Raw genomic sequence first — 115,343 nt, 5'->3', positions numbered from 1 at the left:
ATAAAAATCGCAAAAGAAAAAGCCTGACAAATGTACAGACTTTTTCTTTCAAGCTTTAGAACACAGCCATACTGATGAAGTTAAGGATAAACAAGATATCCAAAATCCACATAATAAAGTGGACATCCTTAGCTTGACCTTTGACAATTTTGACCAAAGTATAAGTAAGGAACCCAGCTGCGATACCATAGGTAATGCTATATGAGAATCCCATGAAAATAGAAGTGAAGAATGCAGGAATAGCTTCAGACAAGTCTTCCCAATCGACACTCTTAAGGTTAGAGAGCATCATAACACCTACAATAATAAGAATAGGCGCTGTTGCTGCATTAGGAACGATTGATACCACTGGACTAAAGAAACTAGAGATGGCAAAGAGTACAGCAACCACGAGAGCTGTCAAACCAGTACGTCCACCAGCACCAATACCTGCTGCAGATTCAACGTAAGTTGTAACGTTTGAAGTCCCTGCAATGGCACCAATACTTGTACCAACAAGGTCAGAGTATAGGGCACGGTCAAGAGCTTTTGATTCGTTGTTATCACCTGTTGAAGCAATGATACCAACCTTCTCACCAGTACCAATCAAGGTACCGATAGTATCGAAGATATCAGTCAATGAAAAGGCAAGAATAGCCATAAAGACACCAGGCAAACGAGAAACATCTGCAAAGAGTGATCCCAATCCCTTAGATCCAAGCGCTGCACCAAAGACCTGACCAAGATCCTTAATAGATGATGTCAAGCTAGCTGCGTGCCAGTCAATGCTTCCAAGATCAACGACACCAGCAAAGATAGCAATGATAGTCGTTACGAGGATTGAAAGAAGAACACCACCACGAATACCTTTAACAATAAAGAAAATCGCAATCGCAAGACCAATCAAACCTACAATTACAGTTGGGTTATTGAAAGCAACCAAACCTGGTGTAGCTGACGATGAAGCTGTAATTGAAGCCTTAGCCATGTCAGCACCTTTGCCTGCTACAGTGTAGGTATGTGGATTAATTGAGAATTTCAAGAAACCAGCATTTTTAATCCCAACATAGGCAAGGAAAACACCGATACCTGCTGAAATAGCAGATTTGAGAGCTGTTGGAATAGACTCAATAATCATCTTACGTACTTTAGTTACCGTGATGATCAATGAAATAACACCACATAGAAAGACCATTGCTAAGGCCTCTTGCCAAGTGTAACCCAAAGAAAAGACCACTGTGTAGGTGAAGAAGGCATTAAGCCCCATACCAGGCGCTTGAGCGTATGGTAGGTTAGCATAAAATGCCATCATCAATGTCCCTGCAACCGCACCAATAATTGTTGCTAAGAAAACACCTTGTGCAGGCATTCCTGTTTGGGCCAACATCGCTGGGTTAACAAAGAGGATGTAAGACATGGCAAAGAAAGTTGTCAATCCGGCAGTCACTTCTGTGCGGACGTCAGTACCATGTTCTTTCAATTTGAAAAACTTTTCCATGAAAGTTTAGACTCCTTAATAAAAAATATTGTCAAAATCCGAATAATTTCGGAACATTCTCACGTAGAATGCAACATTACTATTCTACATGAAATTATTTGACGGTGCAAGGTTTATTTCCTGAGACTTTTCTTATGAAAAACCGAACGTTCTTAGAAAGCTCTTTCTTAATCACCAACAAAGGACAGATTTTTGCTATAATAGGAACATGACAAAAAAATTGATTGCACTAGATCTTGATGGAACGTTATTACGCCCAGATGGAACTATTTCAGAATTTACACAAAAAACGATTAAAGACGTACAAAACAAAGGACACCAAGTCGTTATTGCTACAGGTCGTCCTTATCGTATGGCTATTGACCATTACAAAACACTAGGGTTAGAAACACCACTCATCACCTTCAACGGCTCTTTGACCAATCTTCCAGACCAAGACTGGGCTTATGAGCATTCGGTTAAATTAGATAAGAAATATCTGATTAGCCTCTTACAACGCCATGATGAATTAGAGATGGATTTTCTGGCTAGTGAATATCGAAAACACTTCTATATCACTATGAATCACCCAGAGCGTATTCAACCACAACTCTTTGGTGTTGATAAAATTATTGAGGCTATGCGTTTAGAACCAACTAAAATCACGCGCAACCCTAACGCTCTCCTTATGCAAACTCGCCATGAAGATAAGTACCAACTAGCCGATGACATCAAGAAAGACTTCAAGGAAGAAATTGAAGTTGATTCTTGGGGTGGCCCACTTAATATTTTGGAATTTTCGCCTAAAGGTATTAACAAGGCCTACGCCCTGAACTACTTACTTAAGGCCATGCGTAAATCAACGGATGATTTGATTGCTTTTGGTGACGAACACAATGACACAGAGATGTTGGAACTTGCTAAAACTGGTTATGCCATGAAGAATGCTAGCTCTGTCCTTCTTCCCCACGCTAACGAACAAATTGAGTGGACTAATGAAGAGGATGGCGTTGCTCGCAAACTTCAAGAACTCTTTTTATAAACAAGAAAAGACACTGAAAATTTCTTCGGTGTCTTTTGTTCTGATTAAGGTAAAATAGCCACTGCACGCACTGGGGAACCTGTCGCCTTGTCCCAGTGAGGAAATGCAATCGAAATCAAAGCACCAACAGCTGGAACCTGATCCAATTGATTCAAGACTTCTACCTGATAAATGTTTTGTTCCAAGAGGTAGTATTCGTTAACCAAGCCATGTTCTGCTGCTGGAATACCAGCATCTGTATCAAAAGTCTCATGACCCACAGCCTTAACATGGCGTTCATGAATCAAGAATTCTAGAGCTTCACGGCTCCACCCTGGACTTTGTTGAACCCCATTTTCATCAAGGTTGCGCATAGCATCTTGATCTGGCCAACGTTTTGACCAATCACTACGAAAAGCGACAAAGGCCCCTTCAGTAATTTTTCCATGCTCTGCTTCAAAGTCTAAGATATCTTGTTTGCTCAAGATAAAGTTTGGATTGGCTGCAACTTCTTTAGACTTGTCGATAACATAGAGTGGCAAGAGGAGATCTTTGAGGTCAATCTCATCCAACCAACGACCACCTTCTACAAAGTGAATCGGTGCATCAATATGCATTCCGTATTGACCAACCACTGTAAATTTTTGAACATGGAAATCATCTTTTAATGTGAAAAGGTCTTCTTGTTTCAAAGCAGGGAGGGCTGGAAAGTGTGGACTTTCCGCATTAATTTTGTGGGTCAAGTCAACCCATTTCTTAGATTGCAATTCATTATAAATACTTAGTAAATCTGACATAAGGAGGTCCTCTTTTCTTATAGATTTAACCTTAAATAGTTAATTGAAGAAATTATAGCAGTCATCACTAGTTATTACAAGCGTTTCTCTCATTTTTCCTTGATCCCATTTCCTCTATTTAGATATAGCTTAAAACTATACCAAAGTCCTTTTATCTGAAAAGAAAGTATATTTGCGATAATTTGATATTTTTTTCAATTTTATGACACTTTTGTTACGAAAAGCATTGACAAATCTATGATAACGTTTTACAATTAGATTGTTCTAATTTTCGAGGGACTAAAAAAATATTGTTGTCATTTTCATGTCATGAATGATAATACCAATAATCATTTTTCTATTCCTAAGAAGCAATATATAAAAGGAGGAAGAACACTAATGGGTATCGGTATTATTATTGCTAGCCATGGTAAATTCGCTGAAGGTATTCACCAATCAGGTTCTATGATTTTTGGTGAACAAGAGAAAGTTCAAGTGGTTACTTTCATGCCAAATGAAGGTCCTGACGACTTGTACGCTCACTTCAAAGATGCCATCGCTCAATTTGACGCTGACGACGAAATTCTTGTCCTTGCAGACCTTTGGTCTGGGTCACCATTTAACCAGGCAAGCCGTATCAAGGAAGAAAATCCTGATCGCAAGATGGTTATCGTGACAGGACTCAACTTGCCAATGCTTATCCAAGCATATACGGAACGTATGGTAGCTCCTGATGCTGGGGTTGAAGAGATTGTCGCTAACATTTATAAGGAAACAAAAGAAGGCGTTAAAGTCCTTCCAGAAGGCCTTATTCCTGAAGAAGACACTAAACCAGCCGACGCAAAACCTTCTATTCCTAAAGGTACCATTCCTGAAGGAACAGTACTTGGTGATGGAAAAATCAAATACGTTTTGGCTCGTGTTGACACACGTCTCCTCCACGGTCAGGTTGCGACTGGTTGGACTCACTCAACTCACCCAGACCGTATCATCGTTGTTTCAGACACTGTTTGTCATGATAAACTTCGTACAAACATGATTAAACAAGCCGCTCCATCTGGTGTTCAAGTTCACGTTATCCCAATTAAAAACATGGTTAAAGCAAACAATGACCCACGTTTTGGTGATACACGTGCTATGCTTCTCTTTGAATCTGTTGAAGATGCTCTCGCTGCTGTTAAAGCAGGTGTTGATGTTAAAGAAATCAACCTTGGTTCTTCAGCTTATAAAGAAGGAAAAGTCAACGTTACTAAAGCTCTTTCATTTGACCAAACAGATGTGGATGCTATCAAAGAGTTGCAATCATTGGGTGTCAAATTTGACGTTCGTGGGGTACCAAGTGATAGCCCAGCAAACGTTGATGCCTTGATTAAGTCAGCTGAAACTAAATTAGCAGAGAAGAAATAATTTTGGAGGATGCATAAATGAGTTTAGTACAAATTATTTTAGTCGTAATTGTTGCTTTCATCATCGGTTGTAGCTCAGTTAACGACCAAATCGAAACATACCAGCCAGTTGTGGCTTGTTCCCTTATCGGTCTTGTTACTGGTCATCTCGAACTCGGCGTAATGTTGGGTGGTAGCTTACAATTGATTACTATGGGATGGGCTAACGTTGGTGCTGCCATGGCACCAGATGCCTCACTTGCCGCTGTTGCTTCTACAATTATCCTTATCTTGGGTGGTCAAGGAACTAAAGGAATTGGTCCTGCCATCGCCCTTGCGGTGCCTTTGGCTGTTGCCGGTCTTGCCTTGACAATGGTTGTCCGTACAGCAACTGTCTTCATCGCTCATATTATGGATAGCCGTGCAGAAGCTGCTGATATCGCTAGTGTTGAAAGATGGCACTTTATCGGTATGGCCCTCCAAGGTCTCCGTGTTGCTATCCCTGCCCTCCTCTTGCTCTTGATTCCTGCACACCTCGTACAATCTGGTCTTGAAGCTATGCCTGAATGGTTAAAATCAGGTATGACAATCGGTGGTGGTATGGTTGTAGCCGTTGGTTATGCCATGGTTATCAACATGATGTCTAGTCGTGAAGTTTGGCCATTCTTCTTCCTTGGTTTTGCTTTGGCTGCCCTCAAAGAGTTGACCTTGATTAGCTTGGGTATCATCGGCCTCTGTCTTGCCGTTATGTACCTTGCGCTTGAAGCTAGTGGTTCAAATGGTTCTTCAAATGATGGAGGATCAGGTGATCCCCTCGGTGAAATTCTGGAAGACTTTTAATTAGGAGGAAAGAAAATGGCTGATTCAAAAATTAAATTAACAAAAGCAGATCGTTTCAAAGCTTTCTTGCGCTCATACTTCCTTTTAGCTTCATTCAACTATGAACGTATGCAAAATGGTGGTGTGGCTTACACCCTTATTCCTGCAATCAAAAAACTTTATCAAACTAAAGAAGAACGTGCTGCTGCGCTTAAGCGTCACTTGGAATTCTTCAATACACAACCATTTATGGCCAACCCAATCTTTGGGGTTACCCTTGCCTTGGAAGAAGAACGTGCCAACGGTGCTGAGATTGATGATGCTGCTATCTCAGGGGTTAAGGTCGGTATGATGGGACCTCTTGCAGGTGCCGGTGACCCTCTCTTCTGGTTTACCCTTCGTCCAATCTTCCTTTCATTAGGAGCAGGTTTGGCTGTTTCAGGTAACGTCCTAGGCCCAATCGTCTTCTTCGTTCTCTGGAACGTCATGGTAGCTGCCGTTAAATGGTATACTCAAGAATTCGGTTACCGTGCTGGTACTGCGATCACAGACGACGTATCTGGTAACCTTCTTCAACAAGTAACTCGTGGCGCATCAATGATGGGGATGTTCGTTATCGGTTCTCTTATCCAACGTTGGGTTAGCATTACCTTCACACCAGTTGTCTCTGTTGTTAAACAACAAGAAGGCGCTTATATCGATTGGGATAAACTTCCAAAAGGTATTGCCGGTGTTAAAGCAGCCTTCCTAGAACAAGCTGCTGGTAAATCACTCGAAGCCAACAAGGTGACAACCTTGCAAGATAACTTGGACCAATTGATTCCTGGTCTTGCCGCCCTTGGTTTGACTTTCCTCTGTATGTACCTTCTTAAGAGAAAAGTTTCTCCAATTGTTATCATCTTAGGTATCTTTGTTCTAGCTATTGTGCTCCACATTATTGGTGTACTCTAATCGGAGCAAGGTATGGTTAAATCGCTCAATACCGAAATGGCTCACACAACTAAGGGAACTTGGTTTCGTGAAGGACCTATTTACGGAAATATCATGGTCGGAGATAAGGCCTTCGAATTTTACAATGATACGAAGTTGCAAGATTACGTTCAAATTCCTTGGGATGAAATCACTTATGTGATTGCCGATGTCTACTTCGGTGGTAAATTCATCCCACGCTTTGAAATCCGTACTAAGCAAAATGGACGTTTCCGTTTTGCCAGTCGAAAAAGCCGAATAACTTTGAAAGAAATTCAAAAAAGAATTCCTCGAGAAAGTTTACGAAAAGCACCTAGCTTTATCGCTGTCCTCAAACAAGGCTTTAAAAATCTTTTCCGACTCATTGTCAAGAAGAAATAATCTCCGAATATTATAAAAAGATTGTCCAATCTAATGGTTGGGCAATCTTTTTATAATATTTTGCTCATTTTTGAAAGAGTTTGACTTCTTTTGAAATTTTATCTCACTAGCTATTGACATTTTCTTGAAAGCGTTTTAGAATATAATTGTTCTTGATTTCTTATGTTTAAAAAGATTGAGAGACGCTTTTTTTAGCGTCTTGATAAAAATCGGAGATAGTCTTTTTAAGCCTAGGAAAAAATAATTTATAAGGAGGAGAACACGAATGGGTATCGGTATTATTATTGCCAGCCATGGTAAGTTCGCTGAAGGAATCCACCAATCAGGCTCTATGATTTTTGGAGACCAAGAGAAAGTTCAAGTCGTAACTTTCATGCCAAGTGAAGGTCCTGATGACTTGTACGCTCACTTCAACGACGCCATTGCACAATTCGATGCTGATGATGAAATTCTTGTTTTGGCTGACCTTTGGTCTGGTTCACCATTTAACCAAGCCAGTCGAATTGCTGGAGAAAATCCAGATCGCAAGATTGCTATCATCACAGGACTTAACTTGCCAATGCTTATCCAAGCATACACTGAACGTATGATGGATGCTAACGCTACTGCAGAGCAAGTTGCTGCTAATATCATCAAGGAAGCTAAGGGTGGTATCAAGGCACTTCCAGAGGAGCTTAATCCAGCTGAGGAAACAACAGCAGCTCCTGTAGAAGCTGCTGCACCTCAAGGAGCTATCCCAGAAGGGACAGTTATCGGAGATGGTAAACTCAAGATTAACTTGGCACGTTTGGACACACGTCTCTTGCATGGTCAAGTAGCAACTAACTGGACACCTGCTTCTAAAGCAGACCGTATCATTGTTGCTTCAGACGACGTTGCTAAAGATGAGCTTCGTAAAGAATTGATCAAACAAGCAGCACCAAATGGGGTTAAAGCAAACGTTGTTCCAATTCAAAAATTGATTGATGCTTCTAAGGACCCTCGCTTTGGTAACACACACGCGCTTATCTTGTTCGAAACTGTTCAAGACGCACTTCGTGCTATCGAAGGTGGCGTGCCAATCAAAGAACTTAACGTTGGTTCTATGGCTCACTCAACTGGTAAAACAATGGTTAACAACGTTTTGTCTATGGACAAAGACGATGTCGCTTGCTTCGAAAAATTGCGTGACCTTGGCGTTGAATTCGACGTCCGTAAGGTACCAAATGATTCTAAGAAAGACTTGTTCGACCTTATCAAAAAAGCTAACGTTCAATAACCTTCATTCGGATAAATTAGTTGATACTCTCAGCTAATCACAACTCAATAGAAAAGGAATTATTACCATGTCAGATATGTCAATTATTTCTGCAATTTTGGTCGTAGTTGTTGCCTTCCTTGCTGGTCTTGAAGGTATCCTTGACCAATTCCAATTCCACCAACCACTTGTTGCATGTACCCTCATCGGTGCTGCTACAGGTAACCTCACTGCAGGTATCATGCTTGGTGGTTCTCTTCAAATGATCGCCCTTGCTTGGGCTAATATCGGTGCCGCTGTCGCTCCTGACGCTGCCCTTGCCTCTGTTGCTGCTGCCATTATTTTGGTTAAAGGTGGTAACTTCACAACTGAAGGTATCGGTGTTGCGACTGCAACAGCTATCCCACTTGCGGTTGCCGGTCTCTTCCTAACTATGCTTGTTCGTACAGCCTCTGTTGCCCTTGTTCATGCCGCAGATAAAGCTGCAGAAAGTGGAAACATTGCTGGTGTTGAACGTGCACACTACCTCGCCCTCCTTCTTCAAGGTTTGCGTATCGCTGTGCCAGCCGCCCTTCTTCTTGCTATCCCAGCAGAATCTGTTCAACATGCCCTTGGATTGATGCCTGACTGGCTCAACCACGGTATGGTTGTCGGTGGTGGTATGGTCGTAGCCGTTGGTTACGCCATGGTTATCAACATGATGGCAACTCGTGAAGTTTGGCCATTCTTCGCCATCGGTTTTGCTTTTGCTGCTATTAGCCAATTGACACTTATCGCTCTTGGTGCTATCGGTGTCGCTATTGCCTTCATCTACCTCAACCTTTCTAAACAAGGTGGCGGAAATGGTGGCGGAACTTCATCTGGTTCTGGCGACCCAATCGGCGATATCTTGGAAGACTACTAGGAAGGGGTGCTCTCATGGCTGAAAAAATTCAATTATCTCAAGCGGATCGTAAAAAGGTTTGGTGGCGCTCACAATTCTTGCAAGGTTCATGGAACTATGAACGTATGCAAAACTTGGGTTGGGCTTACTCACTCATTCCTGCTATTAAAAAACTCTATACTAACAAAGAAGACCAAGCCGCAGCTCTTAAACGTCACTTGGAATTCTTCAATACCCACCCTTACGTAGCTGCTCCTATCATGGGTGTTACCTTGGCTCTTGAAGAAGAAAAAGCTAACGGTACTGACATCGAAGATGCTGCTATCCAAGGGGTTAAAATCGGTATGATGGGACCTCTTGCCGGTATCGGTGACCCTGTTTTCTGGTTCACAGTTCGTCCTATCCTTGGTGCCCTTGGTGCATCATTGGCACAAGCTGGTAACATCGCTGGTCCACTTATCTTCTTCATCGGTTGGAACCTTATCCGTATGGCCTTCTTGTGGTACACTCAAGAACTTGGTTACAAAGCAGGTTCAGAAATCACTAAAGACATGTCTGGTGGTATCTTGAAAGATATTACTAAAGGGGCATCAATCCTTGGTATGTTCATCTTGGCTGTCCTTGTTGAACGTTGGGTTTCTATCGTCTTCACTGTAAACCTTCCGGGTAAAGTTTTGTCTAAAGGTGCCTATATCGAATGGCCTAAAGGCAATGTCAGTGGTGACCAACTTAAGACTATCCTCGGCCAAGTTAATGACAAACTTAGCTTCGATAAGATTCAAGTTGATACCCTCCAAAAACAATTGGATTCATTGATTCCAGGTTTGATGGGACTTCTCCTTACTTTTGCATGTATGTGGTTGCTTAAGAAGAAAGTTTCACCAATCACAATCATCATCGGACTCTTTGTAGTTGGTATTGTTGCAAGCTTCTTCGGAATCATGTAAAAAGAGTAAGAGTTTAGCAAAGCTAAACTCTTTTCTTATGCTATAATAAAAGTACTACAATCAAAAAGCGAGATAGATATGGCACAATCACTAAACAAAACAGTTGAATTGCATACAACAGGCGTTTCCTACATGGCTATCGGGGGGAAAGTCGGCAAATTTCTAATCGGGGATGTGGCTCTTGAATTCTACCCAGATGTCAATGTCGAGCAATACATTCAAATCCCATGGACTAGCATTACTCAAATCGGTGCGAATGTATCAGGAAAGAAAATTAGCCGTCACTTTGAAGTGTTGACAGACAAGAGCAAATTCCTCTTTGCTTCTAAAGATTCTGGGAAGATTCTAAAAATTGCTAGGGAACACCTTGGCAATGAAAAAGTCGTCAAGCTACCAACTCTCATTCAAACTATTGGGGCTCGACTCAAAGGTTTATTTGCCAAAAAATCATAATTTTTGTATAATATAACAGACGGATAAGTACTAGCTAGACCCTTACAGAAAGCCTGCGGTTGCTGCGAGCAGGTAGGGTTGACCTACGAAATTCTACCGTTTCTAATAATTAAAAACATAAACAAGTGCACTCCTGTGAAGTTGGATGGAACCGTGGCCTATGTCACTCCAACACTTTCACTGGAGTGTTTTACTTTTTGGAGGAACTTATGTTAGATGTAAAACGTATTCGTAACGACTTCGATGCCCTTGCCGAAAAATTGGCTACACGTGGTGTCGCTGCTGAAACTTTAAATGAACTTAAAGAGCTTGATGTTAAACGTCGCGAACTTCTTATCAAATCTGAAGAACTCAAAGCTCAACGTAACATTGCTTCAGATGGTATCGCTCAAGCTAAGCGTAACAAAGAAGATGCTTCTGAACAAATCGCAGCAATGCAAAAAGTCTCTGCAGCAATTAAGGAAATTGATGCAGAACTTGCTACTATCGATGAAAAGCTTAATGCCATCGTTGTGACACTTCCAAACACACCAAATGACTCTGTTCCTGTAGGCGCTGACGAAGATGAAAACGTAGAAGTTCGTCGTTGGGGAACACCTCGTGAATTTGATTTTGAAGTTAAAGCACACTGGGATCTTGGGGAAGACCTTGGTATCCTAGATTGGGAACGTGGTGCTAAAGTCACTGGTTCTCGTTTCCTTTTCTACAAAGGCCTTGGAGCAAAATTGGAACGTGCAATCTACAACTTCATGTTGGATGAGCACGCTAAAGAAGGTTACACTGAGATGATCACACCTTACATGGTTAACCACGACTCAATGTTCGGTACTGGTCAATATCCAAAATTCAAGGAAGATACTTTCGAGCTTGACGGTACTGACTACGTCCTTATCCCAACAGCTGAAGTTCCTTTGACAAACTACTACCGCGGTGAAATCCTTGACGGTAAAGAATTGCCAATCTACTTCACAGCTATGAGCCCTTCATTCCGTTCAGAAGCTGGTTCAGCTGGTCGTGATACACGTGGTTTGATTCGTCTTCACCAATTCCACAAGGTTGAAATGGTCAAATTCTCAAAACCTGAGGACTCATATGATGAGTTGGAAAAAATGGTAGTTAACGCTGAAAACATCCTTCAAAAACTTAACTTGCCATACCGTGTCATCACTTTGTGTACTGGCGATATGGGATTCTCAGCTGCGAAAACTTACGACTTGGAAGTTTGGATTCCAGCACAAAACACTTACCGCGAAATTTCTTCATGTTCAAACACAGAAGATTTCCAAGCCCGTCGTGCACAAATCCGTTACCGTGACGAAGCTGATGGTAAGGTAAAACTTCTTCACACTCTTAACGGTTCAGGACTTGCTGTTGGACGTACAGTAGCCGCTATCCTTGAAAACTACCAAAACGAAGATGGTTCAGTAACTATCCCTGAAGTTCTTCGTCCTTACATGGGTGGTGCTGAAGTGATTGCACCAAAATAAATAAGAGAAATCTCCAGAAAAAAACTGGAGATTTTTTTAGTTTTGATTAGCTATCTCATAGTAAGGTTTCAACTTGTCGAATCCATCAGCAAGTTTTTCTACTAACTCTTCTATTGTTTCACTAGTAGTCACAGAGACATCATATTTGACCAACACCTTACGAACACGACCATCTCTAACTGCTTCTTTAAGCATCTGACGATTTTCTTCAGTTCCTTCCACACGATGACTGACACCATTTTCCTGGGCAAAATAGTATAGAGAGGGTGCAATCGGTAAGTCTAGGACCTTATGTTGCTTAGCTAAAGTAGTATCTGATTTTTTACGTTCGACAAAGCTAACTTCTACTGAAATCCCCCATTTTTCAAGCTGACCATAAAGTCGAATCGCCATAGCAACATCGTCTAAACTATCCTCAGGGGCCCTGTAATAGCACCAAAAGTGAGGACGACATATTTGTGCCTGATTGGCCCAATTACTGACACGATCCATCTTAAAGGGTGCCAAACGCTCCCCTAGAAGTTTTGCTAAAGTCTGCATCTCCTTACGAGCTGCTTGACCAAGTGCCTTGAGGTCTTCCATCTCTTCCTGATGTGGACCCGCTTTTTCAGGTTTGACATACTTAACTCCCTGTTTTGATAAATAAGCTTGAATATTTTCTAACATCGTTTTCTCCTTACAATGATAAAAGACCAACCCATAAAGATTCTATTCTGGTTGGTCTCTTTTTTATTTACGTTTACGAGCAATCAAATGAATTGGTGTTCCCTCAAAACCAAAGGCTTGACGAATTTGATTTTCCAAGAAACGCATGTATGAGAAGTGCATAAGCTCTTCTTCATTGACAAAGATAACAAATGTTGGTGGTTTAACCGAAACCTGTGTGCCATAGAAAATCTTAAGGCGTTTTCCTTTGTCAGTTGGTGTTGGGTTGATGGCAATGGCATCCATGATAACATCATTCAAGACAGCCGATGAAATACGACGGTTCTGACTCTCACTGATGCGTTTAATCATCTCCGGCAACTTGTTAAGACGTTGTTTCGTCTCAGCCGATACAAAGATAATTGGTGCATAGCTCAAGAATTGGAACTGATCACGGATATCTGCTTCCCAGTTAGCAACGGTATGATTGTCTTTCTTAATCGTATCCCATTTGTTAACTACGATGATAATCCCTTTACCAGCTTCATGGGCAAAACCAGCGATACGCTTGTCATACTCACGGATACCTTCTTCGGCATTGATAACCATAAGGACGATATCAGAACGGTCAATGGCACGCATTGAACGCATGACAGAGTATTTTTCTGTGTTTTCATAAACCTTACCAGATTTACGCATACCAGCGGTGTCAATCATGGTATACTCTTGACCTTCACTGTCCACAAAGTTTGTATCAATGGCATCTCGAGTCGTACCAGCAATCGGGCTGGCAATCACTCGGTCCTCACCCAAAATGGCGTTAATCAAGCTTGATTTTCCGACGTTTGGGCGTCCAATCAAACTAAAACGAATGATATCTGGATTTTCTTCTTCAACTTCTGTTGGAAGATTTTCAACGATAGCATCGAGAACATCCCCTGTACCGATACCGTGAACAGATGAAACTGGATAAGGATCACCAAGTCCAAGAGAATAAAAATCATAGATATCTGCACGCATCTCAGGGTTATCCACTTTATTTACCGCCAAGATAACTGGCTTGTTGGTCTTATAGAGAATACGAGCAACGTACTCGTCCGCATCTGTCACGCCTTCCTTACCTGAAACGACAAAGACAATAACGTCAGCTTCAGTCATGGCAATGTCAGCTTGGTGCTTAATTTGTTCCATAAATGGTGCATCAACATCATCAATACCACCTGTATCAATTAAGCTAAACTGACGATTAAGCCATTCAGCAGAGGTATAAATACGGTCACGTGTTACCCCTTCAACGTCTTCGACGATAGAGATACGTTCACCCGCAATTCGGTTAAATAGGGTCGATTTCCCAACGTTTGGGCGACCCACGATAGCAACTGTAGGTAATGTCATATGTTTAAGTCCCTGATTAAATAGGGATTCCTTTCTTCATTTAGCAGTCTCACTTCCACCAAGGAAAGCAAACTCTCTTATTCTTTATCATTATTAGATTCAACTTAGCGGCGATTAACACCCTTCAAGTGAACCTCTTTGGCAAGAAAACGAATACGCTCCATCACACGTTTGGCCTGCCAAGTCTCGTCTCCTTGACGTCCATTGGATAGCTTAGCTTCTAGATCCGAAAAACTATAGTTAGACGTAAAGAAGGTAGGCAACTCCTCAATCATGCGATGCTGGAGGATAACTTGCAAAACATCATCCCTAATCCAAGAAGAGAATTGCTCTGCACCGATATCATCTAGAACCAAAACTTCTGCCTGTTTGACAGCATCAATTTGATCCTTGACAGAACCGTCCTTGATTCCGTTTTTAACATCAATAGTAAAAGATGGGTAATGAATAATGGTCGTGGCAACCTTCTTGGTCTCTGAAAGTTCATGAGCCATAGCAGCCAACATGAAGGATTTTCCAACCCCCATGTCTCCATAGATGTAAAGGCCTTTCTGGTCTGGACTAGGGTAATTCGCCACAAAATCCACAAGACTCTCAAAAGTATCAACACGAGCTACATCATCTAATGCAATGTCCGCAAAGGTAATCTTACGATAAGACTGAGGAAGACTCACCAAATTAATCCGTTTAGCAATAGCCTGTTGTTCTTGTTGCTCCTTGAGCTGACGCGTCTCCTTATAGGTGACATCAGCGTAGCCTTCATTCATGGTCAGAATCGGTTCATACCCTTTGGCAATATACGAGGCATCACCTTCTTTAACCTTACGGCATTCCACTAGGAATTGATTAAACTTAGGAAGACTACGCTTGATTTCATCCTGGCTTAGGCTATGCTCTTGAATAAAGCTAGCCACTCTTGGATCCGCTAAAATTTGCTTCGTTAAATCCGTCGCATTGCCAGACCCATGATGCCCTGTTCGGTTTAGGGTTTGTCCAACTCTTTCCATAGGCTACTCCTTTCCTTTTTCTAGTTTTGCCAAAGCTCGACGTCTAATTTCATCCAACTTAGCCTGATCAGCCTGACTGGTTTGATTATCATAATCTGGATTACTCCAGCTCGGCACATTTGTTTTCTTCTTAGAATCAGCTTTTGCTTGCTGTGATTTCTTATCGTAACCACTACGCAAAGCTAAAAACCCCTGTTCAGCAGTGACGATATTCTTAAAGGCAAAATCGTTGGCAAGTTTAGAGATATACTCTCGATTTACATTCGTTGAACGTGTCCGTCCCAAACTGTAGGCAACCATGAGGTTAATGACCTCATCCATAAAGCCTCTTTGTGCCAAATCCGTGAGAATCTGCTTCTCAGAATTAGTCACAGTCCCGCTTGGGCCTTTAGCACTTTGCAAGTAATCTATAGGCTTTTCGGATCTAACCGCTTTAAGAATCTTTTTCTCCGTCTCTGTCAAAGCAGAATCACCACCCAATGTTTGAGCTTGAGCCTGCTCTAATTGCACCTGCATACGCTTGACAATAATCTGGTGGTTCACGGCTGTCTTCTTAGCTAAGAGATAAGTATCATACCAATTCATGCCATGAGTTTCAGACAATTTATAGATTTCTGGCACATCTGTCTTTTCATCTTTAAATACAAGCCCATCAGCCTGCATACGATTCCTGAAACTGCTTAAATCAAATGAATTTTTGGGCTTGATTTCAGACACAGACTTTTGAGCCAAACGCTCATCGGTAAAGACATCCGAAAAACGTTTAGATAAATCTTGCAAGCCTTGTAGACCTGCCGGTTTCAAAGCGTCTACTGCTGGTTCACTAATCTTTTGCTCGAGAAGTGAACTATAAACGGCATGTTTTAGAAACTGCTCAATTGATAAGGGAGACTTAAGCTCTATAACATAAAACCCTTGAGGTGACTGGTAAAAGGCCAAGAGATCTACTGCTGTCAGAACCGCCAGTGCTTCCTGAAGGGGCTGCATTCCAAAGTTAAGATGGTTCAGAATAGCCGCAAACTTATGGCGGTGATTACCATTGTCATAAAAAGCCACGAAATACTGGTAGAGAGCGTATCCTTCACTCCCAATAATGGGATAATAGCAACGCATCAAACTTGCCTGATCGGGAACGATAACCTGATTGCCAACATAGACAAATTCTTCAATAGGTCTCATTTTTTAGACTCTTTTTTCGCACGTACAGTTTTGGTGATTTCTTGAAGCAACTCTTCAATCTCATCAACATCCTTGAAAGAACGGTAGACACTGGCAAAACGTACATAAGTAATTTCATCAAGGTCAGCGAGTTCTTTCATCACTAAATTCCCAATGACATCACTATCAACCTCTCCATCATGGTTACGGCGAATGTTTTGCTCAATACGGGTGATGGCATTTTCGATATCCTCACTAGAAACTGGACGCTTCTGAGCACTCATCAAGATACCATTGAAAATCTTATCGCGAGAGAATTGTTCACGAGTACCGTCTTTTTTGACAACCAAAAGTGGAACTTCTTCCACACGCTCAAATGTTGTAAAACGAGCATGACAAGAATCACACTCACGACGACGACGAATGGTATTCCCATCTTCTGCCTGACGGCTATCGATAACACTAGATTTATTGTGTTGACATTTTGGACAACGCATGCACTTCACCACCAATCTTTGAAATTCGGTACTCTATTTTACCATAAAAACACATAAAAAGCACGCCCTAAACGAGGCGTGCTCATGACCAAGAACCACTCTAAGTCTCTTATAAATTGATTTAAAGCTCAAGTTGAGGTGTCGTCGTTTCTCCATCTGCAAATGGAATGTAAAGGTCGAAACGTGTTCCAACACCAAGTTCAGAACTAACATCGATACGGCAGCGATAAGCTTCCACAATTTGGTAAAGGATTGACAAACCAATACCAACACCAGATTGCGTTGTCGTACGGTTACGTGCCTTATCTGAACGATAGAAGCGCTCAAAGATATGCTCAATATCTTCTTTAGAGATCCCTTCACCATTATCTTGCACTTGCACCAACATTTCATCTTCCAGAGCCTTAATTGTAACCTGGATTTCCTTGTTAACAGGAGAATACTTGACCGCATTATCAATCAAAATCGTAATCGCCTGTTCAAAGTGTTGGCTGTAAATCTGTGCAGGGCGCTCTGAGCTCTCGAAATCATTGAGATAGAATTGGTAGTCTTCATGCAAGACACGGAAATTACCAATAACCGTACGGATTGAAGAATTCAAATCACAAGTATCGTTTCTGTGATTTTCAAATGATCCTTTGACACGGATAGAATCCAACATATCATTAATCATAATCGTCATACGGTTGGCCTCGTGACTGGCAGCCTCAAGACTTTCTTCAAGAATCTCAGGGTCATTTTTACCCCAACGTTGCAAGAGGTCCATATGCCCCTTGATAACTGCAATCGGCGTACGTAATTCATGACTGACGTCACTCAAGAAACGCATCTGCATCTGATTATTTTCTTGAATTTTATCCATCATGCGGTTAAAGTTAACCGCCAAATCACCAATTTCATCGTGACTTTCAATCTTAGAACGAAGTTCCAAGTCACTTGGCGAATCGGTGATAACTCCCATCGTTTCGTGCAACTGTCTCATCGGACGAAGAATAGATGTCAAGACAACTACAGTTGCTGCGATAACTAGGACCGTCATCCCCACTTCTAGGAAAATCAATAAGAAAATCAAACGCTCTTTAAGAGCATAGTAGAATTCCAAATCATGGAAAATTTGGGCATAACCAACGATGGTCTTTTTATCCTTACCGTAGATTGGAACTTGCAGCAAGAAACCACGCTTCCCTTTATAGGAAACTGACTTCAATTTGTTTACCTCGGACATACCTGGAGGCGAATCTGTGTTCTCCTCAGAAGTAAAGATAAACGTTCCCTTTTTGTCATAAACAAAAACAGATTGGTTAGAATATAATTTATTAGAAATCGCAACCTGACCATCCAAAGAGTGCTTTTCGGAAAGCACGCCATTAATGATCGATGCATAGATATTTTTAGGCGAATAAAGGGCAGCTAAAAGCGGTTCTGGACTCAACTCTTCGTCGGAGTCCCAGTCCTTTTCTATATAAGTAACAACTTTTGAGATTGTAGTGTTTACATTTTGACGTTCACGTTGTAAAAGTAGCGTATTGGCTGAGAAAATAACAACCAGAGTGAACATCGACAATACAAGAAAGAAGACCACAGCAGTTGTCATGGTCAACTTTTTTCTAATGGTTACTTTACCAAATAATTTATCTTGTAATTTACTCATTTTTCACGGATAACGTAACCCATTCCTCGTACTGTTTGAATATATGATTCCTTACCTGGAACATCGATTTTTCCACGCAAGTAACGAATATAAACATCTACCACGTTTGTTTCGATGGCGTCATCATATTTCCAAACTTGAAGCAAGAGTTCCTCACGGGTCATCACTTGGTTCATATTGCTCAAAAGTGTGTTCAACAAATCAAACTCACGTTTTGTCAATGGAATTGCTTCATCACCACGAACAACTGTACGGTTTTGAACATCCAATTTCAAATCACGATAAGTTGATGCTTTTGCTGGTGCATTCTTAGCAGCTTCGATATCTTGGCGACGGAAGGTTGCACGGATACGTGCCAACAATTCTTCAATCGCAAATGGTTTTACAATATAGTCATCAGCACCGCGGTCCAAACCAGCAACAATGTCCATGATTGAATCACGAGCTGTCATCATCATAATATAAGTATCTTTTTCTTGTTGGAGACGACGTGTTACTTCAAAACCGTCCATCTCAGGCAACATAAGGTCCAAGAGAATAAGATCGAAATCTTTCTCGAGTGCCATTTCAAGTCCTTCGCGTCCGTTGTCTGCTGTCACAACGTCGTATCCTTCGTGTTGAAGTTCAAGAGAGACAAAACGAGCAAGGTTTTTCTCATCTTCAACAATCAAAATGCGTTTGCTCATAATAAGTATTTACCACTTTCTTAAAATTTTTTGACTTCCATTTCCCTTAAAAAGTCTGTAGATTTACCCAATGAATAAATCCGAAAATTAACTTCTAATGATATAATAATATAGATTTTTAAAATTGTCAAACATTTTTAGTTTGTTTTTTTGAATTAATTTTCATCAAAAAGACCGTTCAATTGGGCAAAGGGATTACTTGCCTCTTTTTTCTCCTGTTGAAGTGCGGCAAAGTCCTCTTCTGACAAGACTTCCCAGTCATTCCCAGAGAGCGAAATTTGTCCTGATTCTTCCTCAGGTGTTAGTACTCTCAAAGGAATATTAAGAAGAATATTATCTAGAATACTCTCATCAAGATTAATAGTATCCCCATCCAAGATAAGAACTAGATTTTCTTCGACTAATTCTTTTTGAAGAGCAGCATCTGCCTCTTGTATAAAGGTTTCTGAAACCGGATAGTTAAAACTAAGTGTCACAGGTTCAAGTGAACGGCTAGATGGCAGGGTAATATCATAGCTAAGTTGATAATCCAAAAGGTACAAACCATTGTCATAGGCTACCTGCCCACTTGCTTGAATCTGTTCAAGATTTAAAACTTGATCATAGCGTTCTTTAATAGACTCCAACAAAGAAGGTGCTTCGTTAAAGGCGAGCCCTTCTGGAGACTTTCTAACTTCTGAAAGATAAATCATTTTTAATCCTCAAATTAAATTTCCCCATAGGGGTCTATTTTCAATCCACAAGACCATAATCCCCTACATTCACTTTTCATTAGAGAGCATGATTATGATTTTAGACTTAATTAGTATTATATCAAATTTTTAAGAAAAAATAACACCTTTAATATTACATATTTCTTAAACTTAGAACTTTTTTCAAAGCTAATGAGAAACTTACTCGGACCCAGTTTTCATCTGTCCTATAGAGTTAGATGAAAGCTCTTAATTATGGTAAAATAAGAGCATTGAAACTAGATAAAAGGAATATATAATGACACCTGAAGATTTTTACAAGGCTTTGAAAGAACTGGGGTTCAATCTCAGCCAAAAACAAAAAGACCAATTCCAACGCTACTTTGAGCTTTTGGTAGAATGGAACGAAAAGATCAACCTTACTGCAATCACAGAAAGAGACGAGGTCTACCTCAAACATTTCTATGATTCTTTGGCTCCTGTTCTTCAAGGGCATATTAAAAATCAAAGTATTCGACTTCTGGATATCGGAGCTGGAGCTGGATTTCCAAGTCTCCCTATGAAAATCCTTTGCCCTGAGCTTGATGTGACTATCATCGACTCTCTTAATAAACGCATCAATTTCCTCAATCTCTTGGCTGATGAACTTGAGCTCAGCGGTGTTCACTTCTATCATGGACGTGCAGAGGATTTTGGACAAGACAAGGCCTTCCGTGCTCAGTTTGATATTGTTACTGCCCGTGCCGTCGCACGCATGCAGGTTCTCTCAGAATTGACTATTCCTTTCTTGAAGGTTGGTGGACAACTTATTGCACTTAAAGCTGCAGCAGCTGATGAAGAGTTAGCCGATGCTAAAAATGCCTTGAACTCGCTTTTTGCCAAGCCTATTCTCAACGAGAACTACAGACTGCCAAATGGGGATGGACGTAATGTCACTATTGTCGATAAGAAAAAAGAAACCCCATATAAATACCCACGTCGTGCTGGAATTCCTAACAAGAAGCCGCTATAACGTTTATCCAAGGAGGTGTCTTACTCCTTGGATTATTATTTACTCTTATGATAACTCGGAGGTTTTCATTGATCAATCGTCTTTCTTTCACGCAAAAGCTGGTGCTCAGCTTTGTCTTTGTCATTATAGTGGGAAGTATTTTACTTAGCCTTCCTATAAGCCACTATGCTAATAGTCCAGAAACAAGCTACCTAGATCATCTCTTCAATACTGTGTCAATGGTCTGTGTAACTGGACTTTCTGTTGTCCCGGTCAGTAAGGCTTACAATGGTCTCGGTCAAATTTTCTCTATGCTTCTCATGCAGACGGGAGGACTTGGGCTCGTCTCTCTTATAGCCTTTAGCACCTATACCCTGAAAAATAAATTAGGACTGAGTGATCAAGATCTCCTTCAATCCGCACTTAGCAGGGATAACCAAAAAGATTTGAAAGCTTATCTTTTTAAGGTCTATAAAATTACTTTTTCTATTGAAGCTTTGGCAGCACTTGTGATCATGACTGATTTCGTTCCTCGTTTTGGACTTGGTCACGGCATTTTTAATAGTCTCTTTCTAGCTGTCTCTGCCTTTTGTAATGCTGGATTTGACAACTTAGGTTCTAACAGTTTACAGGATTATGCAACCAATCCAACCATTAACCTTGCTGTAGCTTTTCTCATTATGTCTGGAAGTTTGGGATTTGCAGTTTGGATTGATTTGATTCAACTATTGCGACGTTATATTAAAGATCGTCCAAGGAATTGGAAATTAGCTTGTAGACCTCTCAGCAATCAAAGTCGTCTTGTTCTTATAAGTACAGGCTGTCTCCTCTTAGGAGGAACACTACTTGCTTGGTTACTGGAAATGGATAACTCTAAGACAATCGGTACTCTCAATGTCTGGCAACAACTTCTGGTAAGTTTCTTTCAGACTGTAACCATGCGTACCGCTGGTTTTGCGACTATTTCCTATACCAATGCCGATTTCTCCACAAATCTTCTTTTTATGATTCAAATGATTATTGGGGGTGGTCCTGGAGGAACTGCGGGTGGTATCAAGGTGACAACTGCCTCTATCATGTTCCTGCTTTTTAAGTCAGAACTATCTGTTAACTCGAGCGTTGTTTTTCGAAATCGTATTATATCTAATAAGACTGTTTTGCAAGCATTCACAGTTATACTCTTTTTCCTAACAATGCTCTTTGTCGGCTATGTTATTTTGCTGGAGACTAATCCTACTCTCTCGCCACTAGGCCTACTTTTTGAGAGTGTGTCAGCCATTGCTACCGTTGGTGTTTCAATGGATTTGACCCCTAATCTAAATACTCTAGGACGACTCGTTATCATGTCTCTGATGTTCATTGGCCGTGTTGGACCTATCACTGTTCTCTTGAGCTTGATGACCAAAAAAGAAAAGCATGTCTCTTATGCCCCAACTGATATTTCAGTTGGCTAAACAATTTTATTCATTGACAATATTCTGAAAGGATTTTATATGAAAACACAAATTATTGGGGTCCTCGGTTTGGGAATCTTTGGACAAACCATTGCAACCGAACTCTCCTCTTTTGGACAAGACGTTATCGCCTTAGATAATAACTCTACAACAATTGATTCCCTTGCTGATCAGGTGACTAAGGCCGCTGTTGGTGACATTACTGACATTGACTTTCTACGTTCTGCTGGTATTGATACTTGCGATACGGTCATTATTGCAACTGGAGAACACCTAGAATCGTCTGCGCTAGCGCTCTTGCAGTGCAAAAAACTTGGTATTAAGAATATTATTGCCAAAGCTATGAATAACAATTATGAGGAAGTCCTTTACGGAATGGGTGCTAACTGGGTCATCACTCCTGAACGTAGCACAGCAAAAGAATTGGCTTCAAATATCCTCCGCTATAACATATCAAATGTTTTTCATTTAGAGGATGACGTAGCTTTAATTGAACTTAAAATTCCTAGTGAATGGGCTGGAAAGTCCTTGCATACTTTAAATCTAAGACAAAATTATAACGTCAATGTTATTGGTTTTAGAGATGAGAAAAGTGGCAAGTTAAACACCCACTTTGACCCAAGTAAGAAACTACCTGATGAAGGGATCATACTAGTTGTCGCTGACAATCGAACACTAGAAAAATTTGATTATTTAGGATATTTAAAATAACAAAAAACGTTCCAATCTCGTTCATCTAGACAAGACTGGAACGTTTTTAGTTGTGCTTAATAGCATACTTTTACTAAAAGCCAAGAATATCATCCCCATGGATTGTAAAAACGACCATGATTGAGGAAGATTAAGCCTATACTAATCCCCAATAAAAGAATAGCTGACACGATGACAAGGTAATCTTGTTTCATCAAAGATTTATGCACATACCAGGTACGTTTTTTATAGCGACCAAATCGACGTAGCTCCATAGCTGTCGATATGGTATCAATTCGTTCGAGAGATGAAAAAATTAGTGGAAGAACAATTTGGAGATTCCCGCGAATACGTTTGACCAATCCCGACTTTTGCGACAAATCCAAACCACGAGCCTCTTGAGCCTTACGAATCGTAAAGAATTCTTCTTGGACATCTGGAATATAACGCAAGGTTAAACTAACGGAATAGGCAAATTTATAAGGAATTCCAATCTGATTAAGACTAGCCGCAAACTGACTCGGATGAGTGGTCATAAGAAAAAGAATGGCAAGAGGGACCGTTGAAAAATACTTAAGCAATAGATTTGCAAGGTAAAAAAGCTCCTGACTGGTTAGATAGAAACGCCCCCAGCCTTCAATAAGAACTGTCTTTGCTCCGTAAATTTCTTCACCATAACCAGGTGCGAAAAGGTAGACCATAAGTAAATTAAAGAGGGCAATGGATCCAATAATCTTAACAACAAAAGAAATATCTCGCCAACGAATCTTAGCCAAATAAAAGAGATAAATGGAAAGTAAGCCTACTGCTAGGATAAAGCGTGGATCATAGGTTGCCATACAGGCAACTGAAACCAAGATAAAGAAAAGCATCTTACTTGCCCCAGACAAATCATAGAGGAAACCTTGACCGGACTGATAACCAATTAAACGATTAGACATTAGGGCCTCCTTTTTCAATATAATACTGGGTTACTTCTACTGGATCACTTGACAATTTCTGACCCAAAGTATAAAGAGAGGTCTGCTTGAGATTGGCTGACTCTAGTAAATCCTTCTGATTAAGAATTGTAACAGGGTTGTCGTCTGCAATGATTTTACCCTCAACCACAACGAGACAACGATCGCTATATTCCAACATGAGCTGCATGTCATGGGTAATCATCACAATCGTATGACCTTGCTTCTGAAGACTGTCCAAGAAATTCATGATATCTGTGTAAGTCTTGTAATCTTGACCAGCCGTTGGCTCATCCAAGATAATGATTTCAGGTTTCAAAACTAAGATAGACGCAATGGTCACGCGCTTTTTCTGACCAAAGGAAAGCGCAGAAATGGGCCATTTACGAAAACTATAGAGACCACAAGTCTTCAAGACCTCATGAACACGCGCTTCAACCTCAGCCTCTTCAATACCTCGCAAACGCAAACCAAGAGCGACCTCATCAAAAATCATAGTTTGGCTAATCATCTGATTTGGGTTTTGCAAAACAAAGCCTATACGTTCTGAACGCTCGGCGATGCTATCCTGGCTAATATCCTGCCCCTTGTAAGTTAATTTTCCTTGACTTGGGACAAAACCACATAGAGCCTTGGCAAGAGTCGACTTTCCAGCCCCATTTTTACCGACAATCGCTAGTCGCTCACCTTTTTTCAAGCTAAAGGACAGATCCTCTATGATTGCTGGATTATCTCCATAGGAAACGCTAAGCCCCTCAACCTTCAAAATAGAGTCACTCGAACTGTCTTTTTTATCCTTCAAAACTCTGTCTGGCAGAGCAAGGCCAGATAGGTCTAAAGCATCTAATTGACTAAGATTTTGTGCACTCCTTGTGTCAAATCCCAACTGACGTAAAACCGTCACATATAGAGGTTCGCGAATCCCATTTTCTAGCAAGAGCGTACTCGATAAGAGCTCATCTGGGCTACCATTAAAGAGGAGCTCTCCTTCATTGACCAATAAAATGCGGTCAACGGGACGATAAAGAACATCTTCTAGGCGATGTTCAATAATAATCGTCGTAGCTCCCACCTCCTTGTGGATCTTATCAATGAGATCAATGGTTTCCTGTCCTGATTTAGGATCTAAATTTGCCAGAGGCTCATCAAATAAAAGAATAGGACTCTCATCAATCAAGACACCAGCCAAACTGACTCGTTGCTTTTGGCCACCTGATAAATCTTGAGGGCGGTGATTCAAAAGAGAGGTCAAGTCTAGACGCTCAGCCCAGAGGGCTACCTTATCTTTCATCTCACTTTGATCAGCACAATCATTCTCCAAAGCAAAAGCCAAATCCTCGGCTACTGTTAGGCCAATAAACTGACCATCTGGATCCTGCAATACCGTAGATACCAACTGTGACTTATCATAGATAGATTGCTTGAAAATATCCTGACCATCTATCCTTACCTGGCCTTGTGCCTGACCTTTATGAATATTAGGTATGATACCATTGAGACACTGAGCTAGGGTCGACTTTCCACTGCCAGAAGGACCTAAGATGAGGACTTTCTCGCCCTTGGCAATATCAAAGCTGATATCTTTAAGCGTCGCTTCTGCTTGCGCATCATATTGAAATGTAAACTGATTAAAACTAATGTATTTATCCATGTTTCTACTAAAAAAGAGAGGAGGTATCAAAACAAACTGACAGTCCCACTCTCCTATGATTCATGCTAGTCTTTTGTAAGACTACCAGATTGTGTACGTGAGCTAGCATAGATTGCAAGAAGGAGGGTTCCTCCAATTGCAATTGTAATAAAGTTAGCTACGCCAGCTACAAAACTTTGTGCATAAAGGTATGACCAGGCTTGTGCAAATTGGAGTCTATCACCAATAGGGGTAACGATACCATAGGCAATAAGGAGGGCCAATGCTTGTACTAGGTTAAACCAAATCATACTCATCAAAGAAAACTTGCCAGTTGTCACATCATATTTTTTGTTGAATAGACCAATTACAAGTCCTGTAATAGCACTTGCAAGTACCCAAGCCCATGAGATATTTCCGTATTGGATGCCATCTTTAAGCGCATGGCCAATGAAGCCCATAAAGAAACCTGTAATAGGCCCAAAAATCACTGAGAATAGGGCTTGAACAGCATACTGAAGTTGGATACTAGTATTCCCAAAAATAGGGATATTAACAAACATACCAATGATAATAAAGAGTGCTGCACCAATACCTGTCGCAACTACTGTACGAATTGAATTATTTTTCATAATCTTACTTTAATCTCCTAAACGTTTGATTTCAATGTGCCAGTTAGACCCTACACCAACATTATAGGCCTTGGCAAAAGACCCTTGGTTAATGGCTAAGCCAACACGATAGAGGGAATTGATATAAATAATTGGCTGACCGATACGAACATCCGCAAAAGATTTCCCATAGGTAACTTGGTTTTGGTAGACCAACATATCATTGTTAAAGATGGTTACTTCGAATCGATCACCAAAGTTTGGTTCCAACGCGTAAAAGTCATCACGTGTGATAGAGGTCCACAGAGAGCCGAAACGGACGTCCAAAATGTCAATCGCCCCACGAACCAAATTATCCTCTATGATGGTTTCAACCACTGGAAGTTCTAGAATTTTGTCCACAGGTAACTCAGGACCAACTTCTTCAAAACTGATATGACCAGAAGCTAATTTGGCACCTGTATAGGCATAAACATCACGACCATGGAAGGTATAAGAAAGCTCTGTATTACTACGACGATTCTCAACCTCGGAAATCTCACGAACAGCCTCGATACCAACAACCTTCTTGATATAAGAAAGTGTCCCGTTATCTGGTGTGACGATATATTGCCCCGTCTTTGTTAAGGCAACCACACTTTTACGTGAGGAACCTACACCCGGATCAACTACCGAAACAAAGGTTGTCCCCTCAGGCCAGTATTCAACGGTCTGAAACAGACGATAGGAAGCCTCAAAAGTGTTGTAGGGAGTAATATCATGTGTCAGGTGATGAACTCCCAAACTAGGTTCTTCCTGAAGGGCCACACCAATCATAGCCGAAACAGCACCGTCAACCAAACCAAAGTCTGATTGAAGCACCAATAAATTATTAGTCATAAATGTTTTACCTTTTCTCTTTGAACGGTTTATTTTACCATATTTTAAGGGCTTTTTAAAGATGATAGATTCTTGAGCTAGCTATAGTCTTTGACTATGTTTTCTCTAAATCAAAAAGCCAGCCAAATAGGCCGACCTTATACAATTAGCTATACTTTCTTCCAACGGCTCTTTTCTGCTACTGCTGTAAAGAGAACGTCTGTTGAAGAGTTAAGGGCTGTTTCACAAGAGTCTTGAATGACACCTACGATAAAGCCGACACCGACAACTTGCATAGCCAAATCATTTGAGATACCGAAGAGGCTACATGCCACTGGCACTAATAGGAGGGATCCTCCTGCAATACCTGAGGCACCACAAGCAGAAATAGCTGAAACCACACTAAGAATGAGTGCTGTCGCAAAATCGACCTGAATTCCCAAAGTCGTTACTGCAGCAAGCGTTAGGACATTGATTGTCACGGCTGCTCCAGCCATATTAATAGTTGACCCCAAAGGGATAGAAACTGAATAGGTATCAGGATTCAAACCAAGATCCTTACAAAGTTGAAGGTTAACTGGAATATTGGCTGCTGACGAGCGAGTAAAGAAGGCTGTAATCCCAGAGTCTTTCAAACAACGGAAAACTAGTGGGAAAGGATTTTTGCCCATCATCACAAAAGCAATGATTGGATTAACAACCAAGGCAACAAAGGCCATTGTTCCCACTAAAACAAGGATTAGGACCCCATAATCTGCCAAAACACCAACACCATTCTCAGAAATAGTATTAAAGACAAGACCAAGGATACCAAATGGGGCCAAGTTGATAATCCAACGAACGATTTGTGAAGTCACTTCTGCCAAGGTATTAAGCAAATCCTTCGTGTGATTGCTAGCTGCTCGCATGGCAAAACCAAAGACAACTGCCCATACCAAAACACCAATATAGTTAGCTTGAGCCAAGGCATTGACAGGGTTATCCACCATCTTAAGCAATAAATCTTTAAAGACTTCTCCCACACCTTGAGGTGCTGTCGCTTTAGTCGCTGTAGCTGCTCCCAACTTCAGAGAAATTGGAAAAATATAGTGAGAAATAACTGCCGTCAAAGCAGCCGCAAAGGTCCCAAAGAGATAAAGAACAATAACTGTCTTCATGTTGCTTTGTTGACCTTCTCGCGTTTGGGAAAGGGCATTGGCAACCAAGGCAAAGACCAAAAGTGGGGCAATTGCCTTCAAACCACCAACAAACATGTCTCCTAAGAGACCAATAACCGTAAACTTAGGAACAAGCAAACCAAGCACAGCACCCACTACCACACCAATGGCAATGCGCTTAATTAGACTGGTTCTATTCCAAGTTGAAATAAAACGTTTCATAACTCATTAACTCCTTTTTTATGGTTAGTCAACCATAAAGCATTCGATAGCTTCCATACTATGATAAATATCTGAAATCGTCAAGACATTAGAAAAGCCTGTGGCAAACAGGCTCTCAAATCCTATTTATGACTCAATTTACGAGTCAAGAAATCACCCAAGAATTGGATAAGGAAAATCAAAATCAAAATTAAGAAAGTTGCCAAAATGGTAACTGATGTACTAGAACGGTTATATCCATAGTAGATGGCGATGTAACCAAGACCACCTGCACCGATAGCACCGGCCATTGCAGTTTCACCGACTAGGGAAATCAGAGTTACGGTTGATACACGAACCAACTCAGGTAGACCTTCACCAAGGTAAACCTTAATCGTATCCCAAAGTGTAGCACCACTTGCTTGTGCTGCTTCAATAACGCCACGGTCAAGATCTGCAAGTACCACCTGTACTTGACGTGCAAAGAATGGGAAGGTTGCAGCTGACAATGGAACCAAGGCAGCTGTCATACCAAGGTTAGTCCCCACGATAAAGTAAGTGAAGCCTTTCAAAATCGCCAAGAGGATGATGAAAGGAATGGCACGAAAGATTGAAGTGATTTTATCCAAGATTTGGAAAACAAATTTATTTTCAATAACTCCACGAGGACCTGTCAATACCAAGAAGAGCCCCATAACAAGACCAAGAAGTCCCCCAATGATGAAGGAAATAACCGTCATGTAGAGAGTCGCATAGATGGCGTCTGGCCAAGAGTTAACCCCCTGCATACCGATACGATAAATATCTGGAAAGTTTTGTTGAATCCAATCTGCCATTATTGGGCTCCTTTCTTAAGTACTTGCAAGCTGACACCTGCATTTTCAATCGCTTTTTGAGCAGCAAGAACCTTATCTGCCTCACCATCCAAGACAACGACCAATTCACCAACAGGAGTATCACCTAGAATCTCAACATTACCATAAAGAATGTTACTTGAAACTCCGTAATCTTTGAAAATTTCCGTCAAGAGTGGCTCATCTGTTGAAGAACCAGCATATTTAAGTTGAACGAGAAGGGCTGAGCTTGGTAAGTTTTTCACCAAAGGTTGTGCATTAATCTTAGCCAAGGCATCTTCAATCCCTGCTGCAGTTTCAATAAATTCTTGTGTCAAATCTTCTTGAGGATTTGAGAAGATCTCAAGGACACTACCCTCTTCCAAAAGTTGACCATTTTGCATAACGGCAACACGATTACAAATATCTTTAACAATTTGCATTTCGTGGGTGATCATAACCACTGTCAAACCAAGCTTTTTATTCAAATCCTGCAAAAGTGAAAGAATTTGCTTAGTTGTTTTAGGGTCAAGGGCTGATGTAGACTCATCTGAAATCAAGATTTCAGGATCATTAGCCAAGGCTCGGGCAATCGCTACACGTTGTTTTTGACCACCTGATAATTGTGCAGGATAGTTTTCAGCACGATCAGCCAAATCAACCAATTCCAAAAGACCACGAATTTTTTTGTCTTTCTCTTCATTGCTTAGTTTAGAATGACGAAGGGCAAAGGCTACATTTTCATAAGCCGTCTTTTGAGCCATAAGGTTAAAGTGTTGGAAAATCATCCCAATCGTTTGACGTTTCTGACGCAATTCTTTTGTCGACAATTGGACCTTACCATCTGCAAAAGTCACATCTTTACCGATAGTGATTTTACCAGCTGTAGGCACTTGCAAAAGATTGATTGCGCGCACAAGGGTAGATTTACCAGCCCCTGAATAACCAACAATTCCGTAAATATCACCTTTTTCAATCTGGATAGACACATCCTTAACCGCTTGAATAGTGCGGCGTTTCTGTGTAAAGGTGATATCAATATTTTTCAAATCAATAATGACATTACTCATAACTTGCAATTAACTCCTTAATTAGTTCAATGTGGGTGTAGTAATCTGCTAAGCTAACATTTTCATCCCCACCATGGTCACGACTGTTAGCATTCCCTATACCAAAGGCTGCCATTGGTACACCCAAAGCTTGATGAATCATATGCATAGGCCCTGTACCTGCTGACGTTGGAAGTACAGCAACACCTTCTTTATAAAAGCCTTTTGCTAACTCAATAACATTGACAATAGCTGGATCAGACATATCACTACGATAACTTTCTTCACCAAGAGTGAAGGTCACCTTGATACGGTCAAATCCTTCTTTTTTAAGGTGAGCCTTGATACACTCCAAAACGTACTCAGGCGTCAAGCCAGGGACCAAACGCATCTCCATCTTAGCTCTGGCTTGAGCTGGTAAGATAGTCTTAACCCCTTGCCCCTGATAACCTGTTGAAATACCTTCAATGGAAAGGGCAGGTTCAAAATAGTAAGTTTTTAAGAAAGCTCGGCGGTCACTTTCTAAAATGGGTAGTTTTAAGCCGTAAATCTTACGAAGACTATCTGCATTTTCAATGGCATAAGTTTCGATAAGATCCATCTCTCGTTCGTTTGGTTGGACAATCTTTTCATAGATGCCGTCGATAAGGATACGTCCCTGATCATCTCTCATGCTTGAGATAGCGTTGAGCAAGTACCATGAGGCCGATTCAATCACGGCACCAAATTTAGAGTGGATATCAACATCAGCACTCTCGACAGACAAGTCAAAGGTAATAATCCCCTTGTTGCCCCCTGTGATTTCCAATTGACCTTTACTATTTCGATTTCCTTGTTCCCAAACCAATAGGTCTGCTGGAAGAAGGTCATCTCGGTATTTTTCCAAATATTTTTCAAGGTCAGTTGATGCAGATTCTTCAGCCCCTTCCATCATAAACGTAATATTTACAGGAAGGTCGCCAACTTCTCGAATATATTTCCGAAGGGCTGTCAAACGAGCTGTAATATGCCCCTTATCATCATCAACACCACGACCATACATGTAGCCCTTACGAACAGTCAGACGGAAAGGTTCATCTGTCCATGGCTGATCATTATCCGCAGGAACCGTATCATAGTGTTGATAGAAAATAATTGTTTTCGCATCTGGATTTGGACTCTTGAATTTTGCCAAGACAAAAGGTGCCGTATAGGTCTCGTCAATTGTCACCTCTGCACCAACACCAGAGAAAATCTCACCAAGGTAAGCAGCCACATCATAGAGACCAATATTTTGAGCAAAAATAGATTTTTTAGAAATCAAAGTCCGCAAAACTTCAAAATAGTGCTGAGCAATTTCATCGTTACGAAATTTCCGTAACTGCTCTTCTTCACTTGAAAATGCCATCAAATCGTCTCCTTCATACACGACAAAACGGCGTGCTCTCACACGCCCTCTGTCCTTAGCTTATTTCTTTGAATTAGCTTTCAATTGATCTTGTGTTGGGGCGCCTTTCCATGCTGGAAGGTCAACCTTGTTAGATGCATCATAGATGATTTGCGCTACTTCATCATTTTGGTAGGCTTTAATCAAAGTCTTGATAGCATCAACTTTATTTGATTTTTCCCAATCTTTATTAGCTGCAATGATATTGACCCAATCTTTTAAATCTTGGCTTGGATCTTCTTGGAAGAGAGTTGTGTCATAGTCAACGTTTTGTTGTTGTGCGTATGAGTTGTTAACAACTGCTGCATCAACAGATGAAAGAGTTTGGGCAGCTTGTTCAGCTGCGATTTCTTTGATATCCAATTTCTTTGGATTTTCAGAAATGTTCTTGATAGTTGCCAATTCACCATCTTTAACATCCAACTTAATCAAACCAGCTGTTTGAAGAAGTGTCAACGCACGGCTTTCGTTTGTACCATCGTTAGGTACTGAGATAGTAGCTCCATCTGGAAGCTCTTTAACATCTTTATACTTAGCCTTTCCGTTTTCAGTACCTGAGAAAAGGTGGATTGGGCTAAGAAGTGTGTCAGCTGCCGCAACAACATCACCTTTATTTTCTTTGTTCCAGTTGTTCAAGAAATAAATGTGTTGGAAAGCATTAACATCGATTTCGCCGTTTTTAAGGGCTTCATTTGGTTGGTTGTAGTCTGTGAACTCTTTCAACTCGATAGTAACACCCTTGTCTTTAGCCAATTCTTTGACTTTATCCCACAATGGCTCAGTAGTGTCATCCAAAGTCATGACACCAACTGTTAATGTTTTATCATCTTTAGCTGATTTGTTACCGCCAGCACCACAAGCAGCCAAAGCTACTGTTGAAGCGACTGCCAATCCTGTAATTCCAAGAATTTTTTTAAGTTTCATAACGAACTCCCTTTAATTGTTTTAAGTGTAAAATTATTATCCCATAGGATAAGAATTGTAGCAAATTGTTTATAATTGTATATATCTATAGTTTTTAACTATAACATGTCCTAGATTTTAATTATATGAAAAAGCTGAGATTCATTCCCAGCTCCTTTCTTATTTTTTGCTTGGAACTTTCAAAGCGTCTTTAGTTGGAATATAATCTTTGTTTCCAAGGAATTTTTCAGCCAACTTAGCCAAAGTACCATCTTTTTGGAGTTCTTCCAAACGTTTGTTTACAAATTTTTGAAGATCTTTTTGGTTATCTGCGAACAAGAAGTAGATGTATGGTTGTTGATCAGATTTAAGCTCAATCGTCTTCAAGTTGCTCAATTTATTGTTTTTGATGATTGCATTAACAGTTGGTGCATCAAAAATCTTGAAGTCGTACTTACCTTCATTCAAACTTGTCAACATTTGTGTAATATTTTCATTTGTGTAGTTAAGTTCAACTGGCTTGTCTGAATGTTTCTCATTAAACTCTGTCAATTGAGTAGCTGTCGATGTTCCTTGAACAACCTGCGTTGAGTGTCCAGCAATATCATCATATTTCTTAATATTACTATCTTTTGGAACAGTCAAAACAGCTGGTGTGGTACCAATTGGATATGAGAAGAGGTATTTTTGGTCACGTTCTTCTGAATAAGAGATATTGTTCCCAGCCATTTGGTATTTAGCTGAGTCAAGACCTGTGAAGACTGAAGACCATTCTGTTTTTTGGAATTTCACTTCATATTTGTCAGAGTCTTTGAAGACTGCTTTGGCCACTTCCACATCGTAACCAGTCAATTCACCGTTTTCTTCATATGAGAACGGTGCTGTTGTCCCAACAGTGGCAAAGTTAATTGTTTCTTTAGCACCTGAAGATTTAGATGCTTCTTTTGATGATTTAGATGAACATGCAGCAAGCAAAGCTACTGAAGCAATGGCTACACCCGTAATTCCAAGAATTTTTTTAAGTTTCATAATACTCTCCTTTGAGATTGATTGTTTTTATTGTAACAGAATTCACTAAGCTTAACTAATACTTAAACATAATCAAGGTGATAAGAAAATACTATCACCTAAAAATATCAATTGTTTGACAAAGAAAAAAGTAGGAAACCTAGAACGATTTCCTACTTATCCTTATTAATAATGTGACAAACGCTCAACTACTTGCTGGTTACTGAGCACTTCCTGGGCAGGAAAGAAATCAGCTTTGCCATCTTCGAAAAGAAGAACATCAGCCTTTTCATGATGAAGGTGCTTGAAGTGGTGAGCAGACATGATAATAGTTTTTCCAGCTGAATGAAGGTCATGTAGAAGTTCCCTAAAAAATTCTTCATATTCTTTAGAAAGATTATTGAAGGGTTCATCAAGAATATACACATCTGGATTAGTTACCATGATACTGGCAAAAGCCACTTTCTTCTTTTCTCCACCAGACAGTTGATAGGGAACGCGATCTCTTAAATCTTCAATTTTAAGCAGGGATAGCGTGTCTTGAACGCGCTGTGAGACTTCTTCTTCGGTTAGACCTAGCTGGCGAGGACCAAAAGCAATCTCATCATAGACAGTACTATTAAATAACTGACTATCCACATCCTGAAAGAGGATTCCGAGGCGACTATAAAAATCTCGTTTTTGACGTTTGTCCTTCAGCCATTCTTTGAGGTCCTTCCCTAAGAAAAGAATGCGACCAGATTCTTCCTGCTTGAAGCCAGTTAATAAACTGATAAGACTTGATTTTCCAGTCCCATTTTCCCCCATCAACATCACATATTGTCCTTGTCTAATCTCCAAATCAAGACCAGTAAAGACCTTTTTTTGTTCATAGGCACAGGCCACTTGTTTCAATTGAAACATCTCATCCTCCTAACAGAATCTGTCCTAAAATCACTGCTACTAGACCTATCAAGGCCAGCCAGTCCTTCCATGTGAATGACTGTGATGACTTGACATACTCACCAACAAAGCAACGTGCTTCCATGGCTTGAGTCAGTTCCTCACCATAGCGTATAGCTTTAAGGTATAAAATTCCCCAGATATTACTTCCAATCCGGAAACGATGGTTGCCGCCAAAGCTTCGTGCTTCAATCCCTTTGAGCAAATCCATTAATTGTTTTCCAAAGACATCGATATATTTTATGGTGATATCTAACTGGAGCAGAACAAGATCAGGAAAATGCAACCCTTTTAATGCCACTAGCATCTCACTTATTGTACTTGTCTCTGAATAATAAGCAATGGCTACGGCAATCAAAGGAAGTCTAAAAAGAAAGAGCGATTGACCTCCGCTAAGTAAGAGATGCGGTAGATAAAGAACTAAAGGGAAGATCAACAACACTACAGTTTTTTTCAAAGTTCTTACTAAAACAGAATGCGGTAAAAAAGCCACGCCAGCTCCTAAAAACAAGGCTACAATCCACAAAACTGTGAGATTTCGGCTAATTCCCACTGAAACAAGTAAGAAAAAGAGAAGTAAAACCTTAGCTGTTGGATGAAAGACTGATGCTACTTTTAAAGGATGCGTTTCAAACTTTTGAAGAAGAGCTTCCAGATGGTGACGATTCCGGATAAGAAAGTTATTTCTACCGACTTTAGTGACTACTGGGCGCTCTTCCGACATCCAATCTGGAAGAATCATTTTTCAACCTTTCTACCGAAAATCAAGCGATAGAGTATGAAGAAAATCAAAACAGCAGAGGCAGCGCTCAGGATATAACCCAAAACTTCTGGAATACCTGCGATACTATAATCTGGGAAGAGGGCATTGAATGAAAAACCATTCAACATTCCTTTTGGCGCTTGGGCTTCCACATGGTAATGAGACAATTTTTCTACCAACTCTTTGACATCCCATTCTGCAAAAGCTGTTCCCGTCGCCAATAAACCAAGTGGTGTTAGGATAATTAAGGCTAAGATAAAGAGCAATAAAGGACGTAGTTTCTTAGTCGTTATTTCCTGAGTATTATCAATATTCAAACGTTCAATGAATTCTTGAACACCGGCTGTGAAAAATCCTTCTACCAGACCGATAAGCAGGTGAGTCAAGCCCATTACTGGAAGCGTCACTCTCAAAGGGTATGGATTGTAAAGCGGATTACCACTGCTATCTTTAAAGAGAATCGGTTGAATTCCTAGTAAAACCGCAACAGTCAGGGCCGCAACTACAATTCCAATATAACCTCCAAAAAAGCTAGCAATTATCCTGTTCTTTGTCCACTTATTCAAGAGTTTATAAACAGCATAACCCATAAATGGCATGACAACAGCCATACAAAAGGCATTCGCACCAAAGGCCAAAATCCCACCATCACCAAATAGCAAAGCCTGCATAGCTAGAGCCACACTAACTGCTAAACAGGAGGCCCAAGGTCCTAACAATATAGCAATTAGCACTGCCCCAACAGCATGGGCACTCGTTCCACCTGGGGCTGGAAGATTAAACATCATGATAAGGAAGGACAAGGAAGTCCCGATTCCCAACATAGGAATCGTTTTTTTATCAGTTTCAACCTTTACCTTCACTTCCTTGACAGCCTTATACCAAATAGGCAACATAACTGCCCCCATTGCCGCACAAGTCATAGGGCTTAAGTAATTTTCAGGAATATGCATTTTTTATCTCCTCATATCATTTTTTCTCAAATTCAAAGGGGTTAATCCATGTATTTCTTGTCTAAAATAGTCTGCACAAGAATAAATGACGCGACGATTATCCTCAGCAGTTTTTCCTAAGATACGTAACACCAAACCTGGGATATCTAAGGATGAAATGGCAAAATCAGACTCAAGATTTAGCCCTTCTAAGTACTTCTGCAAAGCCTTAACAAAAGCCTCGTCAATATTTGGTGACACCATTACCAAGCTATTGTAATTACGCCAGCCTTCAAAATAACCAAGTTTAAACATATCTTGTTTCTGAGGCTCTAAGAGAGTCTGATCGCTATAAACAAGTTCATTATCTTGGTAAATTTGTGTCAAATTACGAAAATAATGGTATTGAAACGGTAAATCCTCATGAGACCAACCTGCCGTTACACCATCTGAATAAATCAAGTGGGCAGACTTATCCATATCAATACGACTTGTTTGGAAATAGCGTGATTTTAAATAGGGAATAACTTCATCAGCCATGTACTCCAAATAACTATTTTCTTCAAGTGTGATAGACGTATTCTGTTGTGTCAACTGTCCTTTCTCACACTTGTAAACATAGGTAGGTGTTTGAGTTGTCACCAAGGCATGAGCATCTTTATTAACATCAATGGTCACTTGATACTGCTCACCCTCGACAAAGCCCCCACCCATATTAATTAGGAAATAGTAAGGAACGCCATTGGCATCTGAATTATCTGCCGATACTCGAGAGTTACCTTCTTGATATTTCTTGTGGGAAATTGTACGACCATTTCTGTTTGAAAATCCAAGATGGACAAAGCCATCGTAAACTTGTGTCATCTTACAAGTCCTCTAGTAGGAAATTCTTACGAATACATTCTTCCACTTCCTTAACATTGTCATCATTATTCAAATTTGTGAAAATGAAAGAATCTTCGTTACGGAAATGAAGTGTATCTTCACGCATACGGTCTAGGTTGGCTCCAACATAAGGTGCAAGATCAGTCTTATTAATCAAGAACAAATCACTCTTAATCATCCCTTGACCAGCCTTACGTGGGATTTTTTCACCCTGAGCAACGTCAATAATATAAATGGTAAAATCAACCAAATCAGGGCTGAAGGTTGCAGCCAAGTTGTCTCCTCCACTTTCAAGGAAAATAACATCCAAATCATGGTTAAAGCGCTCTTGAAGAGTTTCAATCGCTTCAAAGTTCATAGAGGCATCCTCACGAATCGCAGTATGAGGACATCCACCAGTTTCTACACCAATGATACGGTCTTCGTCTAAGCTTGAATTTTTAGCCAAGAAAAGGGCATCTTCTTTTGTATAGATATCGTTAGTAATAACTGCTAAATTTAAGTCGGACATACGTCGTGTAAGACGCTCAAGCAAAAGGGTTTTACCTGAACCAACAGGTCCACCAACTCCAATAATTACAGTACGTTTTGTCATTGTTTTTTCCTCTCAACCTTGTTGATATTTTAGGACATGAATAGGCGGAATACCTGTGTTTCATGTTTCATCTGAGCTAATTCAAGACCAGGCGTATTGGCCCCAAGGTAGGACGCATCCAATTCTTGAATTTCTTGTGTCATTTTTTCTAATTGTGAAAAGCTACGTAAAACAATCTCCTGTCCAGCAAACTGTCCAAGGGGAATGGCACGCACAGCATTTTGAACCATCGTCGAAATCACGCTATAGCCATAAAGTGCTATGGCTTCATTACATCCCAAGCCCTTGTTAAACACATAGAGCGCAAAGACAATAGCTGGATTGCCGAAAACCTCACCCTCACGTATTTTAGACTGATAGTCATCCAATACCGGAATAGCATGAAGCCTTTGAATGAGTCGAAGCATTTGTTTAGCAATCATCTTAGTCCCCTGTCTTGTTTCACGTGCTTGCGTCGAAACTGTCAAGACCTTATCATAATGCCAAACCTGCTCTATGTTATCTGTAACCATAGCATCATAAACCAGTTTGATTACAAGACCTTCACCATATTTAAACTGACTAGCTAAATAGGCTTCTTGCCACTCTTCGTAACCTTTATCATCTGTTACAGTGTCTTCACGCAGATAATTTTCCATCCCAAATGAGTGGTTAAATGATCCAATTGGAAAGGTTGAATCGACAATTTGCACAATTTCAAGATAATCTTGCAAAGACACATTAGCAAAGGGATTAATGTTCATGGGCAGTTAAATTCACATGGCGTAGGGGTTTATCAAGGACCACTTCTTCAATCGTGTAGGCAATCTCTTTTTGAGTCAAGACTTGCTCTACAACTGGGTCAACCTCTAAATAAATCTTGGCATCTTTCACCTCAATCGGTTTATGAGTATTCCCAAGAATGTGAGCTGTGATTCCCATTTCATCCATATCTTTAGGTGAGATGACAATCAAATCCTGTGACTCAACACCAATAGCAAGGACATGGTGATCATCGATAAAAAAGGCAGATCCATTTTGCAATTTTTGTCCCTTATCAAGACGAATACCAAATTCATTCCCATGATCACTCTTCACACGAATAATTTTTTTGTTAAGATCGTCACTCGAAAGAATGACTGTTTCAATATGGTATTTATCCACATCGATATCTTTAACAAGAGCGTCTACTTTTGTAAAAATCATACTTTTTCCTTTTCTATTACATTTTAAAAATCTAGCATCAAACTCATATAGCAACTTAATAAAGCACTAAAAACGTTATGGCTATAAAATACAAAAGAGGTTGGAGGAAAAATTCCAGCCTCATTTATATAGCGTCTTCCTTAGAACAAGAAATAACGTTGAGACAATGATGTCGTATGGATTGGCTCACAAGTAACCAACTCATCATCAATAAAGACATCAAAGGTCTGTGGATCGATACGGATTGTTTTTGGAGCGTAGTCATTAAGCTTCATATCACGCTTAGTCAAGTTACGCGTATTCTTAACAGGAAGAACAATCTTATTCAAACCAATTTCTTCTTTGATACCGTGATCATAAGCATATTGAGAGACAAACGTTAGATTTGTTTCATGAACCGCTTGACCGTAAGCACCATATAATTTACGCATGATACGTGGTTGAGGTGTTGGAAGACTTGAACCAGCGTCACCCATAACACCATAAGTTAACATACCACCCTTAAGCACCAACTTAGGTTTTGCACCAAATTGTGCTGGTTCCCAGATAACCAAATCTGCAAATTTACCAACTTCTACAGAACCGATATAGTCTGCAATACCGTTAGTGATAGCAGGGTTAATTGTATATTTAGCCACGTAACGTTTGATACGGTTATTATCGTTAAACTCTGAATCCCCTTCAAGTGGACCACGCTGAGCCTTCATCTTATCAGCTAGTTGCCAACAACGCATTGCTACTTCACCGACACGTCCCATTGCCATGGCATCTGAAGTCATGATACTAAGGGCACCCATATCGTGAAGAACGTCTTCTGCAGCCACAGTTTGTTTACGTACACGTGATTCAGCAAAAGAGACGTCTTCTGGGATTTTTGGATCCAAGTGGTGACAAACCATAACCATATCTAACAACTCACCAATAGCATTTGTGGTGTATGGGTTAGTTGGGTTAGTTGATGATGGCAAAATATTTTCCTTACCAGCAAAGACCATGATATCTGGAGCATGTCCACCACCTGAACCTTCGGTATGGAAGGTATGAACGGTACGACCTTGGAAGGATTCCAAAGTATTTTCCATAAATCCACCCTCATTCAAAGAGTCAGTGTGGACCGCAAAGGAAACATCGTATTTATCCGCAACTTTAAGGGAATTATCGATTCCTGCGTAAGTCGCACCCCAGTCCTCGTGTGTCTTAATTCCTGCTGCACCAGCTTTAATTTGCTCTTCAACCACTTCAGTCTCAGAACCAACACCTTTGGCAAGGAAACCAAAGTTAGCAGGCATATCATCAACAGCTTGCAACATACGAGTAATATGGAATTTACCTGGTGTACATGTTGTTGCATTACTACCGTCAGCGGGACCAGTACCACCACCAAAGAGGGTCGTAATTCCATTATCCAAACCAAATTCAGGAAGGTCAGCAGAAATATAATGTACGTGGAGGTCAATACCACCAGCAGTCACAATCAAACCTTCTGCAGCAATGGCTTCTGTACTAGCACCCACAACAAAGTCCACATTGTCCATTGTATCTGGGTTACCACCGCGACCAATAGCAACAATCTTACCATCACGAATACCGATATCTGCTTTAATAATACCTGTATAGTCAATGATGGTTGCACCTGTAATAATGGTATCAACAACTGATGGATTGTCACGTGTTTCCGTAGCACTAACACCCATACCATCACGCAAAACTTTACCGCCACCAAACTTAGATTCCTGTCCATAAACAGTAAAGTCTTTTTCAATGGCTGCAAAAAGATTGGTATCTCCAAGACGTACGCTATCACCTACAGTTGGTCCGTAGTGTTGAGCATACTCTTCACGATCCATTTTAAAACTCATCGATTTGTCCTCTTTCTAGTCTAAGAAACCATTGACCTTGTTATTGAAACCAAAAATACGACGTTTCCCTCCAAAGTCAATAAGTTGTACTGTTTTCGTTTCACCTGGCTCAAAACGAATGGCTGTACCTGCTGGAATATCTAGACGTTTGCCTCGCGCCTTTTCACGATCAAACTGAAGACCAGCTTCGTTTGCTTCATAAAAATGGTAGTGAGAGCCCACTTGAGCAGCACGGTCACCCACATTTTTCACTTCAAGACTAATGGCTTCGTAACCACCGTTATAATCAATTGGCTCACTCGCCACATGGTATTCACCTGGAATCATTACATTTCTCCTTACTGAATAGGATCATGAACAGTAACCAGTTTTGTACTGTCCGTAAAAGTAGCTTCAACTTGAATCATTGGAATCATTTCCGCAATACCTTCCATAACATCTTCACGTGTTAAAAGATTGCGAGCTTCATCCATCAATTGGGCAACAGTTTTACCTTCTCTTGCACCTTCAAGCACATAGTCTGTAATCAAAGCAACCGCTTCTGGATGATTCAATTTGATTCCTTTATCTTTACGTCGTTGAGCAATCATAGCCGCAAGGCTAATCATCATTTTTTCCTGCTCACGCATTGTCAATTGCATCGTTTTTCCTCCTTAAATCAATGCTTACCACTTGCCCCAAAGCATCAAAAGCCCTGGAATCCAAGCTGTTACAATTCCTTCAAAAATAGCTAGGTAAGGGACAAATTTCCCTAGGTGCTTCTTAAGGTTAATTTCAATAAAGGCAGTTAGCCATAGAATACCCCACAAGAACCAAATAATACCATACCAAGCATTACCACCGTATCCAGATGTTAAGCAAAGAATCCCTGCTGGTAGCGTATTAATCGCCACAAATAAACTAAACCACCCATACAAACGTTGATCAAAATCGAAAATCGTATTGATAGCTGAGTAAAGGTAGGTGAAGGCAAATAAAAGGCCAGTGGCGCTACCATAAAACCATTCAGCGCCTTGCCCTGTACAAGCTCCATAAGCAATGACAATAATGTTGAGAATCAACCCCAAACCACCCGTAAAGATATTCATGACAACATTTGACTTATCAGGAATACCCTCTAAACGATGGAGTCCATTACTCATCAAAACCATACCAACATAGAGTAGGATGACACCTAACATAAGAACCTCCTAAGTTTTTTATGTTAATATCATACTACTTTGACAACACATGTCAACGAATTTTCAGAAATTTTGCAACATTTACATATTAGTCAAGCTAACATGTGGTGTCAAAAAATGACATTACATTTGGTAATTCTCAATAGGAGTCCTTTGCTTAATCCCAGATAAATAAACAGTTAATCTATAAAAAGCTTCCTTTAGTATTTGACTGTTTCTGACAATATAGTCCGTACAATCTATCATCCAATGTGAGCATTATATTTTTTTCTCGCCTATTTTTCCAACTCATTCTCCAGACCTAAGTCCATAGACCTATTTTTAGTAATTTTACAGTTGGGTGACAAAGATGAACGTTTTTTATGATAAAGTCTTTTTTGGACTAACATCCAAAAGGAGAATTATGATGGAAACAAATGACTATACTACTAATTTACAGCCAGTCTCCCAGGAATATTCCGACGAAAAGACTAGTCTTCAAACCAAAACCAAGAAACTCTTGGAATATTTTTCACCAAAAGACATTTGGAAAATTAAGGGACTGATTGTCGCCTGTCTCGTGGCCTGCTTCCTATATGTCACTTACTTGACCCATTTTTCCTTTGCCTTTCCAGCAACCGTTGTCTTGATAAGTACGATTGAACTGGGCTGCCGTCTATTAGGTGGAAAAGCAAAGGGAATGCGACTTGAATCGGTAATATTTATGGTCACTAGTCTACTACAAGGTTTACAAATTAGTCTTTGGGGTCTGCACGACAACTGGGGGAGCGCTCAGATTCTTTGCCTTCATGCGAGTATCCTCCTTTACTTAATGGCACGTACTGGACAAAGTAGTCAAGACCGTTTGGGAATTATGGTTTGGCTAGACCTCATATACACTAGCTGCATCTTCCCACTGAAATATTTCTTTATCGGAGCCTGGACACTACTCTATAAAACAACACCTAAACAAGAGCTCTCTGAAGAAGAAAAACATGCAGTTCAGAACCACAAATGGATGATTCTCATTAGTATCATGATTGCCTTGGTACTGACTGTATTCGCTGCTAGTCAGCTTAGTCAGGTCTTGCCTGCTTTCGGACAACTCTGGCAACAGTTCTTCCAGACACTCGCTACTCTACTTGATTTCACTATCACCTTCAAGGATAACGGATTATTGTTCTCTCGTTTAATAACCAGTATCCCTCTGGCTCTAGGACTTTTTGCTCAACTCATTGCAACCTATTTGGCAAAAGAAAAGCCACTTAGTCAAAAACGATTTGAAGGCCGTCTTAAAACAACCCGTCAGTTTCCAAAAGTAGCAGCTTATATCGTACTCGGAAGCCTCTGCCTTACTTATGCCCTATTCATATTAACTGCCACTAGTCAAATGGGAGAACTCCTTTCTCTCAACCAAGTCAACATTCCAGCCCATCAAGCCTCACATATTGCTGTTCAGGGCTTCTGGCAATTAGTTCGAGTCTCTACCCTTAACTTGGGAATCCTAGCTGGACTTTATATTTTTTCTAAAGAAAACTTCTTCACCCATAAGGGGCTTCGTTTGTTGAGTACCCTACTCTTTACTTTTGCTAGCCTCTTTGCCCTTATCGCCGGCTGGAAACTCTTTGGAGTTTATATAGCACTCTATGGTGTAACGCCACGTCGCTTACTATCAGGTTGGTTTGTCACAGTACTCTTTATTTGGTGTGTCCTAACACTTATTAGACTTTATAAGCCTATCCAGGCAACCCGTCTCGCTGTATTTTATGCAACTATCAGCTTCACCTTGGTTAGCCTCTTAGGTAGCTTTATTTTATAAGAAAAAAGAGTGGAACTAGATTAACTAGTTTCACCCTTTTTATATTGGAATTATTTTGAATCTCTTGTGGGAAAGGCATACATCACCCAAAGAGCTACTGTTAATGGAGTTGCTTTTAATACAATCCAAGCAACATTGAAATTGGCATCACGCAGACGACGAATCTGAATAGAAATTGTAGGAAGCGCCGTTGCTGCTATAAATAGAATGAAAGCTGTCAATGTAAAGCCAGCAGCTCTTGTTTCCCCAAGTAAGTCCATCAGTAGGAAAATCAAACTACCGATAATTCCATTAATCAAGACAACCCACCAATAGTCTGGTCGTTTTGTACGACCATAAAAATCGAGATAGCCTAACCAAAAATTTTTATATGCCTCTAACATGTTTACACCTCTTAATAGTCTGCTACCAGTATACTATATTAATAAGATAGGTGCAAGATGTGAAAATTTAGACTTCTTAAGTTTTCTACATATATAATAGGAAGATTATTTTAAATAAACTGGAATGGATTGAAATTAGGACTGTCTGACTCAATCTGGCCACTCACCATGGTCACTACACGACTGACATGTTGACGTACACTATTGCGGTGAGCAATAAAAATCATTGTTCGTTTAATCTTAGCAAGGTTAGCCATGACCCTGCTTTCAGTATCACTATCGAGACCACTTGTAGCTTCATCAAAAATCAAGATTGGTTGTTTGGACAATAGAGCCCTTGCTATAGCTAATCTTTGTTTTTGACCGCCAGACAGACCTCCATCTTCAGATACTTGGGTCTGAAAGCCTAGTGGCATTTTTTGAATATCCTCTAAGATATCAGCTTGTTGGCAAACTTTAAGAAGTTTTTTCTCGTCAACTTCTCCTTCAAATCCTAATAGCAGATTTTCTAAAATGGTTCCCGTAAACACATAGGTCTGCTGGGGAACGTAAGTCACCATTTGACGCAACTCCGCATGGCTAATAGCATCTTTATCTAGGATTACATGACCACTAGATTTCGTATAATAACCTGACAACATTTTAGCTAAGGTCGTTTTTCCAGATCCACTTTTACCCATGAGGGCGATTTTCTCACCCTTATAAATCGTTAAATCAATCTTACTAAGAGTCTCTTGCTGATAACTAAAACGGTGACTGACTCCTTTAAAAGCAAGTTGTTTAAAAGATAACTCTTTAAGTTTTCCTTTTTCTTCCTTGTCCACAACATAAACTTCTTGAAGACGATTATTGGCGACTTTGGCTTGCTGAATTTTAGATTGGAGATTGATGATATTAATTAAAGGAGTTGTAAAATAATTCAACAACATATTATAGGTAATCAACTGACCTGCAGATAGTTGCCCTTCCATGACCAATTGTGCCCCATACCAGAGGATAAAGACATTAGAAACTAACTGAACCCCTGTCTTTAACCCATCCTGCGTTAATTGCCACTTGGCCTTAGACAAAGACTTCTTCAAATAGTCATGGAATTTCACCTCAATTTCCCGATAGCGTCTTTCCTCAACCCTCAAGGATTTTAAAGTTTCAATACCTCGCAAATCATCAATAACAGCGGTATTAACCTGACTATTTGCCTCCATCAATTGATAATTTTCCTTTTCAAAAAGCTTATAGAATGCCACAATGATTAAAACATAAAGAGGAACTACCGTGAGAGTCATCAAAAAAAGTGACTGATTTTGTACAATAAGAGCCACAGCTAGAGTCATCACAATGGTCACATCTAGGAAAATCGATAAAATCGTTGAAGCTAGAGCATCAATAATAGTGTTAGCATCTCCAAAACGTGACGTGATTTCACCAGTACGACGTGAACTAAAGAAACTAATAGGCAAGAAAAGGACATGCTTGATATAAGGAAGAATGACAGCAATGGACAGGTAATTACCCAATCGATGTAGAAGATAATCTTTGAAAAAAGTAAAAACTTGTTGAGCAAGATAAGAGATACATAAGCCTAGCGAAATCATGGTCAGAAGATTATAGGCCCCCTGAGGAATCAAGCGGTCGATAATAGCTTGCAAATAATAAGAACCAATAATATTAACAAGGGTCACTAGAAAACTCAGCAAGACAATAACTGCAATCAAACCCTTACGACGAAACAAAATTGGTAAAAATGAAAGAAGTCCAGATACATCTTCTTTGTATTTAGTATAGGCTTCTCCTGGAACAAAAAAGAGAGCAACTCCCGTCCACTCTTTGGAAAATTCCTCTAAGGGCATTTTAATGACCTTCTTGCTAGGATCTGGATCACCAATAACAAGCTGCCCCTTGATTTGACCAAACACCGTATAATAATGTTGCAGCCCACCTTCTTTAACCACATGTACAATAAAAGGATAAGATAGGTTTTCTTGTTTAAACAAGTCTAAATCCGCACGAATAGCCTGAGTTTCAAGACCCAACTGCTTGGCCGCTTCCACCAAACCAAGCGCAGAAGTACCTTCACGAGAAGTCTGAGCCAACTCTCGCAAATAAGCTAAACTATAAGATGAACCATAGTGTTTAAGAATCATGGCCAAGGCAGCGACACCACAATCACGCTGATCAACCTGTGAAATATATGGATATTTTGACATGGTGACTCCTTATTAATAATAATTGATAAAGAAAGGTGCTACTGCGATAAGTAATACTAAAAATTTTTTTAAGTTCTTCAAAATTCGACTCCTTAATATTTTTATTAACTATATGATAAACATTTAACCATTAAAAAAGTAGTGACATTTATGTCACCACCATTTCTATAAACCATCTGCTGCTTTCTCTTCCCTAATTTTTTCTTCCAAAACCGAATCTTCTAAAACAGAGGCGAACATTATAGCCTTATCATAATTCTCTGCAGCTTTTTTCTTGTTTTGTTTATGCAGAAGTTCATATTTAGCCTCTAAAATATAGACACCTGGTTTATAACTATGAAACTGTGATTTCTCTATAACAGCCAAAGCTTTATCTACAACTACTAAAAAATCTGAGAAGGACTTATGAAAAATCTTTAAAGCAGCAATAGCCATCAAATCATTAAATAAAGCAATATTGTAGGCATCATCTGTCGGGATTTCCTGTCTCAAGACTCTATCAACAATTCTATCAAAGAGTTTTTTATCATACTGCTTTCTTCCATAAAGATGATAGAGATAATAATCAATAACTAATAAATCATTAGTTGAAAATTTCTTCTTCTTTTTGACCTGTTCGAATAAATCCTCATATATTTCTTCAACCTTGGGACTCTCCTCCCAGCTAGTGAAACTCAGTATATTTTCCAAAATATCTAAAGTTAATAATTCTTCTTCTGGAAGAATATCAAAAAAATTCTCATACACTTCTTCGATAAGTTCCAGTTTTTGTTTCACTCTCTCCTTATCTCCATAGGAAGGATACTTTATTAATCGATTTTTCATCTCATAGTATGTGTCAGGAATCTCAATTCTGTCATGATCCAATAAATCGGTCATATTTTTTCCTAGACGTTTTGCAATATAAGATAATTTATCCAAAGACGGGAGCGACTCCCCTTTTTCAATGCGAATTAACTGACGAACAGTCAATTCCGCACCATCTAAACATAGCACTTCACGTGACATCTGCTGGCGTTCACGCTCAGTTTTGATTCTTATTCCAATGCTGTCTTTTATGTTCAAGAGACACTCCTTTATTTCGAAATTTTAAAAACATTATATCATAATTATAATATAATTAATATACAGTTAATGCATTTTTAACAGAACAATAGTGAAAATAAGCTATTTTTATACATTTTATATAGGAAAGACCTTCCTTTGTATCAAAAAACATGCAGTTCAAAACTACATGTTTTTTTATTTCTGTTTACTTTGGAATCGCCATTCAAAGCGAATGCGGTCATAAGTTGGATAAATCGCATTAAGCAACCCAAAGGCTAAGGTAAAGCCAGCTAAAACATCTGTTGGATAATGAACACCCACATAAATACGCGAAAGTCCAACAAGGAAAATCAGAAGCCCAGTAATAGCATAAACTACTATTTTAGATTCTTTTTTCTCCAAACGCTGAGCAAGGACAATGGCAATTGCTCCAAGAATCATAAAAGTTCCCAAAGAATGACCACTAGGGAAAGAATAACCACTAGCATGCACTAAATGCGTAATTGATGGGCGCTGACGCTGATAAATATACTTCAAACTTACAATCAAGATACTAGCGAGAAGCCCACTGGCTCCCACAAAGATAGCTTCTGATTTATACTGACGTAGATAAAGCAAGATGACTGCTACGATTGCAATAATAGCCTGTACAGGCGTATTCCCAAGCATGGTAATAGTTTTAAAAAAGCGTGTCAATCCTGCTGGTAAGCCTCCTCGAACCCAAGTTTGAATGTTGCTATCAAATCCTGTCAAGGCTTCAGGATAGAACTTAACCATATAACCGAGAGCAACAAATAACAATAAGGCAAAAGAAGCATAAGTATAATGTGTGTGTTTGTGTTTCATATTTATAATTTTACTAGAATAGACTTAAGTGGAGCATAAATCAAAGCAAAGGCTAGCGCAAAAATCAAACCTTCAAGTAAATTGAAAGGTACTACCATAGCGAAAAGGTATTTATAGAGACCTATAAATTGCGCAATATCAAAGTTGGCAAATTTAGCATAGAGTGGTACTGCATAAATATAGTTAAGAATAACCATAACAACTGTAAGCAAGACAGTTCCTACAACAGAACCAAGAATATAATTCTTGCTTGTTTGATTTTTCTTCCAAAAATAGCTTAGGCCCCAAACAAAGACGCCTAGAGCAACAAAATTCATAGGAAGTCCAATCATTGATCCTGGTCCACCATTGTTTAGCAAGAGCTTCAACAATGAACGAAGCAAGAGAACACCAATGGCACTCTTAAAATCAAAGATAACCAAGGCAATAAGAACAGGAAGGATTGAAAAATCAACCTTCAAAAAATCTGCTGCTGGAATCAATGGAAATGAAAAATAAAGCAACAAGAATGAAACTGCGGATAAAATGGCAATGTAAGCCAATTTACGTGTATTTGTCATAAAAAAATTCCTCCAAATTTTAACAATTTGAAAGAAGTTCCCAATGGATTTGCCCATGCCAAAAAAAGCCTACGCAAAAAGACTGGTCTTCTTCCATCCAGACTGTACTGTCGGTTGAGGAATCACACCTCATCAGCTTGCGCTCGCGGACTTATCCAAAGAATCACCGCCGGTCGGGAGTTTCACCCTGCCCTGAAGACCTTTTAAGGATAACATAAAAAAACCTTGGTGACAAGGTTTTCAAATTATGGATTTCTAATCTGTTGATAGTCAATGACTATAATTATTCTTTCAAAACAAAATGAAGTATCTATTTTAATTTATCATGCTGATAACGGTGACTCAGCTCTAGCCCCTCAAATTGTTGCTGGCGAAGCGCTTCGTAAACAATCATACAAACAGTATTGGACACATTTAGACTACGCACATGTTCATCATTCATCGGAATACGAATAGCTTTTTCAGGATGCTCACGCATAAAATCTTCAGGTAGGCCTGTATCCTCACGACCAAACATAAAATAGTGGTCCTCACCATCGGCATAGGCCTCTTCTGAATAAGTCTTTTCCGCAAATTTCGTGACTAAATGCAAACGACCCTCTTGATTTTTAGACATGAAATCTGCCAAATTGTCATAATAAGTGATGTCAAGCTTATCCCAGTAGTCTAAACCTGCACGTTTCATTTTCTTGTCATCAATTGGAAAGCCCATAGGACGGATGATATGAAGAGGGCTATTAGTCGCTGCACAGGTACGTGCAATATTTCCGGTGTTTTGTGGAATACGAGGTTCAAACAAGACAATATGATTACGTGACATCTCAATTCTCCTAGACATAAAAAATACCATGTCGCCCGGAGTCAAGCTCAGCAGACGACATGGTTGTGGACGTTCATTAGCTTAAATCATGACAGGTTAGATTTAAAATAACGAATCTTTGAATATATTTTAGCACTTCTGGTCTAAAAGTCAAGACAATTTAAAGAAAAATTTTACCTTTATTCACTTAAATAGGAATAGTTGATAAAGCTAGCTGAAAAGGGTGATTTTTCCGCTAAAATAGAGTATCATAGTAATGATTATTTGGAGGTAACTCATGCGTATTATTGTCGTAGGTGCCGGTAAGGTCGGTACCGCACTCTGTCGTTCTCTTGTTGAAGAGAAGCACGATGTTATTTTAATTGAAGAAAAGGAAGAGGTCCTCAAACGCCTCAGCAAACGCTATGATGTTATGGGCTTTGCTGGAAATGGAGCTAATTTTAAAATTTTGGAACAAGCCGAAGTTAGCAACTGTGACGTCTTTATCGCGATGACTGATAAAGATGAAGTGAACATGATTTCAGCAGTTCTGGCTAAACAAATGGGTGCCAAAGAAACTATTGTTCGCGTACGTAACCCAGAATACTCTAATGCTTATTTCAAAGACAAGAACTTTCTTGGATTCTCATTAGTAGTTAACCCTGAACTTTTAACAGCTCGCTATATTGCCAATACAGTTGAATTTCCAAACGCCCTATCAGTTGAAACTTTTGCTAATGGACGCGTTATTCTTATGGCATTTAAAGTTACTGAAAATAGCCAATTATCTGGTATGACAATGGAACAATTCCGTAGGAAATTCGGCAATATTCTAGTTTGTACGATTCACCGTCAGGGTGAACTCATCATTCCAGATGGAAATGCTACCATGCAAATTGGGGATAAGATTTATGTCACTGGTAAACGTGTTGATATGGCACTTTTCCACAGTTACATCAAGCCAAAAAGCATCAAAAAACTTTTGTTGATTGGTGCTGGGCGCATCTCCTACTACTTGCTCAATATCTTGAAAAACAATCGTATTAAGGTCAAATTGATTGAGCAAAAAATGGACCGTGCGCAAACCTTTAGTCAGGTCTTCCCTGAAGTTTCTGTTATCTTAGGTGACGGTACTGCTAAAGACCTTCTTCTCGAGGAAAGCGCAGCCAGTTATGATGCCGTAGCTACCCTAACTGGAGTAGATGAGGAAAATATCATTACCTCTATGTTCCTCGAAAGCCTTGGTATTCACAAGAATATTACTAAGGTTAACCGTACTAGTCTCTTAGAGATTATCGATCCACGTGAGACAACAACAATTGTCACTCCTAAGAGTATCGCTGTTGACACTGTAATGCACTTTGTACGCGGGCGTTTTAATGCCAAAGACTCTAGTCTTGATGCCCTTCACCATGTGGCTAATGGTCGTATCGAAACCTTGCAATTCCAAATTAAGGAAAATAACAAAATCGCTGGAAAGAAACTTTCTGAGCTTGAATTTGCTAACGGTGTCCTTATCGCTGCTATTATCCGCAATGGAAAATCTATTTTCCCAACAGGAGAAGACAGGCTCGCTATTGGGGATAAAATCGTGGTTGTTACACTCTTACAAAATATAACTCACATTTACGACTTGTTGAAGAGGTAAGCTGCCATGAATCGATCTATTGTCCGTTTTCTTATTGCCAAGCTCCTACTGATTGAGGCTGCTCTCTTGGTTGTGCCACTTATCGTCGCTCTTATTTATCAAGAAGATGCTAAAGTATTTGCCAGCATCTTGGGTACGATGGGGGTTCTCCTCTTTCTCGGGGTGCTTGGTACTCTCTTTAAACCAAAGAACTACCATATTTACACCAAAGAAGGAATGCTTATTGTAGCCCTCTGTTGGGTGCTCTGGTCTTTCTTTGGAGGATTGCCCTTCGTCTTTGCTGGTCAGATCCCAAGTGTCATTGATGCCTTTTTCGAGATGAGCTCTGGTTTCACAACCTCGGGGGCTACTATTCTCACAGATACTGGAGTACTTACCCACTCCCTACTTTTCTGGCGAAGCTTCGCCCACTTGATTGGAGGGATGGGGGTATTGGTCTTTGCCCTAGCCATCATGAACAACAGTAAAAATGGTCACCATGAGGTTATGCGTGCAGAGGTGCCTGGTCCAGTATTTGGTAAAGTCGTTGCCAAGCTCAAAAATACAGCTCAGATTCTTTACATCATCTATCTGACTATGTTTGTTATTTTTGCTGTTATTCTCTGGCTTTGCGGTATGCCAATCTTTGATAGTATCATCACTGCTATGGGGGGCGCAGGTACTGGGGGATTTGCTGTCTATAATGACTCTATCGCCCACTACCACAGTGATCTGATTACCTATGTGGTTACTGTTGGTACCCTACTCTTTGGGGTTAACTTCAACCTTTATTTCTATATCCTCCTTCGCAAAATCAAGTTTTTCTTCCAAGATGAAGAACTACGTACCTACTTTGCGATTGTGGCTATTTCAACAGGTTTGATTTTCCTCAATATTTTTGGGATCTACCACAATTTGGCTGACTCTTTCAAATACTCATTTTTCGAAGTGTCAACTATCATCACAACAACCGGTTTTGGTCTAACGGATATTACCAAATGGCCACTCTTTTCTCAGTATATCCTACTCCTCCTGATGTTTATCGGGGGATCAGCAGGTTCTACTGCCGGTGGTTTCAAGATTATCCGTGCTATGATTATTGCTAAGATTGCACGAAATCAGACCCTGGCTAGTCTCTATCCTAATCGTATCCTGTCACTTCATATCAATGGAAGTGTTCTCGATAAAGAAACTCAACACAGTGTTCTTAAATATTTAGCTGTATATGTACTCATTATACTAAGTTTAGTCACTGTTTTATCACTGGATAATCAAGACCTCTTGATTGTGACAAGCGCTGCTGCTTCAACCTTTAACAATATTGGACCTTTACTTGGAACGAGTGATAGCTTTGCTATTTTCAGTCCTTTGTCTAAGCTTATCATGGGATTTGCTATGATTGCAGGACGTTTGGAAATTTATCCTTTACTACTCCTCTTCCTGCCAAAAACTTGGTCAAAAACTTAAGCATAGAAAAACTCCTTTGGATTCATTTATCCAAAGGAGTTTTATTACGTTTTAGACTAAAATAATCCGGCACCGGATCATCGCCAGTCTCTGATAAAGGGTGACATCTCAAGATACGGGCAACTCCCATAAGAACTCCCTTTAAACCGTGCATTTCTATGGCTTGGATCATATAAACCGAACAAGTTGGACGAAAACGGCAAGAGGGTGGAAATAGTGGAGAAATCCATCTCTGATAAGCCCTTACTAAGGCAATCAGAAATCTTTTCATTATTTAACCTTATTGACAGCAGCGTTATGAAGCTGACTGATTTCTTTCTTATTCAGACGGCGTGATTCACCTGGGCGAAGCCCTGTTAAATCAAGGGTACCAAAACGCGTACGTGACAACTTATCAACAAGCAAGCCCACTGATTCAAACATTTTCTTAACCTGGTGGTTACGCCCTTCATGAATTGTCAATTCAACAACTGAACGGTTCTTTTCATGGTCTACTTTGATAATATTGTAACGTGCTGGTTTTGTTTTCTTACCATCAATGACCACACCACGAGTCAAAGGACGAAGGTTCTCCTTGGTCGCAATACCTTTGACACGCGCCAAATAAACCTTGTCAATCTCATTACGTGGGTGAATCATCTTATCGGTAAAGTCACCATCATTAGTCAAAATAAGAAGCCCCGTCGTATCCCAGTCAAGACGACCAACAGGATAGATACGTTCCTTAACGTGGGGCATGAGGTCAATCACCGTTTTACGATTTTTCTCATCAGATACCGAAGAAATAACCCCTCGTGGTTTATTAAGAAGATAATAGACCTTCTCTTCATTATAAATTGGGCTACCATTTACCTCTACAATATCACCATTTTTGACAATTGTTGCCAATTCCGTAACGGTCTTACCATTTAGGGTCACACGACCCTCTTTAATCAGTTCCTCAGCCTTACGACGGCTGGCCACACCAGCGTGGGCAATATATTTATTAATTCGCATTCTTTTTCTACAGCTTAAGCTGTATCCTTTCTACCTAGCATCTCTGCTATGTTTCTTTATTTTTAATGATTAGTTTCAACAAGGTTTACTCTTAATTGTCCAAGTCCTCAAGCTCCTCTGAAGCATCTTCCCTAAAGAGACTCGTTTCTTGATCTTCAAGTTCTAGTTGATCAATCGCCACAAGCTCGTCTAAACTGTTAATGCCCATATAGTCTAGGAAATAATCAGTAGTCGCATATAGGTTAGGACGACCGACAGCATCCTTTTTACCAGCCTCTTGAATAAGATCAAAGGCCTGAAGTTTAGCAATAGCGCCACTAGAATTAACACCTCTAATGTCATCGACTTCAGCACGAGTAATGGGCTGTTTATACGCAACTATAGAGAGGACCTCAAGACTCGCTCGTGATAGACTCTGGTTAATAGGCGTTTTAGAATAGTCACGAAGGAGACTTGCAAAATCTGGTTTAGTCACTAACTTATAGGTATTTGATGATTCCAATAAACACAGAGCTGAATCCTCATCTGCCTCGTACTTAGCTTGCAATTTCCCCAAAGACTGAGTCAGACCCGTCACTGGCATTTCCAAAAGCTGTGCCATAGTACGTAGACTAAGACCATCTTCACCAGCCACAAAAAGTAAAGCTTCTAATCGTGCTAAGTGACTACTCATTCGTCCATTCCTTTCTTAGTGTGATTGTGCCAAAAATTGTTTCCTGTTGTACTGATATGCGATGGACCTTAATCAATTCAAGAGTTGCCAAAAAGAGGGTGATTACTTGATTCATATCTTTAGCATCTGTGAAAAGTTCATCCAGATATAGCTCATTTTTTGAGCCAAATGCTTCCTCAATAATCAGCATCATGTCTTCAATTTTATAATCGTCACGCGCAATGGTCGTGTGATTTCGACGAATTTCTTCTTGCTTTTCAGTCATGATTTTTGAAAAAGCCAAGAAAATGTCTTGAATGGTCTTATCCTGATTCAGCGTCACATCTTCATAAACTAATTCAACTTTTGGTTTTGAAAAATACTGAGCTCGCACTTCATGCTGCTTAGCCAACTCTTGACTAGCTGCTTTGAAGCGTGCATATTCTTCCAACTGACTCAAGAGCTCTAGTTCTGGATCATCTGCTTCTGGCTCAGCTTCCACCACTGTCGGCAGAAGCTTACGACTCTTAATCAGCATGAGCTGACTAGCCATAAGCATATATTCCCCAGCAACTTCAAGCTTCATGGCTTGCAAGGTTGCCAAATAAGCCAAGTATTGCTCAATAACCTCAACAATGGGGACATCGTAAATATCTACCTCATACTTAGAAACCAGATGGAGCAACAAATCCAGTGGCCCCTCAAAATCTTTTAACTTAATATCCATTAGATTTTATAGTATTTCTCCAAGGTCACTGGACTTTTTAGTCCCAGTAAACGAGCAAGTTCAAAGGCGCCCGTTCCCTTTTCAATTTGTATAAGAATAAATTGCTGACGCAAGACTTGAGCGGTTACATTCGATAAGCCACAGTCACTAACATAAGTCTGGATTTGCTTATACAGCCATTGTCGAGTATATACCTTACCCAAAAGCAAGCCCTGACTGTTCACATCTTTAATAGCCAACAAATACTGTTTCACATCTGCTTCAAGTCTGAGAACACGCTTAGTGCTTCCCTTGGCCACAGTTACAACACCAAAATCCAAGTCAATATCGGCCCAGTCCAACTCCAAAATCTCTGAAGGTAAGAGCCCCAACTCTAGAATCAGCAGACAAGCCAGCTTACCAACCCCTTCACGCCCCTCATAAAGCGATGAAAGATCCAGTATTCGCAACTTATCCTCCTGAGAAGGTATCGTAACCTTCTCTGATAGTTTGAAAAATTTCTCTAATTCACCCTTTTGATAGAGGTATAGCAAAAATTGATTGACCGCAGAGCGCTTACGCTTTTGTACAGATGGCTTCCATTCCTTCAGTTGGTTTTCATAGAGCTTAAGACTGGTTTGATCAATTTGTCCTGAAATCGATGTTGCAAACTGCTTAAGATCATAAGCATAAGCTTGCTTTGAACTCTCCGAAATGATCTTAGTAGCCAGAAAATCAGTGATCTGAGTTGTCAGTTGTTTTTGGAATGATGATATAGTCATGTGTAAAGTCATGTAAGAGGCTATTAACCGCCTTTAGAATCGATTTTCGTGTGATAATTCCTTTGAAAATACCTTGGCTGTCAACCACAGGAAGGAAAGGATTATTAACTAGCTTATGCATTACCTCATTTAGATTGGCATTATCTTCCACTGTTTCCACGACATCTGATGTCATCGGCCCGATATCACGGTTAACCATCTCCCACTCTTGCAAGTTATGTTCATCTTGATAACGCTTAATATCTGTCAAAGATATGGTCCCAAGATAGTGCTTATCCTTAGTCAAAACGGGAACGCGCGAATAACCATTGCTTGTCAAAAGCAAGACCACATGATCAGCGTTGTGACTATCAATAAAAATAGCAACCTGATCTGATGGAATTAAATAATTATCTAAATGAGCCAACAAAAAATCTTCAAATTCTTTAGCAATCATCGTTCAAATTCCTGTGTAAGTTCTGAATAAAGTTCATGGTCACGTGTGTAATATTCTACACGAATTTTTGCACTGTTTATAATCACCTTAGCATAAAGTTTCTCATGGATAGGCCCACGTGGCTGCGAAACAGAACCTGGGTTGATAAACACTGTCTTACCATTTCGCCAAGCTGCTGCCGCATGCAAGTGGCCATAGAGACAAATATCTGCATCCTCTTGTTGCGCCCAAAGATCTAACTTGTCCCAGGTAAAATTAATGCCATAAAGATGACCATGTGTTTGTGCAATAATCACATCACCAAGTTTAACGACCAAACGTTCTGGATAACCTGAATCATAATCACAGTTACCACGAACCACATGGATACCGTCCCAAACAGGATCACTTGATTCTAACTCAGAATCTCCGTTGTGGAAAATAGCATCTACCTTCCCTTGATAACGATTTTTTATATCTACTATAATATCACGTTCTCCATGGGAGTCGCTCATTACGATTATTGTTTGTTCTGCCATGCTGGGAAGACCTCCATAAGTTTCTTAACAGCTTGTCCACGGTGAGATTGTTCATTTTTCTCTTCTGCAGAAAGCTCTGCTGCCGTTTTACCCGTATTACCAACTAAAAAGAGTGGATCATAACCAAAACCATTGTCACCTTTAGGTTCTCGGCCAATATAACCCTTCCAGTCGGCATCAACAACCAAACTATCACATCCAGGGGCTGCAACAACTAGGGTCGTATGGAAGTTCGCAGTACGTTTGCTATCATCAAGCACCATAGCCAGCTCGTGCAATAATTTAGCATTATTTTCAGCATCCGTAGCATCAGGACCTGCAAAGCGTGCAGACCAAACTCCTGGTAAACCTCCAAGAACATCTACCTGCAAACCAGAGTCATCTGAAAGGACCATTTTACCAGTTAATTCAGAAATGGTTTCCGCCTTCAAGCGTGCATTTTCTTCAAAGGTCATACCCGTTTCGGCAACTTCAGGAAGATCTGGATAATCATTAAGATTCTCTACTTTAATGCCTAGTTTTCCAAATAGTTTACGAAATTCCTTGGTTTTTCCTTCATTGCGTGTCGCAATCAATAGGACATCACCAAAGTCTGATTTATTATCAGAACCAAAGAAATCACTCAAGGTGACACCTTCTCTAGGAACATGCACATAGACAAGCTTATCTCCTTCACTAACTACCAAAGCCCCTTGATGTTGCGTAACAGCTAAGTCACGACCAGTTTCCTCTTTCAAGCAATCCAAAATAAAGGATACTAAGCGAAGGTCTGAAGAATGTTTAGCAATATGTAACTGAAGGCCACTAACAGCCAAAACGTTAGTCAAGGCTTGGAAAAAGTCAACAAATTGCTCATAGGCCTCATCACCACCAAAACAAGTCAAGTGATTGTAGCTTCCTAAACTAGCCAAATACCATTCTTGTTCGTCTTTATATTCAAAAATTGATTTAGTCATTTTCTAACTCCTTGTCCAAATCGACATGTTGGACAGCAACTTCTTCACCCAGCCATTGTTCTGCGATTTCTTTAAAACCTAGCACACTAGCTGTGGTGTAATATTCTTCCGTCTTGTCTTCGACTTCACGGCTGCGATTAATCTCAAAATAATTGAGCAAAACAGAAACATCACGAACTGTTTCCGCTCCGCTATCAATTAGCTTGACACTTGGCCCCATAACATTTTGGATGATGGGACGTAAAAGTGGGTAATGGGTGCAACCCAAAACCAAGGTATCTACCTTACCGACTAAAGGTGCCATGCTCTCATAAACAATCTTTTTAGCCACACTTGAGTTAATTTCATTGGATTCAACAATAGGGGCAAAACGAGGACAAGATAAACTCAAGACATTCATTTGTGGTGCCAAATGCTTAATTTTTTGTTCATAGATGTTAGAGGCAATCGTCATTGGAGTCCCAATGACACCAATATGACCCGATTGGCTAGACTTAATAGCCGCACTAGAACCAGGCAAAACCACACCTAGCACTGGGATATCCAAGGCTCCTTTGATTTCCTCCCAAACTACTGCTGTTGCCGTATTACAGGCAATAACAATCATCTTTACATCTTTGGTCAGAAGGAATTTAACCAACTGCCAGGTATACTCTCTGATTTGTTCTGCCGGTCTAGGACCATACGGTGCCCTAGCAGAGTCACCAATATAAACAATAGACTCGTGAGGCAACTGACGTTTAAGTTCACGTACTACCGTCAGTCCTCCGACACCAGAATCTAAAAATCCTATAGGTCGATTATCCATCTTGCCTCCTTATCCCCTAGGTTACATGTAAAAAGCTGAGATTCACGTCCCAGCTCCCCACCATTATTTTTTCTTTTTCTTGCTATCTGCAAGTGCTTGTTTTTGTTGTTTGATAATTTGGTTATATGTTTGACGCACTTTTGCTTCATTTGGTTTTTGACCCGCAGCTGACATCATGGTACGAACAGCGTCCACATTCAAACGAGGATTTTCAGCCAATTCTTTCTCCATTTGTTTGCGGGCAAAGTATGCGCCTCCATAAAAACCACCCAAAAGGGCTACAAAAACAAGAATAATCCAAAGGACGGTGTTCATAAATTCATTTCTCCTATAACGTTGATTTACCTTATATTATAGCAAAAATGGCCCCTACTGACAAATAAGACGTTGATTCTTAAAAACGTCTAGAAAAATAGTTTTTTCGTTTAAAATACCGATAAAATGAGACTTTCAGTATTTTTCACTTACAACTGTAAAGGACTTGTAAGATTTCTAGAACAAAAATAGGTTATTATATAGGTTGTGGAATTATTATTATGTTTATATAAAGGGGTTTATTTATGCTCAAGGAAGCAACTATTTCCGAACGAAAAATTGTCAACGCATTTATTGAACTCTTAGAGGAGAGTTCACTCGAACAAATCAGCATCACAGATATCATCAAGAAGGCAAATCTCAGCAGACCGACCTTCTACTACTACTATTCAAATAAGGAAGATTTGGTTGAAACAACCTTCTCAAAGATTTTAGATAAAATCTCAAGTATTCTTCAGGAAGACATGACCTACCAAGAGGGTGTTGTCACTGAAATGCTACGATATCTTAAGGAAAATCAAAAACTCTGTCTCACCTTGATGACACACATTCCAAACATCAATGAGATGATTCGTGAATTCATTATCGAGACTATCCTTAACTCTGATATTGAAAATGTTACAGAGCTCATGGAACAAAGCTATCATATCCCTGCCAAATATTCATTGGAAGTTTATGTTAGCACCATTGTTACCATTTTAACACTATGGCTCAAAGAAGGCTGTATCGAATCCCCTGAGGAGTTAGCCGATATCATTCTTGAAGCTGTCATCATTAAAGTAAAATAAGCTAGAGCCTTTAAGGCCTAGCTTATTTTTTTGTTAAATATCAAAATCAAAACCATCAAGAGTGGCAAAGTAATCATTCATCGTCTCTGCACGACGAATCATACGAGCTGTGCCATCTTCTTGGTAGAGAATTTCTGCAGAACGAAGACGTCCGTTATAGTTGTAACCCATTGAGAAACCATGAGCACCTGTATCGTGGATAACCAAGGTATCTCCAATACGAGCTTCTGGCAATTCACGGTTCTTAGCAAACTTATCATTATTTTCACAAAGCGAGCCTGTCACATCAACTACTTGAATATCACCATCTGGATTAGTCATATTCGTGATGTGATGGTAGGCATCGTACATAGCTGGACGGAGCAAGTTAACCGCAGAAGCATCTACACCAACATAGCGACGATAAGTGTCCTTAATATGAAGAACCTTAGTAACGACAAGGCCATGAGGTGCTGTCATGAAACGCCCAAGTTCAGTGTAAATACTGATATGTCCAAGACCATTCGGAACAAGGATTTCATCAAATTTAGCATGAACCCCTTCACCGATAACGGCAATATCATTTTGTTTATTGGCTGGTGTGTAGTCCACTCCAACACCACCTGATAAGTTGATAAAGTCAAGACTAACACCAAGTTCATTCTTGATTTCTACCGCCAATTCAAACAGTTGAGCAGCCAAGGTTGGGTAATACTCATTCGTTACTGTATTTGATGCTAAGAAAGCATGCAAGCCGAATGATTTCACTCCTTTTTCTTTAAGGTAAGCATAGCCTTTGAAGAGCTGTTCCTTAGTCATCCCAAATTTTGATTCTTCAGGATGATCCATGATATCAGTACCGAGAGAGAAGACTCCCCCTGGGTTAAAGCGCAAAGAAAGGGTTTCAGGAAGTCCTGCAGCCTCTTGCAAGAAAAAGATATCTTCGTAAGCATCAAGGTTAATTGTCGCATTAATATCACGAGCGTAAACAAACTCTTCTGCACGTGTATCATTAGACGTAAAGCTAATGGCGCTACTATCAAAACCAATTTTCTTACTCATGACAAGCTCTGTATCGGTCGCACAATCGACGCCACACCCTTCTTCCTTCAAGATTTTGAGGATTGCTGGATTAGGTGTAGCTTTTACAGCAAAGAATTCTTTAAAACCTGGATTCCACGAAAAGGCTGCGTTAACTGCACGCGCTGTTTCACGAATACCTTTTTCATCGTAAAGATGGAAAGGTGTTGGAAATTCTGCAGTGATTTGTTCAAGTTTATCAGCCGTAATAAAAGGTGTTTTTGTCATTTGATTCTCCATTTTTTACAATAGTAATCCTATTATAGCATAAGAAAAGGCTTGAAACCCAATTTTCTAATAATCTCAAGGCATATTTCATGATACAATAGACCTATAACCTAAATAAAATAATGGGGGATTATTTATGAAAAAATATCTTTACTCTGGGGCTCTTGCTCTAGCAGCCATCTTAACGCTCTCAGCATGTGCCAAGCCAAAACTTGATGCCAAGCTTTCTGTTAACGATATTGTCTATATGTCAGGAAGCGACCTCAAGCTCAAGGATGACCAAACCCTAGTCGAAGTTTCATTCAAACTCGAGAATACTTCGGAAGATATGGAAAATGAGCTCAAAACATCTGCTAAACAATTCTACCTCAAAGATAAAGATGGTAAGAAAGTCACAGCAAGCAAGCTCGACAAGGGCGACCTACCTACTCTCTTCAATAAAAATAAGAACGTAGAGGACGCTACAGATGACTTTGGAAAGCTTGAAGCTGACGACTACAAGACTGTCTCACTCTTTTTCGAAGTTAACAACGACGAAAGCTATAAACTCTATTTTGAATCAAAAGATGAAAAAACAGAGGGACAAACAGTTTCTACTAGCCTAAAAGATTTCGATGGTAAAACAACTACCAATGTTAAAAAGGCTATTGACGCTTATTTCAATGCAGTTCTTCTAGGTGGTGAAAGCAAAGACTACAGTAAATTTGTTTCTAATGACTTGGATAAAGCCAAGGGTGAACTTAACCAATATTTCTCAGATAGCCTTCAATACAGCTATAATGAAACTGATCATATCAAACCAACTGGTGATGAAATTCCAAAAGTTTTTGGTTGGGTCCAAACTGCTAACCGTGAACGCGGTAGCTACACTGTTGATAACATTATCGTCGCTAAAGATAAAGCAGAGTTTAACGTCAGCATGTCAACTATCAGTATGAAAGCTGCAGACGATGCCTACGGTGCTAATCACCCAAATCTCACAGATGACCTTAAAAACTACCTACAAAGCAATGGTGCCAACGCTGGAAATGTCGACCAACTAACAAGACAATACTACATGGAAACTTACCTACCAAATTCAATCAAAGAAGTAAGCCCATCAGCACCAAAGACAGAAGGAACTAATATCTTTGATAATTACTCAGTCGAGCTTACTAAAAAAGACGACAAGTGGGCCTTCCCAGATAAAGATAGCTATGTCGGAAAATGGGAGTACTATCCTCTCTTCTACGCTTACACAGGTCAGCAAGGGACAATTACAAAAAACTATTAGACATTAAAAAAATCAGCCAGATGGCTGATTTTTTTACTAATTACGTCTAGCAAAGAGTCGCAAGATATTCAAGAATAAGTTAATGAAATCCAAGTAAAGACTAAGTGCCATAGAAACTGCCCATCCATCTGTGACTTGACCATTGGCACCGTAGTAAACCTTTTTAATCAACTGGTTATCGTAGGCAATTAAACCAGAGAAAATGAGAATTGATACAATACTAATCACAAAACTCATCATGCTACTTGCAAAGAAAATATTAATCAAGCTAGCCACAATAATCCCAATCAAGGCTGCCATAAGGAACTTAGCCATGCCTGATAGATCTCGCTTAATGCTAACTCCGATAAGGGCCATGATAAAGAAAACAATGGCAGTGCTAAGGAAAGCTTGAAAAACTATAGCTTGCGTGTATTGAACGATGATAAAACTAAGTGTAAATCCATTCAAAGCGGAATAAACCAAAAATAAAGGTAGGGCTGCAGGTGTATTTCTTCGTGCAGCACCGCTAGCCAAAAAGACCAAACCAAACTCTAAAAAGAGGGCTGCCATGTAAACCCAAGAATAATTCATGAGAATATTGACAAAAACATGAGAGAGAGGGAAGAGCATCAGATAAGAAATGACTGCTGAAAGTCCCACTCCCATACCAACAAGGCCATAAATCTTTCCGAAAAAGCGGCTTAAGCCCGCATCACTAGTCGTATAAATTGCATTTGATTCCATAGTTATCTCCTAAAAATAATGAATTATTGGTGGTGGCTTTGTAGGGTCTTACGACGGAAAAACTTACGATTTTTGATTCGGTTTCGTAAGGGTGTCGCCGCTTCTTTAACCGCCCAATACTTATCCACCATAGTAACAATATAAGATTCCTTATACTTCGGCGGTGCAATCGTTGCTCCCCACATATGCTTGAGGATAATATCCTCTTCTTTTTTGTTTAGATTAACAAGCTTTCTGGCATTACGAACAGCAATACGTGGGTGTACCCAAGCATGACTTTTATTAAATTTAGTCACTCGCCAATCATAATAGAAAAAATCATGTAAGAGACCGCCTCGAGCAGTACTCTTGGCATCCCAGCCAAATTTTTTAGCAATCTTATAGCTGGTGTAACTAACATTAACCGAGTGTTCTAAACGTGTCGAATGATGGTGCTGTACAATCCCATCCAATTTTTGAAAACGTGGGTGTGAAATCAAATGTCCCACAACTTCCATGAATTCTTTATCATCTTCTGGTCGTTTCATAATAATACCTCATTAATGTTTCTAATGCTTCTTAATTATACCACTAGTCCTTAAAATTACTTTAAAAGTCAGTTGTTTTCTCCTAAAATCATCCTTGAGACCTAGAGACTAAACATGAGAATTCCTGCTGCAACAGCAACATTCAGACTCTCCGCCTGACCTGGCATGCTAATATGTACGAGTTGGTCAGCAGACTTAGCCATATCCTGACTAATTCCTTGCCCCTCATTTCCCATCACTAAAGCGAAATTGCCATCTGTCTTAACTGCTTTATAGTCAACAGAGACATCGGAAAGTGTCGTTGCCAAGACGGGTACCCCTTGCTTTTTGCAAGCCTCAACCATGTCAAGAATAGGTCCACGATAGATTGGAAGATGGAAATGACTTCCCTGCATAGAACGCAAGGTCTTCTGATTATAAATATCAGCTGATCTGTCTGACAAAAAGACTCCATCATAACCTGCGGCATCTGCTGTGCGAATCATTGTTCCTACATTGCCAGGATCCTGAACATCCTCCAAGAGAAGGTACTTCCCTGAGAGAGGTTCTGGCAAGGCTTGAGATTGTTTAGCAACTTCTGCCACAATCCCTTGGGGGGTCTGAGTTTCACAGAGCTCCTTGAGCACCTCCGGACTAACCAACTTAACCTTAGCCATATTAGCCACACGATCAGCCATTTCCTCAAGCACGAAAACTTGAAGAATATCGGCACCACTTGCCTTTGCTTCCTCAAAAAGATGCCATCCTTCTAAAAGATAACTAGTTTTACGGTGCTTGCGCTGCAATAATTTTCTAGCAGACTTAATGCTAGCATTTTGCTTTGATTGAATGATTTCCATACACTCATTATAGCAGAAATTCCTTGATAAATCTTGGACTTGACCGACTTTATAGCAAGGATTATACTAAAGGAAAGAGCTTTCAAAAGGAGGTCATGGACCATGCAAAAAGTACGATTATTAGTCTCAGGTAGAGTCCAAGGTGTTGGTTTTCGTTATTCAACCTATGCTCTAGCACTAGATATTGGAGAAATATACGGTCGGGTTTGGAATAATGACGACGGAACTGTTGAAATCCTAGCTCAGTCAGATAATCCTGCTAAGTTAGCTAAATTTATTCAAGAAGTTCGAAAAGGACCTTCAAAATGGTCTAAAGTAACCTATGTCGATGTGACCATGGCAAACTTCTCAAATTACAGCGATTTTCGGATGGCTAATTAAGAGGAAGCCACCGTTTTTAGCTTGTTCTCTTTCTTAAAAAAAGGTAAAATAGACAAGTATAACTAAAAAACAAAAGGAATGATATTGTGAATAAAAATCAAAAACGTCTAGCCCTGATGGGGCTTGCTGCCAGCATGCTTTTCTTCCTATCAGGATGTGTGAGCCTTGATAAGTCTGGTAATCCTACTGGTTGGGTCTGGAACCTCCTTGGTCGCCCTATGAGCCACGTCATCACCTACTTCGCAGATAATCTTGGTCTCGGCTTTGGTCTTGGTATTATCTTTGTTACCATCATTGTTCGTTTGATTATCTTACCACTTGGTCTTCACCAATCTCGTAGCGCAGCCTACCAATCAGCAAAACGTGAGTACCTTGCGCCTATCTTGGAACCAATCAACGAACGTTTGCGTAACGCTGAAACTCAAGAAGAAAAAATGGCTGCCCAGTCTGAACTCATGCAAGCTCAGCGTGAAAACGGTCTAAGCTTGATGGGTGGTGTCGGCTGTCTTCCTCTATTGATTCAGTTCCCATTCTTCTCAGCACTCTACTACGCAGCACGTTACACTCCTGGTGTACTCCAAGATAACTTCCTCTGGTTTAACCTTGGTCACCGTGACTTCCCATTGATTATCATCATCGCAGCTCTTTACTACTTCCAATCTTGGTTGTCTATTCAACAAGTTCCTGAAGAGCAACGTAAACAAATGGCAGCGACGATGTACAGTATGCCAATCATGATGATTTTCTTTGGTATTAGCTCACCTGCAGCCGTAATCCTCTACTGGTTCGTTGGTGGTATCTTCTCTATTATCCAACAGTTGATTACCAACTACATCATCAAACCTCGCTTGAAAGAAAAAGTTGCTGAAGAGTTCAAAAAGAACCCTCCAAAAGCACCTCGTACAACACCAATCAAGCGTAAAGATGTGACACCAAAAAATACTCAAGCAATTGCAAGTAAACCAAAGAAAAACCGTAATGCCGGTAAGCAAAATCGTAAATAAGCTACAAAGCACTCTTGGCAAATACCAAGAGTGCTTTTCTTATAGACTAATTCAGACTAGCCTAACTCCTAATAACGCCGGCAACCAAAAAGGGAGTGCGACAGAACAACTGTTTTGTCTCACCCCCACTAGTTTCAAATATTGGACACCTTAATGTCAACAGTCACTTAGGCTGTTTTTTCTACACTAAGGATTTCTACAGAGTAGCTACCTGCTGGTGATTCGATAGCGACTTTGTCGCCAACTTTCTTACCAATCAAAGCTTGAGCAATTGGGCTTTCATTTGAAATCTTACCTGAGAAGATGTCAGCACCGGCTGCCCCAACGATATGATAAGTATCTTTGTCGTTTGTACCAACTTCTTGAACAACAACAGTTTTACCAATTGCAACCTCGTCATTAGCAACAGCATCACTATCAACGATTTCTGCATAACGAATTTTTGTTTCAAGAATCTGAATTTGTCCTTCAACAAAGGCTTGCTCGTCTTTGGCTGCTTCATACTCAGAGTTTTCTGAAAGGTCACCATAAGAACGTGCAATCTTAATACGTTCTACAACTTCTGGACGACGGACGAGTTTGTACTCCTCCAATTCCGCTTCAAGTTGTTCTTTCTCTGCTTGTGTCATTACATATGTTTTTTCTGCCATTTTTTTCTCTTTTCTATTTTTTGAGCCGTTGGCTGCATCATCAAAATCACTATTCGTTTGCTTGGTTTTAATGAGCCAATCAGACTATTTATCTTTTAGTTTGCTGTTAATGTAAGTTTCAACGTTATGCTGATGCTCTTCATAGCTTTCAGCAAAATAGACATTACCAGTGGTTACATCTGCCACAAAGTACATGTACTTGGTAGATGATGGATTGATAACCGCTTCAATCGCAGACAGACTAGGACTATCCACAGGACCTGGCATCAACCCCTTATGAACATAATCATTATAAGGGGAGTCAATGTTTGTGTCAATAGTTGCATCTTCTTTCAAGGTCGTTTCCTGACCAAGTTTTCCAAGAGCATAAAGAACTGCGATATTACTTTGTAGAGCCATGTCTGAGTTTAGACGATTATAGAAGACGCTCGCAATGTTTTTACGGTCGTCATCTGTAGCCCCTTCTTTTTCAACAAGAGAAGCTAGGGTCAAAATCTCATTAACATTATGTCCACTAGATGAAATCGTTGCATAGTAAGGTGATAGGTAGGTATCCATCGTTGACAACATTTCCTCTGCCAAAGACTCCACCGTCGTATCATCATGAATGTTATAAGTCGCTGGGAACAGATAACCCTCTAGGACATACTTAGCATCCGTAGAATTTGGAAGGTTTGCCAACAAGGTTGGGTACTTCGCTTTCATCTTTGTAATGAAAGCATCATCCTTCATCAATTTCAAGAAATCTTTCGCCTTAAGTCCAGTTGATGATTTTTTGCCTTTTTTAGCTGACGAATTAACTTCAACTGCCTTGGCAATTTGATCGATGGTATATCCTTCTTTGACTAAGACCGTACCAAGAGATGGCTCCTGAGGTTTATCACTACCTTTTTTCTGAAGTGCCTCAATAATTTCATCCATGGTCATGCTAGCCTGAAGGTTGTAATAACCACTTTTCAGATTTGAGATGTTCTTAAACTTGGTATAGTAATTAAAGACCTTACCAGACTTAATAACACCAGCTGATTCCAAGAGTTGGCCGATATAACTGCTACCTGAATTTTCAGGAATTTCAACACTAACAAACTTAGTTGAATTAACATCTTTTGCGCCAACAGCATCACTAACATAGCGATAACCAAAGAATGTAGCTACTGACAAGATAAGTAGCAAGAAGATGATAATGTTTCTTGCAATTTTACCAGCACGATGGTTATTTTTATTGCGTTTGTGATTTCGGTTAGAACGTGAAATCGGCTCTTCGTCGACAATGTCAGCCTGTTTACCATCTTTTGGCGAAGACTTTTTCTTCTTCACTTTCTTACCTTTCTTTTTCTTAGGCTTTCCAGAGGGTTCTAGAGAAATACTCTCATCATCCTCATTACCATCAGCTACTAGCTCTGATTGAACCTTTTCTTGCGACGCTTGGTCACTTGTTGCATGATGTTCCTGCAAGAATGCTTCTTTTTGACGTTCTGAGGTCAATTTGGCCTCCAATTCTTTAGGGTCTGTATAAATAGCTTCGTTAGACTTAGCTTCAATGAGCTCCTTGGCAACATCTGCAGGAATATACTCCTCTTCAGATGCTTCGTTAAGGCTAGTTTCCCAAACTGGACGTTTAAAACGACGTTTCGACGTTTCAGTCTCCTGAGGAATATTTACCTTTTTCTCCTCCTCAATTGGCTCTTTAGGAATAGACGCTAGGTTTGAATGAGCATCAGATACTAAAGACTCCGCTTGAGAATCTGAAAACAAGCTAAGACTATCTTGTTGAGAATCTCGGGCTGTCTCAGAAGTCATAGATTTAGCAAAGGCACTGTGAGAAACAGAATGTGAACTAAAATCTTGGTTACTTACTTTATTAGACACTGAATCACTACGAGTTGTAGCGCTCTCAGCTGACGTTGAAAGTGGTGTCTCGGGCATAGTTGCACTTTTATTATGCTCCTCCTCACGAAGAGAACGGAGCCGTGTCGCTTCTTGTAAGTCTCGGAGAATCTGATCTTTGAAGCTTAGGTTATCTTCAGAAGCTTCCGAGTGTTCATTAAACTTGTCCGTCAAGGCATACCTCCTCTATAGTAACAAACGCCATTATATCTTAAAAAGTCAGTTAATGCAAATCAATTGGTCCTTTGTCACAGTAACGTAACACTGAAATCAATGGGTTTCTGGGTTCTCCCAGACCATATTATACCAAGAGCTTCCACCATGATTTGATTCCGATTCTCCCTCATCAGTGAAACCATTCATCTCATAGTAAGCAATCAAGTAATCATGACAAGTCAAACTAATACCTTGGCGTTTTTGAGCAATAGCCAGATCTTTAAGCGCTGCAATCAAGGCTGTTCCAATACCTTGCCCTTTAAAGTCTTTGGAGATAGACAAACTAGTCACTGCAATAAAACCTCCTTGACTAGCATTAGGAGCCACTTTATGGAACAGGTCATCTGTGAGATAACGTTCCGCAATCACAGGTCCTTCGATGTAACCAGCTACAACGCCATCAATTTCAGCAATTAGAAAGGTATCACAAATCGTCTCTAAACGCTCTGCAATAGCCTCTGGAGTTGCAGCCTCTTCAGGCGAAAAATTTTCTTGTTCGATACGAACAACATCAGCCCAATCATCCTCTCGGGCATGTCGAATAAGCATATCAAATTCCTTTCTATTAAGAGAAAGAGCTGAGCGAAATCGCTACAGCCCTTAATATATTACATGTGTGTTTGCAAGCTTGCTAGGAGCTCTTCGAACGAGCGTTCGTAAAGTTGGATGTCCCCAGCTCCCATAAAGACATAAACAGCATTGTCATGGTCAAGGAGAGGTGAGACATTTTCAACTGTAACCACTTTGGCAGGTTTATTGATCTTAGCAGCAAGATCTTCAACCTTAACATCACCATGGTCAACCTCACGCGCTGAACCGTAAATTTGCGCCAAATAAACAGCATCTGCTTCACTCAAAGCTTCAGCAAATTCATCAAGAAGGGCGATGGTACGTGTGAAGGTATGTGGTTGGAAAATAGCAACAATCTCTTTAGATGGGTACTTTTGACGTGCTGCATCAAGCGTTGCAATAATTTCAGTTGGATGGTGGGCAAAGTCATCGATGACAACAGTACCACTGATAATTTTCTCTGTGAAACGGCGTTTAACACCTGAGAAAGTTTTAAGGTGTTCCGCAACCAAGTCCATGTCAAAACCAGCTACATAGAGGTTCCCAATAACCGCAGTTGCATTCAAGATATTGTGACGACCATAGGCTGGCACATGGAATTCTCCAAGGATTTGTCCATCATGTTTCACCTTGAAATTAGACCCTGTCGTTGTACGCACAATGTCTGTTGCTATAAAGTCATCATTTTCTTCGAAACCATAGTAATAGATTGGCGCATTGGCTGTAATCTTACGAAGGTGTGGATCCTCACCGTAAACAAAGAGTCCTTTTTGCACTTGCTTAGCATAATCATCAAAGGCAGAGAACACATCATCGATACTTGTAAAGTAATCAGGATGGTCAAAGTCAATGTTAGTGATGATTGAGTATGCTGGGTGGTATGGCATGAAATGACGTTCATATTCATCAGACTCAAAGACAAAGTATTGCGCATTAGCAGAACCTCGTCCAGTTCCGTCACCAATAAGATATGACGTGTCTGTGATATTTTTCATAACATGTGACAAGAGACCTGTTGTAGAAGTCTTACCATGTGCACCTGCCACACCAAAGCTAGTGAATTGATCCATGAAGTGACCCAAGAACTCGTGGTAACGCTTAAAGCTGTAGCCATTTTTAATCGCATAAGCAACTTCAACGTTATTATCTTCACGAAAGGCATTTCCAGCAATCAATTCAACATCTTCTGTGATGTTTTTTTCATCGAAAGGAAGAATAGGGATACCTGCTTGCTCAAGACCACGTTGAGTGAAGTAATATTTTTCCACATCTGAACCTTGAACCTTGTGTCCCATTTGGTGGAGCATCAAAGCCAAAGCTGACATACCAGATCCTTTAATTCCAATAAAATGATAAGTTTTTGACATAGTTTCTCCTTACAATCGCACTGCGATTAGTTTGCGTCTTCTAAATGCGTCAAATTTAATTCTTGAGCAACTCGGTGTTCACGGTAAGTTTGACGTTCTGGGTAATTATAAACCTGGCTACGTTTCAAGAAGTCATAGCTATTTTTCTTGACGTTCTTACGAGATGGGTTACTAGGCTGTTGATAGGTTGGAGCCACTTCTGCCAAGATGTAAGAATCTTGTTGCAGACGATTTGCCAAGTGATGGATCTTTGAGTGCTTCCCATTAGGTGCTAAAGTTCGCTTGATAGCACTTACAGGAGCTCCCAAGATAGAGGCTGTCACTGGTCCTTTATCCGTTGTTACAGCAGCTGGCTCAACAGTGGCCTCAAAGCTTGGTTTAGCTTCTACCTTAGGCTTAGCAGTCAGTTGACGGCTATTAGTATGTTTGGTTTGTTGAACTTCTTGGCGGAGGAATTTTTGGCGTTTCTCACGTACATCACGCTTAGCCTTTTCGCGGGCTTCCTCAGCATAAGTCATGCCAGCTTCTTGTGTCTCCACTCGTTTTGGAGCCTGCTTACGATTGCTAGGCTTAGCTGACAAGAAATCATAGTTCGGCAACAAATCATTGTAGTCCTTATCTTGGTAAGGGCCACGGATATTTGTGATTAAATCTTCATTTTCGTATAGGCGCATAGAGACCGGTTCTTGCAAGCAAGGTTCCCCGTCTGGAATCAGCGGAAATTGTCGTCTTTGGCGATGCATAAAAGACTTCCTTTCATTTTCGAGATGATGCGTATCTTAATATAAATAATCGGGAATGGGGAGATACGTCTTGCAATATCCTATTATAGCCTAATTCAAAAGATTTGCCTAGTAGCATTTTTATATTTTAGTATTCCAATATTAAATATAACAAATTAAGATATTGCAATACCAAGAATTTCTTTAATATCCTCTACTGTCATGCTGGCACGGCTTTCATTGCCATCCAAGACGGTTGTTACCAGGTTTTTCTTGCCTTCTTGAAGCTCAAGAATTTTCTCTTCAATAGTCCCTCTTGTAATCAAACGGTAAACTTCGACATTTTGTTCCTGACCTATACGGTGAGCACGACTAATAGCCTGCATTTCTACCGCTGGATTCCACCAAAGGTCAATCAGAATTACCGTATCAGCACCAGTTAGATTCAGTCCCACTCCTCCTGCTTTCAGAGAAATCAAAAAGGCATCTCGACTTCCTTGATTGAAGGCTCTGGTCATCTCTTGACGACTATCAGATGGCGTTGACCCTGTTAGCTTATATGAGGAAATCCCTAATTCTTGTAAGAGCCCCTCTGTAATATCTAACATTCCACGAAATTGTGAGAAGATAAGGACACGATGGTCTGATTCCTTAATTTGGCTAAGCAACTCTCTAAGGCTATCTAATTTTCCGCTATCTCCCGCATAGTCCATAAAGAGAGCTGGGGTATCACAGATTTGTCGTAAGCGGGTAATTCCTGACAAGATTTCCACCTTACGACGGTTGATTTCCTGATCACTTGCTGAAATTAATCCTTGTTGCATCTGTTGTAATTGTGCTAAATAGATAGCCTTTTGAGCATCTGACAATTCACTTTGGTGAGTGATTTCAATCAAATCTGGGAGATCAGGAAGGACCTCTTCTTTTTTACGTCTTAGAATAAAGGGAGAAATATACCTAGCCACTTCCTTAGGTGTTAACTTAAGGAAAGTTTTTTTAGCTGGTAAAAGTCCTGGTAGAATAATCTGGAAAATAGACCAAATCTCCAACAAATGATTTTCAATAGGCGTTCCAGATAGTGCTAAGCAATGTGGAACAGAAAAATCACGTAGATATTGGGCAATCTTTGTCTGTGTATTCTTCATGACCTGAGCCTCATCGAGAATGAGATAGTCATATTTACCAGCCTTGTAGGCATCAAAATCCTGACGGAAGGAAGCGTAGCTTGTAATAATAATCTGGTGGTCTTCAGCAATGATGTCATCACGTTTTGGCTTGAGTCCATAAGAAACCGCTACATCTAACTGAGGGGCAAACTTTTTAAACTCATCCTGCCAATTGTAAATCAGACTTGATGGTGACAAAACCAAAACTCGTTGTCCTTCTTCTAAATGTGCAGAGAGGTAGGCAATAGTTTGCAAGGTTTTCCCCAACCCCATATCGTCGGCCAAGATACCGCCAAAACCATAGTGATGCAACATCGATAGCCACTGAACACCTTTTTCCTGGTAGGGACGAAGGCCAGCTTCTACCTTATAGGTTGGCAAATCAAAGGTCTCTGGCTTACTCAAATGTTGCGTTAAGAGTTGGAAATCTTTTGAAAAACGAACAGAATCACTTTCTGAAAGAGCATCCATCAATTGATAGGCAGTTAATTGATTGAGTTCTAGGTGACCTTTTCCTGAGTAACGAGCTCTCAGAGTTTTGAGACTCTCACTAATACGATGCGTCGCTTCGTCAAAAACAATCAACTGACCACTACGATTGATAAAATAGGGCGAGCTTTCCATCAAGGCTGCTAAAGCATGATCCACATCTTCGTCGTCAAGACTTGAAAAATCAAAGGAAATATCTAATAAATTTCCCTGACGCTCTACCTGAACCTGTGGACTCTGCTCAACCCGTAAGTCACGTAACTCCTGTCCAATCAGAACCGTTCCTGCATTTTCAAAATCTGGTAGAGTATTTGTAAAGAAATCATAGAGCTCTTGACTGCTACCTAATCGTTTAGATGACTGAAAATCAGGGGTGAATCCATGCTTAGACATCAAACGAAAAACAGCCTGCTCATGACGATAGTTACTGGTAAATCCTAAATGACTCAACTCTTGGCGATCATGTACCAAGAAACCATCAAAATCAAAGGCTAATGTAAGAATAATCTCACTGTCACCTTTCAGATCAAAGCGAAATCTCGGTGTGAAATCCTTGATATTAAAAGCTTTTGGTGCCTTAACTGGCCCCATAGTCCTAAAATCAAAAAGACTAGCAGCCAAGATGACTTGTTCATCGAGATTAAAGCTGACGTGCTTATTCAAATCGCTTCCGATTGGAAGAGAGCGTAAGCCAACCAAAAGTTTTTGTTGTTTTCGATTCAGACGATAAAAAACACCTTGATAAAAGAGAATACGATTATTAAAAAAGGCCTGACTATTCTTCTCAGCGACAGTCAATTCAATCATCTTGGGCTCGACACAAATATCAAACGAGAAGAGCTGAGCATCAGCAGTCAAATCCTCGACCAAAAGTTGGCGATATTCGGTTCCTTCCCATTCAAACCTAAAGCCATCCAAATCTTGCATCCGTCTCAAACCTTCCTCAAAAAAACCGTAAGGGAGACAAAGGTGTCGTGCATTATTCGGTAAAATAAAGTCTAAATTAGTCTTGGCTTCATCTGGAATCATCCGTCCTAGGAAGTTTAAAAATGCCTGTGAAGCCTGGTCAAATTGAATAAGCGATAGGGGTTCATAGTAGTTCTTACCTATCTGATAATAACCCTCAGCCTCTACAAGTTTGAGAAAGGCAGGAATATCTCGAATAACATAAGAACGTTCATCTGGTAAGCGACGTAAACGTATACTCCACCAAATCTCTGAACCAAAAGTAGATTCCTCTCCCTCTACCGTCAAGCTATATCTAACGGTATCATCTTCATTCAGGGAAAGGCCTTCTAAAAATAAACCACCAAAAGAGTGACCTCGCTCTTGGCCTTGAGAGGACTCTTGTTCCTCTTCCAGTTCTGCCAAGAGGCGCTGGCCTTCTTTATCATTTTTTAGATAATACTCAACCGCTGCCAAATGGGGACAATAGCCTTTTTGAGCGAAATAATCACAGTCACACGTGATTTCAGAATCATTGAGTGCATAAATTAAATGATGTTGGTCAACTGTTGTATCCAACTGAGTTTCTGAGACCTGATGAATGGTAATGAGATCCTTTTCAAAAAGTTCAATACCCTCATTACGGACTCTACCCGGCATCAATTTTGCCATAGTATTCACCCCTATCTTATCCCTCTATTATAGCACAAAATCCTTATAAACTAGGCCTTCACCAAGATAAAACAAAAAACACTCCCTAGGGAGTGTCGCAGATTATTATTAATAATCAAGTTTATCTGAGTGACCTGAACCATTACCAACATAGTAACCTGTCTTACAGTTGATACTGAAGAGGTAAGTTCCATCTGGAAGGTACAAGTTGTAGTAACCATTACCATTGATAATGTTAACTGGCTCAAGGATGAAGTTATCTCCTGAGAAGTAACCACGTGAGTGTGATGTTTCGATAATCTTATCAAGAACACCGTCAGCCCAAGTCCAAGCTGGGTTACTTGTATCTGCTACTACATTTGCATTATAAGGCACACGTGAGCGGTCACGTTGAAGGATTGATGGGTTATAATTTGTGATTCCGCGTGTTACAACTGTTGAAGCTGCAGCTGAGCCACCAGTAGTTCCTCCAGTCGCACCAGCTGAACCTGTTGAACCTGCTGAGTTAGCTGCTCCATTTTGCGCTCCAGATGTATTTGACGCAGCCGCACCACCACCAGTAGAAGCTGCTCCAGACGTGTTATCACCTGAAGGTGCAGCAGGACTAGCAGTATTGGCGCTATCAGCAGCTGTCGCTGCAGATGTTGCGCTCGCAGCCTTAGCTTTTTCTTCAAGCTGAGTCTTACCACCCTTAATAGCTTCTTGGATAGTGCTATCAAGACTCGCATTCCCAGTTGTTGTTACGCTTTCTGGAAGATTATTAAAGTTAGCATCTGATTTAACAGCGATAGAGGCATTATAGCTACCATCTACAAGAGCATCTGACTCAAACTGACTGTTAATCTTTTGTACAGCTTCAATTTGTTTCTTCAAGTTATCATATTTTTTCTTAGCTGCATCATAATACTTGGTTTTCTCCAATTTCTTGAGCAGTTTTTCCAAATCTGATAGCTTACCAAATTGATCATTAGCGAGTTTTGTTTGCTCGTCATCTGTGAAGAAATTCTTATACATTTCTTCGAAGGCCTTATTATCAGCAGCTGCCGTGTCCTTGCTTGATGATGACGTCACTGCTGAAGAAGCTGTGCTTGTTGGTTTTGCTGATTGGCTATGTGTTCCTTTATAAAGAGCATAGCTACCACCAATAATAGCTAAAGCAAGAACTGCTAGAGCACCGATAACAACACCTTTACGACGGTAAACTGGAATGTCACCATCAAAGGCACTCTTATGCGATGGTGAAATAGACTCTGAAGAGATTCTGTCTTCTGCAGATGGGCGATTAACTGCCATAGACACTTTTGGTGTTGTCTTTTCTTCGTCAGCTTTTGCTCCAGTTACCCCTGCCACTGTTGAGGCAATAGCCGCCAAATCGATAGTGTCTGAGATAGCAACATCATCCAACAATGGTTTTGAAGCTTGCGGCTCAGTATCGTCAATATTGGCAACAACAGGATTTTGTGGTTCTGGATCATCAATGTTAGCAATCAAAGGATTGTTATCATCAATATTATCTACCAATGCATCGTTATAGGCTGGCTGATTAGTTGAAGTAGCTGAATCATCAAGTGCATCACCAAGGTCAAATTTTTCTGTTTCTGACGTGATGAAACGATCGGCATTCGTTGACGTAATGATAACTTCAGAACTTTGACTTTCTGGTTCTGCAATAACCTCAGGTTCAACAGGAGCATTCGGCAACTGCTTGTCAATATGAGATTGAGTTTCATCAGCCTTGTTATCTGTAGCACCAAAACCAAATGTGACTGGTGTTACTTCTTCAGTAGCTGCTGTTGAGTTGATTGACTCATTAGCCATTGATTGACCAATCAATCCTGAATCCGCAAACTCCTGACGTTGCTTTTGAATAAAAGCATCCAAAGGTGATGTGTCGCCATCAGCTTCAATTTTCTTTGAAAATTTTTGTGAGGCAACTTCTTCGCGGTGTTGCTTGATATACTTATCCAAAATGCTATCTGTTTCTGTTACACCAGCATTAATCTCAGCTTCTTTGCGGACAGCCTCACCGACTGTCATTTCCTTGGCATCTTGGAAATCTAGCTCTTGGCTACCTTCATAGCCATTTTGTGTTTTATCTTCTGACACGTTTAATTTACCTTTCTAGCCTCAGAACGGCGAACACGCTCACCAAAATATTGATACAAATCAACACGGAGTGTCCCGTTATAAAGCTTACGTTTTTTATCGGCTTTCATACCGTATTTGCTTTCAAATTGTTCATCGCTGGTCAAGATAAACTTGCTCCAAGTTTTAAGTGGCGCAAAAGTTTGACCCATTTCATTATACAAGATATCCACAGCCTTGTCATCCAACAAACGCTCACCATAAGGAGGGTTTGAAATAATGACACCATTGATTTTATCTGTTTTCAGGTCCTGTAAACGCATTTGTTTCAATTTAATAACATCTTCAAGACCTGCCTCACGAGCATTGGCTTTTGCAATCTCAACCATACGGCCATCAATATCACAACCCATAATGTCTAATTCAACATCATAGTTTGCCTTGCTATCTGCTTCATCACGTACCGACTGTACTAAATCTTTATCCACCCAATTCCATGCTTCAAAGGCAAAATCACGATTAAATCCTGGCGCAATGTTCATACCAATCATTGCAGCCTCAATACAGAAGGTCCCTGAACCACAAGTCGGGTCAATCAAAGGTTTGTCAGGATACCAGTTACTAAGTTCAAGGATAGCAGCTGCCATATTTTCCTTAATAGGTGCCCCACCTTTATCAGTACGATAGCCACGCTTAAAGAGACTAGCACCTGTGGTATCAATCAAAACTGTAGCCTTATCCTTTAAAATAGAAACTTCAATCTTAAATTCTGCTCCTGTTTCTTGAAGAGGCACTCCTTCTGGACGGTGGAAATACTTCTGCAATTTCTTAACGACAGCTTTTTTGGAAATCGCCTGAACAGAAGGCTCATTATGAAGCTTTGATTTCACACATTTAGCTTTAGAAATTGGGAACTTTGCACCTAGCGGAAGATAATTTTCCCAGTCTAAAGCAAAAACTCCCTGAAAGAGTTCCTCAAAGGTACGTGCTGGAAATTCGCCCACCACAATCTTAATGCGATCTGCTGCCCTCAACCAAAGATTGGTTTCAGCAATTGCACGAACACCACCTTGGAAACGCACCTTACCATTTTCAACCTGCGTGTCATAACCTAACTCACGCAATTCACGTCCAACCACAGCCTCAAGACCTGCTGCTGCAGTTGCTACTAATGTAAATGTTTCTTTCATTGTCATCCTTTTATCTCATTGTTACGCGTACAAACTTTCTTAACCGATAGCTTATTACCCACTCTTTTCTTTAAATATAAAAGAGAGAATTCTTGCTAAAAGAAGGCTGAGACATGTGTCCCAGCCTCACCTATATGCAATTTTCTATAAGCCATGTTTTGTTCCAGAAGTGACTAGGTACCACTTCCTTCGATAATCATCTGTCTACTGCAAAGCAGTCAGGATGGTCCGTTCGTTTCCAGCCATCCCATGCCCCTACCAAAGTTTGGGTTGCTAGCTTGAGGGGTTTACCGCGTTCCACTTTTTAGGTTTCCCTAAAAACTCCGTCACTGTGGCACTTTCAGAGCTACTAAAACCTATCCTAAGACTTAGCCAGTTCACTCGCCGTAACTTGAAAATCAAGTCCCTAGGCTTATTAATTCACCTAGCACAAACACTACTGGCATCACAGCCAGTGCTAGCATGGACTTTCCTCATGGAAGACTAGCAACCATGCGATTATCCAAAAATTGCACAAACCAGTTTTACTCGACGATTTGTTTTCCAAAGACCTCTTTCTCCAAACGACTGATACGTTTTAAGATATCATAGTTTGAAGCCGAAGCAACATTGGCATTCGCAGGTGATGGCTCACTTGTCGCACTCGCGTATGCTGGGCGACTAGCAGGAGCTGATGAAGTCTTAGCTTTCAATTTTGCATTTTCTTCTTGCAATTCCTTAACTAGAGCAATATAGACACCGTAATCTTTGATTACATCGTCTAGAAACTCATCAACTTCTTTTTTATCGTATCCACGCATGCTTGTTTTAAATTCTTGTTCGTAGATTTTCTTGGGCGTTAAATTAATCTTAGCCATTTTTATTCTCCAATACTTGTCTTATCTAACTTACTAATACTTTACTGTCTAATGTTTTTATGATACAGAAAAAAAGATAAAAATGCAAGTTTAAAATTCAATTATATCCTATTCCGACATGACTTCATTGAGGTCATCAAAAGTCAGTCTAGATACGGGATAACCCCTTGCTTCTAACATCATACCGTAAAAATATTTCAGATTTGTTTCATTTTCAGGTTCATAAAATAAATAAGCCTGATCTGTATTGTCAATGAGAAACTGATTAAATTGTTTAAACTGTGCTGGAGATTGGTAAGCGGGGAAGCTGTACTTGACAAAATCAACCTGCTTAAAGGCTGCTAGTTTTGTTTGATTCGCTTCATTCCAATTCTGACCATGCGTTTCAAAAGGGAAGAGGGTCGCTAACTTCAAAGGATAGTCTTTTTGAAGTTCTTTGGCTACTTCTAGTGCCCAAAATTCAAAACCGAGGTTCCCAGTAAAAATCATCCAATCCACACCATCATCCAAGAAACGCTTCAAATCACGTTTGATTGCTTTCTTGATAATGGTTACTTTAGGGTCCTTGTCTTTAAAAATACCGAGTTCAAAGCTCTTATAGCCAGTTACCAGTAGTGATGTCATTTGTTGTTTTCCTCGTTCATTTTATGGTATAATGAAATAGTCTTTATGCATATCTTATAAAGAAGAAGGGAAAGAAATGGTAAACTATCCCCATCAGATATCTCGTAAGATAGCACAAGTACGTCCTAAAAGATCAAATAGAGTTGACTTTGCCAATCGGGGGATGAGCTTTGAATCTGCTATTAACGCGACTAATGATTACTATTTGTCGCGTGGTTTAGCCGTTATTCATAAAAAACCTACCCCTGTTCAAATTGTCAAAGTCGATTATCCCAAACGCTCACGAGCAAAGATTGTAGAAGCTTACTTTAGACAAGCTTCTACTACCGACTACTCCGGCGTTTACAAAGGATACTACATTGATTTTGAAGCCAAAGAGACACGACAAAAGACATCCATGCCTATGAAAAACTTTCATGCGCATCAAATTGAGCACATGTCTCAGGTCATCAGTCAAGATGGGATCTGCTTCGTGCTACTTCACTTCTCGACGCTTAAGGAAACCTACCTTCTGCCTGCCAAAGACTTAATCGCTTTTTATCAGATTGATAAAGGGACGAAATCAATGCCTCTTGATTATATCAAAAAAAGAGGCTATGCAATTGCAGAAGCAGCTTATCCTCAAGTTCCTTACTTAGAAATCATTGAAAAATTATTAGGTGGTAACACATAATGGCTAAATTTAATTTCAGCAACTTTAAAGAATCACTTAACGGTTTGACTAAACGTGCTAAAAACATCAAGGTCAAGCGTTCAGATTCTTCTCGCTATGGCAAAGGAAAACGCTCTGCCGCTTCAGACCAAAGTTTGGGCTGGCGTATTGCAAAATACGGATTTATTGGACTTCTTACTTTCTTTGTAGTCTGTGTCATCGCTGGTGGTAGCCTCTTTGCCTACTATGTTAGCAGTGTTCCTAAACTTACCGAGAACAAACTGCAATCAACAAACTCAAGTAAGATTTACGACGCTAATGGTAGTCTTGTTGCCGACTTGGGAGCTGAGAAACGTGAGAGTGCATCAACAGATGAAATTCCAACAACTCTAGTTAATGCCATCACCTCTATCGAGGATAAACGTTTCTTCACTCACCGTGGAATTGACGTCTACCGTATCATGGGGGCAGCTATTAACAACCTTCGTCGTAGCAGCACCCAAGGGGGGTCTACGCTCGACCAACAGTTGATTAAGTTGGCTTACTTCTCAACTAACACTTCTGACCAAACCCTTAAACGTAAGTCACAAGAAATCTGGTTATCACTCCAAATGGAGCGTCAATTCACTAAACAAGAAATCTTGACCTTCTACATTAATAAGGTTTATATGGGTAATGGTTACTACGGTATGAAGACGGCAGCTAAATCTTACTTTGGTAAGGACTTGAGCGACCTCTCTGTTGCCCAAGCAGCTCTTCTTGCTGGTATTCCACAAGCACCAACACAATATGACCCTTATGCTAATCCAGATGCTGCCAAAGAACGTCGTAACACTGTTCTTGACGAAATGTATGAAGACAAGAATATTTCTAAAGAAGAGTACGAGCAAGCTAAAGCAACTGATGTATCAGATGGCCTTCTTCCACTTACGAAGAAAGCTAGCTATGAGCCATACTTAGATAACTACATCAAACAAGTTATTGAACAGGTATCTACCGATGCCAACGCTGATATTTACTCAGCAGGTCTCGACGTCTACACTAACCTTAATCCAGATATTCAAAAATATATCTGGAACGTCTATAATACTAACGACTACGTATACTATCCAAACGATAGTCTCCAAGTTGCTTCTACTATTATTGATGTTACTAATGGTCGTGTCGTTGCCCAATTGGGTTCACGTCACCAAGACGAAAACATTGCACTTGGTACCAACCAAGCTGTTCAAACAGACCGTGACTGGGGTTCTACAATGAAACCAATCACTGACTATGCTCCTGCTATTGAAAAAGGTGTTTATACAAACACTGGTACGACTGTTTACGATAATCCTTACAATTTCCCAGGTTCTTCAACACCAGTTTACAACTGGGACCGTAAGTATTACGGAAGCATTTCATTGACTTATGCACTTCAACAATCACGTAACGTAACAGCCGTTAAAGCTCTTCAAGCTGTTGGGTTGGACTATGCCCAGTCCTTCTTGAAGGATTTGGGTATTGAGTATCCAGAAATGTTCTACTCCAATGCCATCTCATCTTCAACATCATCATCAGATTCTAAGTATGGTGCATCAAGTGAGAAAATGGCCGCAGCTTATGCAGCCTTTGCAAATGGTGGTACTTACTATAAACCATCTTACATTAAATCAATCAAGTTTGAAGATGGTTCAACTAAATCATTTGATTCTAAAGGTGTCGAAGCCATGTCACCACAAACAGCCTACATGATGTCAAGTATGTTGAAACAAGTATTGACAGGTGGTACAGCAACTGAAGCTTATGTTCCTGGTACAATCAATGCTGGTAAGACTGGTACATCTAACTACGATGACGATGAGTACTATAAAGTACAAAAAGAAAGTGGTGTCTATGCTGACCTTATGGTTCCGGATGAAACTTTCGTTGGTTACAATACTAAGTATGCAATGGCGATTTGGACAGGTTACAAAAACCGTAAAACACCAGTTTATGGTTCAGACCTTGATATCGCTAAACAAATCTACGGTGTAACAAGTAGCTACCTTAACCAGATGTATGGTGCGGGTTCTGAAGATTTCGATATGCCTAGCGGTGTTTATAATAATGGTAGCTATGTCTTCCTTACTGGTTCTTCAACATCAAATGTTTACACAGGATCACTTGGAACATCTAGCTCGTCATCAAGCTTAGACTCAAGCCAAAGCAGTGACTCATCAAGTTCACAAGATAGTCAACAGTACGGCCCTGATGCTTCAACAAATCCATCGACATCGGCCTCTAACGGTTCTGAACATTCAAATTCAAACACTGCTACAGCAGAAGAATAAGAAATAAGAAGGGTTATCCGAATGGATAACTCTTTTTTTACCGATAAAATTTAAAGAAGCTATATAAAACCACTAGCATCATTTCCAGTGGTTTTATATATTGTCTTATTTTGAAGCAAGGGCTCCCATTGGGTCCCAAGGAGCAAGTACTTGTGGCTCTGCTTCATAGGCTGCTAATTCTTCAGCTGTAAGGAAGTCTTTGCGAACAACGATTTGATAAGTGTATTCATCCATCCAGGCATCGGAAGCGACAAAGTAACCTTTTTGTCCGACCTTGTCTCCCCAAGAGTTTTCAACCTTCCATTTAATAGGTTTACCATCAGCATCCAAATCAACCCCAGTCAATACCATGGCATGAGTCATGAGAGATTCATTGTAGTCTAAACGTCCTGCCTTGTCTTGAGTCAAGTTAATATCCATGCTAGCTGTAAAGTCATAAACATTAGTTGCAAGAATACCTTTTTGACGGTCTGAAACTTGACCAACATCTGAACCAAACCAAACAGTCTCTCCAGCCTTCATCTGTGCAATGGCAAGCTCTTTGAAACGATCCATTGGGAGGTTAATATAACGAACACTTGGTGCACCCACAACATTACCCAACATCTCAACAGTATAAGATTTCCCGAAAGGTTTATCAGCTGTTGGAGCGTTGATGACTGACACATAGTCGCTGAGTTTTAGACCCACATATTTTTCAAAGAAAGCTTGTGGTGTGATATTTTTCTCAGATTGATAGTTGTCATCTTTATCTCGGTAGGCAAAATCAAACTGACGTGGTGGTAAACCAAGAGTCATGGCAAGATAATTGAAAATTTCTTGAAGAAGCTCTTCCTTCTTAGCTTGAACAGCAGCTTGATCAGCACCACCAGCAATCAAATCACGCAAGATTTGAGCATCTTGACGAAGAAGCTTATTGAGGTATTGATTAAGCTCACGACTATTGCTTGAAGCTACAGATTCTGGATAAACTGATTTTGGCACAACACCATATTTTTCAAAAAGTGATACGACCATATCCCATTGTCCACCATCTTGTTGTGGGGTATCCAAAAGGAATTTAACCTTACGACTGCCAATCTCTTGATCTGCTGTAGCAATGATTTGTTCCAAGAACCAGTTCGATTTTTCATATTTGTCCCAGAAGAAGGTGTGGGCTTGAGAAAGCTCGAAACTTTCCAATTTAAAGTCTGAGATTAATTTATGACGGAAAGTATTTAGTGCCGCAAACATCCAGCAACGTCCTGAAGCCTTTTGGTTAGACACCTCATCTTTAGTCAAATCGATTGAGAAAACATGGTCATTCTCAACTTCTGATTGACGTGTTTCGATGGATTTGAGCAAGCCATTGTGAGTTACAGCATTTTCGATAGCACTGTATTTGGCATTGGCCTCATAGTCTGCAAATAGTTTATCTGTGAAATCTGTTGATAGTGAAGTCATAAGATTCCTCCTTTTAAGCCTTATTCTTCTCTATTTTATCACTAATTTCTGAAAATTCAATTTAAAAATAACCCTAGGTAAAACCTAGGGTTATGACAATCTTATTCCACTTTATCAAACTGCGTTTCAGGTGATGGTTTCGTTGGCTGACACGACATGATAAGGAGGACAATGCTTCCAATCAATGAGAAGATAGCCAAGATTGGTACAAGCCCTATATAACTTAGAAGTACCCAAGCCGGATGAAATCCTGCATCTCTCAAACGACGTATTTGTAGAGACAATTGAGGGATAAGTTCAATTAAGCTAAAAAGCATTAGTGGCCAAGCGTAGGTGATAATTATTTTTTGCAGTTCAGTCGGATTATTCAACAAAGCTGGGTCACTAAAATCAACATTACTGAAGAAAGGAATAAGAACACAAAAAACAGTAAGAATAGTAATAATAATGACATTAACCAAGTAAGCCCACCAGTATTCTGGACGAGTCGAACGGCCGCTAAAGTCAAAGGCACGCTTCCAAAAATCAATATAAGCTTTAATCATAATTCATTTCTCCTCTTATTTCCAAAAATCATCAAAAATGGTGATTGGCAAGTGACGTTTGTGTTGACCTTTACGCCACCAAGACTCAATCGTTTCCTGAGCTTTGGCTGAGACTTCCTTACCTTCAAGGTAGTCATCAATTTCACGATAGGTCACTCCAAGTGCCACTTCATCAGCGATTCCTGGTTTGTCCTCTTCCAAGTCAGCTGTTGGCACTTTTTCATAAAGGGCCTTGTCCGCACCAAGTTCTGCAAGAAGGGCTGCACCTTGACGTTTGTTTAGACGAAAGAGTGGCAAAATATCCGCACCACCATCACCAAATTTTGTGAAGAAGCCTGTAAGATTTTCAGCGGCGTGGTCTGTCCCGATAACTGCCCCACTATTTTCACCAGCAACCGCATATTGGGTTATCATACGTTGGCGGGCCTTGATATTTCCCTTGTTGAAGTCGGAAACGGTGACACCTGCCTTGGCAAGTTCAGCAACCTGACCATCTACAGCTTCTTTGATATTAACAGCAAGACTCACATCTGGCTTGATAAAAGCAAGAGCATGTTGGGCATCATCTTCATCTGCTTGGACACCATATGGTAAACGAATGGCGATAAACTGATAGTCTTTTCCTGTCTCTGCACGGAGCTCTTCAATCGCAAGTTGTGCCAGACGACCAGCCAATGTAGAATCCTGACCTCCTGAAATCCCCAAAACATATGTTTTAAGGAATGGATGTTTGAGCATGTAGGCCTTCAAAAAATCAATGGATTTTCGAATTTCTTCCTTTGGATCAATGCTAGGTTTAACGCCTAGTTGAGCAATAATAGTTTCTTGCAAAGTCATAATTTCTCCTTTTACTCTGACAGGTCATGGGCTTTCTTACGGACATTATCAATCAAGGTCATCTTGTTATCCCAGACATCTTTAGCCAAGTCAACTGGATAATCTTGAGGGTTAAGCACGCGCTTATACTCATTCCAAAGTTCGTCCAATTCCTTAGTCGCATATGCCTTGATTTCATTAAGACTTGGTAAGTCATAGATCAGTTGACCCTTGTCGTAGATTGGAACCAAGAGTGGCACTGCATCAAAATCACGAACAGTCTTATTGATATAGGTATATGTTGGGTGGAACATATTAATTTCATCTAAAGCATTAACATCCGTATCTGCGAAAGTGATATAGTCACCTTCTGATTTGCCCTTAGCACGACTCGTAATACGCCAAACTTGCTTCTTACCTGGTGTCGAAACCTTCTCAGCATTATTGGACAATTTGATAGTATCATGCATGACTCCCTGATCATCCTCGATTGAAACAATCTTGTAGACAGCACCCAAGGCTGGTTGGTCATAGGCAGTGATAAGCTTAGTACCTACTCCCCAGACATCAATCTTGGCCTTTTGCATCTTCAAGTTGAGGATAGTATTTTCATCAAGGTCGTTTGAAGCGTAAATCTTGGCATCAGGGAAACCAGCTGCATCCAGTTGCTTACGGACCTGCTTCGATAGATAAGCCAAGTCACCTGAATCAAGACGAACACCCAAGAAATTAATCTTATCACCTAGCTCTTTAGCGACACGGATAGCATTCGGAACACCAATCTTAAGGGTGTCATAGGTATCTACAAGGAATACACAGTCCTTATGAGTAGATGCATAGGCTTTGAAGGCATCGTAATCATTGCCATAGGCCTGAACAAGGGCATGGGCATGTGTACCAGAAACTGGGATGCCAAAAATCTTACCGGCACGTACATTTGACGTTGCGTCAGCACCACCAATCACGGCTGCACGTGTTCCCCAGATTGCTGCATCCATCTCTTGTGCACGACGTGTCCCAAATTCCAACAGAGGAGCATCCTCAATGACAGAACGAATACGAGCTGCCTTGGTAGCAATAAGAATCTGATAATTGAGGATATTTAGCAAGGCAGTCTCTACAAGCTGACACTGAGCCAAGGGACCTTCCACTTGGAAAATCGGTTCATTAGCAAATACCAAATCACCCTCAAGTGCTGAATTGATAGTCAACTCGAGTTTTAGGTTGGCTAGATAATCCAGAAAATCCTCAGGATAACCTAAATCTTTCAGATAAGCAATATCAGTTTCTGAGAAAGTCAGATTTTCAAGATAGTTGACAATACGCTCCAGACCTGCGAACACAGCAAAGCCATTTTTAAACGGAAGTTGACGGAAATAAACTTCGAAAACGGCCTTTTTATTGTGAATACCTTGGTTGAAGTAAACTTGCATCATATTGATTTGATACAAGTCAGTGTGCAAGGTTAAACTATCATCTTTATACATGGAACTCCTCCAATCGAATAGGTACTTCTTTTTTGTTATTAATAGCCTGTATATGCTGACTATTATAGCATTTTTGAGCAATTGTCTCCACTTTTCAGAAAGTTAATTATTGTTTGGATTTTCAGATTTTTCTAATGCTTGTTTTGACAAAAAAGAGTAGCCTGAGAAGACTACTCTTTATTTCTATTCATATCTTAGGGACTCGACAGGGTCCATTTTACTGATTTTACGGGCTGGAAGGTAGGCTGACACATAGCCCATCAAGAGTGAGAAGCCAAACATGATGATAATTGATGTCAGATTTAGGTCAAACACCTTGCTGACACTTGGGTAGAGATGTGAAACAATCATGTTGGCCAAGCTTCCAATGCCCTGCGATACAAGGAGGGCAAGGGCTAGTGAGATACCCGTAATCCAGAGGGCCTCATAAACAAAGATAGCTTTCACGTCACGATTAAGATAACCGACAGCCTTCATAACACCAATCTCTTTTGAGCGTTGCATGATGTTAATATAGATGATAATTCCAATCATGACAGCTGAAACTAGGATAGCTTGTGACGAAAGGATAATCAAGAGGGCCTGAATCACACGAATGAATTTAATAATAACATCTAGGATGGCCTGCTGTGAAAGAACTAGATACTTCTTGTTTTTCTGCAATTTTTTAGTGACTTCCTTAGTCTTGGCTGGATCCTTGAGCTCCAAAAGCATGTAAGAGACTGTTTTGGTAAAGCCATTTTCTTTGAGCAATTCTTCCAATTGTTTAGCTGGCAGATAGCTATTGCTCTCTTCAGCATCCTCGCTGTCATCAACAATACGGACAATCTTAGTCTTGATATCAGCTACTTTAGTTCCCTCAGAAGTATTTTCAACAATCTGAGCTGAAATTTCTTTACCGATAAAGTCTTTAGCCTTGAGCTTCTTCCCTGTTTCTTGGTTGTAGCGTTTGACAAAACTCATCGGAAGGGTTAAGCCCTTTTCATCTTCAGATTTAAAAGGCTTCCCAGCTGAAATTTTATCCTTATCATTGCGAGATGTAGAGATTTTTGTGTTCTTGTAGAGACTAATAACCTGAGAATAGTTAGGAAGGTCCTTGCTAAAATCCATGGTCTTGCCATCAAGGGTAAGACTTGCCATGTTCATTCCAAAGGGACTCTCCAAATACTTAATGTCATCACTCTTAATCTGGCTACGAATAAACTTCTCGTCATCCGCATTTAGAACCCCTCTGGCTGCTGATTTAGCACTAAGACTGATCTGAATTTGGGATGGAATATTGCCACCATCGGTACTATCATTAATCATACCAACAATAGCATTTCCCAAACCAAAGGAAATCAAGACACCGATAAAACCAATGGACGTTGCCGTCGCAATCAAAAGATTACGCCACTTGCGTTCCATAAAGTTGTTCAATGACAATTTGAGTTTATTCTTGAGGGTCAACCCCTTATTTTTCGATTGTTTCAACGACTTCACCATCCTTCATTTTAATGACAACATCCGCATAATCCGCCACTTCAGGGTTATGGGTTACGATAATCACAGTTTTACCTGCCTCGGCTAGCTCTTTAAAAATTTCGAGAACATTTTCCTGAGACTGAGAATCAAGAGAACCTGTCGGTTCATCAGCCACAATCATTTCTGGATTGTTGACCAGGGCACGAGCAATGGCTACACGTTGTTTTTGCCCACCAGAAAGCTGCTTAACATTTTTCTTGATAAAGTCTCCGATTCCAAGACGGGTAAGCTCCCTTTCCGCAATTTCGGCCATCTCTTTATCAGTCATATTTTTAACGTAAAGAGGCATCTTGACATTTTCAAGGACTGATTGATGAGGGATCAGATTGAAATTTTGAAAGACAAAGCCAATGTGTGCCTTTCTAAAATAGGTCAAATCACGCTCTGAAAAATCACGCATGTTCTGATTCTTGAAATAAAGATTTCCCTGATACTGACTATCCAGGCCACTAATAATACTAAGCAGACTGGTCTTACCACAGCCAGATGGACCGTAGATAGCTGTGATCTTTCCTGGTGCAATCTCAAGTGTAACATCGTTCAAAGCGCGCTCTTGGTTCGTACCGTCGAGATTATAGTACTTTGAGATGTGGTCGATGGTTAAAATGGACATGATTTCCTCCATGAATTTGATTTAGATTAGAATTCAATTAACTTTCCTCTGATTACCTGCAAGAAAATTTCAAGCAAATCAGCAGAAACCGTTAACTCGTCGCCTTCTAAAACGATACATTAATTATAAACATTAAGAGATTATAAAAATAGTGACATAAATGTCACTATGACACGAGAAAAGCCAAAGTCTTATAGACTTTGGCCTTAGTTTATTGACAATAAATACGAATAGCTTCTGCGAGAAAGGCGGCAGTACCTGCTCCTCCGACTTTATCGATAAAACTAGAAAAGCGATTATCTGTTTGGTACATCTGACCTAGGCCAGCTAATACCGTTTGGTCACATGGATAAAAATGCTGACTAATATAGTCTTGTAATACCTTTACTTGCTCCTGAACACTATTGTCACCAGGATTATACTCCTTGAGCTGTCCAAAGATAGACATGATTGCGGCCATATCTTTGGTAACTTCAGGGAAGGATTCCTCTCCCTTAGCCGCAAAAACTTGATAAGCTTCTGTCTGACCCCATCTTGCCTGAGCTTCTTCCTGAAATGCTTCCACAGCTTTTTGATCAAATGCTTCAAATGACATTTCTTCTTCCTCCATTTGTAAGGCCTTGGCATGGGCTATGACGGCTTCCAAACGGGACTTCTTCAATTCTAAAAGTTTGATTTGGTCCCTCAGAGCTTGGGCTTTGTCATAACCTGGTTGACCTACGATTTCCTTAATTTTTTTGAGAGGAAAGTCTAACTCACGGTAAAGCAATATTTCTTGCAAACGGACAACCGCATCGCGATTATAGTAACGGTAACCATTTTCAGCCACAACTGACGGTTTCAGTAAATCAATTTCGTCATAATAATGAAGGGTGCGCACACTGACACCTGATAGTTGGCTCACTTCTTTTACAGATTTCATTAGAACTCCTCTCTGATTAAGAGTATAGGCTATGACGTGGCGTGAGGGTCAAGAGGAAAAAGAGGATTTTTTGAAGTTTACTATAATTTATTACTTTTCTTTCTTTTTCTGGCTTCGACGATGTAGTAAAGCTTGATTAATACGCTGCGTTCTCATATGCATTTGCCAAATGAGATATAGCCAGATAATACTATAAACGGAAATGAAAATAATCCAGATAGCAGGGTTCGTTAAAGCCTCACACCAACCTGATATCAGACAAGTCAGTGTAAGTACAATCGCCGTCAACAAGAAATGCAAGATTACTCTAAGCCTATACGACATACGGTCAAGCTCTTCCAAAATCCACGAGAGCATTCCCATTAAGCCACTCATCATAAAGAGGGCTAAAATATTTCCTACACTAACTTTGGGATAGATAAGCTGGGGAAATAATTGACCAAGTAAAAGGAGTGCAAGATAAAAGAACGATCCCGTTCTCACGCCGGATACAAAATAAGCAATTAAACGTTTCATTGGTTCCTCCTACACCCCTAAATAATCCATCAAAGATTTGACATATTTTCGGCTGACACTGGACTTTACTCCACCTGTCATTTTAGCCATCATATTGCCAGAAAAACTATCCGATAGTGATTCCAAATGATCTATATTCATAACAGCATGACGTGATATCTGTAAAAAACTTCGACGATTGATGCGATGCTGAAAGTTTGTCAGTGTCTCTCTCATCGTATAGGTATTGTTTACGGTATAAATCGTTAACACATTCTTCTCAATCTCAGCTAGAATAATGTCATCAATTTTTACCATAACCAAATGATCATCCGTTTTAATAGGAATCACCACTTGATTTACAACTGAAAATTGTTCGAGATAATCCATTACCTCTCGTGCTTGATCAGACAATCGCTCTGCTTGGATGACCACACAGGGATCCTTTACCGAAATATCTGATTTTTCTTCAAAACGAAGTTTCATTCCTATTCCAACTCTCACTTATTTTTTCTGGCTAGTTCTTTTCACTAAAACAATCCAAAGAATACTTGCTAGAAGAATACCTCCTAACACTATAAGGTAAGTATTTTCCTTTGTCAACAAACCTTGCCACTTGATCTGAACGCCCATTTTTTCTTGGAACTCTCGAAGAAGGTTATCTTGACCTTTAAAGGTCTCACTTAATGTTTCTTTCATGAGTACTTGCCGATAAAGTGATGCAATATAAGTTGCTGGAGTACATTTCATTAGTAGTTGTGCAAAATCAGGTAGAACGCCCAAAGGTACATAAGTTCCTACCAAAAAACCAGAAGCTGTACCCACTATGGTCGCAAACTTCCCCAAACTGTCTACAGATTGGAAAAAATAAACAAAAATGGCATTCACTAAACTAGAAAGCAGGCTACTAAGCAGCATGATGAGGAGCACCTCAGGTAATAGAGAAAGGGTTGGAACTTCTCTAAAATAGCCACACATCAGTACATACATAAGGACCTGCATGGCAAAAGAAATGATGATTGCACTCACTAGATACGAAAATGGTAACCGCCATTTCCCATGATTCGATAAATAAAGATCCTTATCTACTTGATGTTCACGGTCCTTTACCAACTGAGTTAGGGCAGCCAGACTCGTCGTAATCCCTGTCACAGCTAGCGTCCCACTCATCAACCAATTATTTAACAAAGGGCCACTATTGGGGAGCTGAGCCCAAGCATCTGTTAGATTTTTTTGAAGAAAAATAATATAGAGAATAAAGGAAATCAAGGCTCCCAACAAGGAGAAGAAAACTCCTGAACGATTCCTGAAGTACAATAAAAAATTTCGCTTTAGTAAGGCTAGCATTAGCGAACCTCCCTTCCTGTAAGTGCAATAAAGGCATCATCCATGGTCCCTGGACGAAACTCAAAATGGGCTATTCTATCTCTAACTTGTGCCAGGTAATCAATGGCTTCCCTTTCACTCTCAGGTTGAAAAACATACTCCAGTTGACTTTGTTGCTCTACTGACATTCCCGAAGTTTTAAGACTTTCTATCTGCTCTATCCCCTTGAAACGAATCTTCAAGATGTTTTTTGCATATTGGCTCTTAATATCTAATGCCGATCCCTGAGCAATCACTTTCCCATGGTCCACAATATAAATCTGATCAGCTTCATCTGCTTCGTCAAGATAATGCGTGGTCAGTACAACGGTCATTCCCTCTTCTCTCTGCAATTGATAGAGCAAATCCCAAATAGACTTCCGAGTTTGGATATCCAGACCTGTCGTTGGTTCATCTAAGAACAGAATATCTGGTTGTGAGAGCAGAGCACGTGCAATGTCAACCCGACGCTTTTGGCCACCTGAAAGCGTCCCATATTTCTGCTTTTGAAAAACTGATAGCCCTAGCCGACCAATGAGATCAGACACACGATTGGGTTTTAAGCCTTTATACTGTTTCGCACGAATAGTCAAATTTTCCCTAACCGTCAGCATCTCATCTAAAACACTAGTCTGGAAGACCACACCAATTTTAGTACCGGGTTCATAGATGATTTCACCTTGCGTTGGTTGTTTCAAACCAATCAACATGGAAATCGTCGTTGATTTCCCCGCCCCATTTGGTCCTAGAATCGCATTGAACGTTCCCTTTTCAAACTGTAAATGAATATCGTTTACGGCTAGATAATTTCCATATCGTTTGCTTATGTTTTTTGCTTGTAATATCATTTTTCTCTCCTTTTAACAGTATCAGTCTAGCAAAAAAATGAATCGTAGCCAACCAAGAATCCTTGCTCTCTTTCATCAGTAAACGCCAATCTTTTCGATAGCGATGATTGGGTTGATAAGCCACTGTCAACATGTGACCTGTTTCATGATATTTTTTAAATGTAATGTGGTGTCCTTTATAATGTGAGACAATATCATCAATTGCTGACGAGGCATCCCATATTTCATCAACAGTACTTCCGAGTAGTAAGATTGGTGAATACATTTGACCAATATCTATCCTAGCAGAGCAATCATTAGGGAAGGATTTTTTTAAAAGTTTGCTGAACAGATAATCTCTAAGTCGAAACTTTTGATAGGGAAGTTCTCTTTGCAAATACGTCCAAGAAGAAGTATGGGAGTTCCATTTCCCTTTTATCCCTTCATATACCACATCAGAGGGTGAATTTAGTACCAAACATTGAACGTCATTAAAAATGCTCTCCTCAGCTAAAACTAACTCTGCTCCCTTAGAACGTCCATAGAGTCCAATTTTTTCACTATCTAATCGAGGATGCTGACGTAGATAACCCTTTGCTTCCACAAGGCACTCTAAAGGAATACGTTCCAAATGTTTTGGCAACCCCTCTAAACCAAAGTAGGCAACTGCTAGGCAAATATAACCTCTAGAAGATAGAAGCTGAGCTATATTCTGTGCCTTTTCAATCCTTCCTTCACTACCGCTCACAATAATCAATGCTGGTGCTTTTATTGCCTTTTTATCATAAAAGAGTCTCCCTTGAAAATGTTTCCCGTAAATATCTTGATGACTAATTTGCGAACTCATGTAATGTCTTGTGAAAGTTCTCTCTGCGACGACAGTATTACCTTGTATAATTTTGATTTCCACAAAAAAGTGATCTAATAAGGGAATTTTAGAAAGAGAGTTTGGAAGTTTCTTTTTCCTATTGGTCAAAGGTTTGGCATTAAAGAATAACCCCATTGTTGCAATGTCTTCATAAGAGCCAGAACAAGATGGAGTTTGTGAAATATCAATAATACCATTCTTATCTGATACAAAAGTCGCTGCTGATTTCCATAAAACATCATGAGCTAAAAGCATGGGAGCATTGATACAATAATAATCGGATAAATACATTTCGACTCGATATATTTCTCTTGGTTTTAAGCCATCGATGACAATATTAAAAGATTCGTCTGCTAAATCAGACTCTGAGATCAGTTCAATTTTTATATTCATATCTTCCTCTTTTTGTTAATGTGATTAACAATATAGTTTTTAAATTACCGTGATTTTTACCACGGTAATTCTTGCCATACCTTTTCAACATCATCCATCAATTTCATAACCATTTGAAGGTCCTCATCACTATAGTTTTTTAAAACTGAAAAAATGGCTGTCTCAATATGTTCTTGTTGCTCTTTATGAATGTTAAAAACGTCAACCCCTTTTTTTGATAATATCAGATATTTATTTTTTTCATTATCCGGTGCAAATTCAAAAGAAACGAGGTCTTTCTTGGTTAAACGTCTAACACTCTGAGTAATAGCACTCCTAGACACTTCAAGTAACTCAGATAATTTCACTAGATTCACAGGCTGATTGCGACCTATTAGGTCAATCAAATGGACTTCATTAATAGTGATTGATTTATCAATACTATTCCTATGCTGATCCTTTTTCAACCGTTCAAAGGCTAAGGCAAAGCTGTTAAAACGATTATTAAACTTATGCAGTTCTTTCTTATTCATAGTTTCCTTCTTTTTGTTAATGATATTAACAAAATATCGTTTTCTTGTCAAGAAGAGTAAAAAATCCTCCAGAGCTTAGCTCTGAAGGATTCACTTTTATTTCACAACAATGTTAACAAGTTTATTAGGCTCAAACAGTTCGGGAAACTGTTTGAGGTTGAGCATGAACAAATAAATCGGTTATTTCACAACAATGTTGACAAGTTTGTTCGGCTTCAATAGTCCAGTGGACTGTTGAAGGTAGCAGATAAGGCTAATAAACTCGTTATTTAACGACAATATTAACGAGTTTATTAGGTACACTAATTACTTTCACAATTTCCTTGCCATCAATCTCTGCTTTGACTTTTTCGTTAGCAAGAGCGACTTCTTGCAACTCTTCACGTGAAAGGTCTTTAGCAACCATGAGTTTAGCACGGACTTTACCTTTGATTTGAACGACGATTTCGATTTCGTCTTCAACCAATTTGCTTTCATCCCATGTTGGCCAAGCTACATAAGAGATAGACTCACCGGTTGCTGCGACTGTTTGCCAGAGTTCTTCTGCCAAGTGAGGCGCAAATGGAGCAATCAATTGGATAAAGCCTTTGGCGTAATCCACATAGAGTTTATCTTCCTTGTTGGCAGCATTGACAAAGACCATGAGTTGGGCAATAGCTGTGTTGAATTTCATAGACTCGATTTGCTCAGTGACAGATTTAACGGTTTCGTTATAAACCTTGTCAAGAGCGCCATTGTTTTCCGCAACGATTTCTTTACTTGTAATCAAACGGTAAACACGGTCAAGGAATTTACGGCTTCCTTCCAATCCTTCTTCAGACCAAGCGATTGAAGCATCGAGTGGTCCCATGAACATTTCATAGACACGAAGGGTATCAGCACCGTATTGTTCCACCACATCGTCTGGGTTGACAACGTTCTTGAGGGATTTAGACATTTTGGCTGGTGCTTGCTCCAACTCTTCCCCTGTTTCCACATGGAAGAAGGAACCATCACGTTTTTCAACCTTGTCCGTTGCCACAAGAGCTCCACGGTGGTCACGGTAGCTAGTTCCCAAGATCATTCCTTGGTTGAAGAGTTTTTGGAATGGCTCTTTAGTCGGTACAACACCAAGGTCATAGAGGAATTTATGCCAGAAACGAGCGTAAAGCAAGTGAAGCACGGCGTGTTCTGCACCACCTACGTAGATATCTACTGGCAACCATTGTTTGAGGAGGTCCTCATCAGCCAATTTCTCTGTATTGTGTGGATCGATATAGCGGAGGTAGTACCAGCTTGAACCTGCCCATTGTGGCATAGTATTAGTCTCACGACGACCTTTGACACCATCCTCACGAGTCACTTCAAGCCAGTCTGTCAAGTTAGCCAATGGGCTTTCACCAGTACCTGAAGGGCGAATGTCCTTGGTTACTGGCAAGACAAGTGGGAGTTCACTTTCTGGAACAGCTGTTGAAGTACCATCTTCCCAATGAATAATTGGGATTGGTTCACCCCAGTAACGTTGACGGCTAAAGAGCCAGTCACGAAGACGGTAAGTGATTTTTTCTTGACCAAAGCCTTTTTCTTCCAACCAAGCCACGATTTTAGCAATCGCTTCTTCTTTGTTGAGACCGTTCAAGAAGTCAGAGTTGACGTGAAGGCCATCTTCTGTGTAAGCAGCCTCTTCAACGTTTCCACCTTCCAACACTTCTACGATTGGAAGGTCAAACTGTTTTGCAAATTCCCAGTCACGCTCATCGTGGGCAGGTACGGCCATAACAGCACCTGTTCCGTAGCTGGCAAGAACATAGTCCGCAATCCAGATTGGAATTTCTTTACCATTGACAGGGTTGACGGCATAAGCACCAGTCCAAACCCCTGTTTTTTCCTTAGCAAGGTCTGTACGAGCCAAGTCTGATTTAAGGCTGGCTTGGTGTTTGTAGTCAGCTACAGCCTCAGCTTGTTCAGGTGTTGTGATGGCATCTACTAGTTCATGCTCAGGAGCCAAAACAGTGAAGGTCGCACCAAAAAGAGTATCTGGACGTGTCGTAAAGACAGTGAATTCCTTGTCTGTTCCTTTTACTTTGAAAGTTACGTTAGCACCAGTTGATTTACCAATCCAGTTGCGTTGCATGTCCTTGATAGACTCTGGCCAGTCAAGGTCATCCAAGTCATTGAGCAAGCGCTCCGCATAGGCAGTGATTTTGAGCATCCATTGACGCATTGGTTTACGAACAACTGGATAGCCACCACGCTCAGATGTTCCATCTGGAAGAACTTCTTCGTTGGCGATAGCTGTTCCCAATTCTTCAACCCAGTTTACTGGCACTTCAGCTTCATAAGCCAAACCTTTTTCGTAAAGCTTAGTGAAGATCCATTGCGTCCACTTGTAGTAGTTTGGATCTGTAGTATTGACTTCACGGTCCCAGTCGTAAGAGAATCCAAGTGCATTGATTTGGCGTTTGAAGTTGGCAATGTTTTCTGCTGTGAATTCCGCTGGGTCATTACCAGTATCCATAGCGTATTGCTCTGCAGGCAAACCAAAGGCATCCCATCCCATTGGGTGAAGGACGTTGTAGCCTTGCGCACGTTTGAAACGGCTAAGGATATCTGTTGCCGTATAACCTTCTGGGTGTCCTACGTGAAGACCCGCTCCAGATGGGTAAGGGAACATGTCAAGCGCATAAAACTTAGGTTTTGAGGCATCTGTTCCTGTCTTAAAAGTGTGATTGTCAGCCCAGTATTTTTGCCACTTAGGCTCGATTTCTTTATGATTGTAAAAACTCATGGTTTCTCTCCAATATTCGTAATGCTTCTATTATAGCATTTTTGAAGGATTTTTAAAGATGATAAGGGAACTTTAAGAGGCAAATTCACCTGAGCCTATTTTGCATCTTTTTCATTCTTTTTAAGTTTTTTTGCGTTTTTGTGTTGCAAAAAAGCAAAAAGATGCTATACTAGTATCAGAAAGAAGGTGACACATGTATCAGGAACAACGATTAGAGAAAATATTAACACTCTTGGAAGAGCGAGGAAGCCTTTCTGTCAAGGAAATGGTTGACGCATTGGGTGTTTCCAAAGATACCGTCAGAAGAGATTTCGACTGCCTCAGCCAGAGGAATTTGGCTCAGCGTACCCATGGTGGCATTCTTCCAGTTAAAAATACCACTGTTCTTGGCTTCCAAGAACGTCAGGAAGAACTCACTGAAGACAAGAAAAAATTGGCAGACCTAGCGCTTAGCTTTGTCAAAGACCAATCTCTTCTCTTCTTCGATGTCTCTACCTTGATGCTTGAAGTTTCACAAAAATTGACTAAAAGCGTCACTGTCTACTCCCACTCTTTGGACACTGCCTTGGTCCTAAGTGGCAAAGAAGGAATCGACTTTCATCTCTTGGGAGGAAGATTTTACAGCAAAAACCGCTTCTACTATTCGCTTCACGAAACTCAGCTCTTGCAACATCTACAGTTTGACTTAGCCTTCTTCGGAGCGGCTAGTCTCAGTCAAGGAGTGGTCAGCTATGAAGATGAAGAAGACGTTGCTGTCAAACAACTGGCCATGCAAGCTGCTAGAACCAAGATTCTTATTGCTGAATCTGATAAATATGAAAAGCACTCCAAATATATCTTGAGCAAAATTGAAGACTTTGACTACTGGATTACAGATAAAGAACCTGATCCTGATTTGGTCGAGTCTCTTAAAGATAAAGTAACGATTTTATACGATGGAAAGGATAGCGATTATGAGTAATATTCGTTTGATTATCAGTGACATTGATGGCACTATTCTCACTAGTAACCACCAGGTGGATGAGCAACTGATTGAGGTAATGCCAGAGCTTGAAAAGGCAAATATTCCCTTTGTTTTAGCTTCTGCCCGTTCTCCACTAGGGATGCAACCAATTGCTCATAAACTGGGACTTCATGACAATCCCATCGCTTGCTACAACGGTGCCTTAGTACTTGAGGGGGATCGTACTATCATACAACACCCTGTGGATAAAGCTGAAATCCAAGAACTTCTTAACTACTTATCCACAGATTATCCAAGTGTCTCTGTGAATATCTACTCTGGCAAGGACTGGATCACCAACGAACTAGACAAATGGTCTCAGCTAGAAGGAAGTATTACGGGTGAATCTCCTATCATTAAGGAACTGCAAGACACGGTCTCAGACTCAGAACCACCTATCCACAAGCTATTGTTGATTGATGAGCCTGAAGTTATCCAGGACCTCCACCAAAAACTCCTAAGCATGGATTTTCCACAGACAGCCTTCTACTTATCTAAAGATAACTACCTTGAAGTCACTGCCAAACATGTTTCTAAAGAACATGCTCTCCTTGAGCTTGCCAAATATTATGACCTTCCTCTTGAACAAGTCATGACTATCGGAGATAACTTCAACGATAGTCCTATGCTAGCTCTAGCTGGCCTAGGAATTGCTATGGGCAATGCACCTGAAGGGGTTAAGGAAACTGCAAACTTAGTAACTGCTTCAAATGATGAGCATGGTGTCGCTCAAGCTATTAGAAAACATGTCCTAAACTAAGCTAATATCTAATGGTGGGAACAACCTTTAATCGCCAACTCGAATTTTAGAACAAAAGGAAAGGTGCCCTATAGGTGCCTTTCCTTTTTCAACGAAAAAAGCCTTCCTCTCTCGAAGAAGACCCAAATTTTCTAAAGATAAAGAAGAAGACCTACAAGAATCCCAATGACATAGCCTGCCAAAACATCACTAGGATAGTGAACACCACCTAGCACACGCAAAAGAGCTAGAGCGCCCGCCAGAAAAAGCATAGCCCCACCTAGCCAGGGGTTAAGCGTCAATGCCAACATAGCAATGACAGTCGCTGAGAAAACATGCCGACTGGGAAAGGACTTGCCTAGACTGTCCTTCTTAATAAGGGGCTGAATCTCCCAGGACTGGTATGGACGTGGTCGGTTATAAAGGCTACGACCAAGAGAAAGAAGGAAAAAGCCTCCCCCCATAATAAGCACCGTCGTAGAGAAAACAAACCAACCATTCCTTAGCCAAACCCAAATAAGGAATATAGGAAAAAGCAGGTAAAAAGTCCTAGTTATAAGCTTGTTCAACCCTTCTAAAACCTTAGCGTAAGAACGCAAAGGAGCGCTAATCCTATCGTAAAATTGTTTGTAATTCATCATCATCCGTTAGAAAAAAAGGGAGTGACACAGAACTAAATTTCAGAAATCTAGCTTCTAGCCTCTCCCCTCAAGTTTAATGAGATAGTCTTCCAAGGTTGAATTCTCTTAGCCCAACCTCTTTTTGTCTATCTTAAAGTTCAGCGATTTGGTAAAGTTCAAGTTCAGCAGCTGTTTCTGAACCAAACATGTTAATCATGATTTTAACCTTGTTGTTTTCAATTTCTACAACACGGCCTTCTTGACCCATAAAGGCACCATCGATGATTTGAACCACATCACCAACCTTGATATTAGTATCAAAGACATCAACGGTTTGACCCATTGAAATCAAGATTTGACGGATTTCTTCTTCCAAAAGTGGTGTTGGTTTAGAACGGTTACCGTGAGAACCAACGAAACCAGTAACGTTCGGAGTATTACGGACAACGAACCATGCTTCGTCTGTCATTACCATCTCAACAAGAACGTAACCAGGAAAGCGGTTTTCCTCCACTTCTTTAACTTTACCGTTTTTCTCAACATTGACAGTTTGAGTTGGGATTTCAACACGCAAGATATTTTCAAGCATGTTATAAGTTTGGGCACGTTGCAAAAGGTTTTCTTTAACTTTGTTTTCGTATCCTGAATACGTTTGAAGGACGAACCAGCCCTTGTCGAATGAATCTAGCATTTTAGGATTCCTTTCTTTTTTCTAAATGGCATTTAAACACCTTTGGCTAGCTATCTTCTAGATTCGAGTGTTAAATGTCAATGAATGTCTATGGTTTAATTCAAAGCGTAATAAAAAAGCCTGGTGGCCCTCGTTCTCGCTTTTATCTGCATTTATTATAACAAAAAAGAGCAGGCATTCCCACTCTTTTTGTGTTTTCTTTAGAAAAAGTTAATCAGTGCTGACATAGCGCGACTCAACAACTCATCAAATGCATAGATGATGACAGTGAAGAACGCAGTATACTCAAGAACTGAAATAAAATCGTGCCAGCGTTGTTTACGGTCTGGCCAAGTCGTGTCTTTCAAGACTTTGAAAATACTTCCAGTTTGTCTCACGGTGTCTCCTATCTTGTTTCCTTATGCAAGGTGTATTTTTTACAATGTTTACAAAATTTGTTAACTTCTAGTCGTGTTGGTTTGGGAGTGCTACTCACATTAATTGAGTAGTTTCGGCTCCCGCATTCAGCACACGCTAGGCTTGCTTTTTTCTGTGCCATAACGCCTCCGTTCTTTTTATCTTACCACTTTTAAATGCAATTGACAAGCTATCTGAATAGACCTGAGAAGGAGTCTGTAATCTTATCCCAAAGGCTGCTTGCCTGATCTTTAACGTCATTCACAACGTCTGATGCCTTGTCTGTCCATGACTTGTTACTGCTATTGCGCGAATCATTTGGGTCTGCCGTATAGTCTAGAGTTTGGCCGTCAGCTGCATAGGCATTTTCAACGGTAAACTCAGTACCTGGTGTATTTGGCAAAACATCCGCAGCGATATAGCTGAAGATTGTCGAAGCTGTTCCCGAGCTAGCTCCTGTTAGGTAGTGACTCTCGTCAGTCTTATCAAAGCCGATCCAGGTCGTCATAACCACATCAGGAGTATAACCAATCACCCACTGGTCACTAGTCAAATCTTTGTTAAATTCAGCCTGAACAGTACCTGTCTTACCTGCCATCGTGTAACCTGTGTAGTTGGCATTCACAGCGGAACCATTTGAGAAGGTACCAAGCATCATGCTGGTCATCTGGTTAGCTACTGACTGGCTGATAACACGTTTAGACTTCTTACTATGGGTAGCAATAATGTCTCCACTGGCATTTTCAATTTTAGTGATGAAATAAGCTGTATTCATCTCACCACCATTAGCAAAGGTCGCATAAGCCTGAGCCATTTGAAGAGGACTGGCTGTCACACCACCACCAAGTGAAATTCCAAGTTCTTCCGGAACATTGTCAAAGTTAAGACCAAATTTTTGACCGTAACTAATCCCCTTTTGAATACCGATTTGATTAAAGAGGTAAACTGCTGGGATATTGTAGGAGTTGGCCAAAGCTTGATACATGGGCACATCCTCTGTCTCAACACCACCGTAGTTGGTTGGAGTATAGCCGTTATAGTCGATTGGTTTATTTGGAAGGTCCTTATTGATGCTCCATCCTGAAGCCAGAGCTGGGGCATAGACCACTAAAGGTTTGATGGTCGATCCAGGACTACGCTTCCCTTGAGTTGCATAGTTAAAGTTACGGAAGGTTGTATCACTAGTACCACCCACACGACCTACTAGACCACGTACCGCTCCAGTTGTTGGATCAAGTGCCACACTAGCGGACTGAGCTGTACTACCATCGCTTTCTGATGTAGGGAAGAGATAGGTATTTTCGTAGGTTTGTTGCATATTAGCTTGTGAGTTGGCATCCATCTCTGTGTAGATTTTGTAACCATTTTTAACGATTTCATCTTCACTCAAACCATAAGTTTTCGTAGCTTCTTCAATGACAGCATCAAAGTAAGACGGATACTTGTAGTCATCGCCAGTCCCTTGATAGGTATCATCCAGGCGACTAGCCATATCAACTCCTGCCGCACTGTCGGCATCGGCCTGGCTCAACTTCTTGTCATCAACCATGTTGGCAAGAACGGTGTTTCGACGGTTGGTCGCATTTTGGATATTATCGATTGGGTTGTAAATTTCAGGTCCCTTAAGCATACCAGCGAGGGTCGCTGCTTCATCAACGGTTAGATTGGCAGCACTTGTCCCGAAGTATTTTTGGCTGGCGTCTTCAACACCCCAAACCCCATTTCCGAAGTAGGCATTATTGAGGTACATAGTAAGGATTTCTTGCTTGCTGTATTTCTTGGTTAATTCTAAAGAGAGGAAGAATTCCTTAGCCTTACGAGTAACAGTCTGTTCTTGAGTCAAGAAGGCATTTTTAGCCAACTGTTGGGTAATGGTTGAACCACCACCAAAGCGCCCCATGGACACAATAGCCAGGAGGAATCTCTTGACGTTAACCCCGCTATTTTTATAGAAGGTACGGTCCTCAGTTGCTATGACAGCATTCTCCAAGCTATCACTAATAGCATCCAGTTCCACATAAGTCCCTTTTTGCCCTGACAATGAACCAGCTTGATTGCCTTCTTTGTCATAGATAACCGTAGTAGCTTTCAAGGCATCTTGAAGGTCTGAAACATTGGTCGTCTTGGCAATATAGAAAAGGTAGGAACCTACTGTCAGAACCAGCACAGCTAGCATGATAAAGAGAATTTTCCCAATATGATAACGACGCCAGAAACGGCGAATAGGATTTCTTGGCGAAAGTGTAAACTTGCTCAAGAACGCCTGAACCTTACCTAAAGGTTGGGTCGTATCAATAGGTTTCTTTTGCTTAGAACGTTGATAACGTGACGTCTCTTGACTTTCCTGAGACATATCTAAGTCTTCAACGGCTTGTTCAACCTCATCAGGTTTCTTAGCAAAGAGTCCCTTTATCTTATTTTGTAAATTCTTCGATTTTTCAGCAGGCTGGGAATCCTTGCCCTTTCCGCTATTTTCTTCTTTAAAAAGTTTGTTTTTTAGATTATCAAAAAATGTCATAACCCTATTATACCAAGTTTTTACAGATTCTGTCCTCTTTTAAACGTTCATGATATAATGAAACCATGACTTTACACGTAGAAATTATCAATCCCTATCCTGCAACAACCGTCAAAGACTTGCTCGAAACTAAGCTCCTCATTCCTCGTAAGATTCGTCATTTCCTACGCACGAAAAAGCACGTCCTCATCAATGGAGAGACTATTAATTGGCAGAGTCCTGTTGAAAAAGGTGATAAGATTAGCCTGACCTTTGATACAGAGGACTACCCTGAAAAAATTATCCCTATGGGAAATGCTAATTTGATAGAGCCTCTCTACGAGGATCAACATCTCATCGTTGTCAATAAGCCTGAAGGAATGAAGACGCATGGTAATGAACCCACAGAAATTGCTCTACTTAACCATGTTTCGGCCTATTGTGGGCAAACCTGTTACGTCGTTCATCGACTAGACATGGAAACTAGTGGGGCTGTACTCTTCGCAAAAAATCCGTTTATCCTGCCAATTCTCAATAGACTCTTGGAAGATAAGAAGATTCAGCGTCAATACTGGGCTTTGGCTGAAGGTAAATTTCAGACCAAGGAGACTGTGTACAAAGACAAGATTGGACGCGACCGCCATGACCGTAGAAAACGAGTGGTTGATCCTAGAAAAGGGCAGGTTGCCTATACAACCATCACGCGCCTCAAAGCCTTCAAAGGAGCCAGTCTGGTCAACTGCCAACTAAAAACCGGCCGGACCCACCAAATTCGTGTTCATCTAGCCCACCATGGACATGCCATTCTGGGAGATCCTCTTTATAGTCACCGAACCGCATCTCGACTCATGCTCCACGCCCACACTCTTAGTTTCACCCATCCCTTAACACTCGAAAAAATCACTGTTAAGGCGAATTCAGACAGTTTTGAACAAGGGTTGAGAAATCACAAATAATAGAAGTAGGCTCATTCTCAAGCATAGTGCGAAAGGATTATCCTAATGATCCTCTAGTTATGACACAGTGGAAGCTTGCAAATAAGTTGCTTTTATTGACTTCAAAAGCCTTGACCACCTTGAATCTCCCTTTATATTATGTTATCCTTTACATATCATTTAAAATTTGAGGGGTATTTAATTATGAATCCAGTCGATCAATGGCTAGCAATTAACGCCAAGTATTTCCCAACAGAACAAGTGCAGTACATCCGCCAACGCCTTGAGGCACTTCCTGAACAACAACTTTCAATGCTTTACTCAATCAGCTTCCAAGACCCTACGATGATGCTTGTCATCTCACTTTTTGGCGGTTCTCTTGGAATCGACCGCTTTATTTTGGGACAAGTTGGTCTTGGTGTTGGTAAACTTTTGACATGTGGTGGATGTGGTATCTGGTCAATCGTTGACTGGTTCCTTATCATGGATGCTACTCGCCAATCAAACGCTCAAAAACTCTTTGCAGTTATTGGCTAATGAAAAACTATTTCACACGCTTGTGGGCCTACCACCAGCGTTTTTTTAGATTATATCTCTTAGTTTTAATGGCAATTTACGGAGTCTACCTTTTACATCTCCCAACACCACTCAGTCTTATCCTAAAACCTTTAGGACTCAAGAGTTGGAGCGCAGGCCTAACACGCGCTAGCGTTAGACTACTACACCTAGATTGGCAAGGAGCATGGGACTATAATCCTCTGATATACCCTCTAGTGGTCTACATCTTAGCCTATTTCTTTCTCTTTCCCATCTTTAGTGACACGAAGATTATAGAGAAATAAACTGTCCTATCCAACTCCCATTGCACATCCCTTGCACTATTGCTATAATTGTAATCATCAAAATTTATAATCGAAACAAACGGAGGCTAACTATATGAAACAACAAGATTGGATTGATTTTTTCCAAGCCGTCCACGGACGTAATCCAAGTATCCAAGAAATGGCTGAAGCAGCCAATCGAGGCGAGTTTATCCGAGAAACTCCCAAACAAACTGTCGAAGCAACAAAAAATCTCTCACAAAAAGAGACTGTAGAAACTGCCGAAAATGATGTTGACAATTATGATGTTGCTGAAGAACCACTAGCTGATACCAACTTAGAGGAACTACAGGATTTACCAAATACTAGCCCCGCGTCAAGTCAGACTAATGCTACCTTCCAACATCCAAATCATAACTTTAACGAGACTTGGACGCAACACGAAAGTAAGTCTCAAACAAACCTCATCATGATAGCCATCGCTTCTATCCCAGTTATCCTCTGGGCTCTTGCAATGATACTCTTTGGAATTGCCAGTGATGAGCTTAGTGGCGGCTTGCTCACGGCTTTTCTCTCCATCATCATTTCTTTACCCTTGGTAGTACTTCAAATATTACCAGCTCTTCTAAATAAAACCGATAAAAAATGGCCAATCTTTATCCTATCCTTTCTTCTAGGATGGACATTCATCGGTTGGGTTATCTTTCTTGTTATTTCTATCAATACGAATAAGGAAGCAGAGCGCATTAGACAGCAACAAATGATGATGCAGATGTCAGGTAAACAAGGAAGTTCTGACATGTTTAACCCTTTTCACTGATTAACAATAAATAATAAAAAGAAAACCCAGAAAAAGTTTCTCGACTTTTCCTAGGTTTTTTTGCTTTCTTAAATCTTAGTAACCCATCATTCCTGGATCCATAGCTGGCGCTGCTGGAGCTTCTGGTTCAGGCTTGTTGGCAACGACTGCCTCGGTTGTCAAGATAAGACTAGCTACAGAAGCGGCATTTTGGAGGGCAGAACGTGTGACCTTAACTGGGTCAATGATTCCTGCTTCAACCATATCTACCCATTCACCATTGGCAGCGTTAAATCCTGTACCAACTGGACTATTCTTCAATTTATCGATGATAACGGAACCTTCATATCCAGCATTATAGGCAATTTGGCGAACTGGCTCTTCCAAAGCACGGAGTACAATATTACGTCCTGTAGCGTCGTCACCTTCAAGATCAAGTTCAGCAACCTTAGCAATGACGTTAACAAGAGCTGTACCTCCACCTGCTACGATACCTTCTTCAACAGCGGCACGAGTAGCGTTAAGGGCATCTTCGATACGAAGTTTCATTTCTTTAAGGGCTGTTTCAGTGGCTGCACCAACCTTAACGACTGCAACCCCGCCCGACAATTTAGCCAAACGCTCTTGAAGTTTTTCACGGTCAAATTCAGATGTTGTTGTTTCCAATTGAGACTTGATGAGGTTTACACGGTTAGCAATCGCTTCTGTGCTTCCTGCACCTTCAACGATAACTGTGCTATCCTTATCCACAGTTACTTTCGAAGCTTGGCCAAGTGTTGCCATCGTTGCATCCTTAAGCTCAAGACCAAGATCCTCAGTAATAACAGTTGCTCCAGTCAATACGGCAATGTCTTCTAACATCGCTTTACGGCGGTCACCAAAGCCAGGTGCCTTAACAGCAACAACATTGAAAGTTCCACGAATCTTGTTAAGAACAAGTGTAGGAAGAGCTTCACCATCCACATCATCAGCAATAATCAAAAGTGGACGACTGGTCTTAAGCACTTCTTCCAAGAGTGGGAGGACATCTTGAATATTTGAAATTTTCTTGTCAGTCACAAGGATAAATGGATTTTCAAGGTCAGCGACCATTTTTTCATTATCAGTAACCATGTACTGAGAAAGATAACCACGGTCAAACTGCATACCTTCAACCACTTCGAGTTCTGTCTCCATACCACGAGACTCTTCAATAGTGATAACACCGTCATTACCCACACGTTCCATTGCTTCTGAAATGTATTCACCAACTTTTTCAGAACGTGATGAAACAGCTGCAACTTGGGCAATGGCTTCCTTATTGGCAACTGGTTGAGCAATAGCTTTAAGCTCTTCCACAGCTGTAGCCACAGCTGCTTCAATCCCACGACGGATACCGATTGGATTGGCACCAGCCGTTACATTTTTTAGACCTTCACGGACAATAGCTTGTGTCAAAACAGTGGCTGTAGTTGTTCCGTCACCGGCAATATCGTTAGTTTTTGAAGCCACTTCGCTGACCAGTTTGGCACCCATATTTTCAAAGTGATCTTCGAGTTCGATTTCTTTAGCAATTGTTACACCATCATTAGTGATAAGAGGTGAGCCAAAAGCTTTTTCCAATACCACGTTACGACCTTTAGGGCCAAGCGTTACCTTAACTGTATCAGCCAAGGTATCAACACCACGAACCATTGCTGCGCGTGCATCTGATGAAAATTTAATATCTTTTGCCATAGTTACTCCTTCTTTTTCTTAGTTTATATCTGATTAGCATTGACCTAAGCTAGGACCGCTAAAATATCTGCTTCACGGATAATTGAAACGGAATCATCTCCGTCTTTAACATTGACACCTGCACCATTTTCAACAAGGACTTTATCGCCTGCTGCAACACTAGGTGCAATCAATTCACCAGTAAGAGTACGGATTCCTTCACCTACCGCTAAAACCTCAGCAGTCTTTGTAGCTTCATGACTGGCTCCTGCCAATACAAAGCCACTAGCTGTTTTTTCTTCTGTTTCTTCAAAATGGACAACGATACGATCGCCCAATGGTTTCAATGCCATACCAATTACCTCCAAATGTTATTTGTTATTAGTAACGTGTGAAACGTTATTTTTAGCACTCATAAACTATGAGTGCTAATCCATATATTTATTTTAGCACTTGGTCAAAAATAGTCAAGAAAAAACTACCCAAAATCTGAACTTTGGATAGTTTCTTTTTTTGTTTATTAACCGAGCACCAAGGCATCGTCATTGAGGACTTGTCCACTATTTTTGTGGAAGAGGTCCATAAGTTCTGCAACAGTGAGGTTTTTCTTTTCCTCACCTCGCACATCGACGACGATTTTTCCGTGATAGAGCATGACTAGACGGTTCCCATATTCGATAGCATGTTCCATATTATGGGTAATCATAAGGGTTGTCAATTCTTGTTCTTCAACGATCTTACGTGTCAAATTCATGACCATATCACTTGTCTTAGGATCTAGGGCTGCTGTATGTTCATCCAAAAGCAAGATTTTTGGACGCACCAAGGTTGCCATAGCAAGTGTCAAGGCCTGACGTTGTCCACCTGACAAGAAATTAGCATCAGTCTTCATACGATTCTCAAGACCAAGACCAAGATCTACCAAGGCTTCCTTGAAGACTTGACGTTCGCTTTCAGTGATAGACTTTTTAAAAAAGCTACGTTTCTTACCACGACGATAGGCAATCGCCATATTTTCTTCGATAGAAAGGTTTGTCGCTGTCCCCATTCGAGGATCTTGGAAAACACGACTAATGTCTTTAGAGCGCTCATCTACAGATGCTTTCTTAATAGATTGCCCCTCCAACAAGATATCCCCCTCATCAATACTAAGAACACCAGCAATTGAATTCATCAAGGTTGATTTACCAGCACCATTTCCCCCAATGACAGAGATAAAATCTCCCTGCTCAATGTCGAGATCCAAACCACGAAGGACGTGATTTTCATTGACTGTGCCTTTTTCAAAGGTTTTATGAATCTGTTGTAAACTAAGTAAAGCCATTACTTGTCACCTCCTGGAGTCAAGGATTTGTTAGGTCTGATTTTCAATTTTTGTCGTACTTCTGGCACATAAAGGATGATAGCAAGCAAGATGGCTGAAGCCAATTTCAACATTTGAGCATCAACGTTCATGGCAAGGATAATAACCAAGACCAAACGGTAGAGAACAGCACCTACGACAATTGACCAGAGGCGTTTGCCAAGTGGTAGATACTTGACGATAACCTCAGCCAAGATGATTGCAGCCAAGCCATTTACGATTGTACCAGTACCCATATTCATATCCGCATAGCCATTGTTTTGAGCTAGGAGGGCACCTGATAGGGCAATCAAACCATTGGAAATCATGTAGCCAAGAATCTTCATACGGTCAACCTTGATACCATTAGCTTCACCCATGGCAAGGTTATCACCTGTTGCACGAAGAGCAAGTCCAACCTGTGTATTAAGGAGAACAACCAACATAAGTACTACCAGACTAACAAAAATCAGTCCTAATAGAATCACACCATTCAGCTTAGATAGACCAAGATCCATCACCATAGTCACCAGCGTGTTGTGGCCTGAAAGAGAGACATTGGCACTTCCAAGAACCAAAAGGTTAACTGAATAGAGCCCTGTTAAGGTAATAATCCCTGTTAAGAGTGCTGGTATCTTCATTTTCGTATGCATAAAGCCAGACACAGCTCCAGCAAGCATACCAGCTACAAAACCACCTAGAGTCGCAAAGATTGGGTTGATCCCACGGATAATCATGATAGTTGTCGTAGCAGCACCAAGTGGGAAGGCCCCCTCAGCTGTCAAATCAGCAAGGTCCAAAATACGGAAGGTAATGAAGACCCCGATAGCCATAATAGCCCAGAGGAGTCCCTGAGAAATGGCTGTTAGCACCACATTTGAAAATCCTTTTTTAGAAGACTTATTGACCTTAAGCTTAATGACACCCTTATCTTTTTTAGCAATTGGTTTGTCATCTTGTGTTGATGCTTTAGATTCCTCGTCACTAATGCTAGAAACATCAATACCAAGTTCTTTAGCCATGTCATGGTTAACCACAACATTTAGGGTTTTAGGATACTCGGCATCGACATCCTTGACCTTCTCACCTCGGAGAACACGGCCTGCCAACTTACCTGTTTGACGTCCAAGCGCTTCATAGTTAGTTCCATAAGTGAACAGGACACCTTTTTCTACACTACCAGCGTCACTACCAACAACTGGAACCTTAGTCTCTTTAGAAAGATCTACCAAGGTATTAATAGCACTAACAATAGTATTATCAGTTGGGATGAAAATCACTTCGGTTTGACTCATCAAGCTCTTGGCTGTGTCTTGGATATCATTGGTTGATGAAATTCCTTTGATAACCGTTTCAATACCAGCTTCCTTGAAGTATTTCTTGGCTTCTTCAACCTGAACTTCTGAGTTACGCTCGCTGGTCGTGTACATAATCCCAACTTTTTTAGTGTTTGGAAGGACCTTTTTCAACAACTCGACTTGTTTGTTGATTGGTGACATGTCGCTTGTCCCTGTCACATTTCCTCCAACATTGTCCATAGACTTAACCAATTTAGCTGAAACTGGATCTGTGACAGCTGTAAAGAGAATTGGCTTGTCCTTTGTCAAACTACTCAAAGACTGGGCTGCTGGGGTTGCGATAGCTAACATGACATCATTATCTTCAATAAGCGACTGAGAAATCGTCTGCAAGTTAGACTGATCTCCTTGTGCATTCTGATAATCGATTTTGATGTTCTTACCGTCGACATAACCTTCCTCTTTGAGTTCTTCAATGAACCCTTTACGTGTCGCTGACAAGGAAGGATGTTCCACATATTGGAGCACACCGACGTGAACCAAATCTTTATTAGAAGCATTGGAACATGCTACCAAGAGGACAGCTGTAATAACAGCCATCATACTGACCAAGAATTTCTTCATCTTGTATACCTCTATTTTTTATTCTATCTATTTCCAATTTTCTGTCATCTTTTTTCCGAGATGATAGAGTCAAAAGAAAATTAAAAATAGACCACGGTATGAAAAAAACCAGTTAGGACAGGCCCAACTGGTTTTATGCATCTTGACTAGCACAGGCTAGCTTATGTCACCGGTTAGACCTATTCATCTAATCGGCTAATCCATCACAAAATGCTTTAGCTTCATAGATACAAACTGACTGACGCTTGTATCCTGAAACACAAACGTCCTATCTAAAGAAACTAAAGTAATAAAAAGCTTTAAGATTTCCCAAATGGGTCGCTTTGTTAAGCATGTGATGCCTCCGTAGTTATGATAGTTTTAAGTTTACACTATTTAGACAATTCTGTCAAATTGGAATTTACTCTCTTTTCTCTCAATTTATCATTGTCACTGCAAAAGAAAAATCTCTTCCTGCTCCTGCAAGAAAAGATTTTTTAGATTAAGCATCTTGTTCGGTTGTTAAGATAGCAAGTGTTTCAATCAAGTTATCGGCATTAACTTCAATAGTATCACCAGTTGCCTTGATTTTAACTTCGACAACACCTTCGCTGGCTTTTTTACCAACTGTCACACGAATTGGAAGTCCGATAAGGTCACTGTCAGAGAATTTAGAACCAACACGCTCATTACGATCATCTGTCAAGACATCATAGCCTTCAGCCATAAGAGCAGCTTCTAAACGTTCTGTCAAAGCATTGGCTTCCTCATCCTTAGTGTTAACTGTAATCAAGTGAACATCATACGGAGCCAATTCTTTAGGGAAGTTAATTCCCCATGCATAGCGGTACTGACCTTTTGGTGTCTTGTTAACAAAGAGACGGGCATGTTGTTCAATCACAGCTGACAAGATACGGCTAACACCGATACCGTAACATCCCATGATAATTGGAACAGCACGGCCATTTTCATCAAGAACGTTAGCACCCATACTTTCAGAGTAACGTGTCCCAAGTTTAAAGATATGACCAATCTCGATACCACGCGCAAACTGAAGGACACCTTGACCGTCTGGAGAAATTTCACCCTCTTTAACTTCACGAATATCAACGTATTCTGCCTTGAAGTCACGCTCTGGGTTAACCCCTGTCAAGTGGTAACCATCTTCGTTAGCTCCAACAACCGCATTAGCCACATCTTGAACCTTACGGTCCGCAACGATGCGAACATTTTCAGGAAGGTTAACTGGACCAAGGGAACCGAAGTTAGCACCAAAGACTTGACGTGCTTCATCTTCCGTAGCTGGTTCGAGGAAATCAGCAGCAAGGTAGTTTTTCAACTTCACATCGTTAACCTGATCATTACCGACGAGAAGAGCCACTACTGGTTCATCATCAGCGATGAAAAGTAAAGTCTTGATGGTTTGTTCTTCTGGAACATTCAAGAAAGCAGCAACTTCATCAATTGACTTGCAATCTGGTGTTTCAACACGAGCCACTTCTTCTTGAGTCACAACCTTAGTCGCTGGTGTGTAGGCGTTTGTTGCCATCTCAAGGTTAGCTGCATAGCCTGACTCTGTAGAGTAGGCAATTGTATCTTCACCAGATACCAACCATGATGTCAATTCTTTCTTGATTTCTTCCATGACATCTTCTGGAATCTCATCCAATGAAGCAATTGACTTATCAAGAACTACCCAACGGTTGAGATCTGTACGCTCAGGAGTGACCGCCATAAATTCTTGAGAATCCTTACCACCCATGGCACCACCATCACCGATGATTCCCTTAAATTCAAGGCCAGCACGTGTAAAGATAGCCTCATAAGCTTTACGGTAGTCTTCATAGGTTACATCCAAATCTTCATAGTTTTGGTGGAAACTATAAGCATCCTTCATGATAAATTCACGTGTACGAAGAAGACCGTTACGAGGACGTTTTTCATCACGGTATTTTGATTGGATTTGGTAGAGATTAAGTGGTAATTGTTTGTATGATTTAACTGCATCACGAACCAAGGCTGTAAACGTTTCTTCGTGAGTTGGACCGAGGATAAAGTCAGATTTATCACGGTTTTTAAGTTTATAAAGGTCTTCACCGTAAGTTTCATAACGGCCTGACTCACGCCACAAATCTGCTGTCAAAAGCGCTGGCGCCAACATTTCAACCGCACCGATTTTTTCAAACTCCTCACGCATGATGGTTTTGAATTTCTCGATAGCACGATTTGCCAATGGCATATAAGCATAAATACCAGCAGAAACCTGACGCACGTAACCCGCACGTACCATAAGGGCATGACTGATAACTTGAGCATCACTTGGCATTTCACGAAGTGTTGGAATCAACATTTTACTTTGTTTCATCATTTACATACTAAGGAGGCTGGCCCTTGGCTCAAGTCCCTTAGACTTCCTTTCGTTTCTTTGTTTCTAATTAAAAGAAAGCACGCATAATATCATTCCAAGTAACTGCAATCATAAGAACAACCATGATAGCAACACCTGCAAGTGTAATATAGCTTTCAATTTCTTGATTAAGTGGTTTACGACGAATGGCTTCAATAATATTCATAACAATTTTTCCACCGTCAAGGGCTGGAATTGGGATAAGATTGAAAATTCCCAAGTTAATTGAGAGCATCCCCATAAGGTTAAGAATGGAAATCAAGCCATTTTCTGAAGCCTGGGCAGACATCTGGAACATAGCAACCGGTCCACCAAGTTTATTCAAACTAAAGTTGGTGATAAGCCCCTTAAGTGCTACGAGAATTTTGAAGGCCCCTTCCCAAGCCATTTGGAAACCACCAAAAATCTTATCTTTAAGACCTGTTTTTAAAGCAGGAGAAACACCCAAAAAGTAGCTACCTTGGTTCTCCTGAGGTTTAACAGAGATTGTTTCTTCCTGACCGTTACTTCTCTTAACTGTCACAGAAAGGCTATCACTTTTGGAGAATTTTTGGGTATTCTCTGTCAATGCTTCCTTCAAGCTGTCCCAATCAGTAACCTTGTCCTTATTGATAGCCTCGATGGCATCACCATTTTTCAAGCCTGCCACCTGAGCAGCGCCTCCATCGGCTACCTGGATACGGTTGGTCGATGTATCTTGAACACCTCCTTGAACAAAGGCTAAGATAATAAAGACAAGCACCCCAAGAATGAAGTTATTCATAGGACCAGCAAAGTTGGTAATTAAACGTCCCCAAATGCTTGCATTTTGATATTGGACATCCTTAGGAGCGATACGAAGTTCTGTACCATCCTCCTCAACGATAGTGGCATCATGATCAACCTCATAGGTCTTGGTCTCATCTAGGACTAGACCTGTAATGGTTAACTTATCCTCCAAATCATAGGCAGTGACGTTCATAGGTAAAGCCGTCTGATCAATCTGGCGATCCGAAAGGTTGATACGTCTTACCTTACCATCTGATCCAATCGTTAGACTGGCAGGGCTACCTGTTTTAATCTCAGTTGTATCTTCACCCCAACCAGCCATACGGACATAACCACCTAAAGGGAGGATACGGATAGTATAAACGGTACCATCCTTACCAGTGTGTGCAAAAATTTTCGGTCCCATACCAATGGCAAATTCACGAACCAAAATTCCTGAGCGTTTGGCGAAAAAGAAATGACCAAACTCATGGAAGACGACAATCACACAGAAAATCAGTAAAAAGGTAATAATAGCTTTCATCTAGACACCTCCACTCTTAAAAAAGTCCTAGGAAGTGCATGATTGGGAAAACGAAGATCCAGCTATCGCAACGGTCCAAAATACCACCATGCCCAGGAATGAGATTGCTTGAGTCTTTAACGCCAAAGTGACGTTTAATAGCTGATTCAACCAAATCACCAAATTGACCAAAGATACTAAAGAGAATCGTACAGATAAGCAACCAGAAGAAGTTGTGAGGGGCATAAACGCCGTGGTTAATCAAACCAAAGATAAGAGCCACAATGATTGCGGATAAGATACCACCGACACTACCTTCAATAGTCTTATTTGGCGATACTTTCGGCAATAGCTTATTCTGACCAAATTGACGACCAAAAAGGTAAGCTCCAATATCTGTTGCCCAAACAATAAAAAGGGCAAAGAGAACTTTTTCCCAACTATCCAAACGTGCCGCAATGAGATTTTGGAAACCAAAACCAACATAAAAGGCAGATGCGATTGGATAAGCTGCATCATCAAAAGAATAGTGGTCGCTATTAAGGACAGTCCCTGCTAGAATCAAAAATGAAATAACAGCAAAACCTGTCACACTAGCATTTGTTGGAAGACTGATAAAATACTGATCAATCGGCACAGCCAAGATAAAGGCTGCCACCATTGATAAAATACCCTCGATAGAGAAAATCTCCAAGTGCTTCATGCGAAGCATCTCAGACACTGCAACCATGGCCATGGCTCCAACCAAAAGTTGGAAAGGAAGACCACCGATAAAGAGCAATGGGAGGAAAATGGCTGCTGCCACACCCCCACCAATTAAACGTTCTTGCATGAGAGGTCCTTTCTAGACACCACCGAAACGACGGTGACGTTTATTGTAGTCAGAGATGGCTTGACGTAGCCCTTGCTGGTCAAAATCTGGCCAGAAAACATCTGTAAAGTAAAACTCACTATAGGCAGATTGCCAAGGCAAGAAATTACTTAGACGAAGCTCGCCACTCGTACGGATAATCAAATCTGGATCACGGTAGAGGTAAGGCAATTTATCCGTCATCAAATGCTTAGCAATGAGATCTTCATCAATAGCTTCAGGACTGAGTTTGCCTGCTTCAACCTCTTTAGCAATCGCTTGAACTGCAGATACAATCTCCGCACGACCACCATAGTTCAGTGCAAAGTTAAGAACCAAACCGGAATTATGTTTTGTCTGCTCAACTGCCTTTTCAAGAGCATCTAAGGTTTCCTTAGGCAGACGACTGTTATCTCCGATTGTCAAAATACGAACATTGTTTTTGTCTAATTCTGGTACATACTTGTTAAAAAATTCAACTGGCAAATTCATGATGAATTTCACTTCATCTTGTGGGCGTGACCAGTTTTCAGTTGAGAAGGCATATACTGTCAATACCTTAACTCCAAGTTGTGATGCTTCGATAGTTACCTTTTGCAAGGCGTCCATCCCAGCCTTATGCCCCATCACACGTGGTTGTAGACGCTTTTTAGCCCAACGGCCATTTCCATCCATAATAATACCAATATGGTTGGGAATATTGTCTAGAACCTCTTGATGAGATTTTTTTCTAAATTTAAACATGGAATATCCTCTAAATATAGTTTACCCTTTATTTTACCACATTTTCAGGGGTTCTGAACAGCTTTTAATACCGATAAGATTAGAAAACGCAAAAAGACTAGGATTTAACCTAGTCTAATATATACAACTTAGTTTTCATCAGAAGACTCAATTGCTGAATCTTCTTCGATAATTGTCTTTTTAGTTGTTTCTGCTGTTTCTGTAGTTGGTGCTGGTGTGATCACTTTCATGATTGAACGACTCAAATCAAAAGTCAAGAAGACACCT

At 40.4% G+C, this 115,343-nt stretch carries 117 protein-coding genes, 1 other RNA gene and 1 riboswitch (1 of these 119 only partly in view); of the genes, 28 read left to right on the top strand and 90 right to left on the bottom strand.

Annotated elements, in window-relative coordinates; genetic code table 11:
* Positions 1-55: 55 nt before the first annotated feature.
* Positions 56-1,477, bottom strand: coding sequence for an NCS2 family permease (locus ACT170_RS06995; RefSeq protein WP_002883789.1), 1,422 nt, complete (start codon positions 1,475-1,477; stop codon positions 56-58).
* Between the two features lie 208 nt (positions 1,478-1,685).
* Between ACT170_RS06995 and ACT170_RS06990 the strand changes: the two genes are divergently transcribed.
* On the top strand, positions 1,686-2,498 hold the full coding sequence (locus ACT170_RS06990; protein ID WP_014633589.1) for a Cof-type HAD-IIB family hydrolase: 813 nt from the start codon (positions 1,686-1,688) through the stop codon (positions 2,496-2,498).
* 44 nt (positions 2,499-2,542) lie between these two features.
* Here ACT170_RS06990 and ACT170_RS06985 read toward each other — a convergent pair whose 3' ends face one another.
* On the bottom strand, positions 2,543-3,274 hold the full coding sequence (locus ACT170_RS06985; RefSeq protein ID WP_444818156.1) for a cyclase family protein: 732 nt from the start codon (positions 3,272-3,274) through the stop codon (positions 2,543-2,545).
* A 378-nt stretch (positions 3,275-3,652) separates the two neighbouring features.
* Between ACT170_RS06985 and ACT170_RS06980 the strand changes: the two genes are divergently transcribed.
* The 9 genes from ACT170_RS06980 to serS all read left to right on the top strand — a co-directional run bounded on the left by ACT170_RS06980 (position 3,653) and on the right by serS (position 11,814).
* Positions 3,653-4,660 (top strand): PTS sugar transporter subunit IIB, encoded by a 1,008-nt coding sequence (locus ACT170_RS06980; RefSeq protein WP_002889985.1) that lies wholly within the window; start codon positions 3,653-3,655, stop codon positions 4,658-4,660.
* Positions 4,661-4,677: 17 nt separating this feature from the next.
* Positions 4,678-5,478 (top strand): PTS mannose/fructose/sorbose transporter subunit IIC, encoded by an 801-nt coding sequence (locus ACT170_RS06975; protein WP_270282388.1) that lies wholly within the window; start codon positions 4,678-4,680, stop codon positions 5,476-5,478.
* 15 nt (positions 5,479-5,493) lie between these two features.
* A complete protein-coding gene (locus ACT170_RS06970; protein WP_444818155.1) occupies positions 5,494-6,408 on the top strand; it encodes a PTS system mannose/fructose/sorbose family transporter subunit IID in 915 nt (304 codons plus the stop codon).
* A gap of 12 nt (positions 6,409-6,420) precedes the next feature.
* Complete coding sequence (locus ACT170_RS06965; RefSeq protein WP_013990069.1) at positions 6,421-6,807, top strand: DUF956 family protein; 387 nt, start codon at positions 6,421-6,423, stop codon at positions 6,805-6,807.
* Positions 6,808-7,072: 265 nt separating this feature from the next.
* Entirely contained in the window at positions 7,073-8,065 is a 993-nt protein-coding gene (locus ACT170_RS06960) for a PTS sugar transporter subunit IIB (RefSeq protein ID WP_002883770.1), read from the top strand.
* A 67-nt stretch (positions 8,066-8,132) separates the two neighbouring features.
* Positions 8,133-8,948: a PTS mannose/fructose/sorbose transporter subunit IIC gene (locus tag ACT170_RS06955; RefSeq protein ID WP_002883747.1), complete on the top strand. Its 816-nt coding sequence runs from the start codon at positions 8,133-8,135 to the stop codon at positions 8,946-8,948.
* A 14-nt stretch (positions 8,949-8,962) separates the two neighbouring features.
* Positions 8,963-9,874: a PTS system mannose/fructose/sorbose family transporter subunit IID gene (locus ACT170_RS06950; RefSeq protein ID WP_002883717.1), complete on the top strand. Its 912-nt coding sequence runs from the start codon at positions 8,963-8,965 to the stop codon at positions 9,872-9,874.
* 78 nt (positions 9,875-9,952) lie between these two features.
* Positions 9,953-10,327 carry a DUF956 family protein gene (locus ACT170_RS06945; RefSeq protein ID WP_021145043.1) on the top strand — a complete coding sequence of 125 codons (375 nt, stop codon included), beginning with the start codon at positions 9,953-9,955 and terminating at the stop codon, positions 10,325-10,327.
* Between the two features lie 209 nt (positions 10,328-10,536).
* The gene (serS, locus tag ACT170_RS06940; RefSeq protein ID WP_444818154.1) at positions 10,537-11,814 is read left to right on the top strand and encodes a serine--tRNA ligase; all 1,278 of its coding nucleotides are present in this window, start codon (positions 10,537-10,539) and stop codon (positions 11,812-11,814) included.
* A gap of 36 nt (positions 11,815-11,850) precedes the next feature.
* Here serS and ACT170_RS06935 read toward each other — a convergent pair whose 3' ends face one another.
* From ACT170_RS06935 to ACT170_RS06900, 8 genes are all read right to left on the bottom strand, one after another.
* On the bottom strand, positions 11,851-12,480 hold the full coding sequence (locus tag ACT170_RS06935; protein ID WP_225998735.1) for a glucose-6-phosphate 1-dehydrogenase family protein: 630 nt from the start codon (positions 12,478-12,480) through the stop codon (positions 11,851-11,853).
* 63 nt (positions 12,481-12,543) lie between these two features.
* Entirely contained in the window at positions 12,544-13,854 is a 1,311-nt protein-coding gene (der, locus tag ACT170_RS06930; RefSeq protein WP_002886596.1) for a ribosome biogenesis GTPase Der, read from the bottom strand.
* A 104-nt stretch (positions 13,855-13,958) separates the two neighbouring features.
* Positions 13,959-14,861 carry a primosomal protein DnaI gene (dnaI, locus tag ACT170_RS06925; RefSeq protein ID WP_014633898.1) on the bottom strand — a complete coding sequence of 301 codons (903 nt, stop codon included), beginning with the start codon at positions 14,859-14,861 and terminating at the stop codon, positions 13,959-13,961.
* A 3-nt stretch (positions 14,862-14,864) separates the two neighbouring features.
* Positions 14,865-16,040 carry a DnaD domain protein gene (locus ACT170_RS06920; protein WP_444818153.1) on the bottom strand — a complete coding sequence of 392 codons (1,176 nt, stop codon included), beginning with the start codon at positions 16,038-16,040 and terminating at the stop codon, positions 14,865-14,867.
* Entirely contained in the window at positions 16,037-16,516 is a 480-nt protein-coding gene (gene nrdR, locus ACT170_RS06915) for a transcriptional regulator NrdR (RefSeq protein WP_002883820.1), read from the bottom strand. Before nrdR ends, ACT170_RS06920 begins: the two co-directional genes overlap by 4 nt.
* A gap of 121 nt (positions 16,517-16,637) precedes the next feature.
* Positions 16,638-18,167: a HAMP domain-containing sensor histidine kinase gene (locus tag ACT170_RS06910; protein WP_014633896.1), complete on the bottom strand. Its 1,530-nt coding sequence runs from the start codon at positions 18,165-18,167 to the stop codon at positions 16,638-16,640.
* Positions 18,164-18,853, bottom strand: a complete 690-nt coding sequence (locus ACT170_RS06905; RefSeq protein WP_002883757.1) for a response regulator transcription factor — start codon at positions 18,851-18,853, stop codon at positions 18,164-18,166. The genes ACT170_RS06910 and ACT170_RS06905 overlap by 4 nt, the downstream gene beginning before the upstream one ends.
* A 155-nt stretch (positions 18,854-19,008) precedes the next feature.
* A complete protein-coding gene (locus ACT170_RS06900) occupies positions 19,009-19,545 on the bottom strand; it encodes a DUF177 domain-containing protein (protein ID WP_002883813.1) in 537 nt (178 codons plus the stop codon).
* A gap of 298 nt (positions 19,546-19,843) precedes the next feature.
* Between ACT170_RS06900 and rsmG the strand changes: the two genes are divergently transcribed.
* The 3 genes from rsmG to ACT170_RS06885 all read left to right on the top strand — a co-directional run bounded on the left by rsmG (position 19,844) and on the right by ACT170_RS06885 (position 22,701).
* Positions 19,844-20,557: a 16S rRNA (guanine(527)-N(7))-methyltransferase RsmG gene (gene rsmG, locus ACT170_RS06895; protein WP_037610619.1), complete on the top strand. Its 714-nt coding sequence runs from the start codon at positions 19,844-19,846 to the stop codon at positions 20,555-20,557.
* Between the two features lie 68 nt (positions 20,558-20,625).
* Positions 20,626-21,990: a TrkH family potassium uptake protein gene (locus ACT170_RS06890; protein WP_081721210.1), complete on the top strand. Its 1,365-nt coding sequence runs from the start codon at positions 20,626-20,628 to the stop codon at positions 21,988-21,990.
* Positions 21,991-22,029: 39 nt separating this feature from the next.
* Entirely contained in the window at positions 22,030-22,701 is a 672-nt protein-coding gene (locus ACT170_RS06885; protein ID WP_022496217.1) for a potassium channel family protein, read from the top strand.
* Between the two features lie 89 nt (positions 22,702-22,790).
* Here the strand turns inward: ACT170_RS06885 and ACT170_RS06880 are convergent, their stop codons facing one another.
* The 21 genes from ACT170_RS06880 to ACT170_RS06780 form a co-directional block, all read right to left on the bottom strand.
* The gene (locus ACT170_RS06880) at positions 22,791-23,621 is read right to left on the bottom strand and encodes an energy-coupling factor transporter transmembrane component T family protein (protein ID WP_021143559.1); all 831 of its coding nucleotides are present in this window, start codon (positions 23,619-23,621) and stop codon (positions 22,791-22,793) included.
* Positions 23,614-25,290, bottom strand: a complete 1,677-nt coding sequence (locus ACT170_RS06875; protein WP_021143558.1) for an ABC transporter ATP-binding protein — start codon at positions 25,288-25,290, stop codon at positions 23,614-23,616. The genes ACT170_RS06880 and ACT170_RS06875 overlap by 8 nt, the downstream gene beginning before the upstream one ends.
* A gap of 65 nt (positions 25,291-25,355) precedes the next feature.
* Positions 25,356-25,901, bottom strand: a complete 546-nt coding sequence (locus ACT170_RS06870; protein ID WP_013990055.1) for an ECF-type riboflavin transporter substrate-binding protein — start codon at positions 25,899-25,901, stop codon at positions 25,356-25,358.
* 9 nt (positions 25,902-25,910) lie between these two features.
* Positions 25,911-26,759: an SAM hydrolase/SAM-dependent halogenase family protein gene (locus tag ACT170_RS06865; RefSeq protein ID WP_002883782.1), complete on the bottom strand. Its 849-nt coding sequence runs from the start codon at positions 26,757-26,759 to the stop codon at positions 25,911-25,913.
* Between the two features lie 149 nt (positions 26,760-26,908).
* A complete protein-coding gene (gene sstT / locus ACT170_RS06860; protein ID WP_175057399.1) occupies positions 26,909-28,117 on the bottom strand; it encodes a serine/threonine transporter SstT in 1,209 nt (402 codons plus the stop codon).
* A 122-nt stretch (positions 28,118-28,239) separates the two neighbouring features.
* Positions 28,240-28,932: a methionine ABC transporter permease gene (locus ACT170_RS06855; RefSeq protein ID WP_002883771.1), complete on the bottom strand. Its 693-nt coding sequence runs from the start codon at positions 28,930-28,932 to the stop codon at positions 28,240-28,242.
* Positions 28,932-29,999: a methionine ABC transporter ATP-binding protein gene (locus ACT170_RS06850; protein WP_175057398.1), complete on the bottom strand. Its 1,068-nt coding sequence runs from the start codon at positions 29,997-29,999 to the stop codon at positions 28,932-28,934. The genes ACT170_RS06855 and ACT170_RS06850 overlap by 1 nt, the downstream gene beginning before the upstream one ends.
* A complete protein-coding gene (locus tag ACT170_RS06845; protein WP_444818152.1) occupies positions 29,992-31,365 on the bottom strand; it encodes a M20/M25/M40 family metallo-hydrolase in 1,374 nt (457 codons plus the stop codon). Before ACT170_RS06845 ends, ACT170_RS06850 begins: the two co-directional genes overlap by 8 nt.
* A gap of 60 nt (positions 31,366-31,425) precedes the next feature.
* Entirely contained in the window at positions 31,426-32,328 is a 903-nt protein-coding gene (locus tag ACT170_RS06840) for a MetQ/NlpA family ABC transporter substrate-binding protein (protein ID WP_410532578.1), read from the bottom strand.
* Positions 32,329-32,487: 159 nt separating this feature from the next.
* The gene (locus ACT170_RS06835; RefSeq protein WP_060973163.1) at positions 32,488-33,336 is read right to left on the bottom strand and encodes an amino acid ABC transporter substrate-binding protein; all 849 of its coding nucleotides are present in this window, start codon (positions 33,334-33,336) and stop codon (positions 32,488-32,490) included.
* A gap of 165 nt (positions 33,337-33,501) precedes the next feature.
* Entirely contained in the window at positions 33,502-34,218 is a 717-nt protein-coding gene (locus ACT170_RS06830; RefSeq protein WP_049545722.1) for an energy-coupling factor ABC transporter ATP-binding protein, read from the bottom strand.
* 1 nt (position 34,219) lies between these two features.
* The gene (locus ACT170_RS06825; protein ID WP_013990046.1) at positions 34,220-34,999 is read right to left on the bottom strand and encodes an energy-coupling factor transporter transmembrane component T; all 780 of its coding nucleotides are present in this window, start codon (positions 34,997-34,999) and stop codon (positions 34,220-34,222) included.
* A complete protein-coding gene (gene cbiM, locus ACT170_RS06820; RefSeq protein WP_444818151.1) occupies positions 34,996-35,973 on the bottom strand; it encodes a cobalt transporter CbiM in 978 nt (325 codons plus the stop codon). Before cbiM ends, ACT170_RS06825 begins: the two co-directional genes overlap by 4 nt.
* A gap of 3 nt (positions 35,974-35,976) precedes the next feature.
* Positions 35,977-36,816: an urease accessory protein UreD gene (locus ACT170_RS06815; protein WP_444818150.1), complete on the bottom strand. Its 840-nt coding sequence runs from the start codon at positions 36,814-36,816 to the stop codon at positions 35,977-35,979.
* 1 nt (position 36,817) lies between these two features.
* Entirely contained in the window at positions 36,818-37,432 is a 615-nt protein-coding gene (gene ureG, locus ACT170_RS06810; protein WP_444818149.1) for an urease accessory protein UreG, read from the bottom strand.
* Between the two features lie 29 nt (positions 37,433-37,461).
* Positions 37,462-38,175: an urease accessory protein UreF gene (locus ACT170_RS06805; protein WP_060972178.1), complete on the bottom strand. Its 714-nt coding sequence runs from the start codon at positions 38,173-38,175 to the stop codon at positions 37,462-37,464.
* On the bottom strand, positions 38,165-38,617 hold the full coding sequence (ureE, locus tag ACT170_RS06800) for an urease accessory protein UreE (RefSeq protein WP_002949549.1): 453 nt from the start codon (positions 38,615-38,617) through the stop codon (positions 38,165-38,167). Before ureE ends, ACT170_RS06805 begins: the two co-directional genes overlap by 11 nt.
* Positions 38,618-38,757: 140 nt before the next feature.
* Positions 38,758-40,476: an urease subunit alpha gene (gene ureC, locus ACT170_RS06795; protein ID WP_002886560.1), complete on the bottom strand. Its 1,719-nt coding sequence runs from the start codon at positions 40,474-40,476 to the stop codon at positions 38,758-38,760.
* Between the two features lie 15 nt (positions 40,477-40,491).
* On the bottom strand, positions 40,492-40,803 hold the full coding sequence (locus ACT170_RS06790) for an urease subunit beta (protein ID WP_002886559.1): 312 nt from the start codon (positions 40,801-40,803) through the stop codon (positions 40,492-40,494).
* A gap of 11 nt (positions 40,804-40,814) precedes the next feature.
* Positions 40,815-41,117 carry an urease subunit gamma gene (locus tag ACT170_RS06785; RefSeq protein ID WP_002886558.1) on the bottom strand — a complete coding sequence of 101 codons (303 nt, stop codon included), beginning with the start codon at positions 41,115-41,117 and terminating at the stop codon, positions 40,815-40,817.
* 24 nt (positions 41,118-41,141) lie between these two features.
* Complete coding sequence (locus tag ACT170_RS06780; RefSeq protein WP_048790674.1) at positions 41,142-41,657, bottom strand: AmiS/UreI family transporter; 516 nt, start codon at positions 41,655-41,657, stop codon at positions 41,142-41,144.
* 406 nt (positions 41,658-42,063) lie between these two features.
* Between ACT170_RS06780 and ACT170_RS06775 the strand changes: the two genes are divergently transcribed.
* Positions 42,064-43,455: a DUF4153 domain-containing protein gene (locus ACT170_RS06775; RefSeq protein ID WP_444818161.1), complete on the top strand. Its 1,392-nt coding sequence runs from the start codon at positions 42,064-42,066 to the stop codon at positions 43,453-43,455.
* Between the two features lie 50 nt (positions 43,456-43,505).
* Here the strand turns inward: ACT170_RS06775 and ACT170_RS06770 are convergent, their stop codons facing one another.
* From ACT170_RS06770 to ACT170_RS06745, 6 genes are all read right to left on the bottom strand, one after another.
* Positions 43,506-43,838, bottom strand: a complete 333-nt coding sequence (locus tag ACT170_RS06770; protein WP_060972183.1) for a DUF805 domain-containing protein — start codon at positions 43,836-43,838, stop codon at positions 43,506-43,508.
* Between the two features lie 110 nt (positions 43,839-43,948).
* Complete coding sequence (locus tag ACT170_RS06765) at positions 43,949-46,045, bottom strand: peptide cleavage/export ABC transporter (RefSeq protein WP_410532572.1); 2,097 nt, start codon at positions 46,043-46,045, stop codon at positions 43,949-43,951.
* 165 nt (positions 46,046-46,210) lie between these two features.
* The gene (locus ACT170_RS06760) at positions 46,211-47,110 is read right to left on the bottom strand and encodes a helix-turn-helix transcriptional regulator (RefSeq protein ID WP_048790671.1); all 900 of its coding nucleotides are present in this window, start codon (positions 47,108-47,110) and stop codon (positions 46,211-46,213) included.
* A gap of 177 nt (positions 47,111-47,287) precedes the next feature.
* Positions 47,288-47,938: a phosphatase PAP2 family protein gene (locus tag ACT170_RS06755; protein WP_410532570.1), complete on the bottom strand. Its 651-nt coding sequence runs from the start codon at positions 47,936-47,938 to the stop codon at positions 47,288-47,290.
* 2 nt (positions 47,939-47,940) lie between these two features.
* Complete coding sequence (locus ACT170_RS06750; RefSeq protein WP_037598980.1) at positions 47,941-48,498, bottom strand: ECF transporter S component; 558 nt, start codon at positions 48,496-48,498, stop codon at positions 47,941-47,943.
* 81 nt (positions 48,499-48,579) lie between these two features.
* Positions 48,580-48,702, bottom strand: a riboswitch (FMN riboswitch).
* A 106-nt stretch (positions 48,703-48,808) separates the two neighbouring features.
* Positions 48,809-49,318, bottom strand: coding sequence for a tRNA (cytidine(34)-2'-O)-methyltransferase (locus ACT170_RS06745; RefSeq protein ID WP_048790669.1), 510 nt, complete (start codon positions 49,316-49,318; stop codon positions 48,809-48,811).
* A 277-nt stretch (positions 49,319-49,595) separates the two neighbouring features.
* On the opposite strand from ACT170_RS06745, the gene trkA reads away from it, so the two are divergent.
* Both trkA and ACT170_RS06735 read left to right on the top strand, forming a co-directional pair.
* Positions 49,596-50,945, top strand: a complete 1,350-nt coding sequence (gene trkA / locus ACT170_RS06740) for a Trk system potassium transporter TrkA (protein ID WP_021143542.1) — start codon at positions 49,596-49,598, stop codon at positions 50,943-50,945.
* A gap of 6 nt (positions 50,946-50,951) precedes the next feature.
* Positions 50,952-52,391 (top strand): TrkH family potassium uptake protein, encoded by a 1,440-nt coding sequence (locus tag ACT170_RS06735; RefSeq protein ID WP_021143541.1) that lies wholly within the window; start codon positions 50,952-50,954, stop codon positions 52,389-52,391.
* A gap of 22 nt (positions 52,392-52,413) precedes the next feature.
* Here the strand turns inward: ACT170_RS06735 and yidD are convergent, their stop codons facing one another.
* From yidD to ACT170_RS06685, 10 genes are all read right to left on the bottom strand, one after another.
* Entirely contained in the window at positions 52,414-52,662 is a 249-nt protein-coding gene (gene yidD / locus ACT170_RS06730) for a membrane protein insertion efficiency factor YidD (RefSeq protein ID WP_002886534.1), read from the bottom strand.
* Positions 52,662-53,387 (bottom strand): pseudouridine synthase, encoded by a 726-nt coding sequence (locus ACT170_RS06725; protein ID WP_002883686.1) that lies wholly within the window; start codon positions 53,385-53,387, stop codon positions 52,662-52,664. The genes yidD and ACT170_RS06725 overlap by 1 nt, the downstream gene beginning before the upstream one ends.
* 91 nt (positions 53,388-53,478) lie before the next feature.
* Positions 53,479-54,060 carry an SMC-Scp complex subunit ScpB gene (scpB, locus tag ACT170_RS06720; protein WP_021143540.1) on the bottom strand — a complete coding sequence of 194 codons (582 nt, stop codon included), beginning with the start codon at positions 54,058-54,060 and terminating at the stop codon, positions 53,479-53,481.
* Positions 54,053-54,766, bottom strand: coding sequence for a segregation/condensation protein A (locus ACT170_RS06715; protein ID WP_064525555.1), 714 nt, complete (start codon positions 54,764-54,766; stop codon positions 54,053-54,055). The genes scpB and ACT170_RS06715 overlap by 8 nt, the downstream gene beginning before the upstream one ends.
* Positions 54,766-55,527, bottom strand: coding sequence for a site-specific tyrosine recombinase XerD (xerD, locus tag ACT170_RS06710; RefSeq protein WP_021143539.1), 762 nt, complete (start codon positions 55,525-55,527; stop codon positions 54,766-54,768). The genes ACT170_RS06715 and xerD overlap by 1 nt, the downstream gene beginning before the upstream one ends.
* Positions 55,481-55,963: a cyclic-di-AMP-binding protein CbpB gene (gene cbpB, locus ACT170_RS06705; RefSeq protein ID WP_002883680.1), complete on the bottom strand. Its 483-nt coding sequence runs from the start codon at positions 55,961-55,963 to the stop codon at positions 55,481-55,483. Before cbpB ends, xerD begins: the two co-directional genes overlap by 47 nt.
* Positions 55,960-56,481, bottom strand: coding sequence for a metallophosphoesterase (locus ACT170_RS06700; RefSeq protein ID WP_021143538.1), 522 nt, complete (start codon positions 56,479-56,481; stop codon positions 55,960-55,962). The genes cbpB and ACT170_RS06700 overlap by 4 nt, the downstream gene beginning before the upstream one ends.
* Positions 56,463-57,437: a nucleoside-triphosphate diphosphatase gene (locus tag ACT170_RS06695; protein WP_444818148.1), complete on the bottom strand. Its 975-nt coding sequence runs from the start codon at positions 57,435-57,437 to the stop codon at positions 56,463-56,465. Before ACT170_RS06695 ends, ACT170_RS06700 begins: the two co-directional genes overlap by 19 nt.
* On the bottom strand, positions 57,430-58,245 hold the full coding sequence (gene racE / locus ACT170_RS06690; RefSeq protein WP_037598968.1) for a glutamate racemase: 816 nt from the start codon (positions 58,243-58,245) through the stop codon (positions 57,430-57,432). Before racE ends, ACT170_RS06695 begins: the two co-directional genes overlap by 8 nt.
* A gap of 63 nt (positions 58,246-58,308) precedes the next feature.
* On the bottom strand, positions 58,309-58,560 hold the full coding sequence (locus tag ACT170_RS06685; RefSeq protein WP_002883695.1) for a YneF family protein: 252 nt from the start codon (positions 58,558-58,560) through the stop codon (positions 58,309-58,311).
* Positions 58,561-58,805: 245 nt separating this feature from the next.
* On the opposite strand from ACT170_RS06685, the gene ACT170_RS06680 reads away from it, so the two are divergent.
* The gene (locus ACT170_RS06680; RefSeq protein ID WP_002883702.1) at positions 58,806-59,348 is read left to right on the top strand and encodes a TetR/AcrR family transcriptional regulator; all 543 of its coding nucleotides are present in this window, start codon (positions 58,806-58,808) and stop codon (positions 59,346-59,348) included.
* A 33-nt stretch (positions 59,349-59,381) separates the two neighbouring features.
* Here the strand turns inward: ACT170_RS06680 and ACT170_RS06675 are convergent, their stop codons facing one another.
* Positions 59,382-60,635 carry a diaminopimelate decarboxylase gene (locus tag ACT170_RS06675; RefSeq protein WP_080611179.1) on the bottom strand — a complete coding sequence of 418 codons (1,254 nt, stop codon included), beginning with the start codon at positions 60,633-60,635 and terminating at the stop codon, positions 59,382-59,384.
* A 136-nt stretch (positions 60,636-60,771) separates the two neighbouring features.
* Here ACT170_RS06675 and ACT170_RS06670 point away from each other — a divergent pair, with 136 nt between their 5' ends.
* Positions 60,772-61,908, top strand: coding sequence for a DUF5105 domain-containing protein (locus ACT170_RS06670; protein WP_084869993.1), 1,137 nt, complete (start codon positions 60,772-60,774; stop codon positions 61,906-61,908).
* Between the two features lie 36 nt (positions 61,909-61,944).
* On the opposite strand, the gene ACT170_RS06665 is transcribed toward ACT170_RS06670, so the two are convergent.
* The 3 genes from ACT170_RS06665 to ACT170_RS06655 all read right to left on the bottom strand — a co-directional run bounded on the left by ACT170_RS06665 (position 61,945) and on the right by ACT170_RS06655 (position 64,000).
* Positions 61,945-62,634 carry a Bax inhibitor-1/YccA family protein gene (locus ACT170_RS06665; RefSeq protein WP_014633867.1) on the bottom strand — a complete coding sequence of 230 codons (690 nt, stop codon included), beginning with the start codon at positions 62,632-62,634 and terminating at the stop codon, positions 61,945-61,947.
* Between the two features lie 23 nt (positions 62,635-62,657).
* Positions 62,658-63,161: an HD domain-containing protein gene (locus tag ACT170_RS06660; RefSeq protein WP_002883682.1), complete on the bottom strand. Its 504-nt coding sequence runs from the start codon at positions 63,159-63,161 to the stop codon at positions 62,658-62,660.
* 101 nt (positions 63,162-63,262) lie between these two features.
* Complete coding sequence (locus ACT170_RS06655; RefSeq protein ID WP_084869991.1) at positions 63,263-64,000, bottom strand: TrmH family RNA methyltransferase; 738 nt, start codon at positions 63,998-64,000, stop codon at positions 63,263-63,265.
* Between the two features lie 102 nt (positions 64,001-64,102).
* On the opposite strand from ACT170_RS06655, the gene ACT170_RS06650 reads away from it, so the two are divergent.
* Both ACT170_RS06650 and yidC read left to right on the top strand, forming a co-directional pair.
* Positions 64,103-64,381: an acylphosphatase gene (locus ACT170_RS06650; RefSeq protein WP_014633865.1), complete on the top strand. Its 279-nt coding sequence runs from the start codon at positions 64,103-64,105 to the stop codon at positions 64,379-64,381.
* Between the two features lie 86 nt (positions 64,382-64,467).
* Entirely contained in the window at positions 64,468-65,385 is a 918-nt protein-coding gene (gene yidC, locus ACT170_RS06645) for a membrane protein insertase YidC (protein WP_002883649.1), read from the top strand.
* Positions 65,386-65,552: 167 nt separating this feature from the next.
* Here yidC and greA read toward each other — a convergent pair whose 3' ends face one another.
* From greA to ACT170_RS06590, 11 genes are all read right to left on the bottom strand, one after another.
* Positions 65,553-66,035 carry a transcription elongation factor GreA gene (gene greA, locus ACT170_RS06640; RefSeq protein WP_002883697.1) on the bottom strand — a complete coding sequence of 161 codons (483 nt, stop codon included), beginning with the start codon at positions 66,033-66,035 and terminating at the stop codon, positions 65,553-65,555.
* Positions 66,036-66,119: 84 nt separating this feature from the next.
* Positions 66,120-68,096 carry an endolytic transglycosylase MltG gene (gene mltG, locus ACT170_RS06635; protein WP_444818147.1) on the bottom strand — a complete coding sequence of 659 codons (1,977 nt, stop codon included), beginning with the start codon at positions 68,094-68,096 and terminating at the stop codon, positions 66,120-66,122.
* 96 nt (positions 68,097-68,192) lie between these two features.
* Positions 68,193-68,687: a GNAT family N-acetyltransferase gene (locus ACT170_RS06630; RefSeq protein ID WP_014633862.1), complete on the bottom strand. Its 495-nt coding sequence runs from the start codon at positions 68,685-68,687 to the stop codon at positions 68,193-68,195.
* A 59-nt stretch (positions 68,688-68,746) separates the two neighbouring features.
* On the bottom strand, positions 68,747-70,075 hold the full coding sequence (gene murC, locus ACT170_RS06625; protein ID WP_022496367.1) for a UDP-N-acetylmuramate--L-alanine ligase: 1,329 nt from the start codon (positions 70,073-70,075) through the stop codon (positions 68,747-68,749).
* 26 nt (positions 70,076-70,101) lie between these two features.
* Positions 70,102-70,818: a hypothetical protein gene (locus ACT170_RS06620; RefSeq protein WP_014633860.1), complete on the bottom strand. Its 717-nt coding sequence runs from the start codon at positions 70,816-70,818 to the stop codon at positions 70,102-70,104.
* A 155-nt stretch (positions 70,819-70,973) separates the two neighbouring features.
* On the bottom strand, positions 70,974-74,069 hold the full coding sequence (locus tag ACT170_RS06615; protein WP_444818146.1) for an SNF2 helicase associated domain-containing protein: 3,096 nt from the start codon (positions 74,067-74,069) through the stop codon (positions 70,974-70,976).
* A gap of 108 nt (positions 74,070-74,177) precedes the next feature.
* Positions 74,178-76,175 (bottom strand): cell division site-positioning protein MapZ family protein, encoded by a 1,998-nt coding sequence (locus ACT170_RS06610; RefSeq protein WP_444818145.1) that lies wholly within the window; start codon positions 76,173-76,175, stop codon positions 74,178-74,180.
* A 2-nt stretch (positions 76,176-76,177) separates the two neighbouring features.
* The gene (locus ACT170_RS06605; RefSeq protein ID WP_014633857.1) at positions 76,178-77,344 is read right to left on the bottom strand and encodes a THUMP domain-containing class I SAM-dependent RNA methyltransferase; all 1,167 of its coding nucleotides are present in this window, start codon (positions 77,342-77,344) and stop codon (positions 76,178-76,180) included.
* Positions 77,345-77,486: 142 nt separating this feature from the next.
* An RNA gene (gene rnpB, locus ACT170_RS06600) (RNase P RNA component class B) lies at positions 77,487-77,854 on the bottom strand.
* Between the two features lie 14 nt (positions 77,855-77,868).
* Positions 77,869-78,201 (bottom strand): cell division regulator GpsB, encoded by a 333-nt coding sequence (gpsB, locus tag ACT170_RS06595; protein ID WP_037598953.1) that lies wholly within the window; start codon positions 78,199-78,201, stop codon positions 77,869-77,871.
* A 108-nt stretch (positions 78,202-78,309) separates the two neighbouring features.
* Positions 78,310-78,825, bottom strand: a complete 516-nt coding sequence (locus tag ACT170_RS06590) for a DUF1273 domain-containing protein (RefSeq protein ID WP_002889858.1) — start codon at positions 78,823-78,825, stop codon at positions 78,310-78,312.
* A 76-nt stretch (positions 78,826-78,901) separates the two neighbouring features.
* Here ACT170_RS06590 and recU point away from each other — a divergent pair, with 76 nt between their 5' ends.
* The gene (gene recU, locus ACT170_RS06585) at positions 78,902-79,498 is read left to right on the top strand and encodes a Holliday junction resolvase RecU (RefSeq protein ID WP_175061017.1); all 597 of its coding nucleotides are present in this window, start codon (positions 78,902-78,904) and stop codon (positions 79,496-79,498) included.
* Positions 79,498-81,789, top strand: coding sequence for a penicillin-binding protein PBP1A (gene pbp1a, locus ACT170_RS06580; protein WP_444818144.1), 2,292 nt, complete (start codon positions 79,498-79,500; stop codon positions 81,787-81,789). Before recU ends, pbp1a begins: the two co-directional genes overlap by 1 nt.
* Before the next feature lie 105 nt (positions 81,790-81,894).
* Here pbp1a and pepC read toward each other — a convergent pair whose 3' ends face one another.
* The 14 genes from pepC to leuS all read right to left on the bottom strand — a co-directional run bounded on the left by pepC (position 81,895) and on the right by leuS (position 96,366).
* A complete protein-coding gene (pepC, locus tag ACT170_RS06575; protein WP_049527400.1) occupies positions 81,895-83,232 on the bottom strand; it encodes an aminopeptidase C in 1,338 nt (445 codons plus the stop codon).
* 101 nt (positions 83,233-83,333) lie between these two features.
* On the bottom strand, positions 83,334-83,777 hold the full coding sequence (locus ACT170_RS06570) for a DUF805 domain-containing protein (RefSeq protein ID WP_002883593.1): 444 nt from the start codon (positions 83,775-83,777) through the stop codon (positions 83,334-83,336).
* 15 nt (positions 83,778-83,792) lie between these two features.
* Positions 83,793-84,614: an ammonia-dependent NAD(+) synthetase gene (gene nadE, locus ACT170_RS06565; RefSeq protein WP_444818143.1), complete on the bottom strand. Its 822-nt coding sequence runs from the start codon at positions 84,612-84,614 to the stop codon at positions 83,793-83,795.
* 11 nt (positions 84,615-84,625) lie between these two features.
* A complete protein-coding gene (locus ACT170_RS06560; protein ID WP_110980921.1) occupies positions 84,626-86,080 on the bottom strand; it encodes a nicotinate phosphoribosyltransferase in 1,455 nt (484 codons plus the stop codon).
* Positions 86,081-86,263: 183 nt separating this feature from the next.
* Positions 86,264-87,565 (bottom strand): ABC transporter permease, encoded by a 1,302-nt coding sequence (locus ACT170_RS06555; protein ID WP_444818142.1) that lies wholly within the window; start codon positions 87,563-87,565, stop codon positions 86,264-86,266.
* Positions 87,534-88,217 carry an ABC transporter ATP-binding protein gene (locus ACT170_RS06550; RefSeq protein WP_164332153.1) on the bottom strand — a complete coding sequence of 228 codons (684 nt, stop codon included), beginning with the start codon at positions 88,215-88,217 and terminating at the stop codon, positions 87,534-87,536. Before ACT170_RS06550 ends, ACT170_RS06555 begins: the two co-directional genes overlap by 32 nt.
* 211 nt (positions 88,218-88,428) lie before the next feature.
* Positions 88,429-89,139, bottom strand: coding sequence for a MerR family transcriptional regulator (locus ACT170_RS06545; RefSeq protein WP_129852177.1), 711 nt, complete (start codon positions 89,137-89,139; stop codon positions 88,429-88,431).
* 90 nt (positions 89,140-89,229) lie between these two features.
* Positions 89,230-89,655 (bottom strand): DUF3021 domain-containing protein, encoded by a 426-nt coding sequence (locus ACT170_RS06540; protein WP_129852178.1) that lies wholly within the window; start codon positions 89,653-89,655, stop codon positions 89,230-89,232.
* Between the two features lie 9 nt (positions 89,656-89,664).
* A complete protein-coding gene (locus ACT170_RS06535; protein WP_037610678.1) occupies positions 89,665-90,120 on the bottom strand; it encodes a LytTR family DNA-binding domain-containing protein in 456 nt (151 codons plus the stop codon).
* 18 nt (positions 90,121-90,138) lie between these two features.
* On the bottom strand, positions 90,139-90,981 hold the full coding sequence (locus tag ACT170_RS06530) for an ABC transporter permease (RefSeq protein WP_148512927.1): 843 nt from the start codon (positions 90,979-90,981) through the stop codon (positions 90,139-90,141).
* A complete protein-coding gene (locus ACT170_RS06525; protein ID WP_444818141.1) occupies positions 90,981-91,847 on the bottom strand; it encodes an ATP-binding cassette domain-containing protein in 867 nt (288 codons plus the stop codon). Before ACT170_RS06525 ends, ACT170_RS06530 begins: the two co-directional genes overlap by 1 nt.
* Positions 91,771-93,087, bottom strand: a complete 1,317-nt coding sequence (locus tag ACT170_RS06520; RefSeq protein WP_444818140.1) for an acyl-CoA thioesterase/BAAT N-terminal domain-containing protein — start codon at positions 93,085-93,087, stop codon at positions 91,771-91,773. Before ACT170_RS06520 ends, ACT170_RS06525 begins: the two co-directional genes overlap by 77 nt.
* A 56-nt stretch (positions 93,088-93,143) precedes the next feature.
* Positions 93,144-93,599: a MarR family winged helix-turn-helix transcriptional regulator gene (locus ACT170_RS06515; protein ID WP_371595856.1), complete on the bottom strand. Its 456-nt coding sequence runs from the start codon at positions 93,597-93,599 to the stop codon at positions 93,144-93,146.
* Between the two features lie 265 nt (positions 93,600-93,864).
* A complete protein-coding gene (leuS, locus tag ACT170_RS06510; RefSeq protein WP_048790390.1) occupies positions 93,865-96,366 on the bottom strand; it encodes a leucine--tRNA ligase in 2,502 nt (833 codons plus the stop codon).
* Positions 96,367-96,559: 193 nt separating this feature from the next.
* Here leuS and ACT170_RS06505 point away from each other — a divergent pair, with 193 nt between their 5' ends.
* Together ACT170_RS06505 and ACT170_RS06500 are read left to right on the top strand one after the other, a co-directional pair.
* Positions 96,560-97,327 (top strand): DeoR/GlpR family DNA-binding transcription regulator, encoded by a 768-nt coding sequence (locus ACT170_RS06505; protein ID WP_048790389.1) that lies wholly within the window; start codon positions 96,560-96,562, stop codon positions 97,325-97,327.
* Complete coding sequence (locus ACT170_RS06500) at positions 97,320-98,129, top strand: Cof-type HAD-IIB family hydrolase (protein ID WP_048790388.1); 810 nt, start codon at positions 97,320-97,322, stop codon at positions 98,127-98,129. The genes ACT170_RS06505 and ACT170_RS06500 overlap by 8 nt, the downstream gene beginning before the upstream one ends.
* A gap of 131 nt (positions 98,130-98,260) precedes the next feature.
* Here the strand turns inward: ACT170_RS06500 and ACT170_RS06495 are convergent, their stop codons facing one another.
* The 5 genes from ACT170_RS06495 to pbp2a form a co-directional block, all read right to left on the bottom strand.
* Positions 98,261-98,749, bottom strand: a complete 489-nt coding sequence (locus ACT170_RS06495; protein ID WP_048790387.1) for a phosphatase PAP2 family protein — start codon at positions 98,747-98,749, stop codon at positions 98,261-98,263.
* Between the two features lie 130 nt (positions 98,750-98,879).
* Positions 98,880-99,419 carry a transcription termination/antitermination protein NusG gene (nusG, locus tag ACT170_RS06490; protein ID WP_002883644.1) on the bottom strand — a complete coding sequence of 180 codons (540 nt, stop codon included), beginning with the start codon at positions 99,417-99,419 and terminating at the stop codon, positions 98,880-98,882.
* A 200-nt stretch (positions 99,420-99,619) separates the two neighbouring features.
* Positions 99,620-99,796 (bottom strand): preprotein translocase subunit SecE, encoded by a 177-nt coding sequence (gene secE, locus ACT170_RS06485; RefSeq protein WP_002883656.1) that lies wholly within the window; start codon positions 99,794-99,796, stop codon positions 99,620-99,622.
* Between the two features lie 8 nt (positions 99,797-99,804).
* Entirely contained in the window at positions 99,805-99,957 is a 153-nt protein-coding gene (gene rpmG / locus ACT170_RS06480; protein WP_002886472.1) for a 50S ribosomal protein L33, read from the bottom strand.
* A 48-nt stretch (positions 99,958-100,005) separates the two neighbouring features.
* Entirely contained in the window at positions 100,006-102,333 is a 2,328-nt protein-coding gene (gene pbp2a, locus ACT170_RS06475; protein ID WP_048790386.1) for a penicillin-binding protein PBP2A, read from the bottom strand.
* Between the two features lie 65 nt (positions 102,334-102,398).
* Between pbp2a and ACT170_RS06470 the strand changes: the two genes are divergently transcribed.
* From ACT170_RS06470 to ACT170_RS06455, 4 genes are all read left to right on the top strand, one after another.
* A complete protein-coding gene (locus tag ACT170_RS06470; RefSeq protein ID WP_444818139.1) occupies positions 102,399-103,268 on the top strand; it encodes an RluA family pseudouridine synthase in 870 nt (289 codons plus the stop codon).
* 183 nt (positions 103,269-103,451) lie between these two features.
* The gene (locus tag ACT170_RS06465; protein WP_002889819.1) at positions 103,452-103,784 is read left to right on the top strand and encodes a TM2 domain-containing protein; all 333 of its coding nucleotides are present in this window, start codon (positions 103,452-103,454) and stop codon (positions 103,782-103,784) included.
* Positions 103,784-104,089, top strand: coding sequence for a DUF2752 domain-containing protein (locus tag ACT170_RS06460; protein ID WP_080611579.1), 306 nt, complete (start codon positions 103,784-103,786; stop codon positions 104,087-104,089). The genes ACT170_RS06465 and ACT170_RS06460 overlap by 1 nt, the downstream gene beginning before the upstream one ends.
* 94 nt (positions 104,090-104,183) lie before the next feature.
* Entirely contained in the window at positions 104,184-104,888 is a 705-nt protein-coding gene (locus ACT170_RS06455; RefSeq protein WP_048790384.1) for a superinfection immunity protein, read from the top strand.
* 75 nt (positions 104,889-104,963) lie between these two features.
* On the opposite strand, the gene groL is transcribed toward ACT170_RS06455, so the two are convergent.
* From groL to ACT170_RS06410, 9 genes are all read right to left on the bottom strand, one after another.
* Positions 104,964-106,583 (bottom strand): chaperonin GroEL, encoded by a 1,620-nt coding sequence (gene groL / locus ACT170_RS06450; protein ID WP_080611580.1) that lies wholly within the window; start codon positions 106,581-106,583, stop codon positions 104,964-104,966.
* Positions 106,584-106,627: 44 nt separating this feature from the next.
* Entirely contained in the window at positions 106,628-106,915 is a 288-nt protein-coding gene (gene groES, locus ACT170_RS06445; protein ID WP_444818138.1) for a co-chaperone GroES, read from the bottom strand.
* A gap of 167 nt (positions 106,916-107,082) precedes the next feature.
* Positions 107,083-107,886 (bottom strand): ABC transporter ATP-binding protein, encoded by an 804-nt coding sequence (locus ACT170_RS06440; protein WP_002883592.1) that lies wholly within the window; start codon positions 107,884-107,886, stop codon positions 107,083-107,085.
* A complete protein-coding gene (locus tag ACT170_RS06435; protein ID WP_002883690.1) occupies positions 107,886-109,826 on the bottom strand; it encodes an ABC transporter substrate binding protein in 1,941 nt (646 codons plus the stop codon). Before ACT170_RS06435 ends, ACT170_RS06440 begins: the two co-directional genes overlap by 1 nt.
* Before the next feature lie 481 nt (positions 109,827-110,307).
* On the bottom strand, positions 110,308-112,170 hold the full coding sequence (locus ACT170_RS06430) for a proline--tRNA ligase (protein ID WP_105257733.1): 1,863 nt from the start codon (positions 112,168-112,170) through the stop codon (positions 110,308-110,310).
* A 70-nt stretch (positions 112,171-112,240) separates the two neighbouring features.
* Positions 112,241-113,503, bottom strand: coding sequence for a M50 family metallopeptidase (locus ACT170_RS06425; RefSeq protein WP_444818137.1), 1,263 nt, complete (start codon positions 113,501-113,503; stop codon positions 112,241-112,243).
* Positions 113,504-113,519: 16 nt separating this feature from the next.
* On the bottom strand, positions 113,520-114,314 hold the full coding sequence (locus tag ACT170_RS06420; protein ID WP_179968621.1) for a phosphatidate cytidylyltransferase: 795 nt from the start codon (positions 114,312-114,314) through the stop codon (positions 113,520-113,522).
* Between the two features lie 12 nt (positions 114,315-114,326).
* Positions 114,327-115,076: an isoprenyl transferase gene (locus ACT170_RS06415; RefSeq protein ID WP_002886457.1), complete on the bottom strand. Its 750-nt coding sequence runs from the start codon at positions 115,074-115,076 to the stop codon at positions 114,327-114,329.
* 128 nt (positions 115,077-115,204) lie between these two features.
* Positions 115,205-115,343 carry the 3' end of a preprotein translocase subunit YajC gene (locus tag ACT170_RS06410; protein WP_002889798.1) on the bottom strand. 200 nt of this gene lie beyond the right edge of the window, so 139 of the gene's 339 nt are visible here — the last part of the coding sequence; the start codon falls outside the window, past its right edge; it ends in the stop codon at positions 115,205-115,207.

The sequence above is a fragment of the Streptococcus sp. cx1 genome (assembly GCF_052384325.1).
Taxonomy (GTDB): Bacteria; Bacillota; Bacilli; order Lactobacillales; family Streptococcaceae; genus Streptococcus; species Streptococcus salivarius_G.
This window is presented reverse-complemented; position numbering and strand designations above follow the sequence as displayed.

What these genes read in the sequence shown, in the direction of transcription:
- ACT170_RS06995 (WP_002883789.1), bottom strand. Translation starts at nt 1,477, where the DNA reads ATGGAAAAGTTTTTCAAATTGAAAGAACATGGTACTGACGTCCGCACA.
- ACT170_RS06990 (WP_014633589.1), top strand. Translation starts at nt 1,686, where the DNA reads ATGACAAAAAAATTGATTGCACTAGATCTTGATGGAACGTTATTACGC.
- ACT170_RS06985 (WP_444818156.1), bottom strand. Translation starts at nt 3,274, where the DNA reads ATGTCAGATTTACTAAGTATTTATAATGAATTGCAATCTAAGAAATGG.
- ACT170_RS06980 (WP_002889985.1), top strand. Translation starts at nt 3,653, where the DNA reads ATGGGTATCGGTATTATTATTGCTAGCCATGGTAAATTCGCTGAAGGT.
- ACT170_RS06975 (WP_270282388.1), top strand. Translation starts at nt 4,678, where the DNA reads ATGAGTTTAGTACAAATTATTTTAGTCGTAATTGTTGCTTTCATCATC.
- ACT170_RS06970 (WP_444818155.1), top strand. Translation starts at nt 5,494, where the DNA reads ATGGCTGATTCAAAAATTAAATTAACAAAAGCAGATCGTTTCAAAGCT.
- ACT170_RS06965 (WP_013990069.1), top strand. Translation starts at nt 6,421, where the DNA reads ATGGTTAAATCGCTCAATACCGAAATGGCTCACACAACTAAGGGAACT.
- ACT170_RS06960 (WP_002883770.1), top strand. Translation starts at nt 7,073, where the DNA reads ATGGGTATCGGTATTATTATTGCCAGCCATGGTAAGTTCGCTGAAGGA.
- ACT170_RS06955 (WP_002883747.1), top strand. Translation starts at nt 8,133, where the DNA reads ATGTCAGATATGTCAATTATTTCTGCAATTTTGGTCGTAGTTGTTGCC.
- ACT170_RS06950 (WP_002883717.1), top strand. Translation starts at nt 8,963, where the DNA reads ATGGCTGAAAAAATTCAATTATCTCAAGCGGATCGTAAAAAGGTTTGG.
- ACT170_RS06945 (WP_021145043.1), top strand. Translation starts at nt 9,953, where the DNA reads ATGGCACAATCACTAAACAAAACAGTTGAATTGCATACAACAGGCGTT.
- serS (WP_444818154.1), top strand. Translation starts at nt 10,537, where the DNA reads ATGTTAGATGTAAAACGTATTCGTAACGACTTCGATGCCCTTGCCGAA.
- ACT170_RS06935 (WP_225998735.1), bottom strand. Translation starts at nt 12,480, where the DNA reads ATGTTAGAAAATATTCAAGCTTATTTATCAAAACAGGGAGTTAAGTAT.
- der (WP_002886596.1), bottom strand. Translation starts at nt 13,854, where the DNA reads ATGACATTACCTACAGTTGCTATCGTGGGTCGCCCAAACGTTGGGAAA.
- dnaI (WP_014633898.1), bottom strand. Translation starts at nt 14,861, where the DNA reads ATGGAAAGAGTTGGACAAACCCTAAACCGAACAGGGCATCATGGGTCT.
- ACT170_RS06920 (WP_444818153.1), bottom strand. Translation starts at nt 16,040, where the DNA reads ATGAGACCTATTGAAGAATTTGTCTATGTTGGCAATCAGGTTATCGTT.
- nrdR (WP_002883820.1), bottom strand. Translation starts at nt 16,516, where the DNA reads ATGCGTTGTCCAAAATGTCAACACAATAAATCTAGTGTTATCGATAGC.
- ACT170_RS06910 (WP_014633896.1), bottom strand. Translation starts at nt 18,167, where the DNA reads ATGAGTAAATTACAAGATAAATTATTTGGTAAAGTAACCATTAGAAAA.
- ACT170_RS06905 (WP_002883757.1), bottom strand. Translation starts at nt 18,853, where the DNA reads ATGAGCAAACGCATTTTGATTGTTGAAGATGAGAAAAACCTTGCTCGT.
- ACT170_RS06900 (WP_002883813.1), bottom strand. Translation starts at nt 19,545, where the DNA reads ATGATTTATCTTTCAGAAGTTAGAAAGTCTCCAGAAGGGCTCGCCTTT.
- rsmG (WP_037610619.1), top strand. Translation starts at nt 19,844, where the DNA reads ATGACACCTGAAGATTTTTACAAGGCTTTGAAAGAACTGGGGTTCAAT.
- ACT170_RS06885 (WP_022496217.1), top strand. Translation starts at nt 22,030, where the DNA reads ATGAAAACACAAATTATTGGGGTCCTCGGTTTGGGAATCTTTGGACAA.
- ACT170_RS06880 (WP_021143559.1), bottom strand. Translation starts at nt 23,621, where the DNA reads ATGTCTAATCGTTTAATTGGTTATCAGTCCGGTCAAGGTTTCCTCTAT.
- ACT170_RS06875 (WP_021143558.1), bottom strand. Translation starts at nt 25,290, where the DNA reads ATGGATAAATACATTAGTTTTAATCAGTTTACATTTCAATATGATGCG.
- ACT170_RS06870 (WP_013990055.1), bottom strand. Translation starts at nt 25,901, where the DNA reads ATGAAAAATAATTCAATTCGTACAGTAGTTGCGACAGGTATTGGTGCA.
- ACT170_RS06865 (WP_002883782.1), bottom strand. Translation starts at nt 26,759, where the DNA reads ATGACTAATAATTTATTGGTGCTTCAATCAGACTTTGGTTTGGTTGAC.
- sstT (WP_175057399.1), bottom strand. Translation starts at nt 28,117, where the DNA reads ATGAAACGTTTTATTTCAACTTGGAATAGAACCAGTCTAATTAAGCGC.
- ACT170_RS06855 (WP_002883771.1), bottom strand. Translation starts at nt 28,932, where the DNA reads ATGGCAGATTGGATTCAACAAAACTTTCCAGATATTTATCGTATCGGT.
- ACT170_RS06850 (WP_175057398.1), bottom strand. Translation starts at nt 29,999, where the DNA reads ATGAGTAATGTCATTATTGATTTGAAAAATATTGATATCACCTTTACA.
- ACT170_RS06845 (WP_444818152.1), bottom strand. Translation starts at nt 31,365, where the DNA reads ATGGCATTTTCAAGTGAAGAAGAGCAGTTACGGAAATTTCGTAACGAT.
- ACT170_RS06840 (WP_410532578.1), bottom strand. Translation starts at nt 32,328, where the DNA reads ATGAAACTTAAAAAAATTCTTGGAATTACAGGATTGGCAGTCGCTTCA.
- ACT170_RS06835 (WP_060973163.1), bottom strand. Translation starts at nt 33,336, where the DNA reads ATGAAACTTAAAAAAATTCTTGGAATTACGGGTGTAGCCATTGCTTCA.
- ACT170_RS06830 (WP_049545722.1), bottom strand. Translation starts at nt 34,218, where the DNA reads ATGTTTCAATTGAAACAAGTGGCCTGTGCCTATGAACAAAAAAAGGTC.
- ACT170_RS06825 (WP_013990046.1), bottom strand. Translation starts at nt 34,999, where the DNA reads ATGATTCTTCCAGATTGGATGTCGGAAGAGCGCCCAGTAGTCACTAAA.
- cbiM (WP_444818151.1), bottom strand. Translation starts at nt 35,973, where the DNA reads ATGCATATTCCTGAAAATTACTTAAGCCCTATGACTTGTGCGGCAATG.
- ACT170_RS06815 (WP_444818150.1), bottom strand. Translation starts at nt 36,816, where the DNA reads ATGACACAAGTTTACGATGGCTTTGTCCATCTTGGATTTTCAAACAGA.
- ureG (WP_444818149.1), bottom strand. Translation starts at nt 37,432, where the DNA reads ATGACAAAACGTACTGTAATTATTGGAGTTGGTGGACCTGTTGGTTCA.
- ACT170_RS06805 (WP_060972178.1), bottom strand. Translation starts at nt 38,175, where the DNA reads ATGAACATTAATCCCTTTGCTAATGTGTCTTTGCAAGATTATCTTGAA.
- ureE (WP_002949549.1), bottom strand. Translation starts at nt 38,617, where the DNA reads ATGATTTTTACAAAAGTAGACGCTCTTGTTAAAGATATCGATGTGGAT.
- ureC (WP_002886560.1), bottom strand. Translation starts at nt 40,476, where the DNA reads ATGAGTTTTAAAATGGATCGTGAAGAGTATGCTCAACACTACGGACCA.
- ACT170_RS06790 (WP_002886559.1), bottom strand. Translation starts at nt 40,803, where the DNA reads ATGATTCCAGGTGAATACCATGTGGCGAGTGAGCCAATTGATTATAAC.
- ACT170_RS06785 (WP_002886558.1), bottom strand. Translation starts at nt 41,117, where the DNA reads ATGCAATTGACAATGCGTGAGCAGGAAAAAATGATGATTAGCCTTGCG.
- ACT170_RS06780 (WP_048790674.1), bottom strand. Translation starts at nt 41,657, where the DNA reads ATGTTAGGTGTCATCCTACTCTATGTTGGTATGGTTTTGATGAGTAAT.
- ACT170_RS06775 (WP_444818161.1), top strand. Translation starts at nt 42,064, where the DNA reads ATGGAAACAAATGACTATACTACTAATTTACAGCCAGTCTCCCAGGAA.
- ACT170_RS06770 (WP_060972183.1), bottom strand. Translation starts at nt 43,838, where the DNA reads ATGTTAGAGGCATATAAAAATTTTTGGTTAGGCTATCTCGATTTTTAT.
- ACT170_RS06765 (WP_410532572.1), bottom strand. Translation starts at nt 46,045, where the DNA reads ATGTCAAAATATCCATATATTTCACAGGTTGATCAGCGTGATTGTGGT.
- ACT170_RS06755 (WP_410532570.1), bottom strand. Translation starts at nt 47,938, where the DNA reads ATGAAACACAAACACACACATTATACTTATGCTTCTTTTGCCTTATTG.
- ACT170_RS06750 (WP_037598980.1), bottom strand. Translation starts at nt 48,498, where the DNA reads ATGACAAATACACGTAAATTGGCTTACATTGCCATTTTATCCGCAGTT.
- ACT170_RS06745 (WP_048790669.1), bottom strand. Translation starts at nt 49,318, where the DNA reads ATGTCACGTAATCATATTGTCTTGTTTGAACCTCGTATTCCACAAAAC.
- trkA (WP_021143542.1), top strand. Translation starts at nt 49,596, where the DNA reads ATGCGTATTATTGTCGTAGGTGCCGGTAAGGTCGGTACCGCACTCTGT.
- ACT170_RS06735 (WP_021143541.1), top strand. Translation starts at nt 50,952, where the DNA reads ATGAATCGATCTATTGTCCGTTTTCTTATTGCCAAGCTCCTACTGATT.
- yidD (WP_002886534.1), bottom strand. Translation starts at nt 52,662, where the DNA reads ATGAAAAGATTTCTGATTGCCTTAGTAAGGGCTTATCAGAGATGGATT.
- ACT170_RS06725 (WP_002883686.1), bottom strand. Translation starts at nt 53,387, where the DNA reads ATGCGAATTAATAAATATATTGCCCACGCTGGTGTGGCCAGCCGTCGT.
- scpB (WP_021143540.1), bottom strand. Translation starts at nt 54,060, where the DNA reads ATGAGTAGTCACTTAGCACGATTAGAAGCTTTACTTTTTGTGGCTGGT.
- ACT170_RS06715 (WP_064525555.1), bottom strand. Translation starts at nt 54,766, where the DNA reads ATGGATATTAAGTTAAAAGATTTTGAGGGGCCACTGGATTTGTTGCTC.
- xerD (WP_021143539.1), bottom strand. Translation starts at nt 55,527, where the DNA reads ATGACTATATCATCATTCCAAAAACAACTGACAACTCAGATCACTGAT.
- cbpB (WP_002883680.1), bottom strand. Translation starts at nt 55,963, where the DNA reads ATGATTGCTAAAGAATTTGAAGATTTTTTGTTGGCTCATTTAGATAAT.
- ACT170_RS06700 (WP_021143538.1), bottom strand. Translation starts at nt 56,481, where the DNA reads ATGGCAGAACAAACAATAATCGTAATGAGCGACTCCCATGGAGAACGT.
- ACT170_RS06695 (WP_444818148.1), bottom strand. Translation starts at nt 57,437, where the DNA reads ATGACTAAATCAATTTTTGAATATAAAGACGAACAAGAATGGTATTTG.
- racE (WP_037598968.1), bottom strand. Translation starts at nt 58,245, where the DNA reads ATGGATAATCGACCTATAGGATTTTTAGATTCTGGTGTCGGAGGACTG.
- ACT170_RS06685 (WP_002883695.1), bottom strand. Translation starts at nt 58,560, where the DNA reads ATGAACACCGTCCTTTGGATTATTCTTGTTTTTGTAGCCCTTTTGGGT.
- ACT170_RS06680 (WP_002883702.1), top strand. Translation starts at nt 58,806, where the DNA reads ATGCTCAAGGAAGCAACTATTTCCGAACGAAAAATTGTCAACGCATTT.
- ACT170_RS06675 (WP_080611179.1), bottom strand. Translation starts at nt 60,635, where the DNA reads ATGACAAAAACACCTTTTATTACGGCTGATAAACTTGAACAAATCACT.
- ACT170_RS06670 (WP_084869993.1), top strand. Translation starts at nt 60,772, where the DNA reads ATGAAAAAATATCTTTACTCTGGGGCTCTTGCTCTAGCAGCCATCTTA.
- ACT170_RS06665 (WP_014633867.1), bottom strand. Translation starts at nt 62,634, where the DNA reads ATGGAATCAAATGCAATTTATACGACTAGTGATGCGGGCTTAAGCCGC.
- ACT170_RS06660 (WP_002883682.1), bottom strand. Translation starts at nt 63,161, where the DNA reads ATGAAACGACCAGAAGATGATAAAGAATTCATGGAAGTTGTGGGACAT.
- ACT170_RS06655 (WP_084869991.1), bottom strand. Translation starts at nt 64,000, where the DNA reads ATGGAAATCATTCAATCAAAGCAAAATGCTAGCATTAAGTCTGCTAGA.
- ACT170_RS06650 (WP_014633865.1), top strand. Translation starts at nt 64,103, where the DNA reads ATGCAAAAAGTACGATTATTAGTCTCAGGTAGAGTCCAAGGTGTTGGT.
- greA (WP_002883697.1), bottom strand. Translation starts at nt 66,035, where the DNA reads ATGGCAGAAAAAACATATGTAATGACACAAGCAGAGAAAGAACAACTT.
- ACT170_RS06630 (WP_014633862.1), bottom strand. Translation starts at nt 68,687, where the DNA reads ATGCTTATTCGACATGCCCGAGAGGATGATTGGGCTGATGTTGTTCGT.
- murC (WP_022496367.1), bottom strand. Translation starts at nt 70,075, where the DNA reads ATGTCAAAAACTTATCATTTTATTGGAATTAAAGGATCTGGTATGTCA.
- ACT170_RS06620 (WP_014633860.1), bottom strand. Translation starts at nt 70,818, where the DNA reads ATGCATCGCCAAAGACGACAATTTCCGCTGATTCCAGACGGGGAACCT.
- ACT170_RS06615 (WP_444818146.1), bottom strand. Translation starts at nt 74,069, where the DNA reads ATGGCAAAATTGATGCCGGGTAGAGTCCGTAATGAGGGTATTGAACTT.
- ACT170_RS06605 (WP_014633857.1), bottom strand. Translation starts at nt 77,344, where the DNA reads ATGAAAGAAACATTTACATTAGTAGCAACTGCAGCAGCAGGTCTTGAG.
- gpsB (WP_037598953.1), bottom strand. Translation starts at nt 78,201, where the DNA reads ATGGCTAAGATTAATTTAACGCCCAAGAAAATCTACGAACAAGAATTT.
- ACT170_RS06590 (WP_002889858.1), bottom strand. Translation starts at nt 78,825, where the DNA reads ATGACATCACTACTGGTAACTGGCTATAAGAGCTTTGAACTCGGTATT.
- recU (WP_175061017.1), top strand. Translation starts at nt 78,902, where the DNA reads ATGGTAAACTATCCCCATCAGATATCTCGTAAGATAGCACAAGTACGT.
- pbp1a (WP_444818144.1), top strand. Translation starts at nt 79,498, where the DNA reads ATGGCTAAATTTAATTTCAGCAACTTTAAAGAATCACTTAACGGTTTG.
- pepC (WP_049527400.1), bottom strand. Translation starts at nt 83,232, where the DNA reads ATGACTTCACTATCAACAGATTTCACAGATAAACTATTTGCAGACTAT.
- ACT170_RS06570 (WP_002883593.1), bottom strand. Translation starts at nt 83,777, where the DNA reads ATGATTAAAGCTTATATTGATTTTTGGAAGCGTGCCTTTGACTTTAGC.
- nadE (WP_444818143.1), bottom strand. Translation starts at nt 84,614, where the DNA reads ATGACTTTGCAAGAAACTATTATTGCTCAACTAGGCGTTAAACCTAGC.
- ACT170_RS06560 (WP_110980921.1), bottom strand. Translation starts at nt 86,080, where the DNA reads ATGTATAAAGATGATAGTTTAACCTTGCACACTGACTTGTATCAAATC.
- ACT170_RS06555 (WP_444818142.1), bottom strand. Translation starts at nt 87,565, where the DNA reads ATGGTGAAGTCGTTGAAACAATCGAAAAATAAGGGGTTGACCCTCAAG.
- ACT170_RS06550 (WP_164332153.1), bottom strand. Translation starts at nt 88,217, where the DNA reads ATGTCCATTTTAACCATCGACCACATCTCAAAGTACTATAATCTCGAC.
- ACT170_RS06545 (WP_129852177.1), bottom strand. Translation starts at nt 89,139, where the DNA reads ATGAAATCTGTAAAAGAAGTGAGCCAACTATCAGGTGTCAGTGTGCGC.
- ACT170_RS06540 (WP_129852178.1), bottom strand. Translation starts at nt 89,655, where the DNA reads ATGAAACGTTTAATTGCTTATTTTGTATCCGGCGTGAGAACGGGATCG.
- ACT170_RS06535 (WP_037610678.1), bottom strand. Translation starts at nt 90,120, where the DNA reads ATGAAACTTCGTTTTGAAGAAAAATCAGATATTTCGGTAAAGGATCCC.
- ACT170_RS06530 (WP_148512927.1), bottom strand. Translation starts at nt 90,981, where the DNA reads ATGCTAGCCTTACTAAAGCGAAATTTTTTATTGTACTTCAGGAATCGT.
- ACT170_RS06525 (WP_444818141.1), bottom strand. Translation starts at nt 91,847, where the DNA reads ATGATATTACAAGCAAAAAACATAAGCAAACGATATGGAAATTATCTA.
- ACT170_RS06520 (WP_444818140.1), bottom strand. Translation starts at nt 93,087, where the DNA reads ATGAATATAAAAATTGAACTGATCTCAGAGTCTGATTTAGCAGACGAA.
- ACT170_RS06515 (WP_371595856.1), bottom strand. Translation starts at nt 93,599, where the DNA reads ATGAATAAGAAAGAACTGCATAAGTTTAATAATCGTTTTAACAGCTTT.
- leuS (WP_048790390.1), bottom strand. Translation starts at nt 96,366, where the DNA reads ATGAGTTTTTACAATCATAAAGAAATCGAGCCTAAGTGGCAAAAATAC.
- ACT170_RS06505 (WP_048790389.1), top strand. Translation starts at nt 96,560, where the DNA reads ATGTATCAGGAACAACGATTAGAGAAAATATTAACACTCTTGGAAGAG.
- ACT170_RS06500 (WP_048790388.1), top strand. Translation starts at nt 97,320, where the DNA reads ATGAGTAATATTCGTTTGATTATCAGTGACATTGATGGCACTATTCTC.
- ACT170_RS06495 (WP_048790387.1), bottom strand. Translation starts at nt 98,749, where the DNA reads ATGATGAATTACAAACAATTTTACGATAGGATTAGCGCTCCTTTGCGT.
- nusG (WP_002883644.1), bottom strand. Translation starts at nt 99,419, where the DNA reads ATGCTAGATTCATTCGACAAGGGCTGGTTCGTCCTTCAAACGTATTCA.
- rpmG (WP_002886472.1), bottom strand. Translation starts at nt 99,957, where the DNA reads ATGGCACAGAAAAAAGCAAGCCTAGCGTGTGCTGAATGCGGGAGCCGA.
- pbp2a (WP_048790386.1), bottom strand. Translation starts at nt 102,333, where the DNA reads ATGACATTTTTTGATAATCTAAAAAACAAACTTTTTAAAGAAGAAAAT.
- ACT170_RS06470 (WP_444818139.1), top strand. Translation starts at nt 102,399, where the DNA reads ATGACTTTACACGTAGAAATTATCAATCCCTATCCTGCAACAACCGTC.
- ACT170_RS06465 (WP_002889819.1), top strand. Translation starts at nt 103,452, where the DNA reads ATGAATCCAGTCGATCAATGGCTAGCAATTAACGCCAAGTATTTCCCA.
- ACT170_RS06460 (WP_080611579.1), top strand. Translation starts at nt 103,784, where the DNA reads ATGAAAAACTATTTCACACGCTTGTGGGCCTACCACCAGCGTTTTTTT.
- ACT170_RS06455 (WP_048790384.1), top strand. Translation starts at nt 104,184, where the DNA reads ATGAAACAACAAGATTGGATTGATTTTTTCCAAGCCGTCCACGGACGT.
- groL (WP_080611580.1), bottom strand. Translation starts at nt 106,583, where the DNA reads ATGGCAAAAGATATTAAATTTTCATCAGATGCACGCGCAGCAATGGTT.
- groES (WP_444818138.1), bottom strand. Translation starts at nt 106,915, where the DNA reads ATGGCATTGAAACCATTGGGCGATCGTATCGTTGTCCATTTTGAAGAA.
- ACT170_RS06440 (WP_002883592.1), bottom strand. Translation starts at nt 107,886, where the DNA reads ATGGCTTTACTTAGTTTACAACAGATTCATAAAACCTTTGAAAAAGGC.
- ACT170_RS06435 (WP_002883690.1), bottom strand. Translation starts at nt 109,826, where the DNA reads ATGAAGAAATTCTTGGTCAGTATGATGGCTGTTATTACAGCTGTCCTC.
- ACT170_RS06430 (WP_105257733.1), bottom strand. Translation starts at nt 112,170, where the DNA reads ATGAAACAAAGTAAAATGTTGATTCCAACACTTCGTGAAATGCCAAGT.
- ACT170_RS06425 (WP_444818137.1), bottom strand. Translation starts at nt 113,503, where the DNA reads ATGAAAGCTATTATTACCTTTTTACTGATTTTCTGTGTGATTGTCGTC.
- ACT170_RS06420 (WP_179968621.1), bottom strand. Translation starts at nt 114,314, where the DNA reads ATGCAAGAACGTTTAATTGGTGGGGGTGTGGCAGCAGCCATTTTCCTC.
- ACT170_RS06415 (WP_002886457.1), bottom strand. Translation starts at nt 115,076, where the DNA reads ATGTTTAAATTTAGAAAAAAATCTCATCAAGAGGTTCTAGACAATATT.